Source organism: Candidatus Brocadia sp. (assembly GCA_021646415.1).
Taxonomy (GTDB): domain Bacteria; phylum Planctomycetota; class Brocadiia; order Brocadiales; family Brocadiaceae; genus Brocadia.
Genome location: SOEU01000001.1, coordinates 346029 through 439645, shown reverse-complemented (window position 1 = coordinate 439645; position 93617 = coordinate 346029). Strand labels below are relative to the sequence as shown.

General features: G+C 41.4%; 74 protein-coding genes, 2 tRNA genes, 5 pseudogenes and 2 riboswitches (1 of these 83 only partly in view). Of the genes and pseudogenes, 55 read left to right on the top strand and 26 right to left on the bottom strand.

The window, feature by feature from the left end; translation table 11 throughout:
* Positions 1-588: 588 nt before the first annotated feature.
* From E3K36_01790 to recG, 4 genes and pseudogenes are all read right to left on the bottom strand, one after another.
* Positions 589-919: pseudogene (locus E3K36_01790) on the bottom strand (hypothetical protein).
* A pseudogene (locus E3K36_01785) lies at positions 903-1213 on the bottom strand (DUF433 domain-containing protein). Before E3K36_01785 ends, E3K36_01790 begins: the two co-directional pseudogenes overlap by 17 nt.
* A 100-nt stretch (positions 1214-1313) precedes the next feature.
* Positions 1314-1505: a hypothetical protein gene (locus E3K36_01780; GenBank protein ID MCF6153985.1), complete on the bottom strand. Its 192-nt coding sequence runs from the start codon at positions 1503-1505 to the stop codon at positions 1314-1316.
* An 84-nt stretch (positions 1506-1589) separates the two neighbouring features.
* Positions 1590-3686, bottom strand: a complete 2097-nt coding sequence (gene recG / locus E3K36_01775) for an ATP-dependent DNA helicase RecG (GenBank protein MCF6153984.1) — start codon at positions 3684-3686, stop codon at positions 1590-1592.
* A 324-nt stretch (positions 3687-4010) separates the two neighbouring features.
* Here recG and bshB1 point away from each other — a divergent pair, with 324 nt between their 5' ends.
* The 4 genes from bshB1 (at position 4011) to hflC (ending at position 7812) form a co-directional block, all read left to right on the top strand.
* Positions 4011-4697 carry a bacillithiol biosynthesis deacetylase BshB1 gene (gene bshB1 / locus E3K36_01770; protein ID MCF6153983.1) on the top strand — a complete coding sequence of 229 codons (687 nt, stop codon included), beginning with the start codon at positions 4011-4013 and terminating at the stop codon, positions 4695-4697.
* A gap of 131 nt (positions 4698-4828) precedes the next feature.
* Entirely contained in the window at positions 4829-5836 is a 1008-nt protein-coding gene (locus tag E3K36_01765) for a hydrogenase expression/formation protein (GenBank protein MCF6153982.1), read from the top strand.
* Positions 5837-5848: 12 nt separating this feature from the next.
* On the top strand, positions 5849-6853 hold the full coding sequence (gene hflK / locus E3K36_01760; GenBank protein ID MCF6153981.1) for an FtsH protease activity modulator HflK: 1005 nt from the start codon (positions 5849-5851) through the stop codon (positions 6851-6853).
* The gene (hflC, locus tag E3K36_01755) at positions 6850-7812 is read left to right on the top strand and encodes a protease modulator HflC (protein ID MCF6153980.1); all 963 of its coding nucleotides are present in this window, start codon (positions 6850-6852) and stop codon (positions 7810-7812) included. Before hflK ends, hflC begins: the two co-directional genes overlap by 4 nt.
* 161 nt (positions 7813-7973) lie before the next feature.
* Here the strand turns inward: hflC and E3K36_01750 are convergent, their stop codons facing one another.
* The 4 genes from E3K36_01750 to E3K36_01735 all read right to left on the bottom strand — a co-directional run bounded on the left by E3K36_01750 (position 7974) and on the right by E3K36_01735 (position 12424).
* Positions 7974-8798 carry an RluA family pseudouridine synthase gene (locus tag E3K36_01750; protein ID MCF6153979.1) on the bottom strand — a complete coding sequence of 275 codons (825 nt, stop codon included), beginning with the start codon at positions 8796-8798 and terminating at the stop codon, positions 7974-7976.
* Positions 8799-8951: 153 nt separating this feature from the next.
* A complete protein-coding gene (sucD, locus tag E3K36_01745; GenBank protein ID MCF6153978.1) occupies positions 8952-9824 on the bottom strand; it encodes a succinate--CoA ligase subunit alpha in 873 nt (290 codons plus the stop codon).
* 2 nt (positions 9825-9826) lie between these two features.
* Positions 9827-10999 carry an ADP-forming succinate--CoA ligase subunit beta gene (sucC, locus tag E3K36_01740; GenBank protein ID MCF6153977.1) on the bottom strand — a complete coding sequence of 391 codons (1173 nt, stop codon included), beginning with the start codon at positions 10997-10999 and terminating at the stop codon, positions 9827-9829.
* Between the two features lie 15 nt (positions 11000-11014).
* A complete protein-coding gene (locus tag E3K36_01735; GenBank protein ID MCF6153976.1) occupies positions 11015-12424 on the bottom strand; it encodes a 2-isopropylmalate synthase in 1410 nt (469 codons plus the stop codon).
* A gap of 226 nt (positions 12425-12650) precedes the next feature.
* Here E3K36_01735 and E3K36_01730 point away from each other — a divergent pair, with 226 nt between their 5' ends.
* From E3K36_01730 to E3K36_01640, 19 genes are all read left to right on the top strand, one after another.
* Entirely contained in the window at positions 12651-13229 is a 579-nt protein-coding gene (locus E3K36_01730) for a YceI family protein (GenBank protein MCF6153975.1), read from the top strand.
* A 223-nt stretch (positions 13230-13452) separates the two neighbouring features.
* The gene (gene murI, locus E3K36_01725) at positions 13453-14268 is read left to right on the top strand and encodes a glutamate racemase (GenBank protein ID MCF6153974.1); all 816 of its coding nucleotides are present in this window, start codon (positions 13453-13455) and stop codon (positions 14266-14268) included.
* Between the two features lie 1055 nt (positions 14269-15323).
* Complete coding sequence (locus E3K36_01720) at positions 15324-16037, top strand: iron-containing redox enzyme family protein (protein ID MCF6153973.1); 714 nt, start codon at positions 15324-15326, stop codon at positions 16035-16037.
* Positions 16038-16964: 927 nt separating this feature from the next.
* Positions 16965-17699, top strand: coding sequence for an aquaporin (locus tag E3K36_01715; GenBank protein MCF6153972.1), 735 nt, complete (start codon positions 16965-16967; stop codon positions 17697-17699).
* 191 nt (positions 17700-17890) lie between these two features.
* Entirely contained in the window at positions 17891-18436 is a 546-nt protein-coding gene (locus E3K36_01710; protein MCF6153971.1) for a Rieske (2Fe-2S) protein, read from the top strand.
* Between the two features lie 17 nt (positions 18437-18453).
* Positions 18454-19236, top strand: coding sequence for a DUF4405 domain-containing protein (locus tag E3K36_01705; GenBank protein MCF6153970.1), 783 nt, complete (start codon positions 18454-18456; stop codon positions 19234-19236).
* A gap of 13 nt (positions 19237-19249) precedes the next feature.
* Entirely contained in the window at positions 19250-20140 is an 891-nt protein-coding gene (locus E3K36_01700) for a cytochrome C (GenBank protein ID MCF6153969.1), read from the top strand.
* A gap of 30 nt (positions 20141-20170) precedes the next feature.
* The gene (locus tag E3K36_01695; protein MCF6153968.1) at positions 20171-22720 is read left to right on the top strand and encodes a c-type cytochrome; all 2550 of its coding nucleotides are present in this window, start codon (positions 20171-20173) and stop codon (positions 22718-22720) included.
* Positions 22721-22750: 30 nt separating this feature from the next.
* Positions 22751-23191 carry a c-type cytochrome gene (locus tag E3K36_01690; protein MCF6153967.1) on the top strand — a complete coding sequence of 147 codons (441 nt, stop codon included), beginning with the start codon at positions 22751-22753 and terminating at the stop codon, positions 23189-23191.
* Positions 23192-23305: 114 nt separating this feature from the next.
* Entirely contained in the window at positions 23306-23998 is a 693-nt protein-coding gene (locus E3K36_01685) for a hypothetical protein (GenBank protein ID MCF6153966.1), read from the top strand.
* A gap of 4 nt (positions 23999-24002) precedes the next feature.
* Positions 24003-24428 (top strand): 4Fe-4S dicluster domain-containing protein, encoded by a 426-nt coding sequence (locus E3K36_01680; protein MCF6153965.1) that lies wholly within the window; start codon positions 24003-24005, stop codon positions 24426-24428.
* A gap of 35 nt (positions 24429-24463) precedes the next feature.
* Complete coding sequence (locus E3K36_01675; protein MCF6153964.1) at positions 24464-24742, top strand: hypothetical protein; 279 nt, start codon at positions 24464-24466, stop codon at positions 24740-24742.
* Positions 24743-24851: 109 nt separating this feature from the next.
* A complete protein-coding gene (locus E3K36_01670) occupies positions 24852-25103 on the top strand; it encodes a hypothetical protein (GenBank protein MCF6153963.1) in 252 nt (83 codons plus the stop codon).
* Positions 25104-25147: 44 nt separating this feature from the next.
* The gene (locus E3K36_01665) at positions 25148-25750 is read left to right on the top strand and encodes a 4Fe-4S dicluster domain-containing protein (GenBank protein MCF6153962.1); all 603 of its coding nucleotides are present in this window, start codon (positions 25148-25150) and stop codon (positions 25748-25750) included.
* 388 nt (positions 25751-26138) lie between these two features.
* Complete coding sequence (locus E3K36_01660; protein MCF6153961.1) at positions 26139-26549, top strand: hypothetical protein; 411 nt, start codon at positions 26139-26141, stop codon at positions 26547-26549.
* Between the two features lie 192 nt (positions 26550-26741).
* Positions 26742-27455 (top strand): iron-containing redox enzyme family protein, encoded by a 714-nt coding sequence (locus E3K36_01655; protein ID MCF6153960.1) that lies wholly within the window; start codon positions 26742-26744, stop codon positions 27453-27455.
* 132 nt (positions 27456-27587) lie between these two features.
* Positions 27588-29165 carry an FMN-binding glutamate synthase family protein gene (locus tag E3K36_01650; GenBank protein ID MCF6153959.1) on the top strand — a complete coding sequence of 526 codons (1578 nt, stop codon included), beginning with the start codon at positions 27588-27590 and terminating at the stop codon, positions 29163-29165.
* 131 nt (positions 29166-29296) lie between these two features.
* Complete coding sequence (locus E3K36_01645) at positions 29297-29809, top strand: RidA family protein (GenBank protein MCF6153958.1); 513 nt, start codon at positions 29297-29299, stop codon at positions 29807-29809.
* A gap of 738 nt (positions 29810-30547) precedes the next feature.
* A complete protein-coding gene (locus tag E3K36_01640; GenBank protein MCF6153957.1) occupies positions 30548-33310 on the top strand; it encodes a hypothetical protein in 2763 nt (920 codons plus the stop codon).
* Positions 33311-33339: 29 nt separating this feature from the next.
* Here E3K36_01640 and E3K36_01635 read toward each other — a convergent pair whose 3' ends face one another.
* Entirely contained in the window at positions 33340-33705 is a 366-nt protein-coding gene (locus E3K36_01635) for a response regulator (GenBank protein ID MCF6153956.1), read from the bottom strand.
* A 253-nt stretch (positions 33706-33958) separates the two neighbouring features.
* Between E3K36_01635 and E3K36_01630 the strand changes: the two genes are divergently transcribed.
* Together E3K36_01630 and E3K36_01625 are read left to right on the top strand one after the other, a co-directional pair.
* A complete protein-coding gene (locus E3K36_01630; protein ID MCF6153955.1) occupies positions 33959-34507 on the top strand; it encodes a hypothetical protein in 549 nt (182 codons plus the stop codon).
* A gap of 236 nt (positions 34508-34743) precedes the next feature.
* Positions 34744-36528, top strand: a complete 1785-nt coding sequence (locus tag E3K36_01625) for a c-type cytochrome (protein MCF6153954.1) — start codon at positions 34744-34746, stop codon at positions 36526-36528.
* Between the two features lie 160 nt (positions 36529-36688).
* Here E3K36_01625 and E3K36_01620 read toward each other — a convergent pair whose 3' ends face one another.
* Entirely contained in the window at positions 36689-37246 is a 558-nt protein-coding gene (locus E3K36_01620) for a Uma2 family endonuclease (GenBank protein MCF6153953.1), read from the bottom strand.
* A gap of 347 nt (positions 37247-37593) precedes the next feature.
* Between E3K36_01620 and E3K36_01615 the strand changes: the two genes are divergently transcribed.
* The 9 genes from E3K36_01615 (at position 37594) to E3K36_01575 (ending at position 46053) form a co-directional block, all read left to right on the top strand.
* Positions 37594-38193, top strand: coding sequence for a TetR/AcrR family transcriptional regulator (locus E3K36_01615; protein MCF6153952.1), 600 nt, complete (start codon positions 37594-37596; stop codon positions 38191-38193).
* A gap of 286 nt (positions 38194-38479) precedes the next feature.
* Positions 38480-39157 (top strand): CBS domain-containing protein, encoded by a 678-nt coding sequence (locus tag E3K36_01610; GenBank protein ID MCF6153951.1) that lies wholly within the window; start codon positions 38480-38482, stop codon positions 39155-39157.
* Positions 39158-39206: 49 nt separating this feature from the next.
* Positions 39207-40259, top strand: coding sequence for an HlyD family efflux transporter periplasmic adaptor subunit (locus tag E3K36_01605; protein ID MCF6153950.1), 1053 nt, complete (start codon positions 39207-39209; stop codon positions 40257-40259).
* Positions 40219-41136, top strand: coding sequence for an ABC transporter ATP-binding protein (locus E3K36_01600; GenBank protein MCF6153949.1), 918 nt, complete (start codon positions 40219-40221; stop codon positions 41134-41136). Before E3K36_01605 ends, E3K36_01600 begins: the two co-directional genes overlap by 41 nt.
* Positions 41137-41300: 164 nt before the next feature.
* Positions 41301-41927 (top strand): transposase, encoded by a 627-nt coding sequence (locus tag E3K36_01595; protein MCF6153948.1) that lies wholly within the window; start codon positions 41301-41303, stop codon positions 41925-41927.
* A gap of 225 nt (positions 41928-42152) precedes the next feature.
* Positions 42153-43118 (top strand): ABC transporter ATP-binding protein, encoded by a 966-nt coding sequence (locus tag E3K36_01590; GenBank protein MCF6153947.1) that lies wholly within the window; start codon positions 42153-42155, stop codon positions 43116-43118.
* A 207-nt stretch (positions 43119-43325) separates the two neighbouring features.
* Complete coding sequence (locus E3K36_01585) at positions 43326-43775, top strand: hypothetical protein (GenBank protein ID MCF6153946.1); 450 nt, start codon at positions 43326-43328, stop codon at positions 43773-43775.
* Between the two features lie 12 nt (positions 43776-43787).
* Positions 43788-44921 (top strand): ABC transporter permease, encoded by a 1134-nt coding sequence (locus tag E3K36_01580; GenBank protein MCF6153945.1) that lies wholly within the window; start codon positions 43788-43790, stop codon positions 44919-44921.
* Position 44922: 1 nt separating this feature from the next.
* Positions 44923-46053, top strand: coding sequence for an ABC transporter permease (locus E3K36_01575; GenBank protein ID MCF6153944.1), 1131 nt, complete (start codon positions 44923-44925; stop codon positions 46051-46053).
* Between the two features lie 59 nt (positions 46054-46112).
* On the opposite strand, the gene E3K36_01570 is transcribed toward E3K36_01575, so the two are convergent.
* Both E3K36_01570 and E3K36_01565 read right to left on the bottom strand, forming a co-directional pair.
* Positions 46113-47102 (bottom strand): hypothetical protein, encoded by a 990-nt coding sequence (locus tag E3K36_01570; protein MCF6153943.1) that lies wholly within the window; start codon positions 47100-47102, stop codon positions 46113-46115.
* Positions 47103-47229: 127 nt separating this feature from the next.
* Positions 47230-47694: a PAS domain S-box protein gene (locus E3K36_01565; protein MCF6153942.1), complete on the bottom strand. Its 465-nt coding sequence runs from the start codon at positions 47692-47694 to the stop codon at positions 47230-47232.
* Positions 47695-47850: 156 nt separating this feature from the next.
* Between E3K36_01565 and E3K36_01560 the strand changes: the two genes are divergently transcribed.
* A complete protein-coding gene (locus E3K36_01560; GenBank protein ID MCF6153941.1) occupies positions 47851-48249 on the top strand; it encodes an XRE family transcriptional regulator in 399 nt (132 codons plus the stop codon).
* 30 nt (positions 48250-48279) lie between these two features.
* On the opposite strand, the gene E3K36_01555 is transcribed toward E3K36_01560, so the two are convergent.
* On the bottom strand, positions 48280-53451 hold the full coding sequence (locus E3K36_01555) for a PAS domain S-box protein (protein MCF6153940.1): 5172 nt from the start codon (positions 53449-53451) through the stop codon (positions 48280-48282).
* 300 nt (positions 53452-53751) lie between these two features.
* Here E3K36_01555 and E3K36_01550 point away from each other — a divergent pair, with 300 nt between their 5' ends.
* On the top strand, positions 53752-55245 hold the full coding sequence (locus E3K36_01550; protein MCF6153939.1) for a GTP-binding protein: 1494 nt from the start codon (positions 53752-53754) through the stop codon (positions 55243-55245).
* A gap of 97 nt (positions 55246-55342) precedes the next feature.
* Here the strand turns inward: E3K36_01550 and E3K36_01545 are convergent, their stop codons facing one another.
* A complete protein-coding gene (locus E3K36_01545) occupies positions 55343-56239 on the bottom strand; it encodes a glycine--tRNA ligase subunit alpha (protein MCF6153938.1) in 897 nt (298 codons plus the stop codon).
* Between the two features lie 325 nt (positions 56240-56564).
* Here E3K36_01545 and htpG point away from each other — a divergent pair, with 325 nt between their 5' ends.
* From htpG to E3K36_01530, 3 genes are all read left to right on the top strand, one after another.
* Positions 56565-58475: a molecular chaperone HtpG gene (gene htpG / locus E3K36_01540; GenBank protein ID MCF6153937.1), complete on the top strand. Its 1911-nt coding sequence runs from the start codon at positions 56565-56567 to the stop codon at positions 58473-58475.
* Positions 58476-58705: 230 nt separating this feature from the next.
* A complete protein-coding gene (locus E3K36_01535; protein ID MCF6153936.1) occupies positions 58706-58906 on the top strand; it encodes a type II toxin-antitoxin system HicB family antitoxin in 201 nt (66 codons plus the stop codon).
* Positions 58906-59127 (top strand): type II toxin-antitoxin system HicA family toxin, encoded by a 222-nt coding sequence (locus E3K36_01530; protein MCF6153935.1) that lies wholly within the window; start codon positions 58906-58908, stop codon positions 59125-59127. Before E3K36_01535 ends, E3K36_01530 begins: the two co-directional genes overlap by 1 nt.
* Before the next feature lie 379 nt (positions 59128-59506).
* On the opposite strand, the pseudogene E3K36_01525 reads toward E3K36_01530, so the two are convergent.
* The 3 genes and pseudogenes from E3K36_01525 to E3K36_01515 form a co-directional block, all read right to left on the bottom strand.
* Positions 59507-59833: pseudogene (locus tag E3K36_01525) on the bottom strand (DNA polymerase).
* A gap of 10 nt (positions 59834-59843) precedes the next feature.
* Positions 59844-60787: pseudogene (locus tag E3K36_01520) on the bottom strand (IS3 family transposase).
* Complete coding sequence (locus E3K36_01515; protein ID MCF6153934.1) at positions 60784-61098, bottom strand: transposase; 315 nt, start codon at positions 61096-61098, stop codon at positions 60784-60786. Before E3K36_01515 ends, E3K36_01520 begins: the two are co-directional and overlap by 4 nt.
* 584 nt (positions 61099-61682) lie before the next feature.
* Positions 61683-61798, top strand: a riboswitch (cyclic di-GMP riboswitch).
* A gap of 60 nt (positions 61799-61858) precedes the next feature.
* On the opposite strand from E3K36_01515, the gene E3K36_01510 reads away from it, so the two are divergent.
* The 4 genes from E3K36_01510 to E3K36_01495 all read left to right on the top strand — a co-directional run bounded on the left by E3K36_01510 (position 61859) and on the right by E3K36_01495 (position 65845).
* Positions 61859-64627 carry a hypothetical protein gene (locus E3K36_01510; GenBank protein ID MCF6153933.1) on the top strand — a complete coding sequence of 923 codons (2769 nt, stop codon included), beginning with the start codon at positions 61859-61861 and terminating at the stop codon, positions 64625-64627.
* Between the two features lie 49 nt (positions 64628-64676).
* Positions 64677-64901 (top strand): hypothetical protein, encoded by a 225-nt coding sequence (locus tag E3K36_01505; protein MCF6153932.1) that lies wholly within the window; start codon positions 64677-64679, stop codon positions 64899-64901.
* The gene (locus E3K36_01500; GenBank protein MCF6153931.1) at positions 64870-65124 is read left to right on the top strand and encodes a hypothetical protein; all 255 of its coding nucleotides are present in this window, start codon (positions 64870-64872) and stop codon (positions 65122-65124) included. The genes E3K36_01505 and E3K36_01500 overlap by 32 nt, the downstream gene beginning before the upstream one ends.
* 436 nt (positions 65125-65560) lie before the next feature.
* Positions 65561-65845, top strand: coding sequence for a hypothetical protein (locus tag E3K36_01495; GenBank protein ID MCF6153930.1), 285 nt, complete (start codon positions 65561-65563; stop codon positions 65843-65845).
* Positions 65846-66201: 356 nt separating this feature from the next.
* Here E3K36_01495 and E3K36_01490 read toward each other — a convergent pair whose 3' ends face one another.
* On the bottom strand, positions 66202-66669 hold the full coding sequence (locus tag E3K36_01490; GenBank protein MCF6153929.1) for a PIN domain-containing protein: 468 nt from the start codon (positions 66667-66669) through the stop codon (positions 66202-66204).
* The gene (locus tag E3K36_01485) at positions 66666-66893 is read right to left on the bottom strand and encodes an AbrB/MazE/SpoVT family DNA-binding domain-containing protein (GenBank protein ID MCF6153928.1); all 228 of its coding nucleotides are present in this window, start codon (positions 66891-66893) and stop codon (positions 66666-66668) included. The genes E3K36_01490 and E3K36_01485 overlap by 4 nt, the downstream gene beginning before the upstream one ends.
* A gap of 750 nt (positions 66894-67643) precedes the next feature.
* On the opposite strand from E3K36_01485, the gene E3K36_01480 reads away from it, so the two are divergent.
* From E3K36_01480 to E3K36_01470, 3 genes are all read left to right on the top strand, one after another.
* Positions 67644-68111, top strand: coding sequence for a hypothetical protein (locus E3K36_01480; protein ID MCF6153927.1), 468 nt, complete (start codon positions 67644-67646; stop codon positions 68109-68111).
* Positions 68112-68253: 142 nt separating this feature from the next.
* Complete coding sequence (locus tag E3K36_01475) at positions 68254-69663, top strand: hypothetical protein (GenBank protein ID MCF6153926.1); 1410 nt, start codon at positions 68254-68256, stop codon at positions 69661-69663.
* Between the two features lie 112 nt (positions 69664-69775).
* Positions 69776-70564: a hypothetical protein gene (locus tag E3K36_01470; protein MCF6153925.1), complete on the top strand. Its 789-nt coding sequence runs from the start codon at positions 69776-69778 to the stop codon at positions 70562-70564.
* 440 nt (positions 70565-71004) lie between these two features.
* Here the strand turns inward: E3K36_01470 and E3K36_01465 are convergent, their stop codons facing one another.
* Positions 71005-71247 (bottom strand): YgiT-type zinc finger protein, encoded by a 243-nt coding sequence (locus tag E3K36_01465; protein ID MCF6153924.1) that lies wholly within the window; start codon positions 71245-71247, stop codon positions 71005-71007.
* A gap of 316 nt (positions 71248-71563) precedes the next feature.
* A tRNA-Ala gene (locus E3K36_01460) sits at positions 71564-71639 on the bottom strand.
* A 217-nt stretch (positions 71640-71856) separates the two neighbouring features.
* Between E3K36_01460 and E3K36_01455 the strand changes: the two genes are divergently transcribed.
* Positions 71857-74358 (top strand): leucine--tRNA ligase, encoded by a 2502-nt coding sequence (locus tag E3K36_01455; protein MCF6153923.1) that lies wholly within the window; start codon positions 71857-71859, stop codon positions 74356-74358.
* A 138-nt stretch (positions 74359-74496) separates the two neighbouring features.
* Here the strand turns inward: E3K36_01455 and E3K36_01450 are convergent, their stop codons facing one another.
* The 3 genes from E3K36_01450 to E3K36_01440 all read right to left on the bottom strand — a co-directional run bounded on the left by E3K36_01450 (position 74497) and on the right by E3K36_01440 (position 78104).
* Entirely contained in the window at positions 74497-74949 is a 453-nt protein-coding gene (locus E3K36_01450; protein MCF6153922.1) for a 4Fe-4S dicluster domain-containing protein, read from the bottom strand.
* A gap of 850 nt (positions 74950-75799) precedes the next feature.
* The gene (locus tag E3K36_01445; GenBank protein MCF6153921.1) at positions 75800-76657 is read right to left on the bottom strand and encodes a sulfurtransferase; all 858 of its coding nucleotides are present in this window, start codon (positions 76655-76657) and stop codon (positions 75800-75802) included.
* A gap of 139 nt (positions 76658-76796) precedes the next feature.
* Positions 76797-78104, bottom strand: a complete 1308-nt coding sequence (locus tag E3K36_01440) for a tetratricopeptide repeat protein (GenBank protein ID MCF6153920.1) — start codon at positions 78102-78104, stop codon at positions 76797-76799.
* Between the two features lie 353 nt (positions 78105-78457).
* Here E3K36_01440 and E3K36_01435 point away from each other — a divergent pair.
* Positions 78458-78531, top strand: a tRNA-Met gene (locus tag E3K36_01435).
* A gap of 224 nt (positions 78532-78755) precedes the next feature.
* A pseudogene (locus E3K36_01430) lies at positions 78756-79214 on the top strand (TIGR00725 family protein).
* Here the strand turns inward: E3K36_01430 and E3K36_01425 are convergent.
* Both E3K36_01425 and E3K36_01420 read right to left on the bottom strand, forming a co-directional pair.
* A complete protein-coding gene (locus E3K36_01425) occupies positions 79200-81368 on the bottom strand; it encodes a tetratricopeptide repeat protein (GenBank protein ID MCF6153919.1) in 2169 nt (722 codons plus the stop codon). The pseudogene E3K36_01430 and the gene E3K36_01425 sit on opposite strands and share 15 nt — an antisense overlap.
* A gap of 182 nt (positions 81369-81550) precedes the next feature.
* Positions 81551-82774, bottom strand: coding sequence for a porin (locus tag E3K36_01420; GenBank protein MCF6153918.1), 1224 nt, complete (start codon positions 82772-82774; stop codon positions 81551-81553).
* 672 nt (positions 82775-83446) lie between these two features.
* On the opposite strand from E3K36_01420, the gene E3K36_01415 reads away from it, so the two are divergent.
* The 6 genes from E3K36_01415 to E3K36_01390 all read left to right on the top strand — a co-directional run bounded on the left by E3K36_01415 (position 83447) and on the right by E3K36_01390 (position 93443).
* Complete coding sequence (locus E3K36_01415) at positions 83447-85210, top strand: formate--tetrahydrofolate ligase (protein MCF6153917.1); 1764 nt, start codon at positions 83447-83449, stop codon at positions 85208-85210.
* Between the two features lie 394 nt (positions 85211-85604).
* Positions 85605-88220 (top strand): preprotein translocase subunit SecA, encoded by a 2616-nt coding sequence (gene secA, locus E3K36_01410; protein MCF6153916.1) that lies wholly within the window; start codon positions 85605-85607, stop codon positions 88218-88220.
* 69 nt (positions 88221-88289) lie between these two features.
* The gene (locus E3K36_01405; protein MCF6153915.1) at positions 88290-89606 is read left to right on the top strand and encodes a 3-deoxy-D-manno-octulosonic acid transferase; all 1317 of its coding nucleotides are present in this window, start codon (positions 88290-88292) and stop codon (positions 89604-89606) included.
* Positions 89603-90769 carry a methionine adenosyltransferase gene (locus E3K36_01400; GenBank protein MCF6153914.1) on the top strand — a complete coding sequence of 389 codons (1167 nt, stop codon included), beginning with the start codon at positions 89603-89605 and terminating at the stop codon, positions 90767-90769. Before E3K36_01405 ends, E3K36_01400 begins: the two co-directional genes overlap by 4 nt.
* Before the next feature lie 96 nt (positions 90770-90865).
* On the top strand, positions 90866-92125 hold the full coding sequence (locus E3K36_01395) for an adenosylhomocysteinase (GenBank protein ID MCF6153913.1): 1260 nt from the start codon (positions 90866-90868) through the stop codon (positions 92123-92125).
* Between the two features lie 7 nt (positions 92126-92132).
* Positions 92133-93443, top strand: a complete 1311-nt coding sequence (locus E3K36_01390) for a DUF1015 domain-containing protein (protein ID MCF6153912.1) — start codon at positions 92133-92135, stop codon at positions 93441-93443.
* A gap of 82 nt (positions 93444-93525) precedes the next feature.
* Positions 93526-93617: riboswitch (SAM riboswitch) on the top strand; it runs 30 nt beyond the window's last position.

The following is a 93617-nucleotide window of genomic DNA, read 5'->3' as shown; positions in this document are numbered from 1 at the left end:
TTCCCACAAAATAACTCATATCTGCTCCTCCTTTCTTACCGTTTTCACCGTTTATTTCACGATGCCCTTATGATACAATTTGGCATCGAATTGTGAAGGAGCCTTCTATATGATTATCACATCTTAAATATTAAGTAATCGTCACTTCAAATTTGTTATCTTATCACGCAGGTTTTTAACCCGCGCGAGTCCTGTATTGATCTGGTTATATTCCACGGTAATTACCGCACCTGATAGGCCATAGGGAAACACCACAATATCATAACCGTTAGCTCCCTGCAGAGCACGCTGAAATCGCATAGGGTGGACGGAGGATATACAGAATTAGTAAAAAAAGTTCAATATTGCAGATTGAAGAAAAAAGTTTGGTATGGACAAGTACAAATAAGGAGGATGGGTCAAGCGGAGCAGACCATTAAAAATTTATTCCGAATTCATTTCTTTAGGGTTTGGTAGTATTCGACAAAAAAATGATAATGATGGGTTCGCCTTGCCCTTCGCAAACTCAGGACAGACTTAACCCATCCTACTTATCTGTTTTTCTGATTTGCCAAGGTAATATTCATTTTTTGCTCAGTTTACGAAGCGTTATAGAAATTCGATGTGATTTTTCATATCGCCTGATTCGAGCACTTGATAAATTAGGAGGAGTCCTCTTACTACTTTGCCAATCGGAGTACGTTGATGAGCATACACAATACCACTGTGTTCAAATCCCTTAGTGTTTAGGCGTAGAAAATCTCCATCTTGTGTAAATATGATTCTCCCTTCCTTGTTAGAAAGGCAAGATGCTCCTCATCTGTGGCACCCAACAATTAGTTTCCTTTGTGGTCAGAACATCTATACCACGAAGTCGCAATCCTTTTACAACTGCATTAGGGACATGCTCATCCGTGTAGAACCTAATCCTTTTGCTCATTCATTTTTTTCGTTAGTTTCGAGGGAATTCTCTGGCGTAGGGCATCAACAAAGCCTCGCTATCTTTTATAGATTTGTCAATTTCGGCTCTGTTGTCATAGTAGTAAGCTAAAGCAGCGTACACATCGGCTAATGTGAGGTCATATTCCGCAGCGATTTCATCGGCACTGCGTCCTAACAATTCGTGCCAAATCACAATGTCCTGTATCGTGATCCGATGTCCTGCTATTCTCGGTTTACCGCCAGCTATACCTTCGGTAATCTCAATATGCCCATTTAAAGTTTTAATACTCACCAAGTTACCTCTCCATTCTGAAAATCATTTGTTGATAAATACGTTATACATCAATAAATCTTACCATTTCAAAAAACGAATGCCAGAAAAATGTCTATATTTAACAATATATGATTTCGTAACAGTTCTGTTCACCGCAGAGAACGCCGAGACTACTAAGAACCGGAGTACGTTCATTGGTAACAAAGCTCATATCGTAGCTCGGTGTGGGTAACGTTGTGACGCTGACGTTACCGATAAACAAACCGGGCATCATGGCCGTAACCGTATGTCTTGCTTTTATTTTTTTCACGTTTTTCTCTGCGTCCCCGGCGATAGACAATCATCCAAGATCCCTATACATGATACCCGCGAAGGTCTCAGGTAAATTACAAATTCAAATATTAATGAGTTCTAATCGATCCTTAAATGTTTCCGAAACTCTTTGTCGAATCATGTGATGCGCACGCATGATGAGTTGGGGGTCTTGAGAAACGAGTTCAAAGGCATCATCACGGGCCCTTTTCAGTATGGGAAAATCCTTAATAAGATCGCTTATCTTAAGCTCCGGCAAACCATGCTGCCGCGTACCAAAGAATTCACCCGGCCCCCGTAATCTGAAGTCCATCTCTGCAATCTTAAATCCGTTGTTGGTCCTGGTCATAATTTTGAGCCGTTCGCTTGACACATAGCTCGTGGGATTACCGAAAAGCAGGCAATACGACTGTTCGTTTCCCCTGCCGATGCGTCCACGCAGTTGATGGAGTTGGGACAGTCCGAATCGCTCGGCATGTACAATAACCATAATGGTGGCATTGGGAATATCAATCCCCACCTCAATGATCACAGTAGAAACCAGTATATTATATTTCTTTTCCTTGAAGTCCATCATAACCTTGTCCTTTTCAGCAGGCTTCATCTGGCCGTGGAGCAAGCCCACCCTGAGGGTTGGGAATACTTCCTGCTGCAATCTTCTTGCCTCTGTAACGGCAGATTTGAGATCAAAGTTCTCCGATTCTTCAACAAGGGGATAGACAATAAAAACCTGTCTCCCCTTTCCAATTTCAGCTTTTATAAAGGCATAGGCATCATTTTCCTTGTCTCTAGGTATCCAAAGGGTCTTAACAGGGGAACGACCGGGCGGCATTTCATCCAATAGCGAAATGTCCAGATCGCCAAACAAGGTAAGGGAAAGAGTCCGGGGAATTGGGGTCGCCGTCATGATAAGCACGTCGGGACAAAGCCCTTTCTTTTTTAACTTCAGACGTTGTACCACTCCAAATTTGTGCTGTTCGTCTATTACCACGAGGCCTAATCGCTTGAACTGAACGGTTTCTTCAATAAGGGCGTGTGTTCCAACAATCAGATCGATCTGCCCCGTTTTGATTTGATCAAGGTTGTCCTTTCTGTGCATGGAATTTGTATCCCCTGTCAACAATTGTATCCTGACGTGAGAGTGTTCCAGATATGTCTGAATGGTCTGGAAATGTTGCTTGGCCAGTATTTCGGTGGGTGCCATGAAGGCGACTTGGTAACCATTGGCAATGGCGGCAAGGATGGCATAAATCGCAACAACCGTCTTACCTGAACCAACATCACCCTGGAGCAATCGGTTCATGGGTTTACTGCTCCGCATATCCTCTTTAATTTCATTGATTACCCGCTCCTGGGCATTGGTCAAAGTAAAGGGTATGAGGTTGCGAATGTGGGTATCGACATTAGAACCTATCTTGAATGAAATTCCCGCCTCTTCTTTAATGCCACGTTTCCTCAGCGCCATGGCCAATTCGAGCATAAATAATTCATCGTAAACAAGTCTGTATCTTGCATTTTTCAAGTTCTCAAATGTCTCTGGGAAATGGATATTTCTTATAGCATTATGTATGAAGATTAGCTGGCTTTTCTTAACGATCTCTTTTGGCAGTATTTCATCAATATAACCGACAAAATGGTGCACTGCCTCTTTCATGATCTTTCGAAAGTGGGTCTGACTCATATGTTCAGTAAGCGGATATACAGGAATAATACTTCCTTCCTTTATATCAGCATCGTCACCCTGAATGATTTCGTATTCAGGATTTAATAGCTGCAGATATTTATATGCCCCCACCCTACCATGCAAAAAGATATTATCTCCGACATGAAATTTATTTGCAAGAAACGGCTGGTTAAACCAGGTTGCTGCAATCGTGCTTGTTTCATCACTAACAAAGACTTCCAGGATGCTTTTTCTACTTCGAGCCATTCTCGTTTGAACGCCAAGCACCTTGCCTTGAATCGTAATCTCTGCGCCTATTCTAGCTTCTGAAATTTTTTGTATCCGGGTATGATCTTTGTAATCTCTTGGAAAATAATAAAGCATGTCACGAATCGTATGTATTCCCAACTTTTCCAGGATTTCACTTCGTTTTGGTCCAACACCTTTCAGGTATTGAACTGATTGGCTTAATGCTGATTGTGAGGTTATCTTTGCTATAGTTTTAGTAACCAACATTTGAAAATTTTAAGTACTATGATAAATTTCCTTAACATTAAAAATAGACCGGTTGATTCAAATATAGGACGATGGTTATTATTTGTCAAATTGAATCTTTACTGGGAAAAAACCGTGCGATTTGTGCTATCCATTTTAATAAAACTATATCTGCAACAATAACTAAACTACACTCAAACCTCAGATACCTTTGCATCCGAGAAAATTAGGCCTTACTGTACCTTTTCCTTGCATTTTTATACTCATTAAGTACAATAGCAACTTCTCGGTCTAAATGGTTTGCTTTTCTCTTAAAAAGAAGCATCGACTCTTAAAGTACATTATATGACAACTATTCTTGCAATCGGACCTCATCCTGATGATGTAGAAGGCGGTATGGGGGGAAGTATTCTGAAATTAGTCACCCTGGGATATGATGTCCACATCCTTGACCTGACTAACGGAGAACCCACCCCGCATGGCAGTCCAGAAATTCGAAAAAAAGAATGGGAAAGGTCAACCGCATTGCTCGGTATAAAGAGCAGAACGGTGCTCGACCTGCCAAATCGCTACCTTATGGATGAGATAGAAGCCCGTAAAAAGGTTGCTGCCGTAATCCGAAAGATACGCCCACAGATAATCTTCCTCCCTTACTGGATTGATGCTCACCCCGACCACGTCCAAACAACACTGCTCGGTGAAGCCGCCCGATTCTATGCTAAACTGACGAAATCGGATATTCCCGGAGAGCCCTGTTATCCTTCACATATTTTTTATTACCTCTGTTCCCATTTTCGCGTACACGTCACACCCTCATTTATCCTGGATATCAGCAAGGAGTTTGAAAAGAAATTACAGATTGCAAAAGTTTATCAATCCCAGTTCGCCTACGATGACGCACGCTGGAAATATATTAATAGTTCGATCACCGCAAAGAATCAATATTACGGCAACTTGATACGCGCCGATTATGGGGAACCCTTTATGAGTCGCGAACAGGTTGGTTTAAAGGATATACGGGATATTGTTTGAACATGAGAGTTCATACAACCCTTCCACTTATTAAATAGACCAGTACCTTATAAATTTGCCAAAATTTACGATTTGCGGATTACAATTATTCTATTACAAAGCGAAGAAGAAAGGGTATTGCACGATTGTCTATGAACCGTTTCCCTATTGGAAAGTTTGATTATCAACTCCTGGAAAAACTCCTCAATTTAAATCCCATCAATGACCCGAGAATTATTGTAGGTCCAAGGATTGGTGAGGATGCAGCCGTCATCGACTTTGGGAAAAAATATCTTGTAGCCAAGACGGACCCCATTACCTTTACCACACATCGCATCGGCTGGTATGCCGTCAACGTAAATGCCAATGACATTGCCACGATGGGGGCAACTCCAAAGTGGTTTCTGGCAACACTATTGCTACCTGAAGGAAAGACGAATGCAAAACTGGCTACGCAAATTTTTAAGGACATTATTAAATCAACCCAAAAACTCAATATCACCCTGTGTGGCGGACATACCGAAATTTCTTATAAAATCGATCGACCCATTGTCGTTGGCCTTATGCTGGGTGAGGTCGAAAAGGATAAACTTGTGGTAAACGCAAATGCGAAACCAGGCGATGACCTTTTGCTCACAAAGGGTATTGCCATTGAAGGGACGGCCATTATTGCACGAGAAAAGGCAGCAGTAATACGAAAAAAGTTTGGTGACCAATTCCTTAAAAGGGCACAGGCATTCATCGACAAACCGGGATTGAGTGTCGTCTCAGATGCCTTGTTAGCCAATAGGGTAACCAGAATCCATGCCATGCACGATCCAACGGAAGGCGGACTGACCACCGGTATTCTGGAACTTGCAAAGGCATCAGGGACAGGAGTTGTCATTGATACAGAAAAAATCCCGTGTTATGAAGAAACAGAACAAATTTGCAAACTATTCAATATCCAGCCACTCGGTCTCATCGCATCGGGAGCTTTGTTGATTGCGCTCGATCCAAAGGATACAAAAGAAGTTATTGCCATCCTTGCAAAGAATGGTATAGTATGTACTCTGATCGGAAGACTTACCAAAAAAAACGAGGGATTAAACCTTTTAAAAAACGGTAAGCTTAAAAAAATGCAGACTTTCACGGTAGATGAGATCACAAAGGTTTTATAAGGAGGGAATAATATGCCCGATTACGGACCATACAAAAGACCGCAAGAAATACGTTTCGAGGATATCCCATGGGGATCGATAAAAAAATTTATACCGCCCATATTAGTTATCATCTTTGTCATTATTACAGGATATACGGCCTTTTATACGGTAAAGGCCAACGAAGAAGCTGTTATTCTAAGGTTTGGCCAATATAGAGAAACAGTCGGTTCCGGACTTCACACGAAGGTTCCCTATGGCATTGACAAGGTGCTCAAAGGGGAAGTCAAACGTATCTATAATGAAGAGTTCGGATTCAGGACTGAACAACGTGGCTTTTCCAGCATGATTGATTACGAATACCCCGATGCAAAAGAAGAGAAATTAATGCTCACCGGGGACCTCAACTGCGCTGAAGTGCATTGGGTTATCCGATACAAAATAAAGGCACTGGAAGAGTATTTTTTTAATGTAAGGGATGTCAGGGAAACCATTCGTGGTGTTTCACAGGCCGTCATGCGCACCTTAATCGGTGATCGCTCAATTGATGAGGTCTTGACCATTGGAAGGACGGAGATCGAGCAAAAGTCCAAGGAAGATATTCAAAAGATTTTAGATAGTTATAAATGTGGTATTGACATTCAGACTGTACTGCTTAAAGGAGTTGACCCACCAGAACCCGTAAAAGACGCCTTTAATGCGGTAAACCAGGCGATTCAAATAAGGGACAGAATCATTAATGATGCTGAAGGGCAGAAGAATAAAATACTGCCCGCTGCGGAGGGGAAAAAACAGCAGGTAATTAAAGAGGCTGAAGGATACCGAATCAGAAGGGTCAATGAGGCCACAGGAGATATCAAGGCATTCCTGGCTGTCTATGAAGAATACAAGAAAGCAGAGGATGTTACCAGGCGCAGGCTATTTTTAGAAACTATGTCAAAGGTTATCCCAAAATGTGAAAAGTTATACATCTTCGACAACGAGGTGAAAGGGTTTCTCCCCATCCTTGATCTCGCCGGGGAAGGAGTGAAAAAATGAAAAAGACGGTTATTATCATTACAATCATCTCTGTGGCTGCCGTATTAATATGTCTAAAGGCATCGTTATATGTTGTGGACGTACGGTTACAGGCTGTTATCACACAATTTGGGAAGCCTATTCGAACAGTTACAGAACCCGGACTTTATGGAAAAGTGCCTTTCATTCAGGAGGTCAGATATTTTGACAAGCGATTGCTGGATTGGATAGGAGAACCAAGCGATATCCTGACGAGAGACAAGGAAAATATCGGTGTAGGTACCTGGGCAAGATGGAAAATCATTGATCCACTAAGATTCTATACCTCTTTAGGAACAGAGGCGCGAGGTCAAGGGGTACTGGATGAGGTAATCGAATCGGCAGTCAAAAACGTGGTCAGTGCATATACCTTAAAGGAAGTCTTAAGAAATACTAATCGTAAGTTGGAATATACGACAAAGGAATTAGAAGAGGCGGAAGATATTAAAAAGGTATTGATCAAAATGGGCCGCGACAATATCGTTGAAGAAATCAGGAAAATGGCTGCACGCGCACTGGAAAGTCGTTATGGGATTGAGCTGGTGGATGTTCGGATAAAGTACATTAATTATGTGGAGGCCGTCATTCCCAAGATATACGATCGAATGCGCTCCGAACGTATCCGTATTGCCAACAAGTACGAATCAGAGGGACGGAAAGAAGAGGCCGAAATCCTGGGTTCCATGAAAAGGGAACTGGAACGTATAGAATCAGAAGGATATCGCACCGCAGAGGAAATCAAGGGGCAGGCAGATGCCGAGGCCGTGAAGATCTATGCCGAGGCATACGAAAAGGCGCCTGAATTTTATTCCTTTACAAAAACCCTGGAAACCTACGAATCGACCTTTAATAAACAAACCCATTTCATCCTTAGCACTGATGGAGAATACTTCAGGTATCTGAAGAGTTTCCAACACGAAGGCAAACCAGCGCAAGACTAATAGATGAAGTAATTAAGGCATTTACAGGTATATTGTCATTGCGAGCGGTAGAAAAGCAATCTTCAGCAGTACTCTATCATAGAAAGAGATGCTTCGTCACTCCGTACCTCGCAATGAATTTTGTACTGTATACCTTTTTTCTGAAACGATCTCATAGTTATCTATAAACCTAAAAGTTTAAGACACTGACGAAAATCATCGGGGATATCCGCTGTGACAGATATCGTCTTGTGGGTATAGGGATGGATAAAGGATATTTGATAAGCGTGGAGCATTTGTCTTCGGATTTGTCTTAATAGCGGGTGTTCGATAGGTTTGAGATCATATGCCGTTTCACCTATGACAGGGTGCCCCACAGAGGCGAGGTGTATCCTGATCTGATGCGTCCTGCCAGTCTCAATATTTACCTCCAGATAGGAGGCGTCTTTACCCTTCTTTAAGAGTCTTACATGTGTCACGGCCTTTTGTCCATGGATTGGGCTATCTCTGGTAAAGGTTTGTTTCCCTACACCACCCTTCACGATCACCCTGTAGACCTTTTTCATAAGATTTTTTTCAAATAATTCCTTCATACGCTCGAAGGCATCCTTATTCGTCGCAAAGATAACAGCACCAGAGGTATCTTTGTCGAGTCGATGAACAGCCTGAATATGGTTGTCTTTAAAGTACACCCTCAGGTTGCTTTCAAGACTTTCAGGACCATTTGTTACAATATCAGGAGGTTTTGAAATGACCAGATAATGGTCATCTTTATAGAGGATAGCATTTTTTTGAAATTTTTGGGATTTCACTTCTTTCGTAAGGATTTCAACCACGTCCCCCTTGTGTAGCTGGTAGGATGCAATCCAGATACGTCTCTTATTTACAAAAACCAATCGTTCATCCAGGAGTTGTTTCGCCTTTTTTTTGGATAAGGTTAGTTTCTGGGCAATAAAATGTAGCAGTGTGTGTATGTCATCTTCACGAGTAAATATAAATTTCTGCATTGCCCTGTTAGAAATCTGTGGAAAATCGCCGATTTACCATGAAGAGTTTGTAGTTTTTCTGGGTAATACGACCAGGGAGTCGATAATAATGCGAAACAATCGTAAAACAAAACTTCTCCGACGTACTCGCACTACAAAGAAACTATTACACCATTACGGTAAAATTATCTTTGCTACGGTTTCTCCGATATCGGCAGGGCTGTCAACCATAATAACATTCGTATTTTCAAGCGCAGCAATCTTTGAAATTGCTGTACCTTTGCCACCTGAGATAATAGCCCCGGCATGACCCATGCGTTTGCCCGGTGGCGCCGTTCTTCCTGCAATGAAACCAATGACTGGTTTTGTGATCTCTCGTTTTATTACCTCTGCGGCTTCCTCCTCCGCGCTTCCTCCAATCTCTCCTATCAATACAATTACTTGTGTTTCTTTGTCACCCTGGAACAATCTCAATATATCCACAAAATTGGTTCCCAGAATGGGGTCACCTCCAATACCCAGGCACGTGGATTGCCCTAAGCCTCTCTGAGTCAATTGCCAGACGGCTTCGTATGTGAGAGTTCCACTGCGTGAAACAACACCCACCTCACCTGGTTTATGGATATATCCGGGCATAATGCCTATCTTGCATGCACCAGGCGTAATAACCCCAGGGCAGTTGGGTCCGATAAGACGTGTCTTCCCATTTGAGAGATATCTTTTTACCTTGACCATGTCCAGTGCGGGTATACCTTCTGTGATGCAGATCACCAATTCAACACCTGCCTCAGCAGCCTCCATAATGGCATCTGCCGCAAACGGTGCAGGTACGTAAATGACAGAAGCATTTGCCCCCGTATTTCTTACTGCATCGACTACACTGTCAAAAATAGGAACGGCATGCTGTTTTGTGCCACCTTTGCCAGGGGTAACACCTGCGACAAGTTTGGTGCCATATTCCAGCATTCGTTTGGCGTGAAAACTTCCTGCATGACCGGTTATGCCCTGGCATATTACCTTCGTATCTTTATCTATTAATATACCCATTTTTATTTTGTATTCTTTTTTGATGCCGTCACTACCAGGCTTGCAGCTTCTTTCATATCTTTTGCAGAAAGGATACTTAAACCCGAATTGTCGAGTATTTTTCTTGCCAATTCAACATTAGTCCCCTCCAGCCGGACAACCAAAGGGATATGAATGCCTACTTCTTTGATAGCTTGAATGATACCGGACGCGATAATATCACACTTCATGATTCCCCCAAAGATATTAATCAAAACAGCCTTCACTTTGGGGTCGGATAAAATGATCTTGAATGCCTGTGTGACCTGTTCCAAAGACGCATCACCACCGACATCTAAAAAGTTGGCAGGTTCTCCACCATGGAGTTTGACAATATCCATTGTAGCCATGGCAAGGCCTGCACCGTTTACGAGGCATCCAATATTTCCATCAAGACTTATATAATTCAGCCTGTATTTCCTGGCTAATGCCTCAGCAGGAGAGATGTCTTGGTATGACATGAGTTGGTCGAATTCCGGGTGGCGATAAAGGGCATTATCGTCGATGTCCATCTTTGCATCGAGTGCATATACCTCATCATCTGTCGTCACAGCGAATGGATTGATTTCCAGTAATGAACAATCATTTTCTGTAAAGGCACGAAACAGATTCATGATAAGGTTATTCAGCTTTGTTGAAAGCGCCCCGGATATGTTTAATTGAGAAGCAATACGTCGCGCCTGGAATGGAGGTACACCAAAGAATATGTCAATTGGTTCTCTGATGATTTTGGCAGGTGTTCGTTTTGCAACCTCTTCGATTTCCACACCCCCTTCATCGCTGGCAATCAGCACAGGCTTACAAAGGGAACGGTCAATCGTTATAGCGAGGTACAATTCCTTTTTAATTGAAACGGCCTCTTCAACGAGAACATATTTAATTTCTGCGCCGCTTTGGTCAGTTTGCCTTGTTACGAGGTGTGTGCCGAGCATGCCTGTTACGCACGCTTGGGATTCTTCGGGGGTGTTAACAAATTGAATACCTCCGCTTTTCCCTCTGCCGCCGGCAAGGACCTGTGCCTTTACAACACAACGGTTGCAACCAATTTCCCGGAATATTGCTGATGCATCATTACCTTTTGATATGGCTTTACCACGAGGAATACAAACACCATATGTTTTGAGGATATTCTTTGCTTGAAACTCATATAACTTCAAAGGTATTATACGGTATTATTTTGTTTTAGCAGTTCCGGATTGTTGTAATTTATCTGATTTAATAAAATCCCGGAGATGGATACTCACCTGCTCTACCATTTCGTCATCAGAAATAGAGGTAATGCGTCCCTCGATGTATTGTTTATCCACCCATTCCTTTATCTTTAAGACGCCTTCGTGGCTTTTCGGAATTTGCTCGTTTCCTTTCAGTTCAAAAAAGATATTAATCCACTGTGCAATTCCCGCTATACCAGATTTGTCAGTTACGGAAACACCAATGGGTCTGTTTAAGAGTTTCTTGGTGTCAAAAATATTGTATATTTCTTCATTTTTCAGTAGCCCATCTGAATGGATACCTGCACGGGTGACATTGAATTCTGAGCCCACAAGGGGTTGTGTTGGAGAGATTGGATGCCCTATTTCAGTTCTGTAATAATCTGCAATTTCCGTGATCACTGTGGTATCAAATAGTTCATCGTCGCCTCGTAATGCCAGATATTCAACTACCAGAGCTTCTATCGGTGTATTTCCTGTACGTTCTCCCAATCCTAACAATGTACCATTAATTCCACTACATCCGTAAAGCCATGCGGTAGTGGCGTTGCTTACCGCCAGGTAAAAATCATTGTGACCATGCCATTCAAGGTATTCAGAAGGAACACCTGCAAAGTGGTTGAGTCCGTAAATAATACCAGGTACACTGCGCGGCAAAGCAGCACCTGGATAACTGACTCCCATCCCCATGGTATCACAGGCGCGGATCTTCACAGGAAGTTTGCTTTCTTTAGATAATTTCATTAGCTCCTTGGCAAAGGGTACGACGAAACCGTAAAAGTCGGACCTGGTAATGTCCTCGAAGTGACAGCGGGGAATAATACCCTCTTCCAACGCGGCTCGCACAATATCCAGATACATATCCATTGCCTGTTTCCTGGTTTTATTTAATTTTAAATAGATATGGTAATCTGATGACGAACATAAGATACCAGTTTCTTTAAGCCCCATTTCTTTAACCAATTTGAAGTCACTCTTAACAGCCCTGATCCATCCGGTAACCTCTGGATATTTATACCCACGTTCCATGCATTTCCTAACCGCTTCCTGATCTTTTGCATTGTACAGGAAAAACTCACACTGGCGAATAAGCCCCTTTTTACCGCCAAGTTTGTGAATCAGATCGAAAAGATCAATAATCTGTTTGACAGTATATGGCGGGCGGGATTGTTGCCCATCCCTGAAAGTTGTATCCGTGATCCATATCTCTTCGGGTGGGTTCATAGGATTGAGGCGATAATTGAATGGTATCTTTGGTATTTTGTCATAGGGGAAGACATCCCTAAAGAGATTAGGTTCTGTCGAATCCTGCAATTGGAAAATGTACTCTTCGGGTTCTAATGTGTTACGATGTTTATTAAATCGAAGCATCTTCAAATTCCCCTTTACTAGTTATTTTTAATATCAACGCGCAAAAAAACCAAATGAATAGATTAAATATTTCATTTTATATTCAATATTTTTACAAGTCAAGTGAAAAGATGCAAAATTTATAGCAGATTGACATTAGCAGGAAAAATTGGGATACTATTTAGATTCATTTTTGAGACCGAAAAGAGAAATTGATTACAATATTAATCTCAAATGGGAGGAGAATATGACATTAAATGCTGGTACTTATCGTATTACCGCCGACACTGGAAAAATATCTGTTTATACTTATAAAGAAGGGGTTCTGAGCGCAATAGCCCATGATCTGTTAATTGAGGTAACTAACTTCACGGTCAATCTTCATGTTTCAACTGATGCAATTCCTTCTTCGATGAGCGTCGAAGCACAAATCAAAGCAGATTCACTAAGGGTGGCATGTGCCATGAAAGATGGACAGTGCCAGTATGATATATTAAAAGAGAAAGATAAGGCAGATATTGAAGAAGCTACCTTCAAGGATGTGCTCCATGTTGCTAAATATCCCGCCATTAATTTCCGTTCTCATGATATTAAACAGACAAGTGAAGGAGACTACCACGTAAAAGGTGAATTAACGTTACATGGGGTTACTCGCCCTATAGAATTTGATGTAAAAACTGTTGTGGGGGATGCTTTGCAAGGGAAAGTAACTATATCCCAAAAAGACTACGGGATAAAACCTTACAAGGCTTTTTTAGGAACCCTAAAGGTTAAAAATGAAGTTGATGTTGTTTTTAATCTGTCCAAGCTAAACACGCGGGCATAAATCCTGGTATCTTTTCAAAATATTTTTTTGCCAATTTCTGCAAAAAACGAGTGTGAAATGAAACGTGTAAAATGCGAAATTAACCTTACGGTACGGTATATATCGTAAATTTTTCATTATACATTTTGCATTTTCCTCTTCCAACTCGTTTGGATCAGGATGTCGGGCAGTCTAAATTTTTTACCATATGATTATGAATTGTATTGGGAGGGCAGTTTAAAATATGGAACATTTAAAAAGTGAGTCCTCAATAGCAGTTTTTGACTCTGGGATTGGCAGTATTTCAATAATCAAAGAATTGAGACGTTATCTTCCTTGTGAAAATTACATTTATCTTGCTGATAAAAAACATTTCCCTTATGGTCAAAAAAAGCATGATGATTTACTCCATATTATTCAAAACACCATTGGATATCTTACTGAGCAATTTTGTCCTAAACTTATTGTAATTGCCTCCAATACACCGTCTATTCAGGTCCTTCATAAAATAAAAACGAGTGACACAAAAATATTTGGTGTATTTCCTCCGGTTTTAGAGGCAGTGGATTGTTCAAAAACAGGTCATATCGCTATTTTAGCTACCCGCAGTACTGTAGAAAGTCCGGAGTTAGAAGAGTATATAAAATCAAAAAAAATTCCACCGACTATAAAGATTACAAAATTTAATGCATCTCCAATGGTAGAACTGGTTGAATCGGGTTCTTTTTTGTTAGAGAAAGAAAAAAGTCGATTAATAATAGAAAGGGAGTTGAAACAATTGGCAGAAATTGATGCAGATATAGATACGATGACTCTCTCCAGTACTCACCTTCCATTCCTCAAGAACTACTTTTCCTCATTAAGACCTGACGTTTGTTTTATTGATCCTGCAGAAATAATTGCAAAAAAAGTCATGGTATATTTGAGAGAAAATAATATTGAAAAAAAGGGCGCTGGATACTTTCGGATCATCGTTTCCCAAGATAAAAAATTGTTTGAGTCTATTATAAAGAAATTGGGCATTGATGAAGAAGTGGCTGAAGTAAATTTTAATTTTTAAGGAGCTGTGCCTTTAGTGCGACATTGTATCTAAGTGCATCGTTTTTTTATCTCCATATCTGTATGACCTTATTCCCATTCAAAACAGCATACAGTTTGTTGAAGATTTATTGAACATCTTTTTCCCTCCACTCTTATTAAAAACGTACAGGTCTTCAAACGCACCTCTTTGTCGATTTACCATCTTCTCCCTGTTTTTATAACGATAAATTTGTTTCTTCACAGCAATTTTACCGCACGTTGGTTTTGTCCTTTTTAGATGCGGTCATCAAGAAGGGCAAAAAATCTTCCAAAAATAATTTTGTTTGAGCACGCAGAATCCCTGTTTTCCAAAAAGAAGATGGTTGTACTGTGTGAGATTGGATAAAGGCTTTTACTCCAAAGAATTGCACAGTCTCGTTTTTTACAGTGAAATATTTGCATTACTATACAAAAATCTTTTGCTCTTGTTGTTGACGTTTATATGAAGGGTTTATTTATGCAACTTATAAAAAAGAGAAGTCAAGCAAAAAATAGTTGTAATATATATTTACAGTAAATTATGGAGAACAATATTAACGGATAAAAAAATTCCAAAAACACTAATGCATAAAATAGGGTAATGCTTGAAGAGGTTTTTGGAGAGAAATATTTTCGTATAATTTTTGCCAAAACCGTATTTTGCGCAATATTTTCGTGAAATTGGAGTTTTTGGTTTTGATATTTTTTGTTATACGAACAATATAATTATTCTAAACTACGAAAACTAAATACTTAAGTATTGCTTGAAAAGTTATAGTCCTTTGTTGGCATTATTCTTGCGCTTTTGGGATGGCAGTCATACTTTCTGTATTAAGAAGGTAAAGCAGAAATATTTGCAATAATGTTAAGACCTTGAGAAAAAACATAGATAAAAGGAACATAAGGAATATAGGGAAGTGATTTTATACGGTAATATTTTTTTGAAAAATTGTAATGGGTGGAAAGGGGGAAGGGTTATTTCCAAGACACTGTAACAGTAGAGGAAATGTAAATTTTACGTATAAGTGATTTTTAATTATTTGGAGGGAAAGAATTATGGCCAAGTCTGTAGATGTATTTTATGATGAATTGGAAGCGGAGATTTTGAAGCATCCGGCAGTAAAAAATCATTCATATTTACAAAAATTCAGTAAAAAGGCAGATAAGAAGGCTGCTAAACTTTATGCTGAACAATATTATTGTTTCTCAAGGCATTTTTCTCGATATCTGGCCGGCGCCGTTGCAATATGCCCTGATGAAGCAGGGAGGGCGCCTTTAATTAAAAATTTGTTTGAAGAGTATGGTGGTAGATCTGAAGAACAGAAAGGCATGAATCCTGAGCTTACGCACCCCGCTCTTTTCCGCAGGTTTTTAAAAGCCGTAGGTGTTGATACCTCCAAAAAGGCATTAGACAACATTCAGATGTTGCCGGAAACGGAGTTATTTGTAGAGAAATATTTAAATATTCATTATATGAATTATGTTGAAGCGTTGGGAGCGCTGGGACCAGGAACAGAATTCATCGTTCCAACAATGTATGTTCCTATTCGTGATGGATTGAAACATGCCGGTTTAAGTGACGATGATGTTCTGTTTTTCTCCGCCCATATTGAATTGGATGTTGAGCATGCTGCGAATATAAGAAAATCATTAGAATTCTGCAGTCAGACAGATGAGGATCAGGCGAGGATTAGGAAGGGAGCTATGAGTTTTCTTAACACAAGGGGTGTATTGTGGAATGGTTTGGAGAGGGCAAGCAATTTTAGTTGATTTTGAAAATTGAGTAGGAATCGGTGTGCGTTCTGCGGTTCGGGTTTTCGTTATTGAGCATAAAGTTGCTAAATAGTTTAACAATAAATAATCATTCGTTATTTAAGTTTTAATGCCCGATAGTCGAATATGTAGACCTATGCATTTGACTCCCGTTACGGCAAATCATGTGGCTTAAGAGTATGTGACTTTATCATACATGTCCTCTGATAAACTTACCTCAAATAATGTTGCTTGCACCAAGCATTTGTAACATGGTTTTTCCACATGAACAGGCGATATATACGGCAATCCTCCTTACCAGTATATCTTCTATACAGTGCTTACGGGAGTCAGGTACATATCCCCGTGATAATAAAAATGACAGAACCCGTTTCCAAGCACAATTGTTTCACGAATATTTTATCTCGGAAAGCCGCCGGAACGGCAAATAGGGTTGACGAGCGATTGTCTGGTCAAGGGTGGTCCTATTCCGGAACAGTAAGTTCATAAAAAATAAAATGTGAGGTGATATGTATGTGGAACTATTTTTTGCGTAACTTCATGTCTGTACGGGGTTGTTTTTACATTGTAATGGCACTACAGATCGCTGTTTTCGTTTATGTCGTGGAATGGTCTATGCCTGGGTTATTTACTCATAGTCTCCAAGCTCAAACGAACGTGACAAATAAAAAACCCATGTCAGAGACTGGAAAATCCACCGAGAAAGGAGAACCTTTGTCAGGATTGCAGTCTCCAGTGCAAAATGAATCTGAAATGAGCCATGTATCGCTGCCAATAATTGATTGGAATGATCAACTCAAACTCTTCGAGCTGCCATCTGCTACACGGCAGCAACCTGAAAAAACACAAACAGCATTGGCATGGCTATTGATCCCGACGATTATTCTATTGGGTGTCATTTTTAGCTTATGGAGAGCCAGCATCATGAGCAATGCCGTGAAATATATATCAGAATTTCTGGGAACGTTTGCTCTGATTTTTGTTGGGGCGGGGTGTGTGTGCGCCGACTACTATTTAGTAAAATCCGGTTCTCAAGGATTTGGACTGCTTGGAATTGCTGTTGCATTCGGCTTTGTTGTGGTTGCTATTGCATATGCATTCGGTTATGTATCCGGTGCTCATATCAATCCCGCGGTTACAATCTCCATGGTTGTTTCAAGCAGGATGGATGCGAAAACGGGATTCCTGTATATTGTCTCGCAATTAGGAGGGGCTATATTGGGCGGGTATTTGTTGAAAATGCTTTTTCCCGCGGCGATGGCAGTAAATCTGGGGACATGCACCCTTGGTTCAGGAGTTACAATATTACAAGCTATCATTATGGAAGCAGTAATAACGTTTTTTCTGGTTTTTGTAGTATATGCAACAGTGATCGACAAAAGGGCAACCCCTGCCCTAGCCGGATTGGCTATCGGTTTGGTAGTTTTGTTCGGAGTTATGGTTGGAGGCACAATTAGTGGCGGTTCGATGAATCCAGCACGCGTGTTTGGGCCTGCATTAGCGTCCGGCCATTTTGATAACCATTATATTTGGTGGCTTGGCCCTATTGCTGGTGGTGTACTCGCCGGATTAGTATATGAAAACTTTTTTGCCGAAAAAGCAAAGAATAAACAACAACCCATTGACTCCGCCAAGAATGATATCAGGATATCATTTTGAACGAGGTTGAAGCATGACGACTCCCCTAAGCTTGTTGTTGGACAAAATATGGATGAACAAAATGGCAATGCTTGTTTCAAAAATCCTTAAAACAGTTTTTTGTTTCTTTTTGATTCTTTTTAAAAAATCTTTTGGATCACGTATCTTTTAACAAAGCAATGTTTTTAATGAATGTCAGGAAATAAAAAGGAATGAAGGTAGAAGAAGAGAGAGGTATAGGAAACGAGAAGGGTGGAGCGGCGAGTGTGCAGCCGGAGTACAGGGTTAACCGACGCGATGTATTGAGATGGGGTGGCTGGAGTTGTGTATGGTTTTTTATCGCTGGATGTGTCTTCTCAATTGCAAGATTTTTTTTCCCGAGGATGCTTTTTGAGCCTCCTACAAAATTCAAGATAGGGTTTCCATTTGAATACACGATGGGAATAAGTGAGCGGTATAAGCAGGAACACAGGATATGGGTTGTGCGTGAGGTGGATAAGCTGTACGTGATTCAGGCAAAATGTACCCATCTTGGGTGTACGCCGAATTGGCTTGCGGCGGAGGGGAAATTTAAGTGCCCATGCCACGGAAGCGGGTATACGCCGGATGGTATGAATGTGGAAGGTCCTGCGCCTCGCCCGTTGGAGAGATTTAAGGTGGGTGTAGCCGAGGATGGGCAGATACTGGTTGACAAAGGGATTCGTTTTCGCGGGGAACGAGGAGAGTGGGAAAAACTTGGCTCGTATTTGAAAGTATAAGCGGAGAATAGGTAAAAATGGAACGGTTTATTAATAAGATTCGACAGGTAATTGGAGAAATGTCCCGAACGCACATGTGGAGATCTTTCTTCAGGCGCAGGCATGACGATACCCGTCGCAGCAGGACGCTGGCGATTGTGGGGAATTTCTTCATGCATTTGCATCCGGTGATGATCGCCCGTCAAGCAATAAAGCCGAATCATACATGGTGTATGGGTGGGATAACGTTCTTTTTGTTTTTATTCCTGACCCTCACTGGTGTATTGCTCATGTTTTACTATCATCCCGACACGAGAAATGCCTATTGGGACGTAAAGGATCTGAAATATAACGTGGTCTTCGGTAGTATTTTGCGGAATACTCACCGGTGGGGAGCTCATCTGATGGTGATAACGGTGATGATTCATATGTTCAGGGTGTTTATGACCGGGTCATACAAGCCGCCTCGGGAGTTTAACTGGGTGGTAGGGGTAATCTTGTTGGTATTAACGTTTCTGTTGAGTTTTAGCGGGTATTTGTTGACGTGGGACCAGTTGGGATTTTGGGCAATAACAGTAGGAACGAATATGGCGCGTGCGACGCCTTTTTTGGGACACGAAGGGCCATTTGGAGAGCAGTTGGGGATGACGGCGTTTAATGACATCCGGTTTGCAATATTGGGGGGATCGGAGGTCGGAGGTAATGCCTTGCTGCGGGCATATATCTGGCATTGCATTGCCTTTCCCTTAATGACGTCCATACTTATGGGACTGCATTTCTGGAGGGTCAGAAAGGATGGAGGATCTACCGGACAACTGTAAGTAGAGCGAATTTATGGAAAATTTCTTAAAGGTTTTATTGGTAAAAGACAATGAAGTAATAGCTCTCTGCGGTATTATTGTAATCTTTTTTACGATTGTAGCGTTTGTGCGGGCAATAAAAAATGATCGTTTGAAGAGAAAGTCTACTGCAGCAAAAGACACAAAAGAGGAGCAAGCAAACGATAAAATACAGGTATGGCCTTATCTTGTAAGAAAAGAGTTTATTGTATGTATTTGGCTGACCATTGGACTGCTTGTATGGGGATGTATAACTGATGCACCTTTGGAGGAATTTGCCAATCCAAATGTGACGCCGAATCCGTCAAAAGCGCCGTGGTATTTTCTGGGGCTGCAAGAGATGCTTGTCTATTTTGATCCATGGATTGCAGGGGTTATACTCCCCAGTTTAATCATTGTAGGTTTAATGGCTATTCCTTATGTGGATATTAATCCGAAAGGAAATGGGTATTATACGTTTCGCGAGAGGATATTTGCCATAACGGTATTTTGTTTTGGATTCTTGGTGCTCTGGATAATGTTGATAGTAGTGGGTGTGTTTTTGCGTGGGCCAGGATGGTTAATATTTATGCCATGGCAAGAGTGGGATTCGCACAGGATTGTGGCAGAGACGAATTACGATTTTACCCAATTTTTTGGTATAGACTCGAAATCGCTCCTGGGATTTTTTATCGGTGGATGGGTAGTAGCGCTTTATTATGTTCTGGGGATGGGCATTCCGTATGTGGTGATGAGGAAAGGCAAAACGATGGCTAAATTGGGGATAGTAAGGTATGCATTAGTTGCGTTCCTTTTTTGGACGATGTTGGCCCTGCCGATCAAGATATTGTTACGGTTAATGATGAATTTAAAATATGTATGGGTAACCCCATGGTTTAACATTTAAGGGTATAAACAGGAGCATTGGGATAAAGATATGTCAGAAAACGAGCAGAAGCTGAAAATCGAGAAAAAAGAAGAAGAGCGGTCGTATGCCTTGTTATACTTTTTTTCAGGAATTGCGCTGGTAGGGGTATCGGTATGGGTATTATGTAATGAAGTTGTGGCGCGGAGGCCGTGGAAGGCATTTCAGAAGCAATTCAACAAGCTTGAATATCAAAAGTTACAAGCAGAATACGATAAAGTTTTGCAGGAAATGGATACACCCGAAAAAACCATTGAGTATAAGGATGCGAAAGAACGGATTAAAAAGGCGAGAGAAACCTTTAACAGACCTGAAGTACAAAAGAAGTATCGGGAATTACAAGCGGAGATGGATAGATTAAAGAAGGAACTTGAACCCCTGCGGTTCGAATTGATGGATGCGCAGAATAAACGGATGGAGGAGGATTATTTATATACGAAATTTGGGAAAGAGGAAAACAAACGGAAATTGGAGGAACTGCAGAAAAAGGGTGTAGAGATTGGCGAAAGGATAAAGGGGTTCAATACACACATAGAGCAGATCAGCGGTAAAATTGCCCTTATTACCGGGGATATGGATAAATATACTAAGGAGTTAGAATCTTTTACTGCAAAGAGAGATAAATTGCGTAACGACATGGATGCGGTTAGGAGAAAACGTCCCAGTCTGGACGACAAGCAGGTTTATATCGAAGAGACGAATGATGCCGACAGGTGTATGGCTTGCCATGTGGGAATAGATAAAGAGAAAAGTGTGACTGATGAGCAGCCTTTTTCAAAGCATCCTGGTGGGTATATATATATAAAAAATCACCCGACAAACCAATTTGGATGCGTATCATGTCATAGGGGACAAGGAAGAGCTACATCATCAGTTGAAGAGGCGCATGGTGAGGTAGAATTTTGGCTAACGCCAATTTTGAAAGGGCAACAGATACAGGCAGGTTGTATAAAATGCCATGGTAATGCTAATGATTTAAAAGGCGGAAAGTTTTTGGCAAAAGGTGTTGAGATTTTTAGAGACCGGGGATGCAGCGGTTGTCACAAGGCAAAGGGTTTTGAAGACGAAAGAATCGGTCCGAATTTAAACGAGATAGGAAAAAAGGTAAATTATAACTGGCTGATAAGATGGTTAAAAAATCCGCAAGACTACCTTCCGAAAGCACGCATGCCAAATTTTAAGTTAAATGATGAAGAGATAAAGGCGATATCTGATTTTTTAATGAGTTTGAGCGTGGAGAAGAGAAATCTGGTATCTGCACAACAGGTAGAATCAGATGAGAAGTTGGCAGAAAAAGGCAAGGCTCGGTTTAATCAACACCGGTGTGTTATCTGCCATCCGGTTGATGGTAAAGGGGGTGACGTTTACTATGTACATGCACCTGATTTAGTAAGGGTGGCAAGCAAGGTGAATCGTGAGTGGTTGACAGGATTTTTGAAGAAACCGAAATCGCACAACCCTTCGACGGCGATGCCTCAGTTCCGCTTCGAAGGGGAAGACGCTATAAAAGAGATTGTGGAATTCATTAGTTATGAGTATGTAGATTGGGATGTAATGGAACTGGAGGAAAAGGGAGAAATTCTAGACGTTGCTGGCGAGCTTGACCAGAAATTAATAAAAGAAGGCGAGGCATTGGTAAGAAAGTATGGATGCTTCGGTTGTCATGAGATAAAGGGATTTGAGGGACTGGGTAAGGTAGGGCCGGAACTCACGGGTTTTGGCTGTAAATCAGCGGACTTGCTAGATTTTGGTAAGGTTAAGCATGTGCCCCACACATTGGAAGGATGGGTTACAACCAAGTTGGAAAACCCAAGAATATTCAGGGATGGGTTACAGATGCCTGAATTCGGATTTACCACAGAGGAAATCAAAGTTCTAACTTCTCTGTTGGTGGGGTTTACCGAAGAGACCGTGCCTGAGAAATTTAAGGTTTCAAGGAAGGTGTTCTCATATAAGCCCCAGGGCGCGTTTGGAAAAATTGTAAACGAAGTCAACTGTCTTATTTGCCATGAAATAAATGGACGGGGAGGGAAATACGCTCCACCGTTGACATACGAAGGAAGCAGAGTGAATAGGAAATGGCTGGAGAAATTTCTGACGTCGCCGGACCTTATAAGACCCATGTTACAGCAAATGCCGAAATTTGGTTTTTCTGCCGATGAGGTAAAGGTAATTACAGATTATTTACAAACTGTGTTAGTGAATGATGAATTGTTGTTAAAAAAATTATCTGTCGCTGGCGAATGGGAGCTGCCTTCTGATAATGAAACAAGAGGGGTTGACGGAAAGTTTGACTTGCCGGCAGATTGGGAAACGGATGCTAACGATGGTAAAAGTATTTATTATAGGAAGGGATGTCAGGCCTGTCATCAGATAGGCAATGCAGGCGGTGCGGTAGGTCCCAACCTTAGTGATACAGGCAACAGGTTGACAGTTGGATATATTTTTAATCACGTCAAGCATCCCGCAAAATGGGGATTTTTGCCGATAACGCCAGACTATGATTTGTCTGATAATGAGGCGGGGCAGATCACAAGTTATTTGTCATCGTTAAAAGACTGAAGGCGAAAACGAAAAAGTACAAAGAGTAAAATGTTGATTTATCTCATCTTTGTAAAAGGAATAAAAGTTATGAAGAAAAAGTCTTACATAGGTATGGCAGCAGGATTTCTTGCGTGTTTTTTCTTAACTGTTGCTTTTTCGAATGCAAAACCAACGGCACCAAAGGAAGAAAAAACAACATTCAGTATAAGAAATGGGGGCGAGATTTTCAAGGTATACTGTGCTGCCTGCCATGGCGAAAATGGGAAGGGAAATGGTCGATATTATGTTTCTGAGCTTGAGACAAAACCTGCAGACTTTACCAAAGCTGAAGTAATGAGCAATAAAAGCAACGCCTATTTATTTGATTTCATCACGAGGGGTTCCGCAGCCATGGAGAAGTCTGTGTTGTGTCCTCCCTGGGGACATACACTGGTTGCAGACGAAATTAAGGATGTGATAGTGTATATTAGGTCAATCGTGGACGATTGAACCAACATAAGTCTAAAAAATAGTATGGGACTCTCTTGATAATTCAATGCTTAAGCGATCCGGAAGAATCAGAAAATAAGTAATTGCCGTAAATCGTTAAGGAGGATTACATTTATGGGTTTAGTGCTCGGTCCAATTCATCATTGGCAATTTAACAAGATCAAAATTGCTGAAGCACGAGAGATGGCGTTGACAGGAGTGCTTAAGAGAGAATTTGGTTCTGACGCAGGAGAGATACTCCAGCCTGTTTATATGAAATTTCCCCAGACCGATTTTACCAAAGCCTCTTTGGAAGAACTTATCAGGGAGAAGGCTTTACATCCAGGTATTGTGGGACTTATCAATACTATTGAAACAAGAGAGGCGGCGATTATTACTGCCTTTGTGGCAGAATTCGGTAAAAAGGCGGTTGACGTCATTAATATATCTGCATCAGAACACGGCATGAACTACGGGAAACTCGCAGCCAGGGAAAAACATCTCGATTCGAGTACCTGTACTACGGTTAAGGTATTCGAGTTATTGGGTGATTATCATTTAGATGGGATGCCATGCGATCGTGGGACACAGGTTGTCACGGAATCGGCAGAAAATACCAGTTGGGACCATATCGAATGCGTTCACAAAAAGAATTGGGACAAGGCGGGAGCATCTTTTACGATTCTTTGTAATTATGTAAACTCATGGATTGCCGGGTTTGGAAAAGGAATAGATCCTGCAATAAATTATCAATTGGAACGGACTATTGCTGGTGGTTCAGAGGATTGTTTGCATAAGTATGAGTTCGAAATAATAAGGGAGTGTTAGATTTATGGCATATTATATTACTGAAAAATGTATTGGTTGTGGCGCATGTTCGAAACAGTGTCCAACGTCAGCAATTTATGGCAAAACAAAAGAAAGATTTATAGTTAATACTGCTAAATGTATAGAGTGCGGCGTTTGTGGAATGGCGTGTCCTTCTGCTGCAATTGTTGACCCAAAAGAAAAAACCTGCCTCAGGGTAGGTCTTAAGGAACGGCCAAAGCCTGTTTTAGATATGGAACTATGCTCGGGTTGTGGATGTTGTGTAAGTATTTGCCCTTTCGATTGCTTGGAAATGCAAGGGGATAGTCTACTTTCCGCTGATAGTTGGTATCCAGTTCTCAGAAAACCGGGGAAGTGCGTAAGTTGCAGCCAGTGCGCAGAGATTTGCGCCAAAGAAGCTTTAGATATGCAAAAGGTAGGTAAGGTATAGTTATATAATCAAATTGAATGAAAGGAGATTGCAAAATGGCTGTCGGTTATGATGGAGCACAATTAGGTGGTTATATGGGAGTACTTGACAATCTCATAGATAGATACAGGAAAAATGACCCTATTATCACCAAGGAAGTATTTCAACAACTTTGTAATGATTTAAGAGCAACCCGCGCCAAATATCCTAATGTTAGTTTTGGGGAAAAATTTCCCATTGAAGGTAAAAGCTGTAGCCTTGGTTTCCCTCCGATGACTGAAGTGCAGTTCTTGGCGTTAGAATCAAAGATAAAAATGCAAATCCTGAACGTTTAATTCAAAACATCGCCTCGGTTTTTGAAACTTAAACTGTTTGCATGTTAGTTTAATTTTATCTTTTATTCAAAGAAAATAACGTTTAATTGGAATCGCAAAGCAGGTATTTATGTACACAGGTGAAAAAAGAACACAAAAATTACATGAATTCAGACGGTGTATTGAAAAAAAATTGGAGAGATATGGCGATGGTATAGACTTCGAAGTAAGAGAGGGATTTTCTGATTTTGCCGAAGGGAAAGTCACGGTTATTTTGAAGAAAGGGTCTGTAAATGTAAACCGAGTCACATCGTATGACGAAATTGGGGATATACAAAAGGTTGAATGGATTGAAAAAATGTTACAGGCCTTTGGTTTTTGATTTGTACGAAATAAAGAACTAATTTAATGGAGATATGATTTTTGATGCAAAAGGCATTGATGTTTGATCCAGAAAAATGTTCTTATTGTAAAAAGTGTGTTACGGCATGCGATGTTGAGAACGGTCTGAACGGCCAGTGGCGGCGAAATGAGATGATATTAAAAGAAACAAATACTTCTGATCATGCCGGAAAATCTCCCTGGCATCAGAGTTGTCATCATTGTGAAAATCCTGCCTGCGTGTCCTCCTGCCCACGCGCGGGTCTGGCAATTACCAAAAGGAAAGACGATGGAATCGTTGCCGTTAACCCAGAACATTGTACGGGGTGCAGTCTTTGTGTTACAGCATGTCCTTTTGGGCTGATTAAACTGAGCACACGCAAAAATTCGAAAGGTCAGTTTGTTGCGGATAACTGTACACTCTGTTTACACCGCCATGGGAATAAAGATAGTGGGCGATTAGAGAATTTGCCGGCCTGTGTTGTTTCGTGTCCAAGGGGCGCCCTTGAGTTTGGCAAGCGGACGGAACTCCTTGCCCGTATGAGTCATCGTGGGAGAGAAGGATTGCCCATTGAACATCAGGAACTCAGACCTTCAACGGTCTACGTTAACATAAGAAGAGTTACGAAAATTATTGTAACTTCCTAAACCTGCGCAAAAACACTAATATATAAAATAGGGTAATACTGAAGAGATTTTGGAGAGAAATATTTTCGTGGAATTTTTGCCAAAAATTGTGTTTTGCGCAAATTTTTCGTGAAAGTGGAATTTTTTGTTTTGATATTTTTTGTTATGCGAACAATATAATTGTTCTAAATCACGAAAACTAAATACTTAAGTATTGTTTGAAAAGTTATGGTTCTTTATTGGCATTGTTCTTGCGCTTCGATATGACAGTCGTACATTCTGCACTAAGAATGTTTATGCTATTGAAATTGTGCAGGTTATGTTTTGATAAAAGGTCTATCCTCCTGTTAGGGTATCAGAAAGAAATATCATACAAAAGCGCTGAACGTGGGATAAAACAGGAAGACACATGGATGTTGGAAGTATGCAGACACATCAAAAGAAACTTTTTTCTAATAAGATAACGATGGTATCTGATTATATATTTAATTCTACCATGGATCCTATAATTGTTTTTGATTCAGAATTCAATATCGTAAAGATAAACACGGCTGCAAAAGTGTTTTTTACAGGGTACCCGGTAGGAAAAAAGTGTTTTTCTACGAAACACAAGTTTGCGCTTGCTTGCAAAAATTGCCCGATTTGGCAAACGCTAAAGACGGGTAAAACGGCAACCAGCGAGGTTTTAAATCCAGAGACGTGTATGCCTGTCCTTTTAAAAACATATCCTATTTACAATAGACTCAAAAATGTTCAAGGCGTTGTTCTGGTTGGCAGAGAGGGCAACGATATTTCGGTAAAGCAGAAATATTTGCAATAATGTTAAGACCTTGAGAAAAACATAAATAAAAGGAACACAAGGAATATAGGGAAGTGATTTTATACGGTAATATTTTTTTGAAAAATTGTAATGGGTGGAAAGGGGGAAGGGTTATTTCCAAGACACTGTAACAGTAGAGGAAATGTAAATTTTACGTATAAGTGATTTTTAATTATTTGGAGGGAAAGAATTATGGCCAAGTCTGTAGATGTATTTTATGATGAATTGGAAGCGGAGATTTTGAAGCATCCGGCAGTAAAAAATCATTCATATTTACAAAAATTCAGTAAAAAGGCAGATAAGAAGGCTGCTAAACTTTATGCTGAACAATATTATTGTTTCTCAAGGCATTTTTCTCGATATCTGGCCGGCGCCGTTGCAATATGCCCTGATGAAGCAGGGAGGGCGCCTTTAATTAAAAATTTGTTTGAAGAGTATGGTGGTAGATCTGAAGAACAGAAAGGCATGAATCCTGAGCTTACGCACCCCGCTCTTTTCCGCAGGTTTTTAAAAGCCGTAGGTGTTGATACCTCCAAAAAGGCATTAGACAACATTCAGATGTTGCCGGAAACGGAGTTATTTGTAGAGAAATATTTAAATATTCATTATATGAATTATGTTGAAGCGTTGGGAGCGCTGGGACCAGGAACAGAATTCATCGTTCCAACAATGTATGTTCCTATTCGTGATGGATTGAAACATGCCGGTTTAAGTGACGATGATGTTCTGTTTTTCTCCGCCCATATTGAATTGGATGTTGAGCATGCTGCGAATATAAGAAAATCATTAGAATTCTGCAGTCAGACAGATGAGGATCAGGCGAGGATTAGGAAGGGAGCTATGAGTTTTCTTAACACAAGGGGTGTATTGTGGAATGGTTTGGAGAGGGCAAGCAATTTTAGTTGATTTTGAAAATTGAGTCTGAAATTCTTTATTGAACAAGGGAGAATGAAAGTCGCTTTGTTTATAAAGATGCTCTTGTGTCAGCTTATTTGTTTATTATAGTTTCGATATTTTTTGTAAAACGGAGGCTTTCAAATGAGCTCATTGTTTATTCCAAACAGATCGCGGGCTACGGGTACATGGACTCGGTTGGGTGATGAAGTTTTGCCTCAAAGTGGTATGTGTGTTACGTGTCTGGATGGTTGTCCAGGCTTTTGTGAAATTGGGAAATCGGCTTACAGAGGTTCAGAGGCAATTTATCCTGGCCCGTTTGGCGAGGTAACCGCAGCAGCACAAAAAGATTACCCTGTTGATTTTTCCCATTTTAATATTACTGGTTCAATTACCGGGCACCATCAGAAAGAATATGACCTTTTCACAAACGCAAGCATTGAAACTTCTATGGGGCGCGATGGAGGTCTTAAATTACGAATACCTATAATTTGTACAGGTCTTGGGTCAACTATGATTGCCCAGAAGCACTTTGAATCATTAGGAATTGGCGCTGCGATCTGCGGTTCTGGTATCGTTATTGGCGAAAATGTGGCAGCAATGGACGATAAATCAACAATCACGGATGGTAAAGTCGCAAATAGTCCTGAATTAGTCAGACGTTTTAAATCATTTAAGGATTACCAGAAAGACGGCTATGGATTTATTGCAATACAAGCAAATCAGGAAGATTGGCGTCTTGACGTATTGCCGTATTGTTTAGAAAAATTAGGAAGTGATGCCCTCGAATTAAAATGGGGACAGGGCGCTAAAAATATTGGTGGTGAGGTTAAATTAACCTCCATTGAAAAGGCGATCCGATTAAAAAAGTTAGGGTATGTTGTCATCCCTGATCCAGAAGACCCAATAACACAACAAGCTTTTCAGAACGGTACAATTAAAGGTTTTGAAAGACATACACGGATTTGTGCCATTCCGGATGCTATGGCACAAGCGTTTGATGGTTTTATGGATAATGTGCAACATTTGCGTGATGCAGGGGCTAAATATATCTTTTTGAAGACGGGCTCTTACAGACCTTTTGACTTAGCACGAGCAATTAAATTCGCTTCGTGGGCCAGAATAGACGTTTTAACAATTGACGGTTCTGGTGGTGGTACAGGAATGAGCCCTTGGCGCATGATGAATGAATGGGGTTTGCCTACGGTTTATATTGCTGCGTTAACATATAAATATTGTAAACGCCTAGCAGACCGCGGTGAGTATGTTCCTAATATCGTACTTGCGGGTGGTTTGGTTTCAGAAGATCATATTTACAAGGCATTTGCCCTTTTATCTCCTTTCATAAAAGCAGTGGGAATGTCCAGATCAACCATCTGTGCAGCTATGGTTGGAAATACGATTGGTAAAGCTGTTGCAGAAGGCAAAGTACCAAAACCTGTTTCGGAATATGGGTCATCAAATGATCAAATCTTTTATTATTCAGGGAAGATTAAAGAGCAATTTGGCAATATTCCTGCAGGCGCTATGGGCATGTATTCTTATTATCAAAGATTGGCAACAGGATTGAAGCAACTTATGGCTGGTTCAAGAAGGTGGTCAATTAACAACATAACACGCAACGATATCTTCACGCTAACCAGGGAAGCGACGGATGTAACAGGTATTACATATATTATGGATTATGATATGGAACAAGCCGAAAGAGTCTTAGATGCTTAAAGTTTTTAGATGGGAGAAAAAACTACTTTGAAAAGTAGTTTTTTCTCTCTTGGTGAATGATTCCGGAATTTAACGGATTATTTGCGTATCTATTTTAGAACGGTATTTTAATTCATTTGAAAGAGGACAAAATGGCAGATATAACATTGGCTGATTTAGACGGAATGACGATTGAAGCAGCACATAAGTTATCTTTTGAAGACAGAAATAAGTTATTAGATTTGATAATTAAAGACGCCTTGAGAAACGTTGGAAAACAACCGGAAAGACAAATAGGATTAATGAGTGATTATTTTGAGGAAGATATTGTTAGATTTGTTAAGGTACGTGCAACACAAATACGTTGTGGTGGTTTTATTCCTATTGATTCTACAGGCGAAGTGCCGTCTTTAGACCAAAAAGAGCAATTTAGATTAGTTTTTTCAAACCTGAAAAAAGCATTAGAGAGCATGGGATCAAATTTAAATCGAATTGTAAATATGATCATTTTTCTTAAAAATATGGATTACTGGGGTGATATGAACGCTGTGTATCGAGAGTTTATTAAATCATGTCCGACTCGTGCAGCCATCGGTATACAGGACCTCAATAAAACATATCAAATAGAAATAGTAAACGTTATTGCTTACAAAGTTGCAAAATAGTTTCATAATAAACGAGCAGGTTCCTATAATATAAGGCTCATCGCCTAAATATTATAGAATTGTGTACATGACTCCCGTTACTGGAATTCATGCAACTTAAAGGTATGTGTATACATCTTGATAAAACTGGAGCAAATAATATTGCTTATAACTGAATCTATAGAAAGTTTATTACGAGAAAAGGTACAGTTATACGGGCAATCCTCCTTATCCGTATATCATCGGTACTATACTTACGAGAGTCAGGTACATCAATATAATAAAAAGGGTAGGATCCGTCCCTCTGTGTCAATAGTTTCACAAGTATTTTTATTATGGCAGTTTTTAAGATTATTTTCTCGCCATATCACGTTTTGTCACTTTTTTTCTGCGTGTAAAAAAAGCGTCAAAATATTTTACAGCAATAAATCCAGAATCTATCCTTGTAAAATACTCTACACAATTACCTCTTTGCGTACTATGTTTTGTACTTGCAAATACATTCCATTTTCTCTTTAACTCTGGTTGTAATTACTGGTAAAATATGAGAAATCTCTTAATAATTTAGTTCTTAGAAAGGGATGTCTCTTGTATTTGTTGTATTACCGCAGGACAAAGTATTTTCTGGTTTTGCAAGGAATATCTCTTATGGTAATTTCAGCAGATGCTCCTTCCCTGCACCAGACTGAAAAAACCCGACTTTTTTACGGGTTTTCAAAAAACAAAATTTTACAAAATCTCTAATTAAATGAAGAAGATATGAATGTTTTTGTTTATTCTTCTTTTCGGTTAAAGAAACGAGAAATTACGAATACGCTATTGAAGAGTATTCATAATCGGCTTGATGAAGCCATAGATGCAATAAAGAAAAAAGATCCTGTATTTTATAAAAATTGTAACAAACTATTCGCTCTGCTCAAACAACCTCAGAGCATTTGGAAAAGACATGTAGAGTTTTGTAAGGATAATGGACAAAAGATAGTCTTGTATTCATCTGTTATATTTCACAATACTGCCCTTGGTCCCCCGAAGGGAGGCGCAATACTCATTTCCCCGCAAATCTTGGGGAGAGATTTCTTTAAAACCTTTAATAGCCTCAGAGACCGAAAGGCTTCCATCGAAGAAACATGGAAGTTTTGCTGTAAATGGGTGACAGAAGAGATTGAAGCCCTCTCTATCGTAACAACATTAAAGCTGGCACTTTATTCCTTGCCGTTAGGAGGTGGTATATGTGGAGTTTTCTTGGGAGAATTGAGAGAAATCAATGGAGAGATGTCTCTGCAATCTATTGAATTGTCAAATGATGAAAAACAGAGGTTGTTTAGAGAAATAGGCTATTTACTTACGATGGAAGGCATTATGGGGCATAATACATATTCTCCGGGACCAGATTTTGGAACGGACGAAACGATGATGGATGCAATGGCGGACGGGCATTTTAGGGCATTAGCAGAAACGGAAGAAATTAAGGAAAAAGGACTTTTGGAAAGATTAAAAAATATAAGGGATTCTGAGATTATATGGACATCGGGAATGCCGTATTTAAAGGTGGCGGATGAATTCTCAAAGAAGGCAAGAAAATATGGGGATGGAAAACAAAGCGTTCCCGAATTAGGGGCAGTTACATCTAAAACATATAGTGGTTTGGAAGGCAGAACAGAAGCAACGGCATTTGCAGCAGTAGAAATCACAAATTTATTAGTGTGGTATAATGAAAATCCTGAAGATTATTTAAAGCTAAGAGTTGGAAGGGAACGGAAAAATTATTTGGAGGGAAAAACTGTTGCTGTCCAGGGCTTTGGAAAAGTAGGTCTCAATGCAGCCAAATACTTTACCTTAACGGGTGCGAAAGTTATAGCAGTAAGTGAATATGACCAGAAACAAAAGAAGATGGTAGCCATTTACAATATTCCGGGATTAAACATACCGGCATTAGTTGAATGTAAAGAAAAACGCGACAGTATTTGTATGTTTGAAGAGGCAAAAATATATGAAGATCCTTGCCAATTATTAAAAGAAAATGCTGATATCCTTTTTCTAGCAGCTTTAGAAAATCAAATTGATGCTTACAATGCTTTCAATATTCAAGCTAACTACGTTATTTCTGCAGTTAATGGTGGAATTACTCAGGAAGGATATCATATTCTAAGGGAAAATGGAAAAATGGTTGTAAGTGATTCCATTGCAAAATCTGGTGGAATCATTGCTTCATATCTGGAAAAAATTCAAAATGCTCAAAATGATACATGGGAAAAGAAGTATGTTTTTGAAGATATTATGGCACGGGTAGAGAATGTTCTAAAAAATAACGTTATTAAGAATCAAGTGGAAAAGCACGGTATGGATATGTCTTTAGCTGGAGACGTGGTAGCTATAAAAAGGATTGTCAGTACAATAGATGCGAAATATTTACAAAGGACAAAAAAAGTCCAAAAAAAACCCGTAATTATTGGAATTTTTGATTCCGGTCAGGGTGGTATTATTGTGGCAGAGAAATTAAATAAAATGCTTTCCGAAGGTAACATAAAACTTTTGCTTCTTACAGACAAAGCAAATTTTCCATTTGGTCAAAAAACTCAAGACGAAATAAATAAAATAACATTACAGGCTATTTCCGAAATAAACGAACGGTGTAGAAACACAAAAAAATCAAATGCATTTTTCAACAAAGTGTTTGATAAAACACCGTATCTGATGAAACGCTTACTCGTGAAATTAGGAGGAGTTTCCAGGGACATCATCATCTGCTTTGCCTGTAATACTGTGGACACTTTAGTCGACCATCGCAGGCTGAGAAAAAGGTTTCCACATATACGGTTTATTGGCCCAGTGCAAAATACCATAGCGAAAATTAAAAAATTGCCTCCGGAAACTAAAATAGGCGTTATTGGCACCACAGGAACAATAAAAAGCGGCATCTATGAAAAACTTATAAGAGAAGCCGGATACAGCGTTATTGTTAAGCCTACCCCTTTGTTGGCCGTGTTATCTGAAATGTTGTATAAAAAGAGTTTTGATACGGAAGAAATGCAAAGAGAGTTTTTAAGGATTGCAAGGGAAATAATTCAGGCAAATCTGGAAGAATTTATTACACGCAATAAAATATCACATATCTGTCTGGCTTGTACACACTATGATTATTTAAAGGCTACAATTAAGGATATTTTTGGAGAACTTCAATTTATTAGTACAGTTGAAACTGTAATTGATGAAGTCAAAAATCTCTTAAAACAATTGCCTTTACAATTGGGCGAAAGAGAGTTGGAGTTCGTCAAAAGGGTAAAAAAGGGAAGAGATTTTGACAGATTAATTCTCGAAGAAATTATTCTCTCCAAAAATTTAACGGCAAATGAAAAGGTAAGATTAGGGGAAATGGAAAATCAAATAAAAGGCATTATACAAAATAAATTAGCGGGAATAAGGTTGGACGAAATTGAAGATCTTAAATTTTGTAATAGTAAAAGTGTTAAAGTGAAATTTTATGGCAAAGAGTTGGCAATAAGTCTATTCCCCAGTTATTAAAAATGTTTATGCTGGAAATAATTCAAGCACTACCCCAACTTGGCTCTGATTTCGGCAAGCAATCTTTCTTGGGTAAAAGGTTTTTCAAGAAAAATCAGATTTGGATCTATCTCAAATATTGTTTTATACGACCGTGGTGAAAAATTGCTTGCAATAATGACTGGAATAGTAGTATACATAGGGTTTAATCTCAGTTGCCTGAGGAATTCATCGCCCGACATTTGATCGAGTAATAAATCCAGAATGATGAGGTCCAGATTTTCTTTTTTTAGCAACTCAAAAGCATGCATTCCTTCGGTTGCGTGCAGGATGATATAGTCTCTATCCTCCAGCATTGTTTCATAAAAGAAGAAAAACTCTTCTTCATCTTCTATAATGAGTATTTTTTTTCTCATGGGATATCCTTATATTATAGAAATATCTTAAGTGTCAAAATAGCCGCAAATTTTAATAGTTAATCAAGCAAAAATTTCGAATACATGCAAGAGAAAAACACAAAATCAATTATTGCAATTGGAATACAATTATTTAATAAACACATAAATTATCACAAAACCATGATAGCTTTTTAAAGCATTTGTGCTATTTTAATTTTTACTTTATTTTTATGAGAAAAGTATATAATATCCATGTTTTAATTGTTGGAATATGCCGAAAAATAAAGGGTCATCCTGTACGTTTATATTAAGGGAGGAAAAGGATAAAAAAGTGGAAAACAGCAGAAGAAAATTTCTAAAGATCGCATCGCATGCATTGGGAGGGACTTTAGCAGCAGGTGTAGTGGCACCGCTTGTAGGCCTGGCAGTGCACCCATTAATGAAAGAAACGGTATACGGCACAGAAGACTTTATCAATATCGGCAGAGTGGATGATTTTCCTGTTGGCATACCAAAAAAGACGACTGTCACGTCTTCGAAAATGGATGCATGGAATATTTTTGAAGGATTGGTTATGGGGTCTGTATGGGTAATACGAAAAAAGGATAATACGTTAAACGTATTTTCTGTTAATTGCCCGCATCTTGGTTGTGGAATAAATTGGGGAGAGGACGTTAAACAGTTTCTTTGTCCTTGCCACGAAGGTGTTTTTGACATAAACGGTAAGAAAATATCGGGGCCTGCCCCGCGTGATCTTTACAGTTTTGAAACAAAGATAGAAAACAATAATATCCTCATAAAATTCGGGAGCTTCACATAACCCGGGCAGACCAGCGGGAGAATAAAATTTAAAATTCCAAATTGCAAGTAACAAATTTCAAACAAATTCTAAATTACAATGTCAAATGTTCAAATCCCCTTTGTTTTGGATTCCTGAACCTGTCAGAAACGCATTGAAATTTATTTGTAATTTGGAGATTGTTGTTTGGAGCTTATAATGGCTGGAATTAAATTTACAGATACTACTATAGCATATTTCTGAGGTGGCCTAAATCTATGGCAAACAAATTAAGTGAATGGATAGAAGATAGAACCGGATTGAGCAAGCTTTTAAAAGCGGCACTGGATGAGCCTGTCCATGGCGGGGCTAAGTGGTCGTATATTTTTGGAAGCGGCCTTGTATTCCTTTTTATTCTCCAGGCGGTTACCGGAATTATTATGACCAGCTTTTACTCTCCCTCTTCGACATCCGCATGGGGAAGTGTTTATTACCTTCAATATAAGACATCTTTTGGTTGGTTTGTTCGCGGCTTGCATCACTTTGGGTCAAGTGCAATGATAATACTTGCCCTTGTACACATGTTCCAGGTTTTTATCTTTGGTGCATGTAAAAAACCCCGTGAACTGAATTGGATTTCCGGGGTAATCCTTCTTTTATTTCTGGCAGGTTTTGGCTTAACAGGTTACCTTTTACCTTGGGATCAAAAGGGATACTGGGCCACGCAGGTTGCTACCAATATCATGGGCACTGTTCCTGTGATCGGAAAATATATTAAAATATTACATCAGGGTGGGGGTGACTATGGGAATTTTACCATCACCCGTTTTTACACCCTTCATGTATTTTTATTACCGATTTCACTCGTCTTTTTCCTTTTTATTCATATAGCGCTTTTCCGTAAACATGGTGTAACCCCGTATTGGAAAATGAGTGAAGAGGTATATAAAAACCGTGTTGACCCCTTCTGGCCAGACCAGATATTTAAAGATGCCGTATTTGCCATAGGAATATATGCGGCACTTGCTGGGGTGGTCTTCTGGGCTGGTGGCGCAGAACTTCAGGCACCAGCCGATCCTGCATCGAATTATCTTGCCAGGCCCGAATGGTACTTCTTGTTCCTATTCCAGCTCTTAAAATATTGTCAGGGAAAATTCCTAATTGTGGGTACCGTTATTGTCCCTGCCCTTGCTTTGGCATTCCTTTTTGTACTGCCATTTATCGACAGAAATCCATCTCAATATCCGTCAAAAAGAGTGCCATTTTTTGGTGCTATATTTTCTGGATTAGCAGGAATTATTGCCTTAACCGCCGTTGCTATCTATCATGATAGCCATGATGTCCATATTATCCATCAGCGAGAAGATGCCGAGAAACAGGCTGCTAGGGCCATAAAACTGGCATCAAGGGGTATTCCACCTGCAGGCGGAATGTCTATCTTTCTCAATGATCCTGTATACCTGGGAGAAAAGATTTTTAAAGAAAGTTGTATTGGGTGTCACATGGTAAGAGGGGAGGGAGGAGAAAATGGTCCCGATTTTACCACTTTTGGGTCGCGAGAATGGATTGCGGGACTCTTAAAAAATCCCAAAGATAAAAAATATTTTAAGGAATCGGGAACCATGCCTCCGGTAAAACTCCCTGACGAATCTCTCCTGGATATGTCTGAATTCCTGCTCAGCCAGTCAGGCGGTCTGCTCAATCAAAATATCGAAAGAGTAGAGAGGGGAAAAGAGCTTGTCATGAAGGGAAATTGTGTTGTATGCCATCCCATTGGTAATAAAGAATTGAAAAAGATCGCACCAAATTTGACTGAGTATTTGTCAGAGACGTGGTTAAAAGAGTTTATCAAAAACCCTGCTGATCCGAAATTTTATGGTACAAGGAATAAGATGCCTAGCTTTGATAAGCTTACCGATAGTCAATTGGATGCACTTATACAATATCTGTTTACATTATCAAAGGACAGGGTGCTTGTTTCCGAGAGGGAAAAAAGGAAGAGAACATATGTGTTTGGCCTGACAAGCCCAAGGACAGTGATGAGCTTTAAAGGCGAGTCCTGAGCTTCGACATTCATTATTCTTGTTCGATATTCGATGTTGGAATCCTCATAAATCGTAGGAACACGGAGCACCGTGTTCCTACAACATCAGCCTGATAAAAAAACAGCAAAGCAAAGTTTGTGCATATGCATCAACGCCCTGAAAGGGCGGAATATAACGCTTAAATTTCTGTAAATAATTCAGCGATGGGGAAGGCAAAGCCTTTTAAAACTTCTTCTCCATCCAAACGATCGTTTTTTGTGAGGAGTTTGCTGGGTTGTGGTGAATGGTATACTAAAACGGTTTGTTCTTCTGGATTGACCACCCATGCCAGTTTCGTATCATTCTCAAAATATTCAACGATCTTCCCATGGAGGCTTTCTATAGTGTCGGTAGGGGATAGAATTTCAATTGCAATATCCGGCGATCCTTTAAAAAAACCTTTCGGCGGTCGTTTGCATCCTTGTAATCTTTCTTTACAGATAAATGACACGTCAGGAGAACGAAGATTTCCCGATTTCATCCAATAACCTGCGCTTGAACCACATACGATCCCCAGTTTTCGCTCGGAAACAAATCTTCTCAATGCGGTAAGAAGATGTGCGCCGATCTCTTCATGTTCAATACCGGCCGGACCCATAACCAGTTCTCCTTGTATCAACTCGTACTTATATCCCTCTTTTGGTAAAGACATAAGTTCTTTTTCTGTCCAGGTTTTTTTTGTTGTTGTCGTGTTCATTTCCTTTGCCCTCTTAAGCAAGAAAGACTATAGCTAAATACTTTGTTACAGTCAATAGAATTTATTTTCAGAGCCCATTGAAGGTATCCATAAATTGCGCAAAGCGGGCTTCGAATTTGATCGTCATGCCAAAGGAAGCTACGAAATACGGTATAATCCAACCACCCGTAAGCGAACTGTCATTCAGAACCGTCCTGGAAAAGGCATTTCCAAGGTACCTTACTACCATAATCAGTGAAGTTGGACTTGCCATCGAAGAATTTAATAATTATTAATTCTATCATTTCTTCTTGACACAAAACCATAATTTTGTAAAATGTGAATATGTATTCACATCAGAGGGGAATATGGGCATGAAGAAATTGGACACAGAAATTAGACAGGATCAAATAGCCCAAGCTGCTTTAAGTTTGGTTGCCAGTCATGGGCTGAAGGGATTGAGCATGGCCAGGGTTGCACGTCGGGTTGGTATAGTTCCCTCGGCAATCTACCGTCACTTCAAAGACAAGGACGAAGTACTGGATGCCGCCATCGGTTATATCCAGAAAGGATTACTTGACAATGCCACTGTTGTCTGCAAAGAGACTTCTGACCCGCTGGATTGTCTCAGGCGTTTGTTGATGCTTCACGTCAAGCTGATCCGGGAGAATCAGGGCATCCCACGCATCATCTTTTCCGAAGATGTTTATAATGGACATCCCGAACGAAAGACCAAAGTGTATGAGATCGTCAAAGGGTATCTTGATAGAGTAGGTGAAATTGTTCACCAGGGTCAGCAGGAAGGCCAGATACGCCCTGACGCAGAACCGGCAACCGTCTCCCTGATGTTTTTAGGCATGATCCAACCGGCGGCAATCCTCTGGCACATGAGTGACGGTGAATTCGACGTGACAAGGCATACAGAAAAGGCATGGAAGATTTTCAATGAGTGTCTTAAAGTAAAATAATTTTTTAACCATTATGTGAATAATTATTCACATTTATGATCAACCAATGTAGAGCGACGAGGCTCGTCGCTTTACGACCATACAGCAAATTAGTTACTATTATTGATGGGTCTGCTCCGCTTGACCCATCCTACATAGCTAAACTGTTACTTTAATCTCTATGGAAAAACAATCCTATTTCCCAATCATTTAAAGACCCAACGTATCGGATTGGTAAACTTGCAGCTGCAAACAGCCACCGGTTTCAATTTATCCCCAAACTCTTTTACAAGAGGCAATAACGATTATGCTCGCAAACGACGTTTCGCAAATAGCAGTAATGGCATCGGAAAGGGATGTAAGAGGGATGGTCAGTTGGAAATCAATTGGGAGCCGGCTCGATTTGGGATACACTTGCAAAATTGTCAACGATTGCATCGAAAGACATTATGAAGTAAGAGCTGATGACTCATTGTTTCAGGCAATCCGGTTAATTGCCAGGCACGGTTATGTACTTGTGCGCGATTCGACAAAACGAATCTGCGGTATTGTCACCGTTTATGACCTAAGTCAACAATTTGGCCAATTTGTAGAACCATTTCTTCTCATCGGTGAAATCGAAAACTCCATTCGTCACCTGATCGATGGTAAATTCACCGCTGACGAACTCGCATCGATAAAAGATCCATCGGATACACGGCGGGAAATTAATGGCGTACTCGATCTAACATTCGGCGAGTATGTACGACTATTAGAGAATCCTCGCGGTTGGACAAAGTTGGAACTACAAATTGATCGTAAAATCTTTGTGAAACACCTTGATGAAGTTCGCCGAATTCGGAACGATGTGATGCATTTCGATCCCAAGGGAATTGCAGAAGATGATTTGAATGTACTCCGCAGATTTGTTCAGTTTTTCCAGCAACTTAACGAGATCGATCGGGGTAGTTTAAGTAAGTCACTTCTTTTGAAGGAGTCAAGTTAGAAAGATTATTATACAACCCTTGCACGGTTCTTCGCACAGGAGTAAGGCAATGAGAAAAAAAATGAAATTGCTGGTTGTTGTGATACCTGTTGTCTTGATTATAACTGGATTGGCCTTTCTATACCTCCACAGCAGGTCACACCATGGTTCAAACATCATTCGTGTCTCTGGCAACATCGAGGTCACTGACGCTGAGGTGAGTTTCAAGATTTCTGGGCGTGTGGATAAACGGCTGGTGGATGAAGGCGGGGTTGTACGAGAAGGAGATGTCGTAGCACTGCTGGACAGTTCAGACCTTGCCAGCGAGGTGGAGATACGACGCGCAGAACTGCAGATGGCGCAGGCCGACCTGTCCGAGCTTGAAGCCGGCTCGCGTCCTGAAGAAATTGCTGAGGCTGCGGCAAAACTAGCCGCTGCAAAAGCAGATAAGGAACATCTGGAGAGCGACTTCCATAGAGCAATGGTACTGTTTCAAAAACAGGCGATTTCCGCTGAGGAATATATACATACCAAGGGAACTTACGAGGTTGCGGTTGCCCAAATGCAGGAGGCCGAAGAACGGTTCAAGCTCATTAAGGAAGGTCCCCGCAAGGAACGGATTGAACAGGCCCGTGCAAGGGTCAAACAAGCCAGGGCTGCCCTTAAGCTGGCTCAGATTCGTCTGGGCTATACAAAGCTTATTTCACCTCTTTCAGGCGTTGTCCTCTCGAAGAACATCGAACAGGGCGAATACGTTGCTCCGGGAACACCAGTCGTGACGGTTGGCGATCTGGAGAGGCCGTGGCTTCGGGCTTATATCGATGAGATAGAGCTAGGCCGTGTGAAGGTCGGTCAGCGGGTCAAAGTGACGGCCGATACTTACCCGGACAAGGCGTATGAAGGATATATCTCCTTCATCGCCTCGGAAGCCGAGTTTACTCCCAAGAACGTCCAAACACAGAAGGAAAGGGTTAAACTTGTCTACCGGGTGAAAGTGGAAATGACAAACCCCGACATGGAACTCAAGCCGGGCATGCCCGCCGATGCAGACATTTTGGTAAACCAAACCCAGGAGGGAAGTGATGGATGCTATAAGAATCGAAGCCCTCACGAAATCTTTTAACGATCTGAGCGCCGTTAACAACCTTACGCTAACAGTAGCCGAGGGGGAGATATTTGGCCTCGTTGGCCCTGACGGTGCCGGAAAAACGACTACCATGCGGCTTCTGAGTGCGATCATGGAACCAACGTCAGGTGATGCCTGGGTTGCCGGTCATCATATCGTGAAAGAGGCAGAGGAGATCAAGGAGGAAATCGGTTACATGAGTCAGAGATTTGGTTTATATCCGGATCTCACGGTAATGGAAAATATTCATTTTTATGCGGACATCTACGGCGTACCTCGCAAGGACCGTGGAGAGAAGATTGACCGACTCCTCGCCTTCAGCAACCTGACACCCTTCAGGAAACGTTTGGCAGGAAATCTGTCGGGTGGAATGAAACAGAAGCTTGGCCTGGTCTGTGCGCTGATTCATACCCCCAGAGTGCTTTTTCTGGACGAGCCGATTAACGGCGTGGATCCGGTTTCCCGACGTGACTTCTGGCGTATCCTGTATCAATTGCTCCGTGAGAAGGTCACGATTTTTGTGTCGACTGCTTACCTCGACGAGGCCGAGCGTTGCAACAGGGTAGGACTCATCCATAAGGGCAAACTGCTCGCCTGCGGGACGCCGGACGAAGTAAAAGAGCTCATGCAAGGGACAATCCTCGAGATTCGTTCCCCGGAGCCGCGCAAGGCCGCGTCATTGCTGCGGGATCGGCTAGAGGCCGATTCGGTAGGTCTTTTCGGAGACCGGATTCACGCCGTGACCCGGAATCCGGAAAAGACCGCGTTGCAGGTGGAAGAGATCCTCGTCGGAGCCAGCCTTAAACTTGTTGAGGTTCGGATTGTGGAACCGACACTCGAGGATGTCTTTGTCTCAGTCCTCGCCAGGGAATAAAAGGTGCATTCTGGAAGCATTTCTGATTTTTGGTAATTGAATTGTACAGGAATTTTTTCACATAAAAACAAGAAAAATGGGTATATAATAATTTTTAAACAACTGCCCCCATGTCCGGCATATATATGGGGGGGCGGGGAAGCCCCGCCCCTACAATTTAAATTATGACATACGATCCAAAACTACACCATAGACGTTCGCTACGATTAAAGGAATATGATTATTCCCGTAACGGCGCCTATTTTATAACCGTTCGCTCCTATGACAAAAAATGTATTTTTGGAAATATCCTGATAGAATCTGTGGAATTGACCCGGTTAGGTAAAATAGTAAACGATTTCTGGTATGAAATACCCAATCATTTTAAAAATGTCCAATTAGATACATTTATCGTCATGCCCAACCATATCCACGGAATAATCATAATCAACGATGATTGCATGGACGCCGTTTCAACATCCCCATCGAATATGAATGTAAACAATGGTAGGGGCGGGGTGTCTCCCCGCCCCCAATCTGAATACACCTTGCCCATACATGAAATTAATGGTAGGGGCAAAACCCCACTCAAATGGAAACGCACATTAAGTCAAATTATCGGATATTACAAATACCAAACAACCAAAATAATAAATCAGTTGAACAAAACACCGGGAAACCACGTATGGCAAAGGAATTATTACGATCACATCATCAGAAATGTTGATGATTTCAATAAAATTCGGGAATATATTATCCAGAACCCATTAAAATGGGCATTAGACCGTGAAAATCCAGAAAACAGGCAATAATATTTTATGTAATGTAAATTGTAGGGGCAGGGTTCCCCTGCCCATCCATCATAAAACATGAATCGAAACAAATGATGCAACAGCATTATGTAGGGACGTGTTGCCACGCCCCTATTATTCACATCCACGCCACCAATAAATTTTAAAATATATTGGTTGGGATGAAATTGGTTGCATTATGTCTGTAAGTATCTGTGTATCCGAAAAAAACCCAAAACTATGTCTATGGAAACCAAAAACACCAAAGCGGTCATTGTGAAGAGCCTGGAGAAGCGGTTCGGTAGTTTCATTGCCGTAAATCGTGTCAGCTTCGAAGTAGACAGGGGTGAAATATTTGGCTTCCTTGGACCTAATGGTGCCGGTAAATCCACAACAATCCGTATGCTCTGCGGCATTCTTGCACCAACCGGTGGTACAGGGACGGTAGCAGGATTCGATGTCCGCACCGAACCAGAAAAGATCAAGAGCCATATTGGTTACATGAGTCAAAAGTTTTCACTCTATGAGGACCTGACCGTTGAGGAAAACATTGACTTTTACAGTGGTATCTATCGCATCGCCCCGGAAAAGAAGAGGGAACGGAAAGAGTGGGTGATCGAGATGGCCGGTCTCAGGGAGCATCGTCACTCCCGGACGGCCATTCTATCGGGCGGATGGAAGCAGCGGTTGTCACTTGGTTGTGCGATTCTCCACGAACCGCCTGTTATCTTTCTCGACGAGCCGACATCAGGAGTAGACCCCATCAGCCGACGCCAGTTCTGGGACCTGATCTACGAACTTTCCGGCAGGGGTGTTACGGTGTTTGTCACTACTCATTATATGGAAGAGGCCGAGTACTGTAACAGGGTGGGTCTTATCTATCGCGGCGAATTGATTGCCTGTGGAACCCCGGAGATGCTCAAGACAGAACTTATGCAGGAGGATGTCCTGGAAGTCCTGTGTGAGCGACCTCAGGATGTAATGGATGAAATAAAAAAGGTTGACGGTATCAAAGATGTTGCCCTGTTCGGTAAGGGACTTCACATCGTAGCTGAGGATGGCGAAGCTGCTGCTTCTGCGGTCCACCGTTTCTTTGACGAAAGAGGTTACCGGATTGTACATGTCGGGAAGATTGTTCCCTCTCTTGAAGACGTATTTGTTTCCCTTATTGAGGCGCGTGACCGGGCGGAACAACCTCAAAAGGAGGTATAACGATGGAATTGTTTCAATCGTATCGTTTAATTCACGAGAACTTTTTATGAGGAGAAAAATGCAATGAGAAGTAAAAATGTAATGATTTCACTTACCGTTTCGGCTGTTTTATTCACAAGTGTTCCTTTTGTGTCTCATTTTTCTCAATGTATGGCGCAGGATCCTGTTCATAAATCAGGATCCCATAAGATCAAAGGAGAAAAGAGCATGGAATTCCAAATTCCCCAACCATTACAGGTAGAACACGAAGAACTTCATGCTGAACTTGTCAAAGCTACTCAGGCAGGCGGCAAGACAGGAGATGCGGCAAAGGCCGTTGCGAATATCTTGCATCCGCACTTTGTGAAGGAGGAAGAATTTGCATTACCGCCACTTGGTTTATTGTCCCTTTTAGCAGAAGGAAAAATTACGCCAGAAATGAGAAGCGTTCTTGTAATGACCGATAAATTAAAGGCAGAACTCCATCAAATGCATCAGGAGCACAAGGCAATAGTTGCTGCCCTGAAGACTTTAAGTGATGCCGCAAAGGAAGAAAAGAAGATGGAATATATACATTTTGCTGAGAAATTGATGTTGCACGCACAAACTGAGGAAGAGGTTTTATATCCAACTTCAGTCTTAATAGGTGAATATCTGAAACTAAAACTCAAAAAGTAATGGAACAAGAATGTGAAGCTATTTCGAATCTCGGCAATTGTCCGCAAGGAATTCATCCATATCGTTCGTGACCCGAGGAGCCTTGGTATGGCCATTGCCATTCCAATGCTCCTATTAGTGCTTTTTGGCTATGCCTTGACACTTGATGTGGATGAAGTGCCCATGGTAGTTTGGGATCAGAGCGAATCCCAGGTAAGCAGGGAGTTCATCAGTCGCTTCGAAGGGTCTCACTACTTCTCCCTTAAGGGATATGCACGCAACTACCAGGAGTTGGAACAGGCCATCGATTCTGGCCGGGCCTTTGTGTCCCTCATAATTCCGACAGATTTTGCCAGGCGCATCGAGTCCGGGCGGTTGGTGCCCGTCCAGTTGATTGTAGACGGGAGCGACTCCAACACAGCCACTATTGCTATTGGGTATGTTGATGCGGTTGCCCAGACCTACTCACAGGACGTCGCCATTCGCGAGATTCAGCGGATCGGCGGACGCACGCTTCATCCACCGGTTGATATCCAGACCCGCGCCTGGTTCAATGCCGATATGGAATCGAAAAACTATATCATCCCCGGCCTTATCGCTGTGATTATGATGGTAATTGCCGCACTCCTTACCTCACTGACCGTGGCCCGTGAGTGGGAACGAGGCACAATGGAGCAGCTTATCTCCACGCCGGTAAAGAGCCAGGAATTGATCCTTGGAAAGCTTATACCTTACTTCGCCATAGGCATGTTTGATGTGCTATTGGCAGTGCTCATGGGAGAATATCTCTTTAACGTTCCGCTTCGCGGTAATGTTTGCTTGCTTTTTGGCATGGCGGCGGTCTTCCTGGCCGGGGCATTGTCGTTGGGCATGGCGATCAGCATACTTACCAAAAGCCAACTTCTGGCAAGCCAGTTGGCGATGGTGCTGACATTTTTACCGTCGTTCCTGCTGTCAGACTTTATGTATGCGGTCAGTAACATGCCGAAGGCAATCCAAATAATCACCTATGCGATTCCGGCAAGATATTTTGTGACCATATTAAAAGGCATCTATCTGAAAGGTGTGGGATTGGAGATTCTCGCCCTTGAGGCAGGGCTCCTGACCATTTTTGGCGTCGCCATGATGGTTTTGGCGAATGTGAAATTCAAGAAAAGGTTGATGTAACATGTACGAACGCATCAAACGTATGCTCGTCAAAGAATTCATCCAGATATTCCGCGACCCGAAGATGAAGGGTATGATCTTCCTGACACCCATCATTCAGGTGCTTGTTTTCGGCTATGCCGTGACGACCGACGTCAAACACGTCACCACAGCGGTCTATGACCTGGACAACAGCGTGGCCAGTCGCGAGCTTGTGGGCCGATTCGTGAAGTCAGGCTATTTCGACATCGTGAAATATATAACCAACGAAGACCATGACCGTAGGTTAATTGACCGGGGTAAAGCCCGGGTTGTCCTTCGCATGAACAAGGGTTTTGAAGACGACCTGCGGGCCGGGCGGACAGCACAGCTTCAGGTGATCGTAGATGGAACCGACTCTAATACGGCAGGGGTCGTGCTTGATTACAGCGCCAGGATCGTCAGGCAATTCTCGCAAAAGATTTTGATTACAAGATTCACCCGGATAAAAGGCCCAGCCCAGAAACCCGCACGTGTGGAGATGCAAACGCGCTCCTGGTTTAACGAAAACCTTGAGAGCCGCAACTTTTACGTGCCGGGTGTAATCGCCATTATCGTAATGCTCATCACCCTGATGCTTACCAGCATGGCGGTTGTACGTGAGAAGGAGATCGGCACGATGGAACAAATTATGGTCACTCCGATCACACAGACGGAGTTCATACTCGGCAAGACCGTGCCCTTTGCTATAATAGGTATCGCTGATGTAATCGTGATTACCCTGATTGGGATATTCTGGTTTGGGGTGCCGATCAGGGGAAATCTTTTCATACTCTTCATTGCCACAGCCCTCTATCTGATGACAACACTGGGTATAGGACTCTTCATTTCAACGGTCAGTAAAACCCAGCAGGAGGCTATGATGAGTGTCTTCTTCTTCTATTTCCCCGCGGTGCTCCTTTCGGGATTCATGTTTCCCATTGCCAATATGCCGGTAGTCGTCCAGTGGCTCACCTGCTTGAATCCATTGCGGTACTTCCTGGTGATCATCCGCGGCATCTTCCTCAAGGGAGTGGGGCCAGGCATTCTCTGGCCGCAAATGGCAGCGCTGGCCGTGATGGGCCTAGCCACATTATGGCTGGCATCGAGAAGATTTCGAAAGACCCTTGCATAAGAAGATATTGATTGGTTGAATAATGGATTTACAAATTCACGCTAACATTCGATTTTTAATCATGGATACAAGACTATATCGTCGCGGGGTTTAATCGAGGACAGATTTATCCCGATTATCTCAGCCGTTTGGGTGTTGAAGGTCAATTTTAATTTATCTGGTTGTTGAATACCCAATGAAGTCGTCGTTGGGTCGTTTAATAACGTTTGTGCCAGTTGAGCCGCCAGCAGACCCGTGTATCGATAATCCGGAGAAATAGAAATTAATGCACCTGCCTTAACAATTGCGCATGAAGTACAAAATGTCGGCAGGCGATTTTTCAAGGTTTTTTTGAAGATCGCATCGAGCGAATCTTTTGTAACTACCGTACCGTCAGGTATTATCCACAATGCATCAATTCTATTGATATTATTTTTTAATGCAGATGCGACCTCTTTTTCAGACAAGACCTCTGTTTTGATAAGGTTGAATTCAAATTTCCCCGCCACTGCGGTCGCTTCTGAAATAATTTTCCCGGTTTTTGTTGGGTCATAAATGACCCCCACATTCTTCTGTGCGCCAAGGATCTCTTTCAGAATGGCAAACTGGTCTTCTAAGGATGCCTCTGAAGAAATACCGGTAACATTAGCTCCCTGTAAATTGAAGCGCTCATGATTGATAACCATGCAAAATATAACGGGGATATCAGTAAATTGCTCTTTTGCGAGGGTTGCTGCAAGTACACCCACAGCCAGAATAAGCTTAGGTTTCAGTTTATCATCTTTGATATTTTGAATAACCCTTTTACATTCTTCTGTTTCTCCTTTTAAATCATAGATTGCCTTTATGGAGATATTTTTCCCTTTGCACCCTTCCTCAAAACCTTTCATTGCCTCGTTATAAGCCGCAATTTGCTGGCTTCGAATTATGATGACGGTATTTTCACTGGCATGAGTCCTGCCTGGTAGCGTGATTCTTTCTTTGGCAATTCCCGCAGAAATCCGGAATGATACGGAGAAAGTAAATATGAGTGCAAACCAAAACACTATGGTCTTCCCATGATTTACCATTGGGCAAATTGAACTCCTCTCTTTACACAGACTGATAAAAAAGAAGAGGCTAAAATAGACTATTGAATGAAAAAGATTGCCCCCCCCTGTAACAATCTCCGGAAGCGGTTTGCTCCGGGTAATCTTTTTATATTTTTACTTCTACGGTAGCATTTGCAGTTTCGAGCAACGTGTAATACCCTGATTCAGGTTCCTTAATGCGATCCTCATGTTGCATCTGTTTTGTGATATCCTGGGCTGTGCCATAGATACGAATGACGCGGCCTTGTGTCTTTCTCCATGACGGATGGGCATAATTGCGTAACCATCGGATTTCACCACCTTTCGTAATAATACGAAATTCCCTTATATCCGACTGACCAGATAACAAACAATCAAGGTGTTCAGCAAAGATGGAAATATCATCGGGATGAATGAGATTAAGCCAGCAATCACAGGTATTTGTTTCCTCAAAAGTATATCCGGTAATATGTACAAAGGAGGCGGTAACACATTCACATATAAGGGTACCGTTGGATTCGACCCGGAAGTCATATGCAAAGCTGGAGATACGCTTAAAGATGGAATGATAATGTTCTTCAAAAAAATTCATTGGGTTATAGGGAAAATACAATCGCGTTTTTTTCAGGGTGATTTAATTACTTATTGTTTTATTTTCTCTTTGATTATAACATGGCGTGATATTCTTACAAGAAAAATATTTCACTGAGAAATTGCTTCATATAACAGAGCGCTATATCATATTTTGATGGAGAAAAAGAATGTCGTTGGAAGCAATATAAGAAAATTTAGATTAAAGGGCGGAATTACTCAGGAAGAACTTGCCCTGATGAGTGGACTATCACAGGGTTATATAAACCAACTGGAGAGTGGCAAGAGAAACTATACGCAAAAGTCATTGGAGCTTATTGCAAACGCCTTATCAATGCCAATAATCGAGTTCTTCAGAGAAGAAAATGAAGATATTCCCATTGTTTCAGAAAAGGAAATCAGTTACCTAAAGAAAAGGTCATACAAAAAAAACTTTATACAAATTTTGAATGATTTGCCAGAACACATCGTTGAACACTATCTCATCCTTTTGAAATTAGAAAGAGAACTGCTGATGAAGGGTAAAGGAAATATATTGCAAAAAAAGGACTTATAAAAGAACTGGAGTGGTGTATATTGAGACATATTACCTATTTTGATATTCAGCGTTATACCCTTTTTGCAGTAAGTGTTCAACATCACCGGCTGGCAGAGGATGGCTGTAGACATATCCCTGGATATTGTCACACCGCAGTTTATGCAAAAAGGCAGCTTGTTCTTTGTTTTCGACGCCCTCGGCGACTACCTTCAGTTTAAGGCTTTCTGCGATAGCAATGATGGCGGTGACAATCGCCGCATCATCGGGGTTTGTGGTAATATCGTGTACAAAAGAACGGTCAATCTTGAGTGTATCTATGGGAAATCGTTTCAGGTAGCTCAGAGAAGAATATTGGGTGCCAAAATCATCAATAGAGAGGAGTATTCCCAGCGCCTTTAGCTCACGGAGCGCCAACAGGATTGCCACGTCATTTTGCATGACAATCCCCTCCGTGAGTTCCAGTTCAAGATAGTGTGGATCAAGGCCTGTCTTTTGTAATACTTGTATGATCGTGCTTACGAGATTTTGTTGCTTAAATTGACGCGCTGAGAGGTTTACCGTGACACGGAGCGTGTGAAACCCTGCATCATGCCATGTCCTGGTTTGGGCACAAGCCTTCATCAGTACCCATTCGCCAATGGGTACAATCAGTCCTGTTTCTTCCGCAATGGGGATAAATTTGGTAGGGTAGATCATGCCAAGGTCTGGATGCTGCCAGCGCGCCAGGGCCTCCATGCTGATGATTTGTCCCGTGTTTTGGTCTATCAGCGGCTGGTAATATACTAACAACTCTCCCTTTTCCAGCGCCTTTCGCAAGCCATTTTCCAGCGTTAACCTTTCAAAATTACTGACATTCATGTCATCCCTGTAGAACTGAAAGGTATTTTTGCCGTGTTCTTTTGCATGGTACATGGCAGTATCGGCCTTTTTGATCAAACTGCCTGCGTCGTCTGCATCTGATGGATACAGAGCAATGCCTATGCTGGGAGTTACGTGTACTTCGTGGCCTTCGACCTGAAAGGAACGGGACATTGCGTTGAGAATCTTCTGCGCAATAAGGACGGTATCCTGCGAGTTGGCAATATCGGGAATAATAAACGTAAATTCATCGCCACCCAGGCGTGACACGGTATCGCCCTCACGGACACAAGCCCTCAGGCGTTCTGCGACCGCCCTCAGCAACTGGTCACCAAAGGCATGTCCCAGCGTATCGTTAATAATTTTAAACCGGTCCAAATCGAGGAACATAACCGCAACCATCCGTCCACTGCGGTGTGCATGGGCCAGTTCCAGTTCCAGATGATCGCGAAACAGGATGCGGTTGGGCAGATTTGTTAATGCATCGTAATGGGCCATATAGAGAATGCGTTCTTCTGCCTCCTTTTTTTCGGAGATATCCTCATGTATGGCAACAAAATGGCATACCTTTCCCTGGGCATCCGGAAGCGGGGTAATCGTCTGGTTTACCGTATAAAGATCGCCGTCTTTTCGGCGATTGACAATTTCGCCACGCCAGACTTTTCCTGTAAGTATGGTCTGCCATACCTGCTGATAGAATGAGGAATCATGCTTGCCTGATTTGAACAGCCGCGGCGTTTTGCCACTGACCTCCCCCGCAGTATATCCGCTGAGCATGGTAAATGCGCTATTGACCCACTTGATGCACCCATCGCAGTCGGTAATAAATACGGCGTTAGCTACCGACTCCATGGCGATGCCTTGCAGTCGCAACTGCTGCTGATCCATCGCTATCAACAAGGTCACACTAATGCGTGCGGCCAGATTTTCAAGTATTCGAATGGTTTCCCTATCAAAGGCATTGGGTTTCAGGTCATACAGGCTTAGTATGCCGAGTATCTTGTCATTAACGAGCAAGGGAACAGCGGCAAATGACTGAAATCCATATCTGGAAGCGCATTCCAGACATCGTTTAATTGCAGGCTCCTGTGTGTTGCTGCTGGTCTGTGTCTTTTTACTGCGAATAGACAGGCCCATTGTGCAATAGCCATCAGGTGTATTATCCCAGAGCACCTTAAGCCCATGAAGATAGTTCGTATGGGTACCGGCTTTTGCAGAAATACTAACGGTACCATCAGGCTCCTTCATGCCGATCCAGATGAGGGGATAGACAAAAATATCAACAAGATGTGTACATACATAAGGCAGGATGAAATCCAGCGTTTGTCCCTGTAATACAAGTTGATCGATTTCGTGAAGCAAGGCATCAATAGCCATTGTTCGTTTGTGCTCCGTGATATCAGCAACAACTTCCATGATACCACAGACATTACCTTGCCCATTACGTAGAGGTGCTGCAGAGATTCCAATGTCAATCGGAGAGTCATTCCGTCTTCGTCCGCGCACCTCTATCCCCGTAAACGACTCTCCTTTCAATATTTTTTCACGCAATGCACTGAACTCTTCTTGCCTGTCTTCGGGAACATAAGGAAGAATATGGCCAAGTACTTCTTGTTTGCTCCAGCCAAACATGCGTTCGGCAGCCAGATTCCACATTGTAACATTTCCCTGTGGATCGCGCGCAATAATAGCCAAAGGTGAAGCCTGAATTAACGCCTGAAGAGTTTGGTTTGCTTCCCGCAGCGCCTCTTCAACATGCTTGTGTGTAGTTATATCTGTTGCAATTTCAAGCCGAACAATGCGGTCATCTATCCACTTTATCGCTTTGTTGGAAATGGTGTACCATCGGCCATTAACGGTATTCTGAAATTCCCAGGAATATATACCTGCAGGATTTCCATTCGCATCTAAAAGTTTATCATTGGTACAAAAACCACACTGATGCGGCTGATTCGCCTGAAATGTCTGCCAGCAGATTTTACCTGTTACATCTCCAAAAATATCCCGTAAACACTTGTTTGCATAAAGGATTTCGTAGGTTTTCATATCCGCAACATACACCAATGCATTCAAACTATCCAAAATTGAGGTAAGCCGTTCATGAGATTCATGTAACGCCTTTTCCGCCCGCTTACGTTCTGTAACATCTCTGGCAACACCTATAACCCCAACGATATTTCCTTGCTCATCTCTCAATGGAAGATTTTTATATTCACACACTATTCCGGTATCTTTAAAAGAAAGTTCAAATTGCGGACTTTCCCCTTTTACTGTTCTTGTATAGACATCCAACGCATTTTTCAGGTTTTTTTCGTCAAAAAGAGGCGAGAAGGGTTTCCCAAGAAATTTTTCAGATTTGTGTCCGGTAAGTTTTTCAAATATCTTATTTACAAATAAAATGTTTCCCTTTGTATCGCAAATATAGGCAAGGTCTCTTATTTCGGTGAAGAGTATTTTATATTTTTTCAATTCCTCCTCAGCCTTCTTCCGGTCGGTAATATCCCTTGCAATACCTATAGTCCTGATAATATTTCCTTTCCCATCTCTCAGATGAAAATTTCTATATTCACATACTATTCCAGTGTTTTTGAAATAGAGTTCAAATTGAAGGCTTTCCCCTTTTACCGTTTTTGTGTGGGCATCCATTGCTTTTTTCAGGTTTTCCTCATCAAAAAGAGGCGAGAATGACCTTCCTATAAATTCTTCTGGTTTATGGCCAGTAAATTTTTCAAATATCTTATTTACATATAGGATGTTACCCTGCGTATCGCAAATGTACGCGAGGTCTCTTACCTCCGAGAAGAGCATCTTAAATATTTTCACTTCTTCATGAATCCTCTCGCTTTCGGTTATATCCACAAATGCGACACCCACACAGTTATTCGAAAGGGGAAAGGCCTTAACGGATAAGACACTTTTAAAATTACCCGTATCGACAAAATGGTTTTCTTTTAATTCTCTTATTTTCCCGGAACGGATAACTTCGGCATATACCTTTGGGACTTCTGTCTTCATAAGGGCAGGAAAACTCTCAGCCATAGTCTTTCCAATAAGCCCCCCCATTGCCACGCCGGTAAATTGCGCCGCGGCAGTATTGGCGGCGATAAGTTTGCAGGTTTGTATATCGTCAATATTTTCCAGATGCCAGGCGACCAGGCCAATCTGGATATTATTCAAGATTTCTGCATAGAGTCGAATACACTCTTCGGCTTGCCTGCGTTCGGTAATGTCTTTAAAAACACACTGAACGATCTTCTTATCACCTAAAAGCGCAACACTGGCATTTATTTCAATAGGTATTTTACGACCATTTTTATGACAAGCGTACAGGTCTTTAATAAAAGCCATACTCCCGCTAACGTGTTCTTCAAAGATCTTCGCATAATGCATTACTTCTTCTTTAGGATGAAGTTGTGTTTGATGCATGCCGACAATCTCTTCGCGAGAATACCCAAGCAAGTTTTCTGCCCTTTTATTGGTATCGATAATTCTTCCGGATTCTGCATCGGCTATAAAAATAGCATCATGAGCAGTTTCGATGAGATTTCGGTATTTTGTTTCAACGTCTCGTAATGTTTCCGCATACTGCTTATATCCTGTAATATTCTGCGCTGTGCCATAGATGTGGATAGTTCGGCCGTGTGTCTCGCTCCATACGGGTTGAGCATAATCACGCAACCATCGTATCTCACCGCTTTTCGTGATGATACGAAATTCACTGATGTTAGACCGACCAGAAAACAGGCTATCGCGGTGCTGTAAGAAGATAGGCATATCTGCAGGATGAATGAGGCTAATCAAACCGCCGCGCTCGTCCAGTTCTTTCGGTGTATACCCGGTGGTATAAACAAAGGCTTCAGTCACGCATTCGCATACAAGTGAGCCGCCAGTCTCAACGCGGAAGTCGTATGCAAAGTCGGAGCTGTATTTGGAGATGTCATGGCCGCGTTCTTCAGAAGCCTTCAATTGCTTGTTGGCCTCATCACACTTCCTGCTCAGGGTAATTTTCTCAAGGCTTTCCTTTACGGCAACAGGCAAACGGTACAAATTCCTCTTGAGAACATAGTCACTCAAACCGGACTTCATCCCCGCCACGGCAATTTCTTCGTTACCGGTATCAGTAACCATGATCACGGGTATGTCAGAAAACCGCTCTTTCATTATCCTGAGAATCCATAAACCGTCTGCCCAGTCCAGGAGGTAGTCGGTGAGCACCACATCGGAGTAGCCCCGAACGATTGCCTCATCAAAATCTTCTCGCCTTACCACTTCCAAAAACTCTAATCCGTAAAATTCTTTTTGGAGTACCTGCTTAATCCGTTCGCGGTCATCCCGGTGATTATCGATGATCATGAATTTCATAGTTTTCACTTCTCTGCAGTAAGCCTAATTTAATGTCTGTGTCTGCCTTTGAAAGACACTGAAAACAAAAAAGCCTTACTATCGAAAAATGTTTCAATGACAATTTTCGATAGTAAGGCTGTCTTTCATGTTTTAAATTTATAAAGACACTTTTCTTTAAGTCCACTGATTGCTCAGGGTATGCCTTTCATATATTCTATTTTAACTGGCCTTATTTAACATGGCCGATGTTCTATGTCAAGTAAAATTTAACAAAGTGTGTTATTGTCGTTGCTGATAATAGTTGTTATCATTTATTTTATGGAAAGATCAAATGAACGAAAAGAAAATGGATTTATGGAATATAAAACCATAGCCTCAATTGTTACTCCTTTGGGTGAAGGTGGCATTGGTAAGGCTATTGTGTCTGGTCCGGACGCTTTGAGTGTCGTCAATAATGTATTTCGAGGAAAAGGGATTGACGATCTTCGCAGAGCCACTAGTCATAAGTTTTATTACGGACATATTTTTGGTGGGGGGCAAAGGATTGACGAGGTTATTGTAAATATAGTAAAGAAAGGGGATAGTTTTACCGGGGAAGATGTAGTAGAAGTAAATTGTCACGGTGGTATCCGCGTTCTGATGCGTATCTATGAATGCCTAAAGTTTGCAGGTGCTGTGTGTGTTGAATGGGATGAGTTGCTATTGCAGTCCTGTGAAAATAACAAGATGGATTTTATCCAGAAGGAGGCACTTCTGGAGGTTGTCCGGGCACGGACCAGGTTAGGTATGAAGGTCTTACTGGATCAAAATGCAGGAGCACTGTCGGAAGCACTCAAAAAAGGGTTAGAGATCATTGAAAAAATCAGGCAAGCCTTGTACAAAGAGTCCTCTCACCATGGAACAATTTCGTACACAGACCAACACAAAGAAGAGGAAAAATCCCCTTTAATCCCACCTTGCAAAAAAGAGATTTCAAATATTCTTCCTTTGAAAAAGGGGTGCGGGGGGGGATTGTCGGATGAGAATAGTGTGTTAGTTTCTGCCCTGCTAGCACATATTGAGAGCTTGTTGAAAACGGCTTCTTTGGGTATGGCGCTGACCACCCCGCAAGTTTTGATAATTCTGGGCAAACCCAACGTAGGTAAATCGACCATTATAAATACCCTCCTTGGGGAAGAGCGGATGCTTGTCCATCATGAGCCAGGGACGACGCGGGATTATGTGAGCGAGTTTATTTCGGTCGAGGGTATTCCCTTTGAGCTTGTGGATACAGCAGGTATGCGGGATACGAGCGATAAACTGGAGGTTATGAGCATAGAATTGACGCTGGAACAACTTCATCGTTCCGATAAAGTTATTGCGATGTTTGATAATTCCAGGTCTTTTGATCAAGAGGATGAGGAGATCCTGAATACCTTAAACCTATGGTTGAAGACAGAAAATTTTGACAATCTGCACCAAAGAGGAAATATGAATGCAATTACACCTGTAGTGAACAAATGTGACCTGCCTGTAAAATTAGACAGGCTCAGAATCGAATCCGCGCTTCGGCAGTCAGTATGTTGCATATCTGCCGTGAAGAAGGATGGGTTTGAAGAATTATACACGAGGCTTGTAGAGGAATTTGATACAGAATACAACCCCATGAGGCCGGTAGTATTTAATAGAAGGCAGTATCTATTGATGACAAAAGCCAATGTCCTGATTAAACAAGAAATAGAATGTTTGATTGAAAGAGGCAGTACCAATAGGGCGCTTCAAGTAATCAATGAACTGAAAGCCATTTTTACTTCATGTTTAAAGGGGCCTTAATAGATCGAAATATTTATCACGAATTTTTACGGAATCATATTGGATCGCCAGAAGGGGCACCGTGCCCCTACAGATTCATTTCTGTGAGATTCCATGTCTAGCAGTGGTAAATTGGTGCGACTAGTTTATCCTTCAATAGTGGCCAATGCAATGCCTCGCGTAACTGGACATAGCTTTCTGCACAACAACGGGCAAGATTCCGTACCCTTCCAATATAACCGGTACGTTGTGTGACCCCAATAGCCCCGCGGGCATCCAGCATATTAAAGGTATGTGAGCATTTTAAGACATAATCATAGGCGGGCAGAACCAATCCCTCTTTTATGAGCCGCCGGCATTCCTTCTCAAATAATTCGAAGAGTTGAAAAAGCATGGCAGTATCTGCAACGGTAAAATTATAGGTGGAGAATTGGACTTCATCCTGTTTATGAATATCTCCGTAGGTACAGCCTTTGACCCATTCAAGGTCGAAAACAGATTCTTTTTTCTGGATAAACATGGCGATGCGTTCGAGTCCATAGGTAAGTTCCAGTGTAATAGGCTCGAGTTCAAAACCACCCACTTGTTGGAAGTAGGTAAACTGGGTGACCTCCATCCCATCCAGCCATACCTCCCAGCCAAGGCCGGTAGCACCAAGGGTGGGTGATTCCCAGTCATCTTCGACAAACCGCACGTCGTGTTTAACAAGATCAATTCCCAAAAACCTTAAACTGTTTAAATAGATATCCTGGGCGTCATCAGGAGCTGGTTTTATTATTACCTGGAATTGGTAGTAATGTTGCAGTCTATTGGGATTTTCCCCGTACCGGCCATCGGTTGGACGCCGGGAAGGTTCCACATAAGCGCATTTCCATGGTTCAGGTCCTAATGCCCTGAGAAATGTTGCAGGGTTAAATGTCCCGGCACCCTTTTCACTATCGTAGGGCTGCCATATTACACAACCATAATCAGACCAATAGTTTTGCAGTTTTAAGATAATTTCCTGAAAAGTCACGGGAGTCCTGTTCTAACAAACTGTGCTGAAAAAAAGAAAAAGGGGATAGGAAAACATAGTTAGGATTAATTATTTTTCTTATATTCTCCCCCGTTCACCCATTTTCCTCCATCTTACACGCATTCTAAATCAGGTAGTTCGGAGTGTATCACGATACGTTTATCGTGTCAAGCAAGAATCAGACATTGTTTTGGGCTGGAATTTGGGAATATCAGAGACCTGTGATGGTATTGACAATCTCTTGCGGATTTGTTATTTTTAAAGTTTGATTGCATGTGCAGATAAAATAAAGAGAATGTGAGTCCATTTAATTCAGGAGTAATGTATGACTGAAAAAATGAAACATGAAGAGGGTTTTGAGTTTCAAGCGGAGATAAAGAAGTTATTAAACATCCTTTCACACTCCCTTTATACGCATAAGGAGGTTTTTTTGAGGGAACTCATCTCCAATGCCTCCGATGCACTGACCAAGATCCGATATTACTCCCTCACAAATCCGGATTACGAAGGAAAAGACTTGCCTCTCGAAATCAACATAGATGTAGATGAAAAAAATAAGACATTAACGATCAGTGACACCGGCATTGGAATGGCGAAGGATGAAATTATTCAAAACGTAGGAACTATTGCAAAATCGGGGTCACTGGAATTTATAGCAAACCTATCGGAACAGGCCAAGAAAGATTCAAACATAATAGGTCAATTTGGTGTTGGTTTTTATTCTGTATTTATGGTTGCCGATGAGGTCAGGATCAGAACAAAATCTTATAAAAAGGATGAACCTGCATTTGAATGGCATTCAGATGGTACTGGAAAATATTTTTTAAATCCCATCGAAAAAGAACGACGGGGAACCGATATTGTAGTTCATCTGAAAGATGATGAAAAAGAGTATATTGAAAAGTCCAGGATCCAATCTATCATTAAAAAATACTCGAACTTTGTAAGCTTCCCCATCATGGTCTGTGGTGAAAGGGCTAATCAGATTACGGCCATCTGGAAAGAACCCAAAAAGAATATTACCGAGGAACAATATAACGAGTTTTACAAATTTATCTCAAACACAGAAGATACCCCTCTTTTCCATTTACACACCTCTGCCGAGGCGCCAATCCAGTTTTCCAGCATAATGTATTGCCCCTCCACAAATTATGAAACATACGGCTTTAAAAAATTGGAACACGGAGTTCATCTATACTCCAATAAAATCCTGATCCAATCTGACTGTAAAATGCTTTTGCCCGAGTATATGAGGTTTATCCACGGCGTGGTAGACTCTGCCGATATTCCTTTAAATATTTCACGAGAAACGTTTCAGGACAACAGGATAATCCACAAGATGAAGAGTATCCTCGTGAAACAAGTGTTGACGCTCTTACAGGATATGGCGAAGAACGAGAAGGAAAAATATGAAACCTTCTGGAGACAATTCGGGAGGATTCTGAAAGAAGGAGTGCACTTTGATTTTGAAAATAAGGATACCTTAGCGCAGTTGATGAGGTTCAATTCCTCCATGTGCAAGAGTCCCGACGAGCTTCTTTCTCTCAAAGAGTACATAGACAGGATGAAACCAGACCAGAAAGAAGTTTATTACATAACGGCGGTAAACCGTGAAACGATGGAAAAAAGCCCTTATTTGGAAATATTCAGGAAAAAAGACATAGAGGTGCTGTATTTAACAGACCCGAATGACGAATTTCTCCTCTCCGGACTTCATGAATTCGAAAAGAAACCCATCCGTTCGGCCGACCAGGCAAATCTGGACTTGCTGAAGGATAGCGACAAGAAGATTGTGGACACGACGGAAGAGCCTCAGAATTATGAGGAGATGTTCAAGCATCTTATGAAGACGATTAAGGTAACTCTGGCGGACAGGATTATTGACGTTAAGGAATCAAACCGGCTGGTCGACAGCCCATGTTGTCTTGTAAACCCCGATGGAGTACCCAGCGTGCACGTGCAGAAACTCATCCAGATGGTGGACAGCAACTATAAGATATCCAAAAAGATCATGGAGATTAACCGGAAACATCGGATGATCCAGAACCTGGCAAGGATGAATGAGAATCCAAGCCATCAACCATTAATTGAAAAGATTGTAAACCAGCTCTTCGAAAATGCATTAATGCAGGACGGGGTCGTCTACGACCCCACGTCCATGGCCCCCCGCCTGAATGAGCTTTTGGAAGAATTGACAAAAGCGACGCTTGGGGAAGGGAAGAGGATTATTGTTTAGTGTTACGAGAATAATTTTGCTTTCATGAAAGGGGGGATAAGGCAAAAGGGGACAAATCTTTATTGATGACAAATTAGCAAAACATATATAAAGTTTGACTTATCTAATATTTGCCCACAAAATACGGCTCAGATTCACCAAAATAAGAATTCTTGTTTTAGATGTTGAAACCGATAAACACAGATCGTCGGGATCACGAACATAGATTTAAGCCTGAATAAGGAGATTTTGTGAAATTACGTGTGATAGTTGAACAGGATGAAGCAGGATATTATGTAGCGGAGGTTCCCGCACTTCCAGGTTGTCTTTCTCAAGGAAAAACCCAGGAAGAAGCCATTGCCAACATAAAGGAGGCTGTTGAAGGATGGCTTGAAGTAATGGAGTCCAAACAGTCGTTTGACTCTGATAATCTTGTTGAAGTTGCCGTATAATGAGTAAGCGTCTGAAACTCTGTTCAGGAGCAGAAGCTGTCCAAAAGTTTAAAAAAGCAGGATGGTCTGCGGTTCGGCAAAAAGGTTCTCATATAATGCTAACAAAACCCGGCTATCAGTGGACATTATCCATACCTCAACATAGCGAACTCGGTCCTGGTTTGCTTCGCAAATTGATACGTCAAGCAGACCTTACTATAGAAGAATTTAACGACCTGTGATTTATTCTCATATTTGTTTCTGAATGTCCCTTACTCCATCTTTTGAAATACTTGCACCGGTTATCTTCCTTGGCCCGACAGTACAAGTTGTGTAAGGTTGGGTATAGCCTAAGCGAAATCCAACAATTGACAGAGTACTCACGGAAAATGTTGGGTTTCGTCTCCTCAACCCAACCTACGAAACTAACTAATTATTGTAGAGTAAAACACTGGCGAAGTGGCTACAGGTTGACATTTGTATTACCCGTTTCTCTCCGTTTCCTCTGAGAGTGTCACAGTATCTCAACCATACCCTATTTCCAGCATCTTCTCGTCAAACCGTACGTGAGGTTTTCCCTCATACGGCTTTCCTATGCTCTTCGCAACAAGACATATACACCTATCGGCTTGGATTTGCTTTCGGGTAAACATATCGAATTCGGTAGTCATTGAACAGATCCCATTTTTCGTATATCTCTTCCCTACTCCACTTCCTCCAGCCAAAACCTTTCAGTTTCTTTCTGCGCATGACAAACTTTCGCACCTTCATCTCTCTGTAATTCCTGACTTTGCTGAAGGTGCTATTGCTATTGCCTATCCTGAAGTAATTCACCCAGCCCCTGATTATTGCATTGACTGTTTGTATCACTTCTTTGAATGGCTTGTTCCAGTTTGCCTTGAGCGCCGCCTTTATCTTCTTGCCGATTTCCTGTCGTTTCTTCTTGCGGCGGAATATGTCAATGAAAATTAGACACATTTTTAAATAATTTAGACTCTAAAGGTAGAGTTGAATTTTGTTTTGGTTGATTAATCCAGGCAGCCACAGGCATACTTGGTGGTTTAGGCGAAATTCCTTTGAATCGTTCAGGATGATTTTCAAAGGCGGTTTTTAGGACAAGACAACGTTCTTTCATAATTTGATCCGTACGTCCATAGTGGACGTCTTCGGGTTTCAAAAGTCCGATGCCGGAATGACGATGTTCTTTATTGTACCAGGTAAAGAAACCCTTACAGAAGACCCTGGCATCCTCAATCGAGCCGAAAGTATCTGGGAAATCCGGCCTGTACTTGAGGGTTTTAAATTGTGACTCCGAATAGGGGTTGTCGTTACTGACGTAAGGACGAGAATGACTTTTTGTTATTCCCAGATCAGACAGAAGAAACGCCACAGGCTTAGATGTCATGCTTGAGCAACCATCCATCCGACGACATAACGGCTGAAGATGTCGAGAATGACATACAGATAGAAATATGTCCACTTTGCAGGTCCTCTGAGTTTTGTTATATCCCATGACCATACCTGATTAGAAGCCGTTGCCAGAAGCTCCGGTTTCTGGTAATTGGGTCTGAGCACCTGGTTTCTTCTTTCACGTACTTCGCCATGTTTTGTAAGAATACGGTACATGGTTCTCGTAGAACACAGGTAGGTTCCTTCATCAAGCAACGTTGCATAAATCTCATGCGGGGCCTTATCAAGAAAGCGTTCGCTATGTAAGATATCAAGAACCGATTGCTGTTCCTGCTCTGACAATGCCAGGGGAGGCTTCGAAGATACTCTTTTACCAGAAAGGTCTTTTTTGCACTTTTGGTAGTAATAATAACTCGCTCTTGGGATACCCAGCGCCTTGCAGGCCTTTTTGATGCGCACCTGTTGAGCAAGAGATTCAGCAGCATGCATCATATCTTCTCTCCGGTTGGGGTGAGCGGTATCTGAAGTATTTCCGAGAGTTTTTTTTGGACGTCAATAATGGTTTCTGCCTGTTTGAGTTTCTCTTTCAGCTGCTGGTTTTCTTTTTCCAGTTCAGCAATACGACAAACGGAAGGATCCATGTTTTTCGCCTTTGGGCCACGATGTTTTGGGGAAAGTGCTTCCAGTGCGCCTTTCTCCTGTTGGCGACGCCACGTGGTGAGATTGGACGAGTAGAGTCCTTCACGACGTAAAAGCGCCCCAATTTGACCCTGTGTAGTACATGCCTCCGCCTCTTGAAGGATGCGGAGTTTGTATCTTGCGGTGAATTTCCGACGAACAGCCTTCTCTGTTACCTCAGGATCAGGAAAATGACCACTTTGGGTCGCGCTGCCTGTGGAAACTCCAGTCGCCCTACGGGCTCCTTCCGTTTCCACAGGCATGTTATCTGTTTTCAGACTTATTGCACTACGATTTTTCATAGTTTTTCTCCTCTACGCCCTACACTAAACTATATGGGGTAAAGTGTCCAACTAATATTGACACAGAGGGAAATGGCAATTTATTTTGCTTCGAAAATCAATAAGCATTAAACTGTATAAACAATGCCGTCATCTCTTTCTCAGAGGATTTTGTGTGCCATGTCACATATATGTGACGACACACTTGCGTGCCATGACACACTTTTTTCTTGGTCCCACCAATTGATCAATTTCATTTTTTACCTCTCTTAACAATCAACAAACAAACATCTTCTGATAAAAATTACACAATGGGGCCTTTTGCTCTTGATTATGGCACATCTTTTGACATGTTTAATCAGCGTTATGATTTAAAAATTTTTTTTGACATCAAATCTAAAAAATGTAAGATTCGTTCAAAAAAGGCATCACGAGAAGGGCATACCCTGAGTGATCAGGGGACGCAAAGCAAAGGGTCTCTCTAAGCCGTTTAAACGGTTTAAACTGTTTCAACAGTTTATGGTAAGACAGCCTTACTGCCGAAGATGTTTTCAATAAACATTTTTGCAGTAAGGCTTTTTTATTTTTAAAGGAGGAGAGTAAGATGAAAAGGCGGAGCAAGGTCCTTGTAGTACCTGCAGGTCTTTTATTGATTATGTTTTCGGTAAATACACTTATAGCTGCACAGGAGGGTACCGGCAAACCGTCAAAGGCAGAGGTTATGCAAAGGACGAAGAAACTCCAGATGCCTTTTATAGCCAATGAAGGGCAAGCCGATGAAAGGGTACTGTTCTATGCCAACACCTTCGGAGGAACGGTCTTTGTCACGAAGGATGGAGAGATTGTCTATGCCTTTCCGGGAAGGGATGAGGGGCATGAAACAAGGGTCAGCGGTCAGGAATCAAGGCTCGGAGAAATGGATTACGGACCATGGATAAAGGGAAGCGGTATTCGATCAAAATCGGAGATCCTTGATCTATTTCTTATTTCATATCATGAACCGGCATCAAGAATCGTTTATTCAAGTCCTAATCCTATTATCCCACAATCCGAATTCCAAAATCCAAAATTCGTAATAAAAGCTGTTGCCCTAAAGGAAGAATTGGTGGGTGGAAAGATGAACGAGATAAAGGGTGAAGCAAAGGCCATAACCAAGGTGAACTATTTTAAAGGGAAAGACTCGTCCCAATGGAAGACCAGTATCTCAACGTACGATGTAGTAACGTTGGGAGAAGTATATGAGGGAATTGAATTAAAGCTGAAAGCTTGCGGTAACAATGTGGAAAAGCTCTTTCATGTAAAGCCTGATACAAACCCTGATCAAATAAAGGTAAAACTCAGTGGCGCAAAGGCATTAAAGGTGAATGAGGAAGGACAGCTTGAGGCAGAGACCGATTTCGGAACTGTAAAATTCACCAGGCCAATAGCTTGTCAGGAGATTTGTGGGAATCGGGTGGAGGTGGCTGTTGAATACAACATTCAGGGGTCAGAAGCCAGAAATCAGAATACAAACACAAACCTTAATAATCCGAAATCCGAAGTCCAAAATCAGAAAATGGAATACGGTTTCAAGGTCGCCTCCTACGACAAGACCAGAGAGCTTGTCATTGATCCACTCCTTGCATCAACATATTTGGGAGGATCTTCGAGTGAGCTTGGTTATAGTATCGCCACAGACCCAGTTGGAAATGTATATGTGGCCGGCCAGACTCTGTCAACAGACTTTCCAACAACCACGGGTGCCTATGATGCTTCTTATAATGGTGGTAACGGAGATGCCTTTGTATCAAGGCTCAATGGAGATTTAACAAGCCTCCTCTCCTCCACATATTTGGGAGGGTCTGGCACTGATTTTAGCTATGCTATAGCCATAGCTATAGACTCAGATGGGAATGTATATTTATCTGGTACGACTGACTCATCAGAGTTTCCAATCACCACTGGCGCTTATGACGTTTCTTATAATGGTGGTGATGGAGATGCCTTTGTATCAAAGCTCAATGGGGATTTGACCAGCCTCCTCTCATCCACATATTTGGGAGGGGATCAAGATGATAATGGTGAATCCATGGTTATAGACTCATCTGAAAATATCTTCGTGGTTGGGAGAACGTTCTCAGTAAACTTTCCAACAACCTCTGGCGCTTATGACGTTTCTTATAATGGAGGTAGAGAAGTCTTTGTATCAAAGTTTAATGGAGATTTAACAAGCTTGCTTGCATCCACATATCTGGGGGGAGATCAAGATGATTTAGGGGGACGCATAGCAATAAAAACAGACGGAAATTTATATGTAACCGGTGCTACTTCTTCAGTAGATTTTCCGACAACCACAGGGGCGTATAATACATTACATAATGGAGGTAGGGACGCCTTTGTATCAAAACTCAGTAATGACTTAACAAGTATCCTTACATCCACATATTTGGGAGGGAGTGGAAATGACGATGGTGGACCCATAATTATAGACGCAGACGAAAATGTATATGTATCCGTTCAAACAGATTCGGCAAACTTTCCAACAACTGCGGGTGCCTATGATACTTCTCATAATGGTTCTATAGATAGTACGGTTTCAAAGCTCGACGGGGATTTAACCAGCCTCCTTGCATCTACATATCTGGGAGGGACTATTGTTGATGTAGTATATTCCATGGCCATGAATTCCAGTAGAAATATTTATGTTACTGGATGGACTAATTCAACGGATTTTCCGACAACCATGGAGGCTTATGATATATCTTTCAATGGCTATCCGTGGGATGCTTTTCTGTCAAAGTTGAATGGGGATTTAACAATTTTATTTGCATCCACATATCTGGGAGGGTCTGCCGATGATTTAGGCTACTCCATAGCCATAAATTCTAATGAAAATATATATGTGTCTGGAGCAGTTAAGTCAACAGACTTTCCTATAACTCCTAGCGCCTATGACACTTCTTTTAATGATATTTCGGATAATTATGATGTCTTTATATCAAAATTTGACAGCAATCTTTCTGCTCAAATAACGTCAACGCCTACTCCAACACCAAGTCCAGTTGTGACCCCCACTCCCAAGCCTGAAGTTATTCCGGCAGCGGTAGATATAAAACCCGAAACTATTAACCTTAAGAGCAAGAGTAGCTTTAAAGCATTTATTAAGCTTCTTTCGCCTTATGATGTTAACAAAATAGTAACAGACACAATTGAATGTGAAGGGGCGGAAGCCATCGATGGAAAGGTTGACAAGGATCGATTTATTGCAACATTTAAAAGACAAGACTTAGACTTAGATTCGGATTCTGATGAAGAACTTACCGTAACCGGTGAACTAGAAGACGGCACAAAATTCGAGGGAAGCGACATTGTGAAGATAATTAAAGTAAATTGAAATTTGTCGTGATAGGCGTTTAATAAAAATAAGGAAAATAGTAAATTAAATGCTTATTGTGATAGAAGCGGAAACAATAAGCAGGGCAGATATCTTTGTCGATTTTGTTACAAACATGGACTTTGAAAAAATTGAAAAGCAATCATGGATAACTAGGGGCGAGGATACTTTAAAACGTTGGAAAAGAGAAGCATTTACCGGTTGGTCAATAGGTTATGGCGGACATATTTCTGCAAGGCTATATGACAAGACTGTTGAAAAAAAAGAGCGGTAAAGAATATCTCCGTGAAATATGGGTTAATCAGGGTTGGAATAAAGAACAAGGGGTATGGAGACTCGAATTTCAGCTAAGAAGGGAATTTTTAGGCCAGGTGTCCATAAAAACGTTTTTAGACCTTTTGAGTAAAGTTAATGATGTTTGGAGATACTGTACATGTGATTGGTTAAAACTTGCCATAGATGACAACACACAAAATCGGACACGAAAGAAGCTGTAATGAACTGCCGGGAAGAAGCACAAAACCATCTGAAAAGGGAAACACGAGGTAAAGATAAAGATTATTTGAGAACAAAGATAAATCTGAAAAAGAAAAAATATAATAAGGTTTTAAACAAGGCAGTAGGCAATTTGAGTGAAAACAACCAGAAATGAAAAAACGATACGCAAATATTAAAGAAGTATCTGAATATACCTCTTTGCCTATAAAGACATTGTACGGTTGAGCAAGTCAGGGAAGAATCCCCTCTATCAAATATGGCAGGCGCGCTCTTTTTGATTTGGAAGACATTGATAGTGTAATGGCATCTTTGAAACGAAATACAAATCACGATAAAAAAACGGTTAACAAAATTGCTGGAGATATTTTGTGGAACTAATTATAGTCCCTGGTAGCGGTCATACAGACACAATCAGTCACGGGAAAGGAGGTATTGATGTTTAAACGTGGCGGTGTCTGGTGGACTTGTATCAGGTACAGAGGTAAAAAGATTCAGAGAAGCCTTGAAACAACCGACAAAAAACTCGCCCAGTCAATAGAGGCAAAGGTCAGAACCGAAATAATCGAAGGTAAATACTTTGAGAAATCTATTGGTGATAGCAAAACTTTTAGAGACATGATGGAAAAGTTCATGAGAGAGCATGCACCAAATGTGTCAAACAGTATGCAAATAAGCTATGCTTCGTCTCTAAAACACCTGAATCCCTATTTTGGGCAGTAAAAGTTGTCGGAGATAACCCAGAAGAAGATTTCTGGGTACAAGGTTTTAAGGAAAAGTGTGAAGTGTCAAATGCTTGAAAACCCTTGATTTTATTGGTGGAGCTGAGGGGATTCGAACCCCTGACCTTTTGAATGCCATTTCTAAAAAGGGTATTTTTAGCATTTTTCATAACTAAGTGGCCTTGTGTCTGTTGCGACTGTAACTATTTATAAAATAACAACTTAATATAAGTTTGAAATTCTGGCAACTCCGTTTGATTTCTTTCGATTCCGTTGGGGTCGGTCACAATTTGGTCACAGTATAGATTTATTGTATTATGGTTAAATCGTAACATAGGACTTTAAATTTGTATAAGTTCAACCGATTTTTAAATCTTTAAAATATGTCTTATAAAATCCGCGATCCCTTGAAAGAAGAAAATCAGCATGTACAAGGGCATGAGCACCGATAATAAAATCACTGAGGATTCGTTGCCTAAATGTAATAGAAGAATGGCAGTTCTGACAAGTAAGGGTTATTCCTTTTCCACATCGAGGACATTGTAACGAGCGCTTCTTATCTTTTGCATACTCGTCCCATCGGTTACCTGCAATATACAATGCCTTTTCACCAGAATAAACAAGTTCTGTTCCAGTATCAGAAAGAAAAGTTCTCAATTCCTTTTCCGATAAAAACAGGGAGGCAAGTTCGGCATATACGATCTCGCTTATGATCAGTTGCCCTCTTTCGATATGCTCATCAAGCAACTTTTTTGATTTGAAACAATAATTCTCATCAGGGATAAGTATATCAAGGAATATATTGGTATCTACTGCAGTTATCACGTTCCTCTCAAATCCTTAATTATTTCATCGGTTTTTTGCCCTCTATATTTTTTCAGCCTGCCTACCCACTTATCAAAAGGGGATTTCTTTACAGATTTTTTAATATAGAATGTACCATTTTTTTCTTCAAAGGCTAAGTCTTCTCCTGGCCGAATACCAAGTTTGTCCCTGATTTCTTTGGGAATAGTTACTTGACCTTTAGAAGTAATTTTTACCGTCAACATAAAGCCTCCTATCGAGCTCCACTACTCGTTAATAACAATAGTACATCAATCTCGTAATTCTTTCGTGACTTTGTTGAATTACAATATTATCTTTAACATAATTTCAATGAATTTCCAATAAGATTTCCACGGCTTCAAAATAAGAACGTAATTTTTTAAAGAGCTCACCAATTTTTGGTTCTGTTCTTTTTTTCAGGAAATATCACAAGGACTTCTAATGTCTCCTGTGTTTCTGGTTTTTCAATCAATCCAATCACCCCATTGTGATATTGCCTTTTATTGCATTCATGTTCCCGGATAACCTGTAACGATTCACCCACGTTCTTTCCCAAGAAAAACCGAAAAAAGGCTTGTATTCTTCTTCATTTTTTGTATTATCATCCCTTTTAAAGTAAAAGCAGTTTCTTATCATCTCTCCATTTAAAGAATCTTGACATTGTAAAACGGTAAATGATGATCTCTGTTTGTCTTCGCCAAAGACGTTCGCACGACGATGATCTACACCTATGTCTTGAGCAAAGGAGGTCACGGTGTCCGAAGTCCGGCGATGGGTTGTAAGCCGGATTATACAGTCTGTATAATCCGGAATGGGCAATGGGAGAAAATGCAGAAATAGCTGGATGTGAAAGTAGTTACAACGCGTGACAAGAAGGCATGGCTACTTCTTATATTATATAGCGAGATGGTCTGTGATTGCCGTTTTATACAGATTGTATAATCATTGTTAGCCATGAAAGAGGAGGTGCGCAAATGAAGAGAGTAAGTTCTGTTGTCTTCGGTGCTATTCTGATTGGTTTAATTCTCGTTGGGTGTGCAACAACACAGCATTTAGCAACACCATCAGGAAAGCCAGAGGTGAATATCACTACTACAGATAGGGGAAAAATAAAGTCGGTGATTATTAACGAGTTTATGAATGCGGGTTTTTCATTGGTTTCTGAAAGTGACTACAGTGTCGTGTTCTCAAAACCAGTGGAAGGGTTTGGCGGCGTTATGTATAAGGCAATGCTTGGGAATTCATACTCTTCCAATCCAGAATGGAATGCCAGGATAAATATGGCGGCACTGAATGATTCGACAAGGGTCATGGCGCAGGCTGTCGTTAGAATGCAAAATGCCTTTGGGCGAGAGGATGTAAATGATATGACAACTGGAAAAGCTGGAGCGCAATTGCAGGAGATACTGCAAAAAATAAAGGTTCAAGTTGAAACGCAATGAATTAATGGCTAACAACCGCATCAACTCGGATTGGTAATTCCGCTGCACTCCATTGCCAGCCGGTTATGCGGTTAGTTATACGACCGAAACAAGACATTGCGCGACACGAGGAATTGATTTTGCTGCTTTTGGATACTTGGAAATGACGAAAACCGATTTTAACAGCCTACTGCATAGAACCGACGAGAAATTCCAGAAATGCTGGGAAATTCTTGGCACTTTGAAAACCAAGCCAAATAAATCTCTTCAACTATTCCAACCCATGCTCTGTGATGCCCTTTTCGATTTGTCGAACAGCTATAGGGTGATTTCACAGGAACGCAAGCGTCTGATTTCGAAAAAGCAAGAATTGTCACCTTCTTGGTTTTCTAAACGACAGAAGCTCTTAGCTTCTCGTCAAGAAGCAATTGTTCAAGCCGGTGCAATCGGAAGAACAATGGGCGATTCCTTCGCGTGGCTACTTTACAGGAATGATCTGAACTTATTAGAACAACACCTGAAGCATATTGAAACAAGTCATATGCCACCGGGATTTGGAGGTCTCGGAGAAAAGGAGTTTGTTAGGGGAGTGCCGCGGATAGGCAACTTTATAGTCCTCTATCACGGCGCAACCAGCATATTGCGGCTAGGTGACGTCAGTCTAATTGACGTAAAAAGCTTCAGGGTTGTAGGCATCGGCGAGTTGAAAACCACCCCAAAGAAGCCCGGCGAACTATTAATCACATTATTGGTTATAGGAAACAAGGAACTTCTTCCCGCTGAATCAGTAATCAAGATACCATCATCGACAAATACCTCCGTGAGTGATTTTTCGCCTGCAATGAAAGCAAGGTTAGATCGTCAGATAGATCGGACCGTAAAAGCCATATCATCGTCGCACGTTACGAAAGAAGGGTCTCAAATGAGCATGAGGGTGGAAACGTACGTTCTTGAATTTGAGAAGATGTTGAGAGGAGCCCGAGTTGGTCGTTTTTCCTACGCGCAGTTTGGGCCAGGGTTGTTGTGCGTAGTTTATAGACACAGGAAACGAAACCTCCGCTCGGTCCTATTACCTGATAAACAAATTGATTTTACAAAGAAACTTGATGACCTTAGCCGGCATACGTTGAAAATAGTCCTACCTGACTCGCTACACAACTGCATAGATATATGTAGCTTAATATATCGTCGAAACGGAGCCACGAGATTTCAACTGGGAACTTTGCCTGTGTTTTGGTGGCCTTTGAAAACCGATACCATCAAGAAGCTGATATTTCAAGAGCTTGCAGTCTTCACAATCTATAACCCGGCACATTTCATATCCAAAATGGAGGCAGCGGGTTTCACTGTCACCTTTGAAGACGAAAGAACGTTCAATATAGAATACACATTGAAGAACAAAAGGTTTTCCGTTATGGGATTACCGTACTTTCTGGGACTCATCTGTTTCTACTTTTACAAGGAAGATGAGGTCATTGATATGATAAACAGAGGCATAACGGCGATTGACGAAGCTAACTTACGGCCGAACACGAAATGTAAATTCAGATTCGACCAACTTCCATGCTTCTAAGTAACAATAGGATGAGCGTATAACCATCGGCTGCATCTGATTGCCGAAAAAGCCGGCGCCAGGTGAGCCAGATGTTAGGTGGTCTACGCTATTTCGAAGCTGAGGCAATAAAATGAGAATTCTTGATACGCAAATAATCTCTTATGCTCTAAAAGGCAAAAGTGATCTGCCAAAAACAAAGAATTCTATTTCTTCAATTTCAGCAAACGAATTTCTTTTAGTTCAAGGAGAGAACCTTGTACAAGCAAGCTATTATGTTCCACTTCTGTCAAGATACCGAATGGGAAAAATGTTTGGCTTTTCTGAAGAGCAAGATTACTCTAACCATAAACTCAGAATAGGTCATCCATTTTCAAAGCGTAGCACGGATCAGATCATTCTCTATTTTGGGTACCAGTTTCCAACCATTGTTGAATATGGGAGCTTGGCTATTTCCATGCTGATAAATAAAAAGGTATTGGGGTTATTTGATGAGGCAATACAGTTTCTACCAAAGACAAAAAGGAAAAAGATTAGAAAACGATATGACTTCCTTTTAGATAATGATGTTCAGTGTGTTCCTTTAACCAAACAATCAGTGGCAGTTGCTCTAACATTATTTCAGGAATTTATTGAGAAATATAATCTCAAGGCAAACTTCAGAAACAGTGTCAATGACATATTAATTTTAGCTTCTGCAATTGATTCTTCGGTGGCTTTAATGACAGATGATCTGCTTTTAAAAGAATTTTCGTCAGATAAATATCAAGTACCTATCACACAAGAGAACAACTTCAGCGTAATTGACTTCTCCGATTGTGATGCCATTGTGAAAAAAATTCGGTCTGAGAGTAAAGGATACATAAATAAAGGTTGGCAAGCTCGATTTAGAAATTATGGTCATAAACTAATCACCGCCTAACAATCGCATCCAGCGGATTTGGTTGTCTGCTGTGCATCCAACCAAACCGCTGATGCTTAGCGTATCGGGAATATATACTAATCTCAAAACCTTCTAATTCATACTTGCGTTATTGATAAAATAACACTGTTTCCTATAATAGACATCCCTGCATATAGAATCATCCTCTCCTAATTATCAAATCTGAAAAAATATAAACCTATTTCAATTAAAAGCAATATACTTGTGAAATAGGGATGATTAAATATTACAAAGGATTGACCGATAATTTATAAATCACAGCATTCTTTGATCTTCTGTTTTGTAGAAGATGAAAGAATGCTGTGACAGGACAGGCAATAAGGTTAGCCGAAGAAATAAGCGTTAAACCTTCGCTCTTAGCGGAACGTTTTTGTGGAGCTAAGAGGGAAGGAAATGAATTGGGCGAAATAGGTGAAATATTATACTACTTGAAATGACTTTCCTAATGGTTGAAAATCTGCTGTGTCTTGATGTTCGAGTTTAGTTCTGATTTCTTCAAATTTTCTGACAGTTTCCTGGGAGTAAAGGCGTTCACCGCAACGAAGACAGACTTCTGCATGTATTCTTAAAACAGCGGTATTATTGCCCCCACGTAAAAGCTTTTCTACCTCTTTTTCGATCATTTTACTCCCACAAACGGGGCATTTTTCAAAAGGCATCATGATTACCTTCTCCTTTCTCGCCAATTAATCCATAGATTAGGATTTGGAGATAAACAGTAATAAACACGGCCCACATATTCATTTCATTATATGCCCAAACACCCATTTTCTAAAACTAAAAACCACTCTCCCAACAATAGGATTATCTTCTACTTCTTTCTTTCAGATTGATATATTCAGACCCATGTTTCTAATAAATGAAAAACCATCACAGTTCTCAAAAACTTTGAGATTTGCAATGGTCTCTTTCCCTAAGCACTTTTTCCTATTGGCGGGATTTTAGTATGAATAATGAACCGAGTAAATGCTATTTTATTGGTGGAGCTGAGGGGATTCGAACCCCTGACCTTTTGAATGCCATTCAAACGCGCTCCCAACTGCGCCACAGCCCCACCTGAATGTCCTTAACCACAGGAACACAGAATTTTTTTCTATTTTCCTTGCGGTCATTTGAGATTTCTACGTGTTAAAAATAACATGATACATAATTATTGTCAAGGCTTTTCGGTCTGAATTTAGATTGATTCAGAATGGAATTTTGATAAAATTCAAATTCTTCTGAAGGTTCAAAAGAATTTTTATTGTAACCAAGTATTGAAGGAAATTTGGATGGCAAAGAGAGATTACAATTTTACAGATATCGAAAGGAAATGGCAGGGTTTCTGGGAAGGTTGCAGATTATTCCAGACCGACGAGAGCGATAGCAAAGAAAAATTCTACTGTCTGGTCATGTTCCCGTATCCATCCGGCACTCTGCATGTAGGTCATGGCAGAAACTATATCATCGGCGATGTCGTCGCACGGTATAAGATTATGAAGGGTTACAATGTGCTTTCAACCATTGGTTGGGACGCCTTTGGGCTTCCTGCCGAGAATGCGGCCCTTAAGGGGGGTGTTCATCCAGCCGTCTGGACAAGAAACAATATTAAGGCCATGAAGCTGCAACTTCACCGGTGGGGTGTTGGGTACGATTGGGACAGGGAGATTACTTCCTGTAATCCTGATTATTATAAATGGACACAGTGGATATTCCTGAAACTTTACGAAAATAACCTGGCTTATAAAAAGAAGGCTGCAGTGAATTGGTGCCCTTCCTGTGCCACGGTGCTGGCGAATGAACAGGTTGTTGACGGTTGTTGTGAACGCTGCGATACTCCGGTACGGCAACGGGACCTTGAGCAGTGGTTCTTCCGGATCAGTCAATATGCACAAAAATTGCTGGATGACATTTTTTTGTTAGAAGGATGGCCTGAACGGGTCAAGACCATGCAGGCAAACTGGATCGGTCGCAGTGAGGGAGTTAGGGTCGATTTTCCGTTAGAAGGTTCAGGCAAGACTTTACCATGCTTTACTACACGTCCTGATACGCTCTATGGAGTGACCTTTGTTTCTTTGGCTCCGGAACATCCCATCATTCAGGAGTTGATTTTTGGTACTTCTCAGAAAAAGGAAGTGATGGACTTTGTAGATAAGGCACGCAACCAGGGGATGGTGGAACGAACCGCCGAAGGGACTGAGAAGGAAGGGATATTTACCGGTAAGTACGTTGTTAATCCTGCCAATAATGATAAAGTTCCTGTTTGGGTAGCTAATTATGTCCTCATGGAGTATGGTACGGGGGCCGTTATGGGTGTACCTGCGCATGACCAGCGGGATTTCCTCTTTGCAAAAAAATATAAGCTCCCCATCAAAATTGTTATTCAGCCTGAAGATAATGCACTGCATGCCGACACGATGAAAGAGGCATACGTCGATAATGGCATACAAGTAAATTCGGGAAATTTCGATGGGATGCCGAATACAGAGGCGATAAAAAAAATTGCCATATATCTCGAATCCAAAGGTCTTGGTACAAAGACCGTGACCTATCGGTTAAGGGATTGGCTCATTTCCCGACAGCGTTATTGGGGTGCACCCATTCCCATTATCTATTGTGAAAAATGTGGTACGTTACCGGTACCTGAATCTCAACTCCCTGTGGTACTCCCGGAAAAGGTCGAATTCAAGCCGCACGGTATGAGTCCTCTGGCAGAAGTGGATTCCTTTATTAACACGATTTGCCCAAAGTGTTCTGGAATGGCCCGGCGCGAGATCGATACGATGGATACGTTTGTGGATTCGAGCTGGTATTTCCTGAGGTATCTCTCACCAAAGGACAATAGTCAACCTTTTGTTACAGAGAAGGTCAACAAATGGTTACCGGTGGATCAGTATATTGGCGGGGTAGAACATGCTATTCTGCATCTGCTCTACTCACGTTTTATTACCAAAGTACTTTACGACCTTGGATACATTAACTTTAAGGAACCCTTTCGGCACCTTTTTACCCAGGGTATGATTATCAAGGATGGGGCCAAGATGTCCAAGTCCAGGGGTAATGTGGTAAGTCCTGATATCCTCATTGACAAATACGGAGCCGATACCCAGCGTCTCTATATCCTTTTCATTGGCCCACCGCAGAAAGACGCCGAATGGAATGACCGTGGGGTACTGGGTGCCTACCGATTCCTGAGCCGCCTGTGGCAGAAGATTACTGATTATGAAGACGAATATACAAAGGTGCAACGTACGGATATCGATATCGGCAGACTTCCGCCTGAGGCAAAGACCCTTTATCGCCAGACGAATCAAACGATTAAGAAGGTCACCGATGATATGGAAACCTCCTGGCATTTCAATACGGCCATTGCATCTGTAATGGAGTTGTTAAACAATGTAGATGCATGTAACATTGCCATGCCCTGCAGTGCGACGGAAGAGCTTAATTTTAATATCTTCCGCCACACCATGGAAACCATCCTCCTGTTAATGGCTCCTTTCACTCCGCATATCTGCGAGGAATTGTGGGAAATAATGGGAAATAAACCAAGCATCTTTCACCAGAGATGGCCTACGTATGATAAAAATGCTATTCAGGCAGAAGTGGCAGAAATCGTAATTCAGATCAATAGCAAGGTTAGAAGCCGTCTCTCTGTGCCTATTGATATCAGTGATGATGAATTGAAAAGGCGTGTATTGAGCGATGAACGCATTGCCGGGTTTTTGAACGGTAAGAAAGTTATGAATATTGTCGTAGTGCCCAGGAAGTTGGTGAATGTCGTGGTAAAATAGCCGAGACTTGACAGCGTTTATTCTTGCAAATGAGAGTTTCTTGGAAAGTTTTAAAACGGATTTACATAAAAAACCGGGGCGAACTGTTGTTCGCCCCGGTTTTTTATATAAAAATGAAACCTTTTTGGATAGCCGTAGTTATACTGGCTGATATCGAGCGTGCTTCTCGGTATATACCAGTGCCCCGGTCTTACATGCCTCAACGCAAGCCATAGTATCAAACCCCTTGCAATCATCACAATTGAAGGCAAAGTTGAGTTCGGTATCTTTCGTAATGGCACCGAAAGGACATTCGGTTACACATGCCCAGCACCCGACACATTTTTTTGTATCGATGATCACATTCCCATCTTCATATTTTGTGATTGCCCCGTACTCACAAGCAGCCATACACTTGGGTTTTGTACAATTCTGGCATACCGTCATATGTGGTTTGTCTTTCCTTATGGATACTTGTAACCGGTATTGGGATTTGGGGGTTTCTGTAAAAGCTTCATACAGGTCCCTTGAGGTCGAGTGTCTCACTGCACACTCTATCATGCATTGCTTGCAGGTTACACAGTTCTCTTTTATAAATTTCTTCTTAAGCATGAACGAAAACTCCTTTATTGCATAAAATTTTCATTTGTATAACAACTTTTCAAGACTTACCGAATTTTACACTATACTATGGCAAGTCGCAACTAAAAAGGCAGAGTGTTTCAAATTGAATTGGCGACGTTCTTTTTCCCGATTAAGTGGATTAATTCACGTTTACAATTTTTTGAGTGCAAAAAGCTTTTATATATATTTCTGAATCAACATTTAAATGCTTCGGTATAAGTATATACAATAACAATTTAATAAGGATAAAAGTTTCATGAGCGGCACAGGTAAACCTTTAAAAATCGACGCCTGGTTACTCATGGGGTTTATATCATAACGTAGCACAGCTGCAACCAAATTAACCACCCCTCTTTCCCCTCCTTCGCAAGGAGGGGATGAAGGGGAAGTAAAAAATTTTTCTAAAAAAAGAGGTTTTTACAGGGTAAACTATAACACGTGAAATTAGAACAAGATTAAAGACCTGACTGTAAATACCCAAGAATGGTTTAAGGACAAAATTCAATAAAATATTGTTAATAAATAAAATTCCAGAAAGCACTTGATTAGGCACGGACAAACAAGTTTGTCCATGCCACCTTTCATATGGAAATTCTCAGAACGGCAAATTAGACCTTCGGCAACTACAAAAGTTATAAATACCCCTCCCTGATGGGAAGAGGTAGAGGAGGGTAATCTGCCTTTTCCTTTCGCCCACACCTAGCTATCCCTATCAAAGGGGGAGAAACTAATAGTTTGAAATTCTTGACATTACATTAGGTCGCGTCGGACACAACATTTACAACCAATAAGCGCGTGTCTATCAAGTTTCACGGGTATCTCTTCCATTCTGAAATTTTTAACCTGAGCCCTTTGCGATTGGATGATCAGGGTTGGTAATCCATTCGCTCCATGAACCGGCATACAAACGAGCATTTCCTAAACCTGCGTGAGCCAAGGCAAGAAGGTTCTGTGATGCGGTAACACCAGAACCACAGTAAAAAACCGTACGTTCGGGTGGTACATCACCAAGGATGTGCTGGAAGCGGGCTTTCAAATCCTCTTTGAAGAGGAAGAGACCCTCCGAATCAAGATTATGAGCGAAAGGGGCGGATAGCGCACCGGGAATATGACCAGATACCGGATCAATCGTTTCGTTTTCACCACGATAGCGGTCGGCACTTCGGGAATCAATTAAACGAAAGTTTGGATTATGCAGTATCTTCAATACATCTGTAGAATTGAATACCAAATCGTTTCGAACTCTGGGAATAAAGATTCTTGGTTTTCGGGTCTCAACACCGCTTGTCACTGGGTAAGCTTTGCTTTCCCAGTGTTGCCAACCACCGTCCAAGACAGCAACGGCATCATGGCCAACCCATTGCAGCATCCACCAGAGTCTGGCTGCTGCCATTGCACCACCTTTATCGTCATAAGCCACCACCTGAACGCCTGCATCTATTCCCCAATTCGACAGGGTCTGGGCAAATGTTTCAGGTCTTGGTAACGGATGGCGTCCTGTTGTGCCTGGAATGATCTTACCGGACAAGTCTTCATTCAGGTGTGAGTAGACAGCGCCAGGGATATGGGCTTGAAGATAATCCCGCCGGCCACGTTCCGTATCATCCAATGAAAAACGACAATCAACAATCGTCCAATTTGGATCAGCAATATGATTAACCAGTTCTAAAGAAGATATGAGGGTTGTGTAAGACATAAAGATACCTCATTTAACGCCTTTATTCAGAAAATTTCGGAGAAGTTTTAATGGTTTTTTAAACTGAATTTTCAAATAGCCTGGCGGTTTGTCGGTCTCGCCTAAATCATCAATCAAGCCTGATCCAACTGTACCTTTATTACTTTTCAATCGCCATCAGCTGCTTTGTTTTTTCACTCGGCCATTTTATCTTTGGATTGGTTATCAACTCTTTGGATAATATTAATTGTTTAGCAACAATTTCAAGAGATGGAGACCGTTCTAATGCTTTGTTTAACAATTCTATTGCTTGGTCGATCTTATTTTGTACTACTAACAATATTGCTTCGTAGAGTAGCAACCATCGATAGTCCTTGTTGTGTTTTTCAACCTCTTTGAATTCTTCTTCCGCTTTATCATAATTTCCAAGTAGCATAAGGTAGAAACCACGTAAACATCTTGCATGAAGAGCTTCGGGATCTGCCTGAATGGTCTCATCCAAGAGAGAAATAATTTGTTTTACGTCATTGCCGGTCAAACTTCCACGCCTAATAAGGGTCAAAGCTTTTAGATATCCACCATAAGGTGATTTATACTCAGATCGGCTCCGATTTATTGACCACCAAGCTTTTACAGCGTCTGTGTCGAGCGGACGAAATCGCTCACCTGTTAATTTCTCTAGTGTTCGAGTCATTCTTGCAATCACGCGTAAGTCCTGCTCTGAATCTAAGGAATCACAAAGTTCCTGCACAGCCATTTTCCTATTTAGGTCATACAAAACGTTAACAGCAGCTTCTTGTAAGCCTGAATTATGATATATATCAATTACTTCTTCAACTGAAAAACCTGGGTTTTGCCTAGAAATTGATTCTACTAAAGTTATGTATGCTCGCTGGTTCCTATCTGCATCAAAGTATAACTCGATCTCTTTAAGGGCTGCTCGAGCATAAATCTGTAATTCGGATTCGCTTGCTGCTATTCCTTTAAGTTCTTCGTAATCCTTACGTGAGCCTGCTTTTGAAGCCACTGCTAATTGCTGGACATGCAATTGTTCATGAAGCGAAGTTTGATTTTTTTCAATTTGATTCTGTTTTGCTGATATCTCAGTGGTTAATACCTCAATGCGCTTGGACAAATCATCAGCTTCCGATTTCAGAGGATTAACTTTCTCTTCCACATATTGGCCCATTTTTGTGCGAATTGCCTCATCAGCGGCTTCTTTTAACATTGGCTCAGTCATTCGCTGTTGGACATGATCTTTAACCCATTTCTTGATTAGCTGGGGTGCAATCAAATACGAAGCCACTGGTTCAAGTATTGCAAACGCTGTTGCAATAAACGCCCAGTATCGCCATTTCTTGACATAATCATGAGCTAGTTTCTTTAAATCAAATTGATTGTGTTCACGCAATCGGTCAACTGCATCATTGATGCGTGTTTCAATTAATGCTTGAACACCGGATGGCAAATTAAGATTTTCAGTGGAATCTGGCAGTTTTGATATAGGCCTGCCACTTTCATCATAAATGATTTTGGTTTCTGAGGGTCGTTCATTAATACCAATCTAAGTTTGATCTATAAGACAATTCTCGTATAATTTTGATGGCCTAACTATTATTTAGACAAACTACAAACTATATGCGTGATTTTTTTTGTGAATACAATCAATATACACAAGGGTTTAATATGGTCAAGCGAAAACTGATGAGTTGAGACGTAACCTGATATATTTAAGTGTCATACCGTCAGGTCGGAAGGGGGGTATTTGAAAATGAAATTGAAAAGGGGCAAGATTTTGTTATAATTCTAAATCATCTGTACGGGCCCATAGCTCAGCTGGTCAGAGCAGCGGACTCATAATCCGCGTGTCCAAGGTTCGAATCCTTGTGGGCCCACTTTTTCTCCAAGTATTTCTTCGATTACCTGCCTCTGCTATCTAGCACATGAATCAGATAATTTGTAATAGTTTTGTTCTTTGAAAAATCCCGGCAATAATGTGGTTATCATACACTGTAGTGGCAATTCATGAATTGCCACTATATACTGCCACAAAGGTATTTTTCAACCATGAATGTTTTCAAAAAGCTAAACCGTTACGATAATTTCGGATTTTTAAATAATGAATAAAAAAATCATAGGTGTTGTAGGTGCAGGAAATGCAGATGAACCGATTCTGAAAATTGCAGAAGATATAGGGTAATTAACTGCCCGGAGAAATGCTATCTTAGTTTGCGGTGGACTCGGAGGAGTAATGGAAGCAGCTGCAAAAGGTGCTAAGCATGAGGGTGGTATTACCGTAGGGATACTGCCCCAGGAACATAAAAAAGGAGCAAGTCCATATATTGATATCCCGGTTGCTACAGGATTTGGAGAGGGGAGAAATGTTATCATTGTTCGCACAGCGGATGTCATAATCGCAGTTGGCGGAGAATACGGAACCCTTTCAGAAATAGCTTTTGCTCTTAAAATGGGAAAGCCAGTTATCGGGATAAGCACATGGGATATAAAAGGCATCATAAAGGCTATTAATGCAGAAGAAGCAGTGAAAAAGGCCTTTGAGGCATCAGTTTCCCATTAGTCTTAAACGTTCTAAAACCTGTTTGATATCCTCTTTTTGAGCCTGTGATGGGTCTATTCTTAATAATTCCTTCAGATAATATTGAGACATTTCTCTATCATTCTTACTATCGAGATATAAAAAAACGAGGTTTTTGTAAACATTTGGGATGTTGGATTTACGTATAAGAATTTTCTGGAATATGTCTATAGCATTATCTGCCAGGCCCAATCCGCGGTATAAACAGCCGAGTGCGTAGTGAGCATTGAGATTGTTGGGGTCTAGCTGAATTACGATATTGTATTCATTAATAGCCTCAGTTTGTTTTCCCAATTTTTCATAGGCAAGACCTAAATTGTAATGGCCTAATGATTGATTACCATCCAATTCAATAGCTTTTTTGAATTCAATAACGGCTTCATTTAGCCGCCCTCTTTTGGCATAATTCACACCTAAATTAATCAGTGCAGGAATGTACTTGCTGTCGTAATAAAGAGATTTTTTGAATTCTTCCATAGCCTTGTCGAGGTTTCCCATTCTGTTATAAATATTGCCAAGTCCGTTATGGGCCAGTGAGTAGTCAGGCTTTATCCTCAGTGCCTCTTCGTACTCCAGCCTTGCCTTATCAAGAGAACCCTGATTAAAATAGATATTGCCAAGATTGTTATGGGGTGGTGCATAATTTCTGTCTAATTGAACGGCCTCAGAGTATTCACCGAAGGCTTTGTCGTTAAGCCCCTGTTTACTGTAAACGTTTCCAAGATTGCTATGAACATTGGCGTCCTTCGGATTTATGCTTAACGCAGTTTGATATTCCTTTTGTGCCCTTTCAATAAGCCCCCTTTCTATGTATACATTTCCTAAATTACAATGAGCACGATAGCTATTGGGGGAACGTACGATGGTTTTTGTCCATAGCGTAAGTTCGTCCCGCCAATTCCCATTCTTCCAGATAATAGAAATCCCATATCCTCCGATCATTAAGGTAACCAGGACAAGTTGTACTATTCGCCTCAATGGAATAGCGCGCGGAGACAGGGTGCGGTCTGTGATCCGATAAATGAGAATTCCTTTTACTACGCAAAATCCCATTACCGAGATATAGAGATACCTTTCGGCCATGATATTGCCTATCGGAAGGATGTTCATAATCGGTAATAGTGTAATAAAGAACCATGCCATCCAGCAGGCAAATATGTTCTTCGTTTTACATAATATCGCAAATATGATAAAAATTGATATCAGCAAGGTTATGGAAAGAACAGAGGACACTTCCAGTGGATGCGTCACAAGGGAGACCACATAGTCCGCATTCAGATTAAGCGGAAAGAATGATAGTTTGATATAGGATGCCAGTATCGTAATCATGGTAAAGGCATTGACCCAGAAACCACCGGGTTGATAGGCAGCTTTTAATGCAGGATTACTGAATACAATAAACCGAATTACAAAGTAGAATAGGGTGATAGCAAGATGCCCTATATAGATTCCTTTAAATCTTCTCGCAATGGCCGGCCATGGCTTTTGATCAGAGAATACCGCAAACAATATAAGCAGGGCAGGAAGGGTTATGGCCATTTCTTTTGAAAAGAGGGCACACAGATATGCTACAAGAGAAATTGCATAATAAACTAGAAATCGACTCTTTTTACCACTTTCCCGATAAAGAAGGGTATCGGATTTTATAAAACAAATAAGAGAGACAAGGAGAAAGGTTGCTGATAAGAGATCTTCACGATAGCCAACGGCATTTACGGTTTCCACAAGTAACGGGTGTGTAAGAAAGAAAAAAACTGAAAGTAAAACAATCTTATTGTTGTCTAAAACGGTACGGAGAAAAAGATAAAAAAGTACCGAATTTACTGTATGCAAAATGACATTGGTGAGGTGAAATCCAGAAGGATTTAAGCGCCAGATGGCATAATCAACAAAATATGAGATTGTAACAAGGGGGCGATAACTCATCTCCCCAGAAATAGAAAAATAATCTTTGGTAAAGATTTTGGGAAGATACTTCCATTCCTTAATGAAAGAATTTTCTACAATAATCTTAAAATCATCATAGACAAATCGGCCGTGCGTTGCATTTAAATAAAGCAAAAAACAAAATGCGGATATCAAGATGAGAGTAAATACAAAAAACTGATTCTCCTTGTAAATCGGGCCGTTTTTCATTGTTTTTACAATACTTAATTTTTGGTGATTTTGCAAACGCAGAATAAAGTAATAAAAAGCATTCCTTTATAAATACAAATCCCCCTATACCTACCTTTGTAAAAGGTGGTACAGGGGGATTTCGTAATTCCTGGCATTCACGATAAGCGTGAATGCCCTTCTTGACCTAAATAATAATCTTATTAGAATAAATAGGCAAGATCAATTGCTGTTGTAAGCTCATCGTTATGACCGTTAAATATATCTTCGCTTCCTTCGTCATAACGTACCTCGGGTCTGACAAGTAAATTCTCCCTGATCTTGAAGTTGGCGGTAACGGTAACTTCCCAGAGATGAAGAGCAGAAACGCCTATCCTGGCTCCGTCGTGGTCATCAAAATATTCACCTCTTAGTGCTACGCCAAAGTAATCTGTAATATCTTGATTAATAATACCTGAGAAACCCCACCATTTACCGTTGCCTTCTCCTGGCAAGAAACCGCTAGCCGCCCCTGCAGCGCCCTCTTCTGTACCAAAATCAAAGTTAAGGTTAAAGGCTGTCTTTTCAAAAGGTTTTAATGCCAGGATCAAATCCCAGAAATGTCTTATATTTCCATCAGCGTCTGCCGCAATGTCTTCATCTTGTTCTGCTCCGTGGCTACCATTAACAATAAAGCTTGTATTATCACTTATTTTCCAGTTGAACTGATACCCGAAAGTCTTACTGTCATTATTGTCAACAAAGGTATCCCAGCCATTCACAAGATAACCTGTCACGGTTAAGCTATCCAATACAGGATAGCTTACGGCCAAACCCGTATTGGTAAATGGGATCGCATTCTGATACAGGAGTGAACGGGAGAAGTTGGGATTGTCCACGCTTTCCCAGAGTTCTGCACCGATCCAGGTGGCGAATTTACCGAATTTAAAATCAATGCCCTTTCCAACGGGAGCCTTGTACGTCACAAAACCCTGGCTTACGGTAAAATCATCGTCATCAACCCGACCATCGCTCGGTATGAATGTCAACCTTTGTGCAATTTCACCATAATTTGTGGTAAACCCAAAACCGATGGGGTCTTTTTCTGTAGATGGTTTGAAAACGGAGATTTCAATATTGTCCAGGGTAAAGGAATTGTTTTCCCTATCGAATGCCCTTACATCTATCCAGTCTCCCTGTGCCCCGTCGCGGGCAAAACCACCGGCAGAACCCCGCTGGTCATCCGGTTTTGAGAAATTATAACTATAATACGTATCAATAAAACCACTTATTTCTACGCTTTTGAAAAAACTGGCTAACCTACCCTCTTCGGATGGAGCCATGGCTACAGGTAAAGGCGCTGCTTCTTGCGCAAAAGCCGGCGCAGCGAAACCTGTCAGCGCACTGCACAATATACCCACCAACCCCCAACTATTTACATTCTTCATTTTAGAACTTCCCCCTTTCCTTATCTAAGGATCTAGTGTTTAAATTTACATGCTTCTGATTTTCCATGGTATGAAAAATAATAATCATCTAGATCGGCTATAAATTAATATAATCCCTAATCCGCCCCCCTTTCTCCTCCTCACATGTAAACGCAGCAAAAAACATGCCTTAAGCCACAAAAATACACTACAAATGAATATTTTATTAATACTGAACCACGATTACACCAAACATACAGCAAAACAAACACAAAAACAACAAGAACTTACAACACCATTGGCCTTAAATTAGTCTTGAACAGAGAATTACGGAATCTGTATTTCAAAATATATCCTGAGGAAAAAACAACCTTTACATACCCTTCCACTGTCAGGAATTTAACAGCAAAGTGGACGATATGAGACAGTAGATTTTACTAAAAACGCTTTACGACATGCTGCATTGTATATTTATAAAAATCCTTGTCAACAAAAATCCTAAAATACATCAAAAAAACTTGACAAATAACCAATCATTTTTCTTGACGTTAAAACTTTTATCAGTATAATCGACAAATTCAAATTTCTTAGAACAGACTCCCTATCCTTTACCTGTTCAAGACCAAATGACAGTCATCAATTTATAGTGCGTTTGGATTCCATTTTAAAATAACCTATTTAAGGAGGAACAGTATGGCGTTGGATCCCACCAAGCATGCAGATTGGGAAATAGCAGAAGATGCTGAAACTCGAATGAAGACGGTGTATCAATTGGCTGAAGAATTAGGCCTTGAGAAAGAAGAGCTACTCCCCCATGGACATTACGTAGCAAAGGTTGATTTTAATAAGGTTTTAAAACGGGTTGAGAAAAAATCCGACGGGAAATTCATTGATGTAACCGCCATAACCCCAACTCCTTTGGGTGAGGGGAAATCCACCACTACCATGGGACTGGTACAGGGTTTAGGAAAAAGAAATAAAAAGGTTATCGGGGCCATTCGTCAGCCATCAGGGGGGCCAACGATGAACATCAAGGGGTCTGCCGCTGGTGGTGGTCTTTCCCAATGCATCCCTTTGACTCCTTTTTCCCTTGGCTTGACAGGGGATATTAATGCCATTATAAATGCCCACAACCTGGCTATGGTCGCTCTTACATCCAGAATACAACATGAATTCAATTATGATGACGAAAGGCTTGCAAAAAGTAATTTAAAACGTCTTGATATCGACCCAGATAGAATCGAACTGAAGTGGATTATCGACTTTTGTGCCCAGGTATTGAGAAAAATCATCATCGGTATTGGTGGTAGAATGGATGGCTTTATGATGGAGTCTGGTTTTGCCATAGCAGTATCTTCTGAACTTATGGCAATTCTTTCAGTAGCTACAGATTTAAAAGACATGAGAGAACGGATAGGAAAGATGGTTGTTGCTTACGACAAAAAAGGTAAACCAATAACGACGAGCGATCTTGAAGTGGCTGGCGCTATGACTGCATGGATGGTGGGTGCCATTAACCCAAACCTCATGCAAACCATTGAAGGACAACCGGTGTTCGTTCATGCGGGGCCTTTTGCCAATATTGCCATCGGGCAGTCCTCGATTATTGCCGATAGGATTGGCTTGAAATTAGGTGATTACCATGTGACCGAATCTGGATTTGGTGCGGATATCGGATTTGAAAAATTCTGGAACTTAAAGTGCCGTTACTCAGGACATCGCCCAAATGCAGCGGTAATTGTTACCACTGTACGTGCAATGAAATGCCATGGTGGTGCTCCTATTCCCGTACCCGGACGTCCTCTGGATTCGTGCTATAAAGAAGAAAATGTCGCGTGGGTAGAAAAGGGAACGGAAAATCTTGTCCATCACATAGAAACGGTAAGGAAAGCCGGAATTAACCCTGTGGTTTGTATTAATCACTTCCATACGGATACAGACGCCGAAATTAAAGTAATCCGAAAAATAGCAGATGCGGCAGGGGCCCGTGTTGCAGTATCTCAGCACTGGCTAAAAGGTGGTGAGGGTGCTTTAGAACTTGCTGACGCGGTAATTGATGCATGTAACCACCCCACGAACTTTAAATTCCTTTATGACTTAAGTACACCTTTAAAGACGCGTATTGAACTGATTGCAAAGGAAGCTTATGGTGCGGATGGAGTTGATTTTACCCCGGAGGCCTTAACAAAAATCAAGGCATTGGACAATGACCCTGATATTTCTCAAATGGGAACTTGCATGGTGAAAACCCATCTTTCCGTCACTGATAATCCACAAATAAAAGGCGCACCGAAGGGCTGGAGATTACGTATTCGGGATATATTGACCTTTAAAGGTGCTGGTTTTGTAGTACCAATGGCAGGAGATATTAAACTCATGCCGGGAACGAGTTCTGACCCTGCATTCCGACGTGTGGATGTTGACGTAAACACGGGAAAAGTAAAGGGGCTTTTCTAATTCCTTACGTGCTGTGACAAAACAAGGAACACCTTCTCCGGTACCAAAATATTTCGGATTTCTTGGAAAGAGTTAGACAATCCAACGGTAACATTTTTAATTTGGATTAAGCCATTTTTTAATCTGCAAACAGAAGCTACCGTTCAAAGAAGGCTGCTGAACACAAAAGGAATCAACAGCCTTCTTTTTCATTTTGTTCCTAAACATTACCTTGACATATATATCTATATTTGCTTAAAATAGTCGAATATTGCGGATTTTCAGCTTTGAATTTTTTGCAGAAGCTACGTAAAAAACCCTGATTTCATTTTTAATTCATCACAAAGTATACAATCAAAAACATCACTTTGTTTTCTGTAAATTATATAAAAAAATGCAAAAGGCATAATGAACTATGAGCTTTCTAACTAAAATATTCGGAACATCAAACGAGAGAATACTGAATAAGATAAAACCTATTATAGAACATATCAATTCTCTCGAGCCCAAGATGATGTCATTAACGGATGCAGAACTCCGACAGAAAACGGATGAGTTTAAAGAAAGATTATCCAGGGGAGAGACCATGGATGATCTCCTGCCTGAGGCGTTTGCTACTGTACGGGAAGCAAGCAGGCGGGTCCTTGTTGCCCCCAATCCCGACAGCCCCAATCGCACCATGCGGCACTTTGATGTCCAGCTCATTGGTGGCATTGTTTTACATCAGGGAAAGATCGCTGAAATGGCGACTGGTGAAGGCAAGACCCTGGTTGCGACCCTGCCTGCATACTTGAATGCACTGTCAGGGAAAGGTGTCCACATTGTTACCGTCAATGATTATCTGGCAAAACGCGACCGGGATTGGATGAGCCCCTTATACGAATTTTTAGGGCTAAAAACTGGTGCCATTCAGTCAAATCAGCCATACGAAGAAAAGAAAGCCGCTTATTTATGCGATATTACCTACGGAACGAACAACGAATTTGGTTTTGATTATCTCCGCGACAATATGAGGGTCAGGACGGAAGAACAGGTACAGATTAGCCGCGGTCTGAATTATGCCATTGTCGATGAAGTTGATAGCATATTAGTCGATGAGGCACGCACCCCCTTAATTATCTCTGGCCCAGCAGAAGAGTCTACAGAAAAATATTATCTAGCAGATAAAGTTGCCAGACGTTTAAAAGCCGGGAAACACTTTGAAATAAAAGAGAAAGAGCGTATGGCGCATCTTACCGAGGAGGGTATTGAAGAAGTAGAGAAACTCCTGAATGTTGACAGTATTTACACCGACCGGAACATGGAATGGCCTCACTACATAGAGCAGGCGCTCCGTGCCCATTACCTGTTCAAAAACGATCGGGATTATATCGTCAAAGGTGGTGAGGTAATTATTGTGGATGAATTTACCGGGCGCTTAATGGAAGGTCGTGTATGGAGCGATGGACTGCATCAGGCCGTACAGGCAAAGGAGCATCAACGCATCAAGGAAGAAAACCAGACACTGGCGACTATTACCCTTCAGAATTTTTTTCGATTGTATAAAAAACTTGCCGGGATGACAGGGACGGCAATGACAGAGGCCGCAGAATTCGACAAGATCTATAAACTGGAAGTTGTTGCGATTCCCACAAACAAACCTATGCGTCGTACAAATTTTCCAGACCGGGTTTATCGGACCGAAAAGGAAAAGTTTGATGCCATCATTAAAGAGATAGCAGAGGTACATAAATCAGGCAGGCCAACACTGGTTGGAACAGTCTCTATTGAAAAATCAGAATTGCTGAGCGAGAAACTCATGAGAGAAGGCATTGAACATGAGGTGTTGAATGCCAAGCAACATGAAAGGGAGGCCAATATCGTTGCAAAAGCCGGACAACGCGGGAATGTCACAATCGCAACAAATATGGCCGGAAGGGGTACGGACATTGTTTTAGGTGAGGGTGTTGCAGATCTCGGAGGTCTTCATATCATAGGCACCGAAAGGCATGAGGCCCGGCGTATTGACAACCAGCTTCGTGGACGAGCCGGTCGTCAGGGGGACCCCGGTTCATCCCGCTTCTATGTATCGCTTCAAGATGATTTAATGCGTATTTTTGCCTCTGAGCGCGTTAGTTCACTCCTGAAGACCTTTGGGATGGAAGAAGGTATGGCAATTGAGCACTCGATGGTCTCGAAATCCATTGAGAGGGCACAGAAAAAGGTTGAGGAACACAATTTTGAAATACGGAAACACCTGCTCGAATATGACGAAGTCATGGACCAGCAGAGAAAAACGATTTATTCTCTGCGGCAGGATGTACTTGAAGGCAAGAATATCCGCGATTATATTTTCCAAATGATAGAGGATGGCATTAAGGAGGTAACAGCTTTTGCTTTCGACACAAAGAGTGGAAGAGATGAGGAAGAACCCTTTGATATTGCAGACTGGTTCAAGCAAAAATTCGGATTGCTTATTGATCTCAACGAGGTTGAGGAAAAGACGCGCCAGAATGTGGAAGCGTTTTTGATAAAGAAAGCAGAAGAGGCATACGAAGCAAAGGAAAACACCATCGGAAAAGAGGAAATGGAAAAAATTGCACAGATACTCCTGCTGGAAAAAATCGACACAAAATGGAAAGACCACCTCTATGCCATGGATCATCTGAGGTCGGGCATTGGCCTTCGCGGTTATGCACAGGTGGATCCAAGAATAGAATACAAAAGAGAAGCATTGGCTATGTTTGAAAGCATGAATCTGTCGATTCGAGACGAGGTAACAGACCTTATATTCAAATTGCAATTAGGCAGAGAGGCAGAGAAAAAAGATATATGGCACCCAGACCACTATGTTCACCAGGAAGTCTCGGGATTGGAAACGATTCAGGAATCGCCCGTTGCCGCTGCCATTCAGGGTGCAAATGCGAACACAGAAGAACAGGTTGAGCGGAAGATGGAACCTATCAAAGTCGGAATTAAAGTAGGCAGAAATCAACCTTGCCCATGCGGTAGTGGCAAAAAGTTCAAGCAGTGTTGTGGCAGGGTAAGTTAATTTTAGTTTTCACCTTTGAATACTACGAGCAAAGACACATAAATAACCTGAAAATCAACCCCATCCCGCATGTCGACACTCTTTGATGCTGTTTATATAACAGCGCTTACTTTTGGCTCACCTTATTTTTTTTTAAAATTCATCACCAGCAGACGATATCGTTCTGGTTTGTCACAACGTTTGGGCTGGATTGAGACGAGGGAAAGAAAAAAGCCATGTGTATGGATTCATTGCGCCTCTGTTGGAGAGGTTTTAACAGCAAAAACACTTGTAAAATCTATCGAAAAAGAGTTTAATTATTTAGATATCGTTATCACTACCAATACCAACACGGGATTGTCTGTTGCGAAACAATGCTTTCATGGCAAGAAGACTTTTTATTTCCCTCTCGATTTGAGTTGGGTAGCTGAGAAGGTACTGAGTACCATACAACCGAGTTGCGTGATATTGATCGAATTGGAGATATGGCCTAATTTTTTAATAGCAGCTGCAAAAAGGCATATTCCAGTCGTCTTACTGAATGCCAGAATATCAGAAAAATCGCTAAAATGGTATCGTTTGATCAGGAAACTTTCAAAGGAATTCTTTGAAAGTTTAGCCACGAGCGATAATGCCTTTTGCGCAAGAACCGTAGCCGATGCAACTCGTCTTACGGATTTAGGCATATCCGAGACACAAATCCTTGTTACTGGTAATATGAAATTTGATAATATGGTAACTAACGTCCCGGAAGACACAAAAAAACGGTTAATATATCTTTTTGAAATTGACAAAGACGATAAGGTGATTGTCTGTGGCAGTACTCACGAGGGGGAAGAGAACGTTATTTTAAAAATCTTTAAACACCTTTGCACAAAAACTGAAAAGCTAAGGCTGGTTTTGGTTCCACGGCATATCGAAAGAGCCAACAGTATAGTTAAGCTTATCGAATCCATGGGGCTCAGATGGATAAGGAAGACCTCACTCGATAAGGGAAATAAAATAGGCGAATTTAAATATGAAACAGTTATTCTTGTTGATACCGTCGGGGAATTACTTGCGACATATAGCATTGCCGATTGTGTTTTTGTCGGGAAAAGTCTTGTGCCGCTTGGTGGACAAAACATGATGGAACCTGCGGGACTGGCCAAGCCAATTATTGTTGGCCCGCATACGTTTAATTTTCGCGAAGAGGTTCAGTTATTAAGAGAAGCCGATGCCATAAAGGTTGTTCGGGATGAACCGACACTACTGAACAAAATGACGTATTTATTGGAGCATCCAGATGAAGCCCATGAAATGGGCAAGAGGGCACAATCGGTTGTAATGAAACAAAGAGGTGCTACCGATCGTAATTTAAAAGTATTAAAGAAAATTTTATTGAAGGAGAGGACAGTATCAGTATGAAGAAAGGAAGGCATGTATTTACCTCAGAATCAGTGTCCATGGGACATCCGGATAAAGTCGCTGACCAGATATCCGATGCAGTGCTGGATGCAATGCTTGAGCAAGACCCGATGAGCCGGGTAGCATGTGAAACATTGGTGACGACAGGTGTTGCTTTTGTAGCGGGAGAATTTACTACAAAAGCCAATGTAAATATTCCTGATATTGTAAGAAATACCATAAAAGAAATTGGTTACAATGATGCTTCAATGGGATTCGATTATAATACCTGTGCGGTTCTTACCAGTATTGGCAAACAATCACCGGATATCTCACAAGGTGTGAGTGGCGAAGGTCTCTATAAAGAGCACGGAGCAGGTGATCAAGGTATGATGTTTGGCTATGCCTGCAATGATACCCCGGAACTCATGCCGCTTCCTATCATGCTGGCACACAGAATTATTATAAAACTTGCCGAATTACGGCAAAACGGGACATTGAAATATCTCCGTCCCGATGCAAAATCTCAGGTTACTGTTGAATATCAGGATCATACCCCTGTCAGGGTACATACCGTAGTTATTTCTACCCAACATGCACCGGATGTAAAATACGAGACCATAAAAGATGATATGATTGAAAAGATTGCGAAACAGGTAATACCAGCAAACCTCTTGGATGGTAAAACGATTTACCATATTAATCCAACAGGACGTTTCGTGATCGGTGGCCCCCAGGGGGACTGCGGCTTAACAGGGCGAAAGATTATCGTTGATACGTATGGCGGGTGGGGACGTCACGGTGGGGGTGCTTTTTCAGGAAAAGATCCAACGAAGGTTGATCGAAGTGCTTGCTATGCTGCCAGACATGTCGCAAAAAATGTAGTAGCTTCCGGCCTGGCAGACCGATGCGAAGCACAAGTAGCTTATGCTATTGGGGTGGCAAAGCCCCTTGCCATCCACATCGCTACCGAAGGTACAGGCAAGATCTCCGATGAAAAGCTTACCCAAATTTGCGAAAATGTTTTTGATATGACCCCAAAGGGTATTATCGATCGGTTAAAACTCAGAAGACCGATTTATAAGATCACGGCCCGTCACGGTCATTTTGGTCGCCCAGAGGACACGTTTACATGGGAAAAGACAGACATGGTGGATGCCTTGCGAAAAGCTGCCGTTGTTTAAAAAATCACCAACTGTATGGGGCACATTGTACGTGCCCCTACTTATTTTCATGTTGTTAACAAAAGATGACATTCTTAACAAAGAAAGGGAGAATCCATGAACTATGATATCAAAGATGTAAATCTTGCTTTGGGTGGCAAGAAACGCATTGAGTGGGCAAGCAATGATATGCCTGTTCTGGCACAGGTTAAGGAGAGATTTGAACAAGAAAAACCTTTGAAAGGAATGAAGATGTCAGCATGCCTTCATGTAACAGCCGAGACAGCAAATCTTGCCAGGACGCTCAAGGCCGGAGGGGCTGATATTGTCCTTTGCGCCTCGAATCCTTTATCCACTCAGGATGACGTTGCCGCCTCTTTGGTGAAGGATTACGATATTCCTGTCTTTGCTATCAAGGGAGAAGATAACAAAACGTATTATAAGCATATTACATCAGCACTGGATCACAAACCAACCATTACGATGGACGATGGCGCCGACCTTGTTTCGGCCATCCACAAAGAAAGAAAGGAACTCATCCCGCAAATTCTCGGGAGCATGGAGGAAACAACTACCGGCGTGATAAGGTTAAAGGCCATGGAGAAAGACGGGTCACTGAAGATTCCTGTCATTGCCGTAAATGATGCCGACACAAAACACCTTTTCGATAACCGTTATGGAACCGGGCAATCCACGATCGATGGAATTATACGGGCGACAGACTGCCTCCTTGCGGGCAAGATATTTGTTGTTGCCGGTTACGGGTGGTGTGGAAAGGGGCTTGCTATGCGGGCAAAAGGCATGGGTGCAAATATCGTGATTACGGAGATTAATCCCATTAAGTCCCTGGAAGCCGCCATGGATGGATTTATGGTAATGCCTATGAGTGAAGCAGCCAAAATTGGCGACATATTCTGTACTTTAACGGGAAATATGCATGTAATCAGGAAAGAACACTTTGAAGCCATGAAGAATGGGGCGATGGTTTGCAATTCCGGTCATTTTAACATAGAGATTGACATAGCTGCTTTAGAATCAATAGCAGCGAAGAAGAACAAGTCAGTCCGTAATTTTGTCGATCAATATGTGTTAAAGAATGGCAAATCCATCTATCTCCTTGGAGAAGGTCGCCTCATTAATCTCGCGGCTGCAGAAGGTCATCCAGCTTGTGTAATGGATATGAGTTTTGCCACTCAGGCACTGGCTACCGAATATGTCGTAAAAAATAAAGGTAAATTAGTATCCAAGGTTTACGAAGTACCTGAAGAGATTGACCACTGGGTCGCGAGTTTAAAATTAAAGTCCATGGGCATTGCTATTGACACGCTTACTCAAGAACAAGAGAAGTACCTTGCGTCATGGGAGGAAGGTACCTGATTGGAATATGGCCATTATTAAACCGTTTCGTGGATTACGATACAATCAAGACGTCATTACGGACATTTCGGCCGTTGTGACACCCCCTTATGATGTAATTTCTCCGCAAGAGCAAGAGCGGTATTACCAGGCTCACCCCAATAATATTATTCGTTTGGATTTGGGAAAGGACTTCTCCTGCGATACAGAAAAAACCAACAAATATACCCGTGCTGCTGAATTGCTCAAGAGCTGGAGGGAAAAAGGTATCCTTAAGCAGGAAGATGACCCGGCAATATATATTTATGATCAAAAATTTTTGTCTGGCAACAGATGGCTGGTCAGGAGAGGCTTCATTGCGTTGGTGAAGTTGGAACCCTTTGACAAAGGATACATCTACCCTCACGAACAAACACTTCCTGGTCCAAAGGCAGATCGGCTAAAACTTACCCAATCGTGCCGGGCCAACCTCAGTTCTATATTTGCCCTTTTCCCGGACGATAATAACGCAATCGATACTTATCTGTCAATGACAACTATCACAAGACCCGAGGTGGATTTTTTAGACGATACCGGAGTAAAAAATAAGCTTTGGGTAATAAAGGAAAAACAGACTATCGACAATTTAGTTGCTCTCATGAAGGAGAAACCCCTTTTTATAGCCGATGGACACCATCGTTACGAAACTGCATTGGTTTACAAAGAACAAATGCGTAAAGAAAACATCCGGAATGGAGATGATTTGCCTTCAGACTATGTGATGATGGTATGCGTGTCGATGAACAATAATGGGTTGAAGATATTGCCGGCCCATCGGCTCGTACGTAATATAAAGAATTATCGCTTTGACCGGATTTTACAATCGATACAAGAGTCTTTTGAGGTCGAGCTGTTAGGCAAGGGGTGCCGGGTAGAGGATTTTATGTCGAGCCTCAACGATGAAACTAAAGGCCATACCTTTATAATGTACGCTGGTCAGGAAGACGCCTATTATAAATTGCGGCTTGGCAATGAAAAATTACTTGATGCAGTATTCGCCAAAGACCATCCCGAATGGAAGCATCTGGATGCGGGTATCCTTCATGGTATGATTATCAACAAAATACTGGGTATAAATTCCGATGATGTAACCGTGAAAGACTACGTGAAATACGTAAAGGATGAAGCAGAGGCCGTATCGCTCGTGCAATCCGGCCAGTATCAATTGGCATTCTTTCTTAACCCCACCCCTATTGAACAGGTAAAAGAAATCGCCATGGCACGCAAGGTTATGCCCCCTAAGTCGACATATTTTTATCCGAAGTTAATCACCGGCATTGTGATAAACTGCTTAAATTGATCGCAACAGTTGAATGAAAGTTTTTTCTGATTAGCAATTGACAGGACACATATTTTCCGTTACAATTGCAAAAATATTATTCATCTTATCGAGAGTGGCAGAGGGACTGGCCCTGTGAAGCCACAGCAACCGGTCTTGTTCAGCAAAAAGCTGTGCAAGATGCTGGTGCTAATT

Bases quoted from the DNA above. Each gene is read 5' to 3' on its own strand.
- hflK (MCF6153981.1), top strand. From the start codon at position 5,849: ATGCCCGATTACGGACCATACAAAAGACCGCAAGAAATACGTTTCGAG.
- E3K36_01415 (MCF6153917.1), top strand. From the start codon at position 83,447: ATGGCGTTGGATCCCACCAAGCATGCAGATTGGGAAATAGCAGAAGAT.
- E3K36_01720 (MCF6153973.1), top strand. From the start codon at position 15,324: ATGGCCAAGTCTGTAGATGTATTTTATGATGAATTGGAAGCGGAGATT.
- hflC (MCF6153980.1), top strand. From the start codon at position 6,850: ATGAAAAAGACGGTTATTATCATTACAATCATCTCTGTGGCTGCCGTA.
- E3K36_01445 (MCF6153921.1), bottom strand. From the start codon at position 76,657: ATGTCTTACACAACCCTCATATCTTCTTTAGAACTGGTTAATCATATT.
- E3K36_01505 (MCF6153932.1), top strand. From the start codon at position 64,677: ATGCTTATTGTGATAGAAGCGGAAACAATAAGCAGGGCAGATATCTTT.
- E3K36_01480 (MCF6153927.1), top strand. From the start codon at position 67,644: ATGAAGAGAGTAAGTTCTGTTGTCTTCGGTGCTATTCTGATTGGTTTA.
- E3K36_01565 (MCF6153942.1), bottom strand. From the start codon at position 47,694: ATGAATTTTTTTGAAGAACATTATCATTCCATCTTTAAGCGTATCTCC.
- E3K36_01615 (MCF6153952.1), top strand. From the start codon at position 37,594: ATGGGCATGAAGAAATTGGACACAGAAATTAGACAGGATCAAATAGCC.
- E3K36_01695 (MCF6153968.1), top strand. From the start codon at position 20,171: ATGTCAGAAAACGAGCAGAAGCTGAAAATCGAGAAAAAAGAAGAAGAG.
- secA (MCF6153916.1), top strand. From the start codon at position 85,605: ATGAGCTTTCTAACTAAAATATTCGGAACATCAAACGAGAGAATACTG.
- htpG (MCF6153937.1), top strand. From the start codon at position 56,565: ATGACTGAAAAAATGAAACATGAAGAGGGTTTTGAGTTTCAAGCGGAG.
- E3K36_01495 (MCF6153930.1), top strand. From the start codon at position 65,561: ATGTTTAAACGTGGCGGTGTCTGGTGGACTTGTATCAGGTACAGAGGT.
- E3K36_01405 (MCF6153915.1), top strand. From the start codon at position 88,290: ATGTCGACACTCTTTGATGCTGTTTATATAACAGCGCTTACTTTTGGC.
- E3K36_01420 (MCF6153918.1), bottom strand. From the start codon at position 82,774: ATGAAGAATGTAAATAGTTGGGGGTTGGTGGGTATATTGTGCAGTGCG.
- E3K36_01400 (MCF6153914.1), top strand. From the start codon at position 89,603: ATGAAGAAAGGAAGGCATGTATTTACCTCAGAATCAGTGTCCATGGGA.
- E3K36_01455 (MCF6153923.1), top strand. From the start codon at position 71,857: ATGGCAAAGAGAGATTACAATTTTACAGATATCGAAAGGAAATGGCAG.
- E3K36_01500 (MCF6153931.1), top strand. From the start codon at position 64,870: ATGACAAGACTGTTGAAAAAAAAGAGCGGTAAAGAATATCTCCGTGAA.
- E3K36_01715 (MCF6153972.1), top strand. From the start codon at position 16,965: ATGAGCAATGCCGTGAAATATATATCAGAATTTCTGGGAACGTTTGCT.
- E3K36_01530 (MCF6153935.1), top strand. From the start codon at position 58,906: ATGAGTAAGCGTCTGAAACTCTGTTCAGGAGCAGAAGCTGTCCAAAAG.
- E3K36_01625 (MCF6153954.1), top strand. From the start codon at position 34,744: ATGGCAAACAAATTAAGTGAATGGATAGAAGATAGAACCGGATTGAGC.
- E3K36_01550 (MCF6153939.1), top strand. From the start codon at position 53,752: ATGGAAAGATCAAATGAACGAAAAGAAAATGGATTTATGGAATATAAA.
- E3K36_01685 (MCF6153966.1), top strand. From the start codon at position 23,306: ATGGGTTTAGTGCTCGGTCCAATTCATCATTGGCAATTTAACAAGATC.
- E3K36_01735 (MCF6153976.1), bottom strand. From the start codon at position 12,424: ATGCTTCGATTTAATAAACATCGTAACACATTAGAACCCGAAGAGTAC.
- E3K36_01655 (MCF6153960.1), top strand. From the start codon at position 26,742: ATGGCCAAGTCTGTAGATGTATTTTATGATGAATTGGAAGCGGAGATT.
- E3K36_01605 (MCF6153950.1), top strand. From the start codon at position 39,207: ATGAGAAAAAAAATGAAATTGCTGGTTGTTGTGATACCTGTTGTCTTG.
- E3K36_01450 (MCF6153922.1), bottom strand. From the start codon at position 74,949: ATGCTTAAGAAGAAATTTATAAAAGAGAACTGTGTAACCTGCAAGCAA.
- E3K36_01425 (MCF6153919.1), bottom strand. From the start codon at position 81,368: ATGAAAAACGGCCCGATTTACAAGGAGAATCAGTTTTTTGTATTTACT.
- E3K36_01610 (MCF6153951.1), top strand. From the start codon at position 38,480: ATGCTCGCAAACGACGTTTCGCAAATAGCAGTAATGGCATCGGAAAGG.
- E3K36_01665 (MCF6153962.1), top strand. From the start codon at position 25,148: ATGCAAAAGGCATTGATGTTTGATCCAGAAAAATGTTCTTATTGTAAA.
- E3K36_01750 (MCF6153979.1), bottom strand. From the start codon at position 8,798: ATGCAGAAATTTATATTTACTCGTGAAGATGACATACACACACTGCTA.
- E3K36_01690 (MCF6153967.1), top strand. From the start codon at position 22,751: ATGTTGATTTATCTCATCTTTGTAAAAGGAATAAAAGTTATGAAGAAA.
- E3K36_01570 (MCF6153943.1), bottom strand. From the start codon at position 47,102: ATGGTAAATCATGGGAAGACCATAGTGTTTTGGTTTGCACTCATATTT.
- E3K36_01705 (MCF6153970.1), top strand. From the start codon at position 18,454: ATGGAACGGTTTATTAATAAGATTCGACAGGTAATTGGAGAAATGTCC.
- E3K36_01395 (MCF6153913.1), top strand. From the start codon at position 90,866: ATGAACTATGATATCAAAGATGTAAATCTTGCTTTGGGTGGCAAGAAA.
- E3K36_01475 (MCF6153926.1), top strand. From the start codon at position 68,254: ATGACGAAAACCGATTTTAACAGCCTACTGCATAGAACCGACGAGAAA.
- E3K36_01560 (MCF6153941.1), top strand. From the start codon at position 47,851: ATGGAGAAAAAGAATGTCGTTGGAAGCAATATAAGAAAATTTAGATTA.
- E3K36_01620 (MCF6153953.1), bottom strand. From the start codon at position 37,246: ATGAACACGACAACAACAAAAAAAACCTGGACAGAAAAAGAACTTATG.
- E3K36_01640 (MCF6153957.1), top strand. From the start codon at position 30,548: ATGAATGTTTTTGTTTATTCTTCTTTTCGGTTAAAGAAACGAGAAATT.
- E3K36_01590 (MCF6153947.1), top strand. From the start codon at position 42,153: ATGGAAACCAAAAACACCAAAGCGGTCATTGTGAAGAGCCTGGAGAAG.
- E3K36_01585 (MCF6153946.1), top strand. From the start codon at position 43,326: ATGGAATTCCAAATTCCCCAACCATTACAGGTAGAACACGAAGAACTT.
- E3K36_01675 (MCF6153964.1), top strand. From the start codon at position 24,464: ATGGCTGTCGGTTATGATGGAGCACAATTAGGTGGTTATATGGGAGTA.
- E3K36_01630 (MCF6153955.1), top strand. From the start codon at position 33,959: ATGCCGAAAAATAAAGGGTCATCCTGTACGTTTATATTAAGGGAGGAA.
- E3K36_01650 (MCF6153959.1), top strand. From the start codon at position 27,588: ATGAGCTCATTGTTTATTCCAAACAGATCGCGGGCTACGGGTACATGG.
- E3K36_01470 (MCF6153925.1), top strand. From the start codon at position 69,776: ATGAGAATTCTTGATACGCAAATAATCTCTTATGCTCTAAAAGGCAAA.
- E3K36_01680 (MCF6153965.1), top strand. From the start codon at position 24,003: ATGGCATATTATATTACTGAAAAATGTATTGGTTGTGGCGCATGTTCG.
- murI (MCF6153974.1), top strand. From the start codon at position 13,453: ATGGAACATTTAAAAAGTGAGTCCTCAATAGCAGTTTTTGACTCTGGG.
- E3K36_01465 (MCF6153924.1), bottom strand. From the start codon at position 71,247: ATGATGCCTTTTGAAAAATGCCCCGTTTGTGGGAGTAAAATGATCGAA.
- E3K36_01670 (MCF6153963.1), top strand. From the start codon at position 24,852: ATGTACACAGGTGAAAAAAGAACACAAAAATTACATGAATTCAGACGG.
- bshB1 (MCF6153983.1), top strand. From the start codon at position 4,011: ATGACAACTATTCTTGCAATCGGACCTCATCCTGATGATGTAGAAGGC.
- E3K36_01555 (MCF6153940.1), bottom strand. From the start codon at position 53,451: ATGAAATTCATGATCATCGATAATCACCGGGATGACCGCGAACGGATT.
- E3K36_01700 (MCF6153969.1), top strand. From the start codon at position 19,250: ATGGAAAATTTCTTAAAGGTTTTATTGGTAAAAGACAATGAAGTAATA.
- E3K36_01660 (MCF6153961.1), top strand. From the start codon at position 26,139: ATGGATGTTGGAAGTATGCAGACACATCAAAAGAAACTTTTTTCTAAT.
- E3K36_01595 (MCF6153948.1), top strand. From the start codon at position 41,301: ATGACATACGATCCAAAACTACACCATAGACGTTCGCTACGATTAAAG.
- E3K36_01600 (MCF6153949.1), top strand. From the start codon at position 40,219: ATGGATGCTATAAGAATCGAAGCCCTCACGAAATCTTTTAACGATCTG.
- recG (MCF6153984.1), bottom strand. From the start codon at position 3,686: ATGTTGGTTACTAAAACTATAGCAAAGATAACCTCACAATCAGCATTA.
- E3K36_01730 (MCF6153975.1), top strand. From the start codon at position 12,651: ATGACATTAAATGCTGGTACTTATCGTATTACCGCCGACACTGGAAAA.
- E3K36_01635 (MCF6153956.1), bottom strand. From the start codon at position 33,705: ATGAGAAAAAAAATACTCATTATAGAAGATGAAGAAGAGTTTTTCTTC.
- E3K36_01765 (MCF6153982.1), top strand. From the start codon at position 4,829: ATGAACCGTTTCCCTATTGGAAAGTTTGATTATCAACTCCTGGAAAAA.
- E3K36_01710 (MCF6153971.1), top strand. From the start codon at position 17,891: ATGAAGGTAGAAGAAGAGAGAGGTATAGGAAACGAGAAGGGTGGAGCG.
- E3K36_01575 (MCF6153944.1), top strand. From the start codon at position 44,923: ATGTACGAACGCATCAAACGTATGCTCGTCAAAGAATTCATCCAGATA.
- E3K36_01485 (MCF6153928.1), bottom strand. From the start codon at position 66,893: ATGTTGACGGTAAAAATTACTTCTAAAGGTCAAGTAACTATTCCCAAA.
- E3K36_01510 (MCF6153933.1), top strand. From the start codon at position 61,859: ATGAAAAGGCGGAGCAAGGTCCTTGTAGTACCTGCAGGTCTTTTATTG.
- sucD (MCF6153978.1), bottom strand. From the start codon at position 9,824: ATGGGTATATTAATAGATAAAGATACGAAGGTAATATGCCAGGGCATA.
- E3K36_01390 (MCF6153912.1), top strand. From the start codon at position 92,133: ATGGCCATTATTAAACCGTTTCGTGGATTACGATACAATCAAGACGTC.
- E3K36_01645 (MCF6153958.1), top strand. From the start codon at position 29,297: ATGGCAGATATAACATTGGCTGATTTAGACGGAATGACGATTGAAGCA.